84 protein-coding genes are annotated in these 86,704 nt (G+C 31.7%); 22 read left to right on the top strand and 62 right to left on the bottom strand.

All coding sequences use genetic code 11. The features are described from left to right. Positions 1 to 96 precede the first annotated feature (96 nt). Positions 97 to 654: a hypothetical protein gene (locus tag IF125_RS07175; RefSeq protein WP_225542006.1), complete on the bottom strand. Its 558-nt coding sequence runs from the start codon at positions 652 to 654 to the stop codon at positions 97 to 99. Beyond that, the gene (ligA, locus tag IF125_RS07170; RefSeq protein ID WP_225542005.1) at positions 654 to 2,648 is read right to left on the bottom strand and encodes an NAD-dependent DNA ligase LigA; all 1,995 of its coding nucleotides are present in this window, start codon (positions 2,646 to 2,648) and stop codon (positions 654 to 656) included. The genes IF125_RS07175 and ligA overlap by 1 nt, the downstream gene beginning before the upstream one ends. A 119-nt stretch (positions 2,649 to 2,767) precedes the next feature. Between ligA and IF125_RS07165 the strand changes: the two genes are divergently transcribed. The 5 genes from IF125_RS07165 (at position 2,768) to IF125_RS07145 (ending at position 5,301) form a co-directional block, all read left to right on the top strand. Continuing rightward, positions 2,768 to 3,022, top strand: a complete 255-nt coding sequence (locus IF125_RS07165) for a hypothetical protein (RefSeq protein WP_171622104.1) — start codon at positions 2,768 to 2,770, stop codon at positions 3,020 to 3,022. Beyond that, positions 3,012 to 3,413, top strand: a complete 402-nt coding sequence (locus tag IF125_RS07160) for a hypothetical protein (protein ID WP_225542004.1) — start codon at positions 3,012 to 3,014, stop codon at positions 3,411 to 3,413. Before IF125_RS07165 ends, IF125_RS07160 begins: the two co-directional genes overlap by 11 nt. A 494-nt stretch (positions 3,414 to 3,907) precedes the next feature. Continuing rightward, entirely contained in the window at positions 3,908 to 4,468 is a 561-nt protein-coding gene (locus tag IF125_RS07155) for a Crp/Fnr family transcriptional regulator (protein WP_171622106.1), read from the top strand. 73 nt (positions 4,469 to 4,541) lie between these two features. After that, positions 4,542 to 4,868, top strand: a complete 327-nt coding sequence (locus IF125_RS07150; protein WP_225542003.1) for a DMT family transporter — start codon at positions 4,542 to 4,544, stop codon at positions 4,866 to 4,868. Between the two features lie 106 nt (positions 4,869 to 4,974). After that, positions 4,975 to 5,301, top strand: a complete 327-nt coding sequence (locus IF125_RS07145) for a DUF493 family protein (protein ID WP_225542002.1) — start codon at positions 4,975 to 4,977, stop codon at positions 5,299 to 5,301. A gap of 50 nt (positions 5,302 to 5,351) precedes the next feature. On the opposite strand, the gene IF125_RS07140 is transcribed toward IF125_RS07145, so the two are convergent. From IF125_RS07140 to IF125_RS07115, 6 genes are all read right to left on the bottom strand, one after another. After that, positions 5,352 to 6,119 (bottom strand): isocitrate lyase/PEP mutase family protein, encoded by a 768-nt coding sequence (locus IF125_RS07140; RefSeq protein WP_171622109.1) that lies wholly within the window; start codon positions 6,117 to 6,119, stop codon positions 5,352 to 5,354. 162 nt (positions 6,120 to 6,281) lie between these two features. Beyond that, complete coding sequence (locus IF125_RS07135; protein WP_171622110.1) at positions 6,282 to 6,773, bottom strand: 3'-5' exonuclease; 492 nt, start codon at positions 6,771 to 6,773, stop codon at positions 6,282 to 6,284. Between the two features lie 3 nt (positions 6,774 to 6,776). Next, complete coding sequence (miaA, locus tag IF125_RS07130; RefSeq protein ID WP_225542001.1) at positions 6,777 to 7,691, bottom strand: tRNA (adenosine(37)-N6)-dimethylallyltransferase MiaA; 915 nt, start codon at positions 7,689 to 7,691, stop codon at positions 6,777 to 6,779. 93 nt (positions 7,692 to 7,784) lie between these two features. Continuing rightward, positions 7,785 to 8,246 (bottom strand): MaoC family dehydratase, encoded by a 462-nt coding sequence (locus IF125_RS07125; RefSeq protein WP_171622112.1) that lies wholly within the window; start codon positions 8,244 to 8,246, stop codon positions 7,785 to 7,787. 162 nt (positions 8,247 to 8,408) lie between these two features. Then, positions 8,409 to 8,762 (bottom strand): YkvA family protein, encoded by a 354-nt coding sequence (locus tag IF125_RS07120; RefSeq protein WP_171622113.1) that lies wholly within the window; start codon positions 8,760 to 8,762, stop codon positions 8,409 to 8,411. 65 nt (positions 8,763 to 8,827) lie between these two features. Then, positions 8,828 to 9,043, bottom strand: a complete 216-nt coding sequence (locus tag IF125_RS07115) for a hypothetical protein (RefSeq protein WP_171622114.1) — start codon at positions 9,041 to 9,043, stop codon at positions 8,828 to 8,830. Between the two features lie 96 nt (positions 9,044 to 9,139). Between IF125_RS07115 and IF125_RS07110 the strand changes: the two genes are divergently transcribed. Both IF125_RS07110 and IF125_RS07105 read left to right on the top strand, forming a co-directional pair. After that, complete coding sequence (locus IF125_RS07110) at positions 9,140 to 9,469, top strand: translation initiation factor (RefSeq protein WP_171622115.1); 330 nt, start codon at positions 9,140 to 9,142, stop codon at positions 9,467 to 9,469. A 64-nt stretch (positions 9,470 to 9,533) separates the two neighbouring features. Continuing rightward, positions 9,534 to 10,406: a nucleoside phosphorylase gene (locus IF125_RS07105; protein ID WP_225542000.1), complete on the top strand. Its 873-nt coding sequence runs from the start codon at positions 9,534 to 9,536 to the stop codon at positions 10,404 to 10,406. Between the two features lie 70 nt (positions 10,407 to 10,476). On the opposite strand, the gene recN is transcribed toward IF125_RS07105, so the two are convergent. From recN to IF125_RS07065, 8 genes are all read right to left on the bottom strand, one after another. After that, a complete protein-coding gene (gene recN, locus IF125_RS07100) occupies positions 10,477 to 12,135 on the bottom strand; it encodes a DNA repair protein RecN (protein WP_225541999.1) in 1,659 nt (552 codons plus the stop codon). After that, positions 12,136 to 13,044: a type IX secretion system protein PorD gene (gene porD, locus IF125_RS07095; protein ID WP_225541998.1), complete on the bottom strand. Its 909-nt coding sequence runs from the start codon at positions 13,042 to 13,044 to the stop codon at positions 12,136 to 12,138. Positions 13,045 to 13,051: 7 nt separating this feature from the next. After that, positions 13,052 to 14,251, bottom strand: coding sequence for a bifunctional phosphopantothenoylcysteine decarboxylase/phosphopantothenate--cysteine ligase CoaBC (coaBC, locus tag IF125_RS07090; protein WP_171622536.1), 1,200 nt, complete (start codon positions 14,249 to 14,251; stop codon positions 13,052 to 13,054). Next, positions 14,251 to 14,574 (bottom strand): DNA-directed RNA polymerase subunit omega, encoded by a 324-nt coding sequence (locus IF125_RS07085; RefSeq protein WP_019973784.1) that lies wholly within the window; start codon positions 14,572 to 14,574, stop codon positions 14,251 to 14,253. The genes coaBC and IF125_RS07085 overlap by 1 nt, the downstream gene beginning before the upstream one ends. A gap of 25 nt (positions 14,575 to 14,599) precedes the next feature. Next, a complete protein-coding gene (locus IF125_RS07080) occupies positions 14,600 to 15,484 on the bottom strand; it encodes an outer membrane protein assembly factor BamD (RefSeq protein ID WP_225541997.1) in 885 nt (294 codons plus the stop codon). Positions 15,485 to 15,568: 84 nt separating this feature from the next. Further along, complete coding sequence (locus tag IF125_RS07075) at positions 15,569 to 16,072, bottom strand: ferritin (RefSeq protein WP_188320031.1); 504 nt, start codon at positions 16,070 to 16,072, stop codon at positions 15,569 to 15,571. 11 nt (positions 16,073 to 16,083) lie between these two features. Further along, entirely contained in the window at positions 16,084 to 16,962 is an 879-nt protein-coding gene (dapA, locus tag IF125_RS07070; protein WP_225541996.1) for a 4-hydroxy-tetrahydrodipicolinate synthase, read from the bottom strand. 231 nt (positions 16,963 to 17,193) lie between these two features. Continuing rightward, positions 17,194 to 17,661: a hypothetical protein gene (locus tag IF125_RS07065; RefSeq protein ID WP_225541995.1), complete on the bottom strand. Its 468-nt coding sequence runs from the start codon at positions 17,659 to 17,661 to the stop codon at positions 17,194 to 17,196. A 217-nt stretch (positions 17,662 to 17,878) separates the two neighbouring features. On the opposite strand from IF125_RS07065, the gene IF125_RS07060 reads away from it, so the two are divergent. Then, positions 17,879 to 18,535, top strand: coding sequence for an HAD family hydrolase (locus IF125_RS07060; RefSeq protein ID WP_225541994.1), 657 nt, complete (start codon positions 17,879 to 17,881; stop codon positions 18,533 to 18,535). Between the two features lie 7 nt (positions 18,536 to 18,542). Here IF125_RS07060 and IF125_RS07055 read toward each other — a convergent pair whose 3' ends face one another. The 4 genes from IF125_RS07055 to IF125_RS07040 all read right to left on the bottom strand — a co-directional run bounded on the left by IF125_RS07055 (position 18,543) and on the right by IF125_RS07040 (position 22,509). Beyond that, the gene (locus tag IF125_RS07055) at positions 18,543 to 20,312 is read right to left on the bottom strand and encodes a MutS-related protein (protein ID WP_225541993.1); all 1,770 of its coding nucleotides are present in this window, start codon (positions 20,310 to 20,312) and stop codon (positions 18,543 to 18,545) included. A gap of 89 nt (positions 20,313 to 20,401) precedes the next feature. Continuing rightward, complete coding sequence (locus IF125_RS07050) at positions 20,402 to 21,010, bottom strand: fumarylacetoacetate hydrolase family protein (RefSeq protein WP_225541992.1); 609 nt, start codon at positions 21,008 to 21,010, stop codon at positions 20,402 to 20,404. Positions 21,011 to 21,013: 3 nt separating this feature from the next. After that, on the bottom strand, positions 21,014 to 21,772 hold the full coding sequence (locus IF125_RS07045; protein WP_225541991.1) for a 3'-5' exonuclease: 759 nt from the start codon (positions 21,770 to 21,772) through the stop codon (positions 21,014 to 21,016). Then, positions 21,769 to 22,509, bottom strand: a complete 741-nt coding sequence (locus IF125_RS07040; protein WP_221411947.1) for a CDP-alcohol phosphatidyltransferase family protein — start codon at positions 22,507 to 22,509, stop codon at positions 21,769 to 21,771. The genes IF125_RS07045 and IF125_RS07040 overlap by 4 nt, the downstream gene beginning before the upstream one ends. A 105-nt stretch (positions 22,510 to 22,614) precedes the next feature. Between IF125_RS07040 and IF125_RS07035 the strand changes: the two genes are divergently transcribed. Continuing rightward, complete coding sequence (locus IF125_RS07035) at positions 22,615 to 23,715, top strand: putative type IX sorting system protein PorV2 (protein ID WP_225541990.1); 1,101 nt, start codon at positions 22,615 to 22,617, stop codon at positions 23,713 to 23,715. Position 23,716: 1 nt separating this feature from the next. Here IF125_RS07035 and IF125_RS07030 read toward each other — a convergent pair whose 3' ends face one another. From IF125_RS07030 to pafA, 4 genes are all read right to left on the bottom strand, one after another. Further along, on the bottom strand, positions 23,717 to 24,328 hold the full coding sequence (locus IF125_RS07030) for a hypothetical protein (protein ID WP_225541989.1): 612 nt from the start codon (positions 24,326 to 24,328) through the stop codon (positions 23,717 to 23,719). Positions 24,329 to 24,545: 217 nt separating this feature from the next. Further along, positions 24,546 to 25,379 carry a sulfurtransferase gene (locus IF125_RS07025; protein WP_225541988.1) on the bottom strand — a complete coding sequence of 278 codons (834 nt, stop codon included), beginning with the start codon at positions 25,377 to 25,379 and terminating at the stop codon, positions 24,546 to 24,548. Between the two features lie 74 nt (positions 25,380 to 25,453). Then, entirely contained in the window at positions 25,454 to 26,515 is a 1,062-nt protein-coding gene (locus IF125_RS07020; protein ID WP_188320043.1) for a linear amide C-N hydrolase, read from the bottom strand. Between the two features lie 137 nt (positions 26,516 to 26,652). Further along, positions 26,653 to 28,299, bottom strand: coding sequence for an alkaline phosphatase PafA (gene pafA / locus IF125_RS07015; RefSeq protein ID WP_225541987.1), 1,647 nt, complete (start codon positions 28,297 to 28,299; stop codon positions 26,653 to 26,655). A gap of 103 nt (positions 28,300 to 28,402) precedes the next feature. Here pafA and IF125_RS07010 point away from each other — a divergent pair, with 103 nt between their 5' ends. Further along, a complete protein-coding gene (locus IF125_RS07010; RefSeq protein ID WP_225541986.1) occupies positions 28,403 to 28,855 on the top strand; it encodes an SRPBCC family protein in 453 nt (150 codons plus the stop codon). Between the two features lie 51 nt (positions 28,856 to 28,906). Here IF125_RS07010 and IF125_RS07005 read toward each other — a convergent pair whose 3' ends face one another. Next, a complete protein-coding gene (locus tag IF125_RS07005; protein WP_225541985.1) occupies positions 28,907 to 29,113 on the bottom strand; it encodes a hypothetical protein in 207 nt (68 codons plus the stop codon). 125 nt (positions 29,114 to 29,238) lie between these two features. On the opposite strand from IF125_RS07005, the gene fumC reads away from it, so the two are divergent. The 3 genes from fumC (at position 29,239) to IF125_RS06990 (ending at position 31,653) form a co-directional block, all read left to right on the top strand. Further along, the gene (gene fumC, locus IF125_RS07000) at positions 29,239 to 30,636 is read left to right on the top strand and encodes a class II fumarate hydratase (protein WP_171622519.1); all 1,398 of its coding nucleotides are present in this window, start codon (positions 29,239 to 29,241) and stop codon (positions 30,634 to 30,636) included. A gap of 127 nt (positions 30,637 to 30,763) precedes the next feature. Continuing rightward, complete coding sequence (locus tag IF125_RS06995) at positions 30,764 to 31,198, top strand: antitoxin Xre/MbcA/ParS toxin-binding domain-containing protein (RefSeq protein ID WP_171622518.1); 435 nt, start codon at positions 30,764 to 30,766, stop codon at positions 31,196 to 31,198. 2 nt (positions 31,199 to 31,200) lie between these two features. Further along, positions 31,201 to 31,653, top strand: coding sequence for an RES family NAD+ phosphorylase (locus IF125_RS06990; protein WP_188320045.1), 453 nt, complete (start codon positions 31,201 to 31,203; stop codon positions 31,651 to 31,653). Positions 31,654 to 31,705: 52 nt separating this feature from the next. On the opposite strand, the gene IF125_RS06985 is transcribed toward IF125_RS06990, so the two are convergent. The 12 genes from IF125_RS06985 to IF125_RS06930 form a co-directional block, all read right to left on the bottom strand. Next, positions 31,706 to 34,108 (bottom strand): heavy metal translocating P-type ATPase, encoded by a 2,403-nt coding sequence (locus IF125_RS06985; RefSeq protein WP_225541984.1) that lies wholly within the window; start codon positions 34,106 to 34,108, stop codon positions 31,706 to 31,708. A 69-nt stretch (positions 34,109 to 34,177) separates the two neighbouring features. Next, positions 34,178 to 34,576 carry a hypothetical protein gene (locus tag IF125_RS06980; protein WP_225541983.1) on the bottom strand — a complete coding sequence of 133 codons (399 nt, stop codon included), beginning with the start codon at positions 34,574 to 34,576 and terminating at the stop codon, positions 34,178 to 34,180. A gap of 81 nt (positions 34,577 to 34,657) precedes the next feature. Next, positions 34,658 to 35,803: a cytochrome-c peroxidase gene (locus tag IF125_RS06975; RefSeq protein ID WP_225541982.1), complete on the bottom strand. Its 1,146-nt coding sequence runs from the start codon at positions 35,801 to 35,803 to the stop codon at positions 34,658 to 34,660. Between the two features lie 7 nt (positions 35,804 to 35,810). Next, positions 35,811 to 37,409 carry a DUF6850 family outer membrane beta-barrel protein gene (locus IF125_RS06970; protein ID WP_225541981.1) on the bottom strand — a complete coding sequence of 533 codons (1,599 nt, stop codon included), beginning with the start codon at positions 37,407 to 37,409 and terminating at the stop codon, positions 35,811 to 35,813. A gap of 11 nt (positions 37,410 to 37,420) precedes the next feature. Continuing rightward, complete coding sequence (locus tag IF125_RS06965; protein ID WP_225541980.1) at positions 37,421 to 38,746, bottom strand: DUF4876 domain-containing protein; 1,326 nt, start codon at positions 38,744 to 38,746, stop codon at positions 37,421 to 37,423. Positions 38,747 to 38,771: 25 nt separating this feature from the next. After that, a complete protein-coding gene (locus tag IF125_RS06960) occupies positions 38,772 to 41,471 on the bottom strand; it encodes a TonB-dependent receptor (RefSeq protein ID WP_225541979.1) in 2,700 nt (899 codons plus the stop codon). A gap of 491 nt (positions 41,472 to 41,962) precedes the next feature. Beyond that, positions 41,963 to 42,259: a Dabb family protein gene (locus IF125_RS06955; protein WP_171622505.1), complete on the bottom strand. Its 297-nt coding sequence runs from the start codon at positions 42,257 to 42,259 to the stop codon at positions 41,963 to 41,965. A 12-nt stretch (positions 42,260 to 42,271) separates the two neighbouring features. Beyond that, on the bottom strand, positions 42,272 to 43,579 hold the full coding sequence (locus tag IF125_RS06950) for a DEAD/DEAH box helicase (RefSeq protein ID WP_225541978.1): 1,308 nt from the start codon (positions 43,577 to 43,579) through the stop codon (positions 42,272 to 42,274). A gap of 27 nt (positions 43,580 to 43,606) precedes the next feature. Then, the gene (locus IF125_RS06945) at positions 43,607 to 44,140 is read right to left on the bottom strand and encodes an STM3941 family protein (RefSeq protein ID WP_225541977.1); all 534 of its coding nucleotides are present in this window, start codon (positions 44,138 to 44,140) and stop codon (positions 43,607 to 43,609) included. Between the two features lie 76 nt (positions 44,141 to 44,216). Continuing rightward, the gene (locus tag IF125_RS06940; RefSeq protein WP_225541976.1) at positions 44,217 to 45,980 is read right to left on the bottom strand and encodes an AMP-dependent synthetase/ligase; all 1,764 of its coding nucleotides are present in this window, start codon (positions 45,978 to 45,980) and stop codon (positions 44,217 to 44,219) included. 134 nt (positions 45,981 to 46,114) lie between these two features. After that, complete coding sequence (locus IF125_RS06935; RefSeq protein WP_225541975.1) at positions 46,115 to 47,890, bottom strand: AMP-dependent synthetase/ligase; 1,776 nt, start codon at positions 47,888 to 47,890, stop codon at positions 46,115 to 46,117. A gap of 125 nt (positions 47,891 to 48,015) precedes the next feature. Continuing rightward, the gene (locus IF125_RS06930; RefSeq protein WP_225541974.1) at positions 48,016 to 49,782 is read right to left on the bottom strand and encodes an AMP-dependent synthetase/ligase; all 1,767 of its coding nucleotides are present in this window, start codon (positions 49,780 to 49,782) and stop codon (positions 48,016 to 48,018) included. A 138-nt stretch (positions 49,783 to 49,920) separates the two neighbouring features. Between IF125_RS06930 and IF125_RS06925 the strand changes: the two genes are divergently transcribed. Beyond that, entirely contained in the window at positions 49,921 to 50,499 is a 579-nt protein-coding gene (locus tag IF125_RS06925) for a DUF6642 family protein (protein ID WP_225541973.1), read from the top strand. Positions 50,500 to 50,537: 38 nt separating this feature from the next. On the opposite strand, the gene IF125_RS06920 is transcribed toward IF125_RS06925, so the two are convergent. The 5 genes from IF125_RS06920 to IF125_RS06900 form a co-directional block, all read right to left on the bottom strand. After that, a complete protein-coding gene (locus tag IF125_RS06920; RefSeq protein WP_225541972.1) occupies positions 50,538 to 50,984 on the bottom strand; it encodes a VOC family protein in 447 nt (148 codons plus the stop codon). 30 nt (positions 50,985 to 51,014) lie between these two features. Beyond that, entirely contained in the window at positions 51,015 to 51,671 is a 657-nt protein-coding gene (locus IF125_RS06915) for a DUF2461 domain-containing protein (protein WP_225541971.1), read from the bottom strand. 3 nt (positions 51,672 to 51,674) lie between these two features. Beyond that, positions 51,675 to 52,139: a DUF1801 domain-containing protein gene (locus IF125_RS06910; RefSeq protein WP_225541970.1), complete on the bottom strand. Its 465-nt coding sequence runs from the start codon at positions 52,137 to 52,139 to the stop codon at positions 51,675 to 51,677. A 59-nt stretch (positions 52,140 to 52,198) separates the two neighbouring features. After that, a complete protein-coding gene (locus IF125_RS06905) occupies positions 52,199 to 52,654 on the bottom strand; it encodes a hypothetical protein (protein ID WP_225541969.1) in 456 nt (151 codons plus the stop codon). Positions 52,655 to 53,023: 369 nt separating this feature from the next. Further along, the gene (locus IF125_RS06900; protein WP_225541968.1) at positions 53,024 to 54,040 is read right to left on the bottom strand and encodes a YCF48-related protein; all 1,017 of its coding nucleotides are present in this window, start codon (positions 54,038 to 54,040) and stop codon (positions 53,024 to 53,026) included. A 94-nt stretch (positions 54,041 to 54,134) separates the two neighbouring features. Between IF125_RS06900 and glsA the strand changes: the two genes are divergently transcribed. The 5 genes from glsA to IF125_RS06875 all read left to right on the top strand — a co-directional run bounded on the left by glsA (position 54,135) and on the right by IF125_RS06875 (position 59,552). Continuing rightward, the gene (glsA, locus tag IF125_RS06895) at positions 54,135 to 55,163 is read left to right on the top strand and encodes a glutaminase A (protein WP_225541967.1); all 1,029 of its coding nucleotides are present in this window, start codon (positions 54,135 to 54,137) and stop codon (positions 55,161 to 55,163) included. Positions 55,164 to 55,169: 6 nt separating this feature from the next. Continuing rightward, positions 55,170 to 56,063 carry a LysR family transcriptional regulator gene (locus IF125_RS06890; RefSeq protein ID WP_225541966.1) on the top strand — a complete coding sequence of 298 codons (894 nt, stop codon included), beginning with the start codon at positions 55,170 to 55,172 and terminating at the stop codon, positions 56,061 to 56,063. A 73-nt stretch (positions 56,064 to 56,136) separates the two neighbouring features. Then, positions 56,137 to 57,096, top strand: a complete 960-nt coding sequence (locus tag IF125_RS06885; RefSeq protein WP_225541965.1) for a YeiH family protein — start codon at positions 56,137 to 56,139, stop codon at positions 57,094 to 57,096. A 52-nt stretch (positions 57,097 to 57,148) separates the two neighbouring features. Further along, on the top strand, positions 57,149 to 57,856 hold the full coding sequence (locus IF125_RS06880; protein ID WP_225541964.1) for a peptidylprolyl isomerase: 708 nt from the start codon (positions 57,149 to 57,151) through the stop codon (positions 57,854 to 57,856). A gap of 49 nt (positions 57,857 to 57,905) precedes the next feature. Beyond that, positions 57,906 to 59,552 (top strand): B12-binding domain-containing radical SAM protein, encoded by a 1,647-nt coding sequence (locus tag IF125_RS06875; RefSeq protein WP_225541963.1) that lies wholly within the window; start codon positions 57,906 to 57,908, stop codon positions 59,550 to 59,552. Positions 59,553 to 59,589: 37 nt separating this feature from the next. Here the strand turns inward: IF125_RS06875 and IF125_RS06870 are convergent, their stop codons facing one another. The 19 genes from IF125_RS06870 to IF125_RS06780 all read right to left on the bottom strand — a co-directional run bounded on the left by IF125_RS06870 (position 59,590) and on the right by IF125_RS06780 (position 79,187). After that, positions 59,590 to 60,024, bottom strand: coding sequence for an FKBP-type peptidyl-prolyl cis-trans isomerase (locus tag IF125_RS06870; RefSeq protein WP_171622490.1), 435 nt, complete (start codon positions 60,022 to 60,024; stop codon positions 59,590 to 59,592). A gap of 115 nt (positions 60,025 to 60,139) precedes the next feature. Further along, positions 60,140 to 60,895, bottom strand: a complete 756-nt coding sequence (locus IF125_RS06865; protein WP_171622489.1) for an enoyl-CoA hydratase/isomerase family protein — start codon at positions 60,893 to 60,895, stop codon at positions 60,140 to 60,142. A 70-nt stretch (positions 60,896 to 60,965) separates the two neighbouring features. Next, the gene (paaZ, locus tag IF125_RS06860) at positions 60,966 to 63,017 is read right to left on the bottom strand and encodes a phenylacetic acid degradation bifunctional protein PaaZ (protein WP_225541962.1); all 2,052 of its coding nucleotides are present in this window, start codon (positions 63,015 to 63,017) and stop codon (positions 60,966 to 60,968) included. A 113-nt stretch (positions 63,018 to 63,130) separates the two neighbouring features. Further along, positions 63,131 to 63,724 (bottom strand): acyltransferase, encoded by a 594-nt coding sequence (locus IF125_RS06855; RefSeq protein ID WP_171622487.1) that lies wholly within the window; start codon positions 63,722 to 63,724, stop codon positions 63,131 to 63,133. A 156-nt stretch (positions 63,725 to 63,880) separates the two neighbouring features. Then, complete coding sequence (gene pcaF / locus IF125_RS06850) at positions 63,881 to 65,086, bottom strand: 3-oxoadipyl-CoA thiolase (RefSeq protein ID WP_225539900.1); 1,206 nt, start codon at positions 65,084 to 65,086, stop codon at positions 63,881 to 63,883. Between the two features lie 66 nt (positions 65,087 to 65,152). Beyond that, positions 65,153 to 65,569: a hydroxyphenylacetyl-CoA thioesterase PaaI gene (paaI, locus tag IF125_RS06845; protein WP_225541961.1), complete on the bottom strand. Its 417-nt coding sequence runs from the start codon at positions 65,567 to 65,569 to the stop codon at positions 65,153 to 65,155. A gap of 29 nt (positions 65,570 to 65,598) precedes the next feature. Next, positions 65,599 to 66,756 (bottom strand): 3-hydroxyacyl-CoA dehydrogenase NAD-binding domain-containing protein, encoded by a 1,158-nt coding sequence (locus tag IF125_RS06840; protein ID WP_225541960.1) that lies wholly within the window; start codon positions 66,754 to 66,756, stop codon positions 65,599 to 65,601. A 3-nt stretch (positions 66,757 to 66,759) separates the two neighbouring features. After that, positions 66,760 to 67,545, bottom strand: coding sequence for an enoyl-CoA hydratase-related protein (locus IF125_RS06835; protein WP_225541959.1), 786 nt, complete (start codon positions 67,543 to 67,545; stop codon positions 66,760 to 66,762). Between the two features lie 6 nt (positions 67,546 to 67,551). Then, positions 67,552 to 68,040 carry a 1,2-phenylacetyl-CoA epoxidase subunit PaaD gene (paaD, locus tag IF125_RS06830; protein ID WP_171622482.1) on the bottom strand — a complete coding sequence of 163 codons (489 nt, stop codon included), beginning with the start codon at positions 68,038 to 68,040 and terminating at the stop codon, positions 67,552 to 67,554. Then, on the bottom strand, positions 68,034 to 68,810 hold the full coding sequence (gene paaC / locus IF125_RS06825; protein ID WP_188320060.1) for a 1,2-phenylacetyl-CoA epoxidase subunit PaaC: 777 nt from the start codon (positions 68,808 to 68,810) through the stop codon (positions 68,034 to 68,036). The genes paaD and paaC overlap by 7 nt, the downstream gene beginning before the upstream one ends. Positions 68,811 to 68,813: 3 nt before the next feature. Then, positions 68,814 to 69,101, bottom strand: a complete 288-nt coding sequence (gene paaB, locus IF125_RS06820; protein WP_171622480.1) for a 1,2-phenylacetyl-CoA epoxidase subunit PaaB — start codon at positions 69,099 to 69,101, stop codon at positions 68,814 to 68,816. Positions 69,102 to 69,105: 4 nt separating this feature from the next. Beyond that, a complete protein-coding gene (gene paaA, locus IF125_RS06815) occupies positions 69,106 to 70,071 on the bottom strand; it encodes a 1,2-phenylacetyl-CoA epoxidase subunit PaaA (protein ID WP_171622479.1) in 966 nt (321 codons plus the stop codon). Positions 70,072 to 70,093: 22 nt separating this feature from the next. Further along, positions 70,094 to 71,176 carry a 1,2-phenylacetyl-CoA epoxidase subunit PaaE gene (gene paaE / locus IF125_RS06810; RefSeq protein ID WP_225541958.1) on the bottom strand — a complete coding sequence of 361 codons (1,083 nt, stop codon included), beginning with the start codon at positions 71,174 to 71,176 and terminating at the stop codon, positions 70,094 to 70,096. A 1-nt stretch (position 71,177) separates the two neighbouring features. After that, positions 71,178 to 71,750 carry a TetR/AcrR family transcriptional regulator gene (locus IF125_RS06805; protein ID WP_171622477.1) on the bottom strand — a complete coding sequence of 191 codons (573 nt, stop codon included), beginning with the start codon at positions 71,748 to 71,750 and terminating at the stop codon, positions 71,178 to 71,180. Between the two features lie 6 nt (positions 71,751 to 71,756). Then, positions 71,757 to 73,094 (bottom strand): phenylacetate--CoA ligase family protein, encoded by a 1,338-nt coding sequence (locus tag IF125_RS06800; protein WP_225541957.1) that lies wholly within the window; start codon positions 73,092 to 73,094, stop codon positions 71,757 to 71,759. Positions 73,095 to 73,209: 115 nt separating this feature from the next. Then, a complete protein-coding gene (locus tag IF125_RS06795; protein WP_225541956.1) occupies positions 73,210 to 75,264 on the bottom strand; it encodes an alpha-ketoacid dehydrogenase subunit alpha/beta in 2,055 nt (684 codons plus the stop codon). Positions 75,265 to 75,269: 5 nt separating this feature from the next. After that, a complete protein-coding gene (locus tag IF125_RS06790; RefSeq protein ID WP_225541955.1) occupies positions 75,270 to 76,529 on the bottom strand; it encodes a dihydrolipoamide acetyltransferase family protein in 1,260 nt (419 codons plus the stop codon). A 163-nt stretch (positions 76,530 to 76,692) separates the two neighbouring features. Further along, entirely contained in the window at positions 76,693 to 77,823 is a 1,131-nt protein-coding gene (gene hppD, locus IF125_RS06785; protein WP_171622473.1) for a 4-hydroxyphenylpyruvate dioxygenase, read from the bottom strand. A gap of 206 nt (positions 77,824 to 78,029) precedes the next feature. Next, positions 78,030 to 79,187, bottom strand: a complete 1,158-nt coding sequence (locus IF125_RS06780) for a homogentisate 1,2-dioxygenase (protein WP_171622472.1) — start codon at positions 79,185 to 79,187, stop codon at positions 78,030 to 78,032. A gap of 491 nt (positions 79,188 to 79,678) precedes the next feature. Here IF125_RS06780 and IF125_RS06775 point away from each other — a divergent pair, with 491 nt between their 5' ends. The 3 genes from IF125_RS06775 to IF125_RS06765 all read left to right on the top strand — a co-directional run bounded on the left by IF125_RS06775 (position 79,679) and on the right by IF125_RS06765 (position 85,550). Beyond that, complete coding sequence (locus IF125_RS06775) at positions 79,679 to 79,984, top strand: hypothetical protein (RefSeq protein ID WP_221411946.1); 306 nt, start codon at positions 79,679 to 79,681, stop codon at positions 79,982 to 79,984. Positions 79,985 to 80,083: 99 nt separating this feature from the next. Continuing rightward, positions 80,084 to 84,412: a CusA/CzcA family heavy metal efflux RND transporter gene (locus IF125_RS06770; RefSeq protein WP_225541954.1), complete on the top strand. Its 4,329-nt coding sequence runs from the start codon at positions 80,084 to 80,086 to the stop codon at positions 84,410 to 84,412. Between the two features lies 1 nt (position 84,413). After that, a complete protein-coding gene (locus IF125_RS06765; protein WP_225541953.1) occupies positions 84,414 to 85,550 on the top strand; it encodes an efflux RND transporter periplasmic adaptor subunit in 1,137 nt (378 codons plus the stop codon). Positions 85,551 to 85,606: 56 nt separating this feature from the next. Here the strand turns inward: IF125_RS06765 and IF125_RS06760 are convergent, their stop codons facing one another. After that, complete coding sequence (locus IF125_RS06760) at positions 85,607 to 86,551, bottom strand: M20/M25/M40 family metallo-hydrolase (RefSeq protein WP_225541952.1); 945 nt, start codon at positions 86,549 to 86,551, stop codon at positions 85,607 to 85,609. Positions 86,552 to 86,704 lie beyond the last annotated feature (153 nt).

The following is an 86,704-nucleotide window of genomic DNA, read 5'->3' as shown; positions in this document are numbered from 1 at the left end:
TAATTAAAGTTAATGATTTTTAAAACACTACCTTAAATTTTAGGTCTTAGATGTCCACTTTTTGCTGACGATTTACAATGACGGATTTTTTTTAGTTTAATAAACTTCTTCTTTTTTGAAGAAAACGGTATCATTTCCTTTCCTAAATTTTAGTTCGGAATAACGAATCGTATAATTATCAATCATTCCGTACGTTTCTAAAATATAATTATCCTTGAAACGATAATTTCTATTTGTTTTATTTCTTGCATTGGCACCTAACTCTTCTTTAAGGCTTAATATTTTTGGAGAAATCTCAAAACGTGGATCAGTTTCTATTCGATTGATAATGATATTTATATCCGTTGAGTCCATAATTAGAATAGTTTGTTGTTTCATCTTTTTGATTCCAGAAATATCTGTTGAAACAATCTTTGGTTCTCCTTTGAATCCAATTCCAGCCTGATGTAGATCATTTATTAAATCATCATTTGAATACATTTGACTTCTGTAACCATATTTTACCATTGGAATGACAACTGTAAAAAATAGAGCCAACGAAACAATCATTGCGGCTTTATTGTAGCCAGCCATTCTTAGTCCATAGTAAATAAATGGAACCAAAATTAATAATACAATGCCAAAAATAATAACAGCAATTAATCCAGATTCCATTAGCTTTTTATCATAGTTAAAAATTCATCTTCTGTCAAGACCACTACAGTTCCAATTTCCTCAGCTTTTTTTAATTTACTACCTGCTTTATCTCCAGCAACTAAGAAATTTAAATTTTTAGAAACAGCCGAAATATTTTTTCCTCCATGGTCTTCTACCATTTTCTGTGCTTCGTTTCGTGTAAATTTGGTTAAACTTCCCGTAAACAAAAATGTTTTCCCTTCTAATGAATCGGATAATGGTTTTGCTTCTTCACCAATTTCAAAATTTAATCCATAATCACGTAAACGTTGAATTAGATTTTGATGTTGTTCTTCTTTAAAATATTCTTTGATTGAAAAAGCAATTTTTTCTCCTACATCTGGTACAGCAACCAATTCTTCCATAGTAGCTTGCATTAGTCGGTCAATATTCTGAAAGTGTTTGACTAATTTCTTCGCAACCGTTTCACCAACATGACGAATTCCGATGGCATATAATACTTTTTCGAAAGGTTGTTCTTTCGATTTTTCAACAGATGTAATAATATTCTGAGCCGATTTTTCGGCCATTCTATCCAAAGGTAAAATAGCTTCTTTTTGTAAGGTATAAAAATCAGCAATATTGTTGAGTAAATTTGCGTTGTGTAATAAAACTGCAGTTTCAGCACCAATGCTTTCAATATCCATTGCTTTTCTCGAAACAAAATGCTCTAATTTTCCAATAATCTGTGGTTCACAACCATTTTCGTTTGGACAATAATGTTGTGCTTCGCCTTCGTTTCGAATTAGTTCTGTTCCACAAGAAGGACATTCTTTAATAAACTCTATTTCTTCCGTTCCAGGTTGACGTACGTCTGTATTGACACCTACTATTTTTGGAATAATTTCTCCACCTTTCTCAACATAAACTATATCGCCAATGCGGATATCCAATTTTTTGATGATGTCTTCATTATGAACAGATGCACGTTTTACAATTGTACCAGCCAACGAAACAGGTGAAAGATTAGCTACTGGCGTAATTGCTCCTGTGCGTCCAACTTGATAATCAATACTTAATAATTCAGTCTCAGCAGCTTCTGCTTTAAATTTATAGGCCATCGCCCAGCGTGGTGATTTTGCAGTATAACCTAATTCATCTTGTTGTGAAAAAGAATTGACTTTAATTACAATTCCATCCGTTTCGTAGGGCAAATTTTTACGTTCAATATCCCAATAGTCAACAAAAGCTAAAACTTCTTCCAAGGAAGTACATAATTTAGATGTATGCGGAATTTTAAATCCTAACTCATCCGCGGCTTGTAGCATTTCCCATTGTGTAGAATACGGCAAATTATTTCCAATAAAATAATACGGAAAGCATTGTAAACCACGTTTAGCAACTTCTGTATTATCTTGTAATTTCAATGAACCTGAGGCAGTATTACGAGGATTTGCATACAATTCTAATCCATTTTGAGCGCGTTCTTCGTTAATAGCTGCAAATTTATTTAGCGGTATAGTAATCTCTCCACGCATAAAAAAACGTTCGGGATAATTACCTTTCAATTTTAAAGGAACAGATTGTATGGTACGAATATTATTCGTGATTTCATCACCTTGTGTTCCATCTCCACGTGTTACAGCCTGAGTTAACTCACCATTTTCGTATAAAATAGAAATTGAAGCACCATCGTATTTCAATTCACAAACGAATTCTACAGCTTCGTCAAGCGTCTTTTCAATTCTTTTTTCCCAGTCTTGTAAATCTTCTACTGAGTACGAGTTATCCAACGAATACATTCTAAATTCGTGTGCAATGGTTGGAAAGTTTTTTGTCACCATGCCTCCAACTCGTTGAGTAGGGGAATTAATATCAAAAAACAAAGGATTCTCGTCTTCTAAACGTTTTAATTCTTTTAATTTCAAATCAAATTCGAAATCAGAAATCGTCGGTTTATCTAAAACGTAATAATTATAATTATGCTGAGTAAGCTCTTCTCTTAAAGCTAAAATTTTATCTTGAATTTCCATTCTAAAAATGTTACAGAACAAAGATAAACACTTGAATTTAGACGAACAATTTTTAAAATAATTTGGAATGATTTATATTTAGGAATATTTATTGAAGGGTATATTGAAAATAATTAAGTATGAATAATTTATTAGAAGTTTTAGATACTAAATCAAAGGAATTTGAAAACACAGTTTCTATTGTCACAACTGGAGCTGCAGCAGGAATTGCGATTTCGAAAGCAATTAATAAAGATCAAAAAATTGGTGCAATTGTAGGTATTGGAGTAGGCTTATTGGCTTATGCTATGTTTAGCCCTAAGAATAAATTGAAAAAAGAAAATTTGAAACTTGAAAAACAAATCCATAAAATTGAAAGCAAATTTGAAAAATAATCTATTTTTATACGCAAGTATCTTTTCCTATTTAGGGAGTTTAATCTTGCCTGTACATTTTGTGTTTGAAGATGCAGAAGGTTATTTTGGTTATGTTTATGCTTATTTAGGTTGGATGACATTTCCGTATGTAGATTTTTATTGTTGGTTAGGTAATTTCACCTTATTGTTTTCTTGGATTTTTTATCGAAAAAAAGCAAGTTTATATGCAAGTTTTTTAACACCGATATTAATGTCATTTTATGGAATAAATCATTTCACAGAATTGAATATGTTGGAAGTTCACGAGTACAATTATCCACTTTTTGGATATTGGGTTTGGTTACTTTCATCTATTTTTATGGTCATTTATCATTATAAACGAAATGTTTTAAAAAGTCAAACTATTTAAGTTTGACTTTTTCTGTATTATGAATATGATAATTTGTTCTCGATAACGATTAGATACAATTTAAAAATATATTCTTATAATTTATATATAATTAATTTAATTGAGATATTTAACGTATTTCATTAAAAAAGTCGGTTAAAAGTGCTTTAAAAATACCTATTTTGGAAGGTTTTTACATTTTATTCCGAATATGATAATTATTCCTCGATACACATTAGGTAATATACAATATTTTCTCTATATATTTATTGAATAATCACAGAAATAACTCTATCAAATAAATGGAGTAATATTTTTTTATTTATAAAAATTTATTAAATTTGATAAAATATTAATCTCTATTAAAACTATGGAGATTATAAAAATAGCCACTTAAAATACTATAAAAACGAATCTATTTATATTAGTAGATTTCATGTGTTAATTTAATTTCAATAACTCAACTTAAGATTTAGGTTGAGTTTTTTGTTTATTTTTACCTTTCATTCTTTTATATGGAAATAGAACAAATTCTGACTCAAATTTCACCAATATCATCAATTTCGCTTCATCAACTAATTGATAAAATTGAATTAATAAATTTCCCTAAAAACTATTCTTTTTTAAATGCTGATAAAATAGAAAAGAAAGTTTATTTCATTAAAAAAGGAATTGTTAGAGCCTATACGATTGATGATGGAAAAGAATTGACATTTTGGTTTGGAAAAGAAGGTGATTCTATTTTGTCTATGAGAAGTTATGTGGAAAATAAAACGAGTTACGAGACGATAGAAACGATAGAAGATTGTGAATTGTACGAAATAAAAATTGCAGATTTACAAGAGTTTTATTTAACCAATTTGGAAATAGCTAATTGGGGACGAAAATTAGCCGAAAACGAATTAATCAAAACAGAAGAACGATTTATTTCGAGACAAGTTGGAACAGCTACAGACCGTTACAGAAAGTTATTAATTGAAACTCCAAGTTTAATTAACCGTGTTCAGTTGGGATATATTGCATCGTATTTAGGTATTTCTCAAGTGACTTTAAGCCGTATTCGTGCCGAAATATAACTGAATAATTTTTTAACATTTGTAAAAAAATAGTTTAATTTTCTGATTCATCTTTGCGAAAAATATAAACAAAATGAATTGGATTTTATTGATTTTAGGTGGATTGTTCGAAGTTGGTTTCACTTCATCTTTAGGAAAAGCGAAAGAAACCACTGGTTCTGAAATGTATATGTGGTATGGCATATTTGGAGTCTGTTTAGTTGCTAGTATGTTTTTGCTGATTAAGGCAACACAGACTTTACCTTTAGGTACAGCTTATGCAGTTTGGACAGGAGTTGGAGCGGTTGGAACTGTGTTAGTTGGAATATTTGTATTTAAAGAACCCGCAAATTTTTGGCGAATATTTTTTATTTTCACTTTAATTAGTTCAATTGTTGGGCTGAAATTTGTATCAAATTAAAATGTTTTATACATGTGTTTATCTGCCAATATGGCTGAATATTACGAGGTTTTTTCATTAAAATGAAGTGGTATTGTTTTTGAATTAATACCTTCAAAATATACATATGAACAATAATAGAAATTATAGTTTCGAAGAAATTCCAGATAGCTTTCACAATGAGCAAGATTTTTATGCAAAATTTAGAGAAAGATTAGATGATGTTCAGAAATTTCCAGCAGATTATTTATTCAAATTCATTTACCCTTCAAACGAAGAAACAATGAAAAAAATAAAAGATGTTTATGCAGGAACAAATGCAGAATACGAATACAAAGCTTCGAAAAACAGAAAATATACGTCAATTTCGATTAAACTTTATGTTATTGATTCAGAAACTGTGATCAATTATTACAAAGAGATTGCTAAAATAGAAGGCGTAATCATGCTATAATAAAAGGTTGCAGATGCAACCTTTTATGTTTTTTGGAAAGAGTAGGGGAGTTACAATAATTTAGAAAAATCTTTTGATTCTAATAATTCTTTGAAAAATTCATTCGTAAAATCTGTCACTTTTTGATGAACTTTATTTCCACTCGAAATGCGATGAACACCTAATTCGCTAATTATCTTATATGAACTTAATTTTGGTGTAATAAAGATATTTAACGGTAATTCAATTTGATTAATTACATTTTCGATATCAGATTTCTCTTCAATCAAAGGGACAAAAATTCCGTCCGCACCAGCTTCTTTGTATAATTTGGCTCTTTTTAAAGTCTCTTCTAAAGGATTTTCAACTTTTGTTGTATAAGTATCAATTCTGGCATTAATGAAAATATCTTTATTTTTTGAATTTAAATATTCCTTAATAGATTTAATCTTTTTTTCGAGCACAATTTGATTGGATAATTTTCGATTATCATCATCTGTATTTCCATCCTCTAAATTGATTCCGACAACACCAGCATCAACTAATTTTTCGATATAATCATTCAACGTTTCTAAATCCTCAGTAAAACCACTTTCGATATCTGCTGAAACTAAAAGTGATGTAGATTTTGAAATCCGTTCGATTATATACAACATTTCATAAAACGAAATATTTTGACCATCTTCATAACCTAACATATTGGCAATGGCATGACTCGAAGTGCCTACAGCTAAAAAACCAGCTTCTTCGGCAGCTTTTGCACTTATAATATCCCACACATTTGCAATAACAAGTGGGTAATTTTGGTTATGCAATTTCTTGAAATTTTCTAAAGACATAATACTATTTTTTGTGTTTCAAAGAATACATCAATAATCGTTCATTTATTCAATTACAAATACTTGTAAATGTTTGCAAATATTTATAATTGAATAAAGTGTTAAATATCTGTACTATAAATATTAATATATTAAACAGTGTAAACGTATTGAACTCGAAAATTACTTTAGTAAATATAATTGTGCGCAAACTTTTGCATCGGATAATGCTTCATGATGATTCAGTTGTAAATTAAATTTTCTAGCACAATCTGATAGTTTAGTTGGTTTGATTCCTTTCAATTTAAAAATTCTATAAGTACATTCCCAACGATCAGAAAGATTAAGTTGTGAATAGTTTAAACCATAGAATTCCATTGTATGTTTTAGAACAGAACGATCAAAAGCTTCATTATGCGCAACTACAATTTGATTTTGTAAACGGTGTTTAATTTCAAAATAGATATCGTCAAATGTTGGTGCATCAATTGTATCTTCTGGGCGAATACCATGTACCAAAATATTGTGGTAATTGTATTGATTAAGAGGTGGTTGAATTAGCGTGTAATACTCGTCTGTAACCACATTATCAGTTACAGTAACGATTCCAACTGCACAAGCTGAATTGCGATAGTTATTCGCAGTTTCAAAATCAATTGCAACAAAATTTTCCATAGATTATAAATTTGATGTGATAAAATTGATTATTTTTTCGGCTTCAAAAGGAGAAAACCAATTAACTTTTTCATCTTTTTTAAACCATGTCATTTGACGTTTTGCAAATCGTCTTGTATTCTTTTTGATTTCATCTATTGCAAAATCTAATGTTATTTTTTCATCAAAAGAATCAAATAATTCTCGGTAACCAACAGTTTGTAAGGCATTTAATTCTTTCAAATGTAACAACAATTTAGCTTCATTCAACAAACCTTCGTTCATCATAATATCAACGCGACGATTAATGCGATCGTACATTTCTTCGCGAGGAAGTTCTAAACCAATTTTTATTATGTTAAATGGACGTTTGCCTAAATTATTATTTCTGAATTGTGAGAAAGGTTGTCCAGAAGATCGATAAATTTCTAAGGCTCGTGTAACGCGTTGTTTATTGAAAATATCGACTTCGTTAAAGTATTTAGGATCTACCTGTTCTAATTCTTTTTGTAACTTTTCGATTCCAAACTCTTCTAATTCATCATTCAATTTTTCTCGAATAGCAGGATCTACCTCTGGAAAAGTATCAAAACCAACTGTAATGGCTTTTTCATATAAACCAGATCCACCAACCATCACACAAATATCATTTGTTTTGAAGTAGTTATCTAAAAATAATAATCCATCTCGTTCAAAATCACCAACTGAATATTTTTCGTGTATAGAAATATTTTGAATAAAATGATGTTTTACTTGAGCCAATTCTTCGTTTGAGGGAACAGCTGTTCCTATTTTCATTTCTTTGAAAAATTGTCGGCTATCACACGAAATAATTTCAGACTGAAAATGTTTTGCAATCGCTATAGCCAAATTCGTTTTACCAATTGCAGTTGGACCAACAACAGAAATTAACGTTTTATTTTTTTGAATATTTTGCATGCTTTACTATATCAAGCGCAAGATACTTCGATATTTTATGAAAAGAAAAAGCTTCTATTAGAAAATAGAAGCTTTGTATATGATATAAAAAAATTAGTTGTTGAAGTGATATAGAAAAACTACATCTGCTGTATAAGCAGGTTTTGGATTGTCTTTAATTTCGAAGTTAGCTTCAATTACAACTTTTGCAATTCCTCTTAAGTCTGTTATCTTTTTTAATTTAGCTGTTAATCTTACTTCGCTATCTACTAAAACAGCTTGTCCAAATTTTAAATTCTCAATTCCGTAATTGATTAACATTTTGATATTTCGAACTTCTGCAATTTGATCCCATAAATGAGGAATCAAAGAAAGTGTTAAATAACCATGAGCAATTGTTTTTTTGAAAGGACCCTCATTAGCAGCTTTTTCTGGATCTGTATGAATCCATTGATGATCTAAAGTTGCATCAGCAAAGCGATTGATTTGTTCTTGTGTTATAATGTGCCAATCTGATTTTCCGATTTCTTTTCCTTCGAAAGCTTTGTACTCATCGAAATTATTAATAATTACCATTATTCAGGTTTTTTTGTTTTTAGTATTCTAATTGTTCAAATCTAATGAATAATCGGCAGAAAAATAAATATTCATCTAACAATAATTATGCATGAATAATAAGTATAAAAAATCCGATTCTTAAATTTAAGAATCGGATTGATTTTGATTTATTTAATAGTTTTAATCTACAATCTCTGCATCTTCTACATCTGCATAAACTTGCTGTGTTGATTTCCAAGATAAATATTTTAAGACTTCTTTATTGAAATATTTCATTCCAAAAAGTAAAATCCCAAGGTCATCTATTAAACCAAAAGGTCCTAAAAGTGCTTCTGGAATAAAATCAATTGGAGAAATTATATATAAAGTTGCCAATAAACCTAAAACAATATTTTTCATGTCAGGTTTGTAGTTACCTTTTCTGAAATCGCTTAGCATTGCAAAAAATGCTTTCACTTTTTCGAAGAAAGATTTGTCATTTTGAGCTGCCATTGCAGCACCACTAGCGACTTTAAAGAATTTTGATTTTTTCATTTTACAAAATATGTTTTAAAAACGTATTATGTATTACAAAGTACATGCCAATATTTAGTTGCAAACTATTTTTGTAAATCTTGTTCAATTGAAAAAATCCATTCAAATTTCTGGTTTTCAAACTTTTCTTCAGCCAATAAATACAATGTTTTTTCGGTTTCTTCATACTTTACTTTATCCATTGTTGCTGGATTAAATGGAGGTAATTGTTCTATAGCAACCGTAATTTTTTTTGTATTTCCTTTATAATTGATTTCTTTCGAAATTTCTAGTTTATTCATGATCATTTTCTTTGCGTCGTAAATTTACAAAATAAAGGTTTTCTAAGGAGTTCTTAAGAGATAATATTATCTTTGTTTGTATAATACAGAATATAAATGAACGATTTACACGACCAATTAAAAAATTTATTTCCTGATCACATCGCAGAACCAGAAGAAAATCAAGAGGTTGAAAATGAATTATGGATGCAAGATGATCCATTGATATGTAAATACGAAAAACGTAAAGGAAAACCTACCACTGTAATAGAAGGGTACACGGGTGCGGACGAAGATTTTAAACAATTGGCCAAAGAAATAAAGGTCTTTTTGGGGGTTGGAGGCAGTTTCAAAGACGATTCGATCATTATACAAGGAGATTATCGCGATAAAATAATGTCTTACTTGAAGGATAAAGGATTTAAAGTGAAAAGGGTAGGTGGTTAATAAATTCTTTACCATTATTACAGATAAAGATTGTATATTGTATCCTTATTTTAATTTTAAAATCATGAGTAAAGCAGCATCAGAATTAGTTTTAAATGCAGACGGAAGCATTTACCATTGTAATATAAAACCAGAACATTTAGCTGATACAATTATAACAGTTGGTGATCCAAATCGAGTTGAAAAAGTGTCAAGACATTTTGACACCATAGAGCATATCACTTCTAAAAGGGAGATTGTTACACATACAGGAATGTTGAACGGGAAACGTTTAACGGTTATTTCGACAGGAATGGGAACAGATAATATTGATATTGTTTTCTCTGAATTAGATGCGTTGGCAAATATTGATTTGGAAACTGGAGAGATTAAAAAAGATTTCAGAAAATTATCATTTGTTCGTTTAGGTACTTCAGGAGCTTTGCAAGAAGATATTCCTGTAGATAGTTTTGTAATTGGTTCTCACGGATTAGGTTTAGATGGTCTTTTGCATTATTATGTTGGAAGTGAAGCTGTGATGAATAAAGAGATTGAAGATGCTTTTATCAAACATGTAGATTGGTCACCAAATAAAGCACGACCTTATTTAGTTGGAGGATCTGAAACTTTACTAAATAAATTAGCATCAGAAAAAACAATTCAAGGAATAACAGCTACAGCTTGTGGATTTTATGGACCTCAAGGTCGCTTTTTGAGATTACAACCTAACCCTGCTGATATCAACGATCGTTTGACTTCTTTTAACCATAATGGTTTAAGAATTTCTAATTTTGAAATGGAAACTTCTGCAATTTATGGGTTAGCAGCGATGATGGGACATGAAGCTTTATCGGTGAATGCAATTGTAGCGAACAGAATTTTAGGTGAATTTAGTACAGATTCTTACAAAACGGTTGATGCAATGATCGAGTATTCTTTGGAAAGATTAACAAAGTAATAAATAACAACAATAGAATAGAAAAGCTCGAGAATAATCTCGAGCTTTTATTGTAAAAGATAATTATATTTTAATTTAAATTCATTAATTCTTTTGCTTGATTGATCGCAGCTTCTGTTAATTCTGATCCAGAAATCATTTGAGCAATTTCTTCTAAGCGCTGTTGCTGAGATAGTTCAATCACATTTGTTTGTGTCGTTTCTTCAACCACTTCTTTGTAGACTTTTAATTGATAATTTCCTTTAGAAGCAACTTGTGGTAAATGTGTAATCACTAAAAGTTGCATATTATCAGCCATCGACTGCATTACTTTTCCTGTTTCGTTTGCAACTTTACCTGAAATTCCAGTATCAATTTCATCTAAAATTAATGTTGGTAAATGTTGATGCGTGGCCAATAATTTTTTGATTGCTAACATCAATCTCGAACGTTCACCACCTGATACAGATTTTTCGAAAATACGTGGTTCCATTCCTTTATTTGCAGAAAATAAAAACAACACTTCATCTTTTCCAGTTGCTGTAAAATCTAAAGTTTCGTTGAGTTGAATCGTTAATTGCGAATTTTCCATTCCCAATTGTGATAAAGTATTCAAAATGTTTTTTCGAATAATTTCAATTGATGAGAATCTATTTTTTCTAATTTTTAAAGCTTGTTTATCTAACTTTTCTGAAATCGCATTTAATTCTTTCGTTAAGTGAATAATTAAATCACTTAAATTATCAAAACCAGAAGTTTGACTTTCTAATTCATCTCGTTTAATAATCAATTCTTCAATGGTGATTACATTGTGTTTGCGTAATAATTTATGAATCAAATCGTAACGATCTGTGATTTCTTGTAAACGTTCTGGATTAATTTCTGTAGATTCGATCAAATGACTCATTTCTCCAGAAATATCTTGTAATTCAATTTTAGAAGAAATTAATCGCTCATAAATCGAATTGTATTGAGAATTATAATCCGAAATTTTATTTAACTTATTACTTGCTTCGTTCAATTGAGAAATAATTCCCATTTCGGGATGTTCTAAAAATTGATAAGTTTCATTTAACGTCGAAATGATTTCTTCAACATTTGCTAATGATTTTATTTCGAATTCTAAATGTTCTAACTCATCATGTTTAAGAGATGCATTGTTTAATTCTTCCCATAAATGCAATTTGTATTCTAAATCCTGTGATTGATTTTCGAGTGAATTCTGCGCATCTTTTATTTTTTTCTTGGTCGAAATATATTGATTGAATACTTTTTTATACTCTTTTAACAATTCTTTATTTTCTCCGTAAATATCCAACATCGATAATTGAAAATCAGCTTCGAAAATTTTTGGTGTATTAAATTGAGAATGTATATCGATCAATAATTCAGATAATTCTTGTAAAATAGAGACTTTTACAGGGGTGTCATTGATAAAAGCACGTGATTTTCCTGAAGGTAACAATTCTCTTCGAAGAATAGATTCGTCTTCATAATCTAAATCATATTCCTCAAAAAAATCATTCAATTCAAGATCTTTAATATTAAAAATTGCTTCAATAATACATTTTTCATCCGCATTTTTCAATGCTTTTAAGTCAGCACGTTCACCTAAAACCAATTTCAAAGCACCTAAAAGAATAGATTTACCAGCACCAGTTTCACCAGTGATTGTTGTCATTCCTTGATGAAAATCAATCTCTAATTGATCGATAATTGCAAAATTATTAACGCGAAGTGTTCTTAACATTTACTTTTTCATTTTATTCCAATACGTATCGTTGTACTTTGGAGCGATAGAATTTAAAATTTCTTTTAATTTTTCGATATTCACTGACGACGTTTGTCCACCTGTAAATACCTGACTAATTTCGCTATTTTTTGCTGTTAAGAAAATTTCTAAAGGATAAAATTGAGAATAATTTCCTCTTTGGTAAAATTCTAATTGTAACAAGGTATTTCCGATCGCATTTTTACCTCTCAACTCATTTTCTGCCATAATATCCAATCCATTTCTGTGGTATTGATAAGTGATGTTACGTAAAGTTGAGTTATCTGATTTTAGAATATTGTTAATTAATGAAGTACGAGATTTTAAACCGTCCATTTCGCTCCAACCAGAAAAATTGTTATTGATTTGACCAAAGTCAGCAATTTTTTTCGCCATTTTGAAATATTCAGTTCCACCTTCTTTTGTAAAAGTGTCCGCATCATAACCTAATACTAAATACACATAATATGTTATCACATCTGTTAAATTTTTACCACTAAATTTACGATCATTGAAGATTAATTCTTCGAATTCTTGGTATTGGAATGTGAAATTATCATCTGATAAATTAAGAACAGGTGTATAATAAGTAGAGTTGAAAACTGGACGACGAGATTGAACCAAAATAGATCCTTTTAATCGATTTCCTTCTCTTTCTTTAATGTTTATAACGAAACTAGCTTCAATTCTTTCGTATGTTTTTAGTCGATCATTTGTCCATTTAGTAGAATTAATAAAGGTTGTCAGTGATTTTTCTAAGGTTTGATACATTTGTGTATTTGAACCCTGCACCATTGAATAATCAACTTTAACATCAGCAATAAGATTCTGGGAAAAAGCAGAAACAGCTAAACATGTTGAAAAGAAAATTGAGGCTAATTTCTTCATTATATTGTTATAATTTATTTAAAATAACAGTCAAAATATCTTTTGCAACTTCAGTTTTTGATTTAGCATCAAATTGTTGCATCGATAAATCTTTGTCAATAATTGTAATTTTATTTGTATTCTTCTGAAAACCGGCTTCTTTATCTTGCATCGAATTTAGAACAATAAAATCAAGATTCTTTTTGGTTAATTTTCTCTTTGCATATTCTTCTTCATTATTCGTTTCTAAAGCAAAACCAACCAATAATTGATGTGTTTTGATTTCACCTAATGATTTCAAAATATCTGGATTCTTAACCAGTTCTATGATTAAATTATCATCGTTTTCTTTCTTAATTTTTTGTTCAGCCATTTCTTTTGGACGATAGTCTGCAACAGCTGCCGACATTACAACAACATCTGCATCAGCAAAATTGTCGTGCATCGCTTTGTACATATCACGAGCAGAAACAACATTTATTCGTTCGATAGGATAACCAAGGACAGATTCATGACTAGGCCCACTAACCAACGTGACATTTGCACCAAGATTAGTAGCAGCCTTCGCAATCTCAAAACCCATTTTTCCTGAAGAATAATTACCTATAAAACGTACAGGATCTATGTTTTCGTATGTTGGTCCAGCAGAAACAACCACTTTTTTTCCGTAGAGTGGAAGAGTAGCTGCAATAGAACTTTCTAAAAATGAAATAATATTCTCGGGTTCAGCCATTCTGCCTTCACCTAACAATCCACTTGCCAGTTCACCAGCTTCTGCAGGAATGCAACTATTACCAAAAGATTCTAATTTTGAAATATTTTCTAATGTAGACGGATGTTTGTACATATCCAAATCCATCGCTGGAGCAAAATAAACTGGACATTTTGCAGAAAGATAAGTTGCCAAAACCAAATTATTACAGGTTCCATCTGCCATATGGGAAAGCGTATTTGCAGTGCAAGGGGCAATTATCATATAATCAGCCCAAAGTGCATATTCTACATGATTGTTCCAGTCTCCTTTATCACCGAAAAACTCCCATTCAACTGGGTGTTTGGACAACGTTGAAAGTGTAAGTGGAGTGACAAAATTTTGTGCATCAGGTGTCATAATAACTTTTACTTGTGCACCTTTTTTGATAAGCCCTCTAACAAGAAAAGCGGCTTTATAGGCCGCTATTCCGGCAGTAACTGCCAAAAGAATTTTTTTACTATGTAAAACAGACATTATTTATCCTCATTTGGATTTCTGTAATATACGTCATTGTCTAACCATTCCTTAACCGCAATAGATGTCGGTTTTGGTAATCTTTCGTAGAATTTTGAAACTTCGATTTGCTCTCTGTTTTCAAAAACTTCTTCTAAAGAATCTGTATGTGCAGCAAACTCATCCAATTTCTGAATTAATTCAGTTTTCATTTCTTGGTTAATTTGTTCTGCTCTTTTTCCCATAATTACAATCGACTCGTATAAGTTTCCTGTTTTCTCATCGATTTTATTACGATCATAAGTTTGTGTTGTTGGTGCTGCACCGATATCCTTGAAATTCATAATGAAAGAATTTTTATATATTTTACTATTTATTATTTTTTTGCTCTTTGCTTAATTCAGCTTGTTCAGCTTCATTTTTTTTTCTCGACTCTTCTAATTCAGCGAGAATTTTTTTAGTTTCAATTATATCTTTATCAACTTTTTCCATCAATTTATTTGCTTCAGACTTGAATTTAGTTTCTGGATAATATCTTGTTAACAATAGATATTGTGTTCTAGCATCTTGTAAACGTAATTCTTTGTTTTCTAAACGAGAAAAATTTAACGCTAATTCTGCTTTAGCACGCAAAGAGTACATCATGGCTTCTTCTCTAAATTTAGAATCTGGGTACTCATCAATCATATTATCGAATGACACACCAGCAGCCTTATATTTCATCGTTTTATAATAAACTTTTGAAATTTCGAAAGACTTTAACTCTAATTTCTGTCTAAGCTCTGTAATGTAATTATTCGCATCATTTACATGATTTGATTCTGGGTACGAGTTAATGAAACCTTGTAATTCACTAATCGCTGTATAAGTACTTGTTTGGTCTAAATCATACTTCGGTGAATCTTTGTAATAAGAAAAAGCTGATTTAAATAATGCTTCTTCTGCACGACTATCCATTGGGTAAGATCCTGCAAAACTCTTAAATTGATGACCTGCCAAACGAAAACTTTTTTCGTTAAAGTTCGCTTGCGCCATATTATATGCAATATCAGCTGCTTTTTCCGTTCCTACAAAAGACGTTGAAATTTTTTCGTATAATTCGTTTGCCAAGTCGTATTTACCATCTTGGTATAACTGCGTAGCTAATGTAAAGATTTCGTCTTTATCTGTACTTTTCATCGCTTTGTTGTAGGTCTTGTTACAAGACACTAATGAAGCGCCAATTAAAACTAGTAAGCTTAGTTTTTTAAACATTCTGCAAATTTAATAAAAATTGAGGACTAAAGTATAAAAAATTATTTTCTTATCCTCTTAATAAAATCTCAAAGTTTTGAATTATTACGCTGTTGTGTCTGCGCTTAATGTAACTACATCACGATCAAATAGATATAACCCGCCTTTGTCAGAGCCAATCATTTCTAATTTATCTAAAATATTTCGAGCTAATTTTTCTTCTTCGATTTGTTCAGATACATACCATTGTAAAAAATTGTGTGTAGAATAATCTTTTTCTTCTAATGTTAACCCAACAATTTCGTTAATCGATTCAGAAACAAAGCATTCGTGTTTTAATATTGCTGTAAAAACTTCTTTTAACGTAGTAAAATCTTGTTTTGGTTCTTCAATTTGTGGTACAAATGCTTTACCACCTCTTTCGTTGATGAATTTTATTAATTTTAACATATGCATGCGTTCTTCATCAGCGTGAGCGTATAAGAAGTTAGCTGTCCCTTCTAATCCTTTTACTTCTGCCCATGAAGCCATAGCTAAGTATAATTGAGAAGAATCACCTTCTAATTTTATTTGTTTATTTAATGCGTTTAATACTGAGTCTTTTATCATGATTTTATTTTTTAGATGTTAGATAATAATTGGTTAATTTTTGTTGTCAAATTATCCGAAGCAGGAACTAAAGGTAAACGTGTATAGGGTTTACAAACACCTTTGTTGTCTAAAACAGCTTTAATCCCACAAGGGTTTCCTTCTTCGAAAATAGCACGTGTTATTTCAACAATTTTGTAATGTGCATTATAAGCTGCATCAACTTCTTTGTTTAATGCTTTGCGAATCATCTCTGTAAAGATTGTAGGAATACCTTGACCAATAACAGAAATAACCCCAGAACCGCCTGCTAATGTCATAGGTAAAGCAAATTCGTCGTCACCAGAGATAATGTTAAAATCTTCGCGAGTATTTTTACGAATAATATCTGTAGATTGTAAGAAATCTGGAGAAGCTTCTTTAATTGCAACGATATTTTTAAATTCATTTGCTAAACGAATTGTTGTATCTGCTGTAATATTAGATCCTGTTCTACCTGGTACATTATACAAAATAATATTTGCATTTGTACTTTCAGCAATTGCTTTATAATGTTGGTAAATACCTTCTTGATTCGGTTTGTTGTAATAAGGTGAAACAGTAAGAATTGCACTATAATCGCTCAAATCTGTTTCCTGATATTCTTTAATAACTTCTGCAGTATTGTTTCCTCCAATACCTAAAACCATCGGAACACGATTAGCATTGGCTTTCTTTATTGTTTCGATTACCTTTAGCTTTTCATCTTTTGTAAGCGTTGCAGCTTCAGCTGTAGTTCCTAAAATAACTAAATATTCAACACCACCATCGATACTGTAGTTTACTAATTTTTCTAATGCAGTATAATCTACCGTACCATCTTGTTGAAAAGGCGTAACCAAAGCAACTCCTGTCCCAATTAATTGTTTCATCTTCTATTAAATGTATTAAATCTATTACTAAGTAAATTTCGGAATTATATTTTGAATAGACAAACTATAGCGATTATCTATAATTGGTCTTAGATAAAATCCAAAATCTTCCAAAAATAACAATTAATTTATAGGTTTAAAATTAAATTAATCGAAGATTGTATGATTTTATTTATACTTATAAAAAAAGCCACTCAAACGAGTGACTTTACTATACTTTTTGACTTTAAATTAGTTAAAAGTGTATTTAAATCCTAAAGAAAAACGACCAGCTTCAAAATCTGAATCATTTGATAATCTCCAATCAGGCTTCCAATCAAAATGGAATGCCAAAGGAGCAGATGGAATTTTATATTCTAAACCTGCTTGTGGACGAATACCAAATATTGTTTTATCTTCATAATATCCTTTATCTACAAAAGTTAATTGAGGTCCAACCCCTACATACCATCCTAATCCGTTTGTACCAGAAAACGGTTGATTATATGTATAATCTGCACCTAAAACAGTAACATGATCACCAAACATTACTTGTACATTACCAGCATTTTTACCATCAAAAGAGTGTTTAAATTGTGGACCTACAAGTGTTTCACCGTCTCCTAAGTCTACAACAACACCTAAAGCATTTTTATAGTTTTGAGCATTTACTTGAGAAATTCCTAATGCCATTACAGCAACTAATAATACTTTTTTCATTTTATAAATTTTTAGTTCTTTTTTTGTTATGCCAATAGTTAAACAAAAAGCATGCAAATGTTACTTTAATGTTAAATATTAACATTATAAAAACCGATTAGCAAATCCTATAGTACTTTAATTCAATAGTATATTTACTTAATTTAAAATCATTCTAAAATTAGATAAATTACATTCATCTCTATTAAACAGCTAATTTTGTACAAACAAAACAACAATGATAAAAACAGTAATTTTCGATATGGATGGTGTAATTGTCGATACAGAACCTGTACACAAATACGCTTATTTCGAACATTATAAAGAATTGAATATTCCAGTAACAGAAGAATTATTTGCAACTTTTACCGGTCAATCGACAAAAAATGTGTATCAAATTTTAAAAGATAAGTTTGATTTGAAAGAAGAAGTAAATGATTTAGTTTTGAGGAAACGAGCGATTTTTAATGACGCTTTTGATACAAAACCTGATTTGTATTTAATAGATGGAGTAGAAGAGTTGATTAAAGATTTGTATGCTAATAAAATTGAATTAATCTTAGCTTCGTCTGCATCAAAAAGTACGATTGATCGTGTGTTTAGTCGTTTTCAATTGGATCAATATTTTTCACATAAAATATCGGGTGAGAACTTTCCTAAATCAAAGCCAGATCCAGCTATTTTTTTACATGCGGCTGAAATAGCCAAATCAGAATATGACGAGTGCATTGTTATCGAAGATTCTACAAACGGAGTTGAAGCTGCATTTTGCGCAAACCTCTATTGTTTAGGTTATAAAAGTGTCAATTCTAAAAAGCAAAATTTAGAAAAAGCAAATTCGATAGTTGATGATTTTAATCAAATAAATGCAGCCTATATTATTGATTTGAAATAGATTTATGCTAATCAATAATTTTATATTGTTTCATTAAGAAAATGGCATTCATCATTTTGGTAGTGCCTTTTCTTAATTTGTAATCCGAAAAATAATTGTTATCAAAGTTTTTCAATTCAAAACAATAATTGATAATATGAGCAGGATTATCATTTTCCATTTTCGTTAATTCTAAATCGTGTGTTGCGATAAAACCTATTAATTTCGTTGGAGATTGAATAAGCTTTTCCAAAAATTTTTGCGAACCAATCAATTTATCTTCTGAATTGGTCCCTTTCAAAATCTCATCCAGAATAATAATTTGCGGTTGATTATCCTCCAATCGATCAATTAAAATTTTCAATTTATTGATTTCATTTTTAAAATAAGAATCACCTGAAGACAAATTATCTGCTGTACGGATACTTGTAAATAAATCCATTGGGTAAAATGACATTTTATTTGCACTTACTTTTAAACCGTTCATAGCCAGTACTAAATTTGTTCCAATTGTACGAAGAAACGTGCTTTTTCCAGCCATATTTGCTCCCGTTATAATTGCAATATTATTTGGACGATTTGTCTCAAAATCATTTTTAACAACAGTTTCTTCATTCAATAATGGATGAAAACCATTATATATTTTTAATTCATAAGGTTCATCTGCAATAGTTGGAAAAGTAAAAGATTTAAACTTATCATTAAATAAAGCAAACGAAACAAAAGCCTCCAGTTTAGCCAATTCATCTAACCAAGGTTTGATTTGATGAACAGTTTTTTGAACTTCATTTTCAAATTTTATTGAATAATTTAATCGCCACAAGAAAAAAGTATTTAATACAAAACCAACAATTGGAAAATTAGCTGCATCTAAGGTTTCTTTGGTCGAAGAAATGGTTTTAATTAATGAAGATGATTTAGTTGGATTTTTAAACGTTGCTTGTATTTCTGAGTTTAGTTTCGATTGAAAAATTTCATCCTCTATATGTTTACAAACTTCGTATAAATTATCCAATTCATCTGCTTTCATTGTGGTGTATGCAGCCACTCGTTTTAGTTGTTTTTTGTAGACAAACGTAATTGCACTCGAAACGAATACAGCGGTTAATATCCAATAAAAAACTATTACTTTTGGAAAACCAATGAAAGCCAAATAGACAAAACAAAGGATATTGATGGCAGAAACAACACTTGGAATAACTTTCAAAAACTGATTGTTAAATACACGATTTTCAAAAACAAAAATAGAAGATTGATTCATTTTTAATCGTTTCATAAATGTCAAAAATGTCACAATCCAATCTCTTTTTTCAGCTAATTCTTTAAAAGCGTTTTGACGTTCTATAATTTCGGTTTTGTCTAAAATTAAATTCGATAAATAATATTTCAATTGTAAACTACCGATTCGCGTTTGTGTTTTATTGATTCGATTAAAGATTGAATTACCTTCTAAAATATCTAAATCTTTGTTGTAAACATTATTGAATTTAGAATTATCTTCAACAAATTGATCGATAGAATCATCAGTTTTTAGTTGTGAAATTATTTCTAAAGCTTGTGTAAAATAGGTAAGTTGAGTAGAAATCCTGGAAGTAATAACCACCAAAATGATGAAAACCACAAATAATATTGTAGAAATAATTAAATATAAATCATTACTTGAAGTAACATAAAGCGAGAAAAACACAAGTGAACTAATAAACGACAGAAGCCTTATATTGCTTATTTTATTCTTTTTCGATTTTAAAGTGATGAAATCTTTGTTTATTTTTTCTTCTATTTTTAGATATTCTTCCATTATAATATATTTCGAATTAAAGATAATGGTAAAAACATAAAAGAGCGAAATTTCGCTCTTTTATGTAATTTAATTTACAGAAAACGTAATTATAAAACCTTTATTTCGAATACTTTTTCATCATTCAAAAAACCTTCTAACATGTCTTTTGAATTAATTTTAGATACACCAGCTGGCGTTCCAGTAAAAATTAAATCGCCTTTTTTCAATGTAAAATATTTAGAACATTCTGCGATTAATGTATTGATGTTGAAAATCATATCCTTAGAATTTCCTGTTTGTACATTTTCACCATTTCGATCTAATTTGAATGCTAAATTCTCTAAATCAAAATTTTCTTTCGGAAAAAAGTCAGAAACAAAAGCTGAGCCATCAAAGGCTTTTGCTATTTCCCAAGGAAACCTTTTTTCTTTCAACTCTTGTTGTACATCGCGTGCTGTAAAGTCAATTCCTAAACCAATTTCAGAATAATAACGATCTGCAAATTGCGGTTGAATCATTTTACCAACACGATCTATTTTAATCACAATTTCTGTTTCGAAATGAACTTCTTTTGTGAAACTTGGAATCACAAATGGAAAACCTTTTCTCAAAATTGCAGAATCTGGTTTCATGAAAAACATAGGCGATTCTGGAATAGGATTATTTAATTCCTTTGCATGTTCGACGTAATTTCGTCCGACACAAATAATTTTCATCGTTTAAAAACCGTTTTGTAATTTGATTCGAGTAAAAACTTTCTTTGTGTACAAAGGGAAATCTGCATTCTGAATCCATGAATAATAACCAGGATCTTTTGCAAAAATATCCGTTACAACTTGTCCTTTATATTTACCAAACGAAATAATTTCTTGGTCTTTATCGTTGTATTGTATAAAGCCTGCTAAGTCAGCTGTTTTGCGTTGAGAAGAAAATTCACTCAAAAATTTATTGTCATTCTCAAGTTCATCATATTTTTCTATTTGAGCCATTAATACTTCGTAAGTCGCTATAGTATCCGCTTCAGCTGAATGTGCATCGATTAACTCTTTATCACAATAATATTTATATGCTGCACTTAAATTACGAGGTTCCATTTTATGATAAATCACTTGTACGTCAATTGGGCGATGTTTTGATACGTCAAAATCAAAACCATTGCGCAATAATTCTTCTGCTAAAAGTGGAATATCAAAACGATTCGAATTATATCCAGCCAAGTCAGAATCTTTGATCATTTCCATAATTTCTGGCGCTAATTCTTTAAAAGAAGGAGCGTCTACAACGTCTTCGTCAGAAATACCGTGAATCAAAGTTGTTTCTGGTGGAATAGGAATTCCTGGATTAACTTTCCATGTTTTTACTTCTTTTGTTCCATCTGTAAAAGCTTTCACAATAGAGATTTCAACGATTCGGTCTTTCGAAACATTTGTTCCTGTCGTTTCTAAATCAAAGAAACAGATATTTTTAGTTAATTTCATTTTGTAATTTCTTTTCTAAAAATGATTGAGATGATGATATATAATAGGATAATTAATGGAATAGCAGCCACTTGCAACCAAGCTACTAAACCAATTGTAATGATTAAGAAAATGTATTTATAATAATTTTCTGCCCAACTCAATCCTTTAAATTTTAAGGCAAATAATGGTAAATCGATAATTAATAAGATACTAAAAACAATAGACACAGCGATTAATAAATACGTATCAATTTCTGGATTGATAATTTGTCCTTTGTTGTAATAAATTGAAAATAATGAAAAAATAAATAAGGTATTAGATGGAGTTGCTAATCCTTTGAAATAAGTACTTTGATCTTCATCTAAATTAAATTTCGCTAATCGTAAAGCAGAAAAAGCCGGAACTAAAAATGCAAATAATGAAAGAGCTGAAATTTTTAAGTTTTCATTTTCATAAATAAAATCAGTTGACAAATGATTAAAAATCGAAAATAACATCAATCCAGGAACTACTCCAAACGAAATACAATCTGCTAAAGAATCTAACTCTTTTCCGATAGGACTACCAATATTCATTAAGCGAGCAACCATTCCGTCTAAGAAATCGGCAACTAAAGAAATTATCATCAAAACCATGACAATTATAACTGTTGTAGTTGTAATTTGAGCATTACTCGATATCATAAAAATGGCTGATAATACACCACACGAAAGGTTAAGTAGTGTTAGAAAGTTTGGAATTGTAAATAATTTCATAAATGAATTTTTCAGGACAAAAATACAAACAAATATTAATCTGAATCCTTTTTAAACACAATAAAACCACTAATTTTGAGTTTTTATATACGTAATTTATCAATTTTGAAAAAAATATTCCTTTTATTATCTGTTCTTGCAAGTCAATTTGCTTTTTCTCAAACTGCACGCAAATACTCGAACGAGTTTTTAAACATTGGTGCAGACGCTCGCTCTTTTGCAATGGGAAATGCGGTTGTGGCAAATATTGGAAATGCCAATGCAAGTTATTGGAATCCGGCTGGTTTAACAGAAATTACGTACGATTGGGAAGCTTCTGCAATGCACGCTGAATATTTTCAATCTATTGCAAAATTTGACTACGCAGCAGTTGCTATTCCGTTGAGAGAAAGTAATTCTACCATAGCTTTTTCGTTGATGCGTTTTGGTGTGGATGATATTCTAAATACAACAGAACTAATCGATAATCAAGGGAATATTAATTACGATAAGATTTCTAAATTTTCTACCGCAGATTATGCGTTGACAATGTCATACGCTGGGAATATTTTTAACAATAAGGATATTCAGTTTGGTGCAAATGCAAAAGTTGTGTACCGTCATATTGGTAAGTTTGCACAAGGTTTTGGATTCGGGATTGATCTTGGTTTACAATATCGCACTGATAATAAAATGTATTTTGGTGTAATGGCGCGTGATATTACCACAACTTTTAATGCATGGAGTATCAACAAAGAGAAGGTAAAAGAAATTTCGGTTGATGAGCCCAATAACGAAGGCGAACCGACAATTTTGAATGATTTGCCAGGTGAAAATATTGAGTTAACAATGCCTAAACTACAGTTTGGTGTTGGAAAACGTTTCGATTTTAATGATCGTTGGTCGATGTTAGGAGAGGCAGATTTGAATATTGAATTTCAACAGACTAATGCTGCAATATCTGGTAAAGGATTTTCAATTTCTCCACAAGTTGGGGTAGAGTTGGGGTATGATGATATGGTTTTTGTTCGAGGAGGATTAAATAATTTACAAAAAATTGAACAATTTGATGGAAAACAAAAAACTCAAATTCAACCAAATGTTGGAGTAGGGTTCAAATACAAAGGAATTTCAATTGATTATGCTTTAACTAATTTTGGTGATAGCGGAATAGGTTTATACTCTAATATTTTTTCTGTTCGTTTCGAAATGGATAAGTGGAGATAGATTAATCAATTTTATTAATTCTATAGACAGTTAAAGAACTATAACCAAAATTTCGATCGTACCATTTTAATGGTTTAGATTTTAAAATTTTTCTTTCGTATTCGTACGGAGAAATATAGAATTCTATAGAATCGCCATCTTTTAATTTCTTTAAACGAATTGAATCATCTTCAAATGAAAAATCAAATTCTTTGTATTTATTTAAATCAATAGTAGCAGTTGCACTTCTTCCTTTAAAACGAATTTCTTTAATTTGATCTTTTAATTCAATCAAACCTTTTTCATTAACAGAAGCATTCATTAATTGATCTTGATCATTCTTTAAAACTGCACCAGAAATAATTGTCAATAAAAAAGGAGAAAAACAAAGTATATGATAGAAATAATATTTCCATGATCGTTTATAAAAAATATTTTTTTTACATTTTGATTCAAAGTATTCTGAAATAGTCAGATTTGATGATGCTCCAAATTCAAATAATTTATCACCCAAATGTATCGTTAAGTATTCTGCATCTTTTTTGTAATTATAATCATACGTAATTTCTGATAAAGCAGTTTTCTTCCAATTTCTGTCAAAAAATCCTTTTGTTAAAACATAATCTTCATGCAATTCGAAATATTCAACAGATAAAGTTTTTTTATAAATATAATAACCTGATATAAACCAGTGAATTATGAAGAAAATAGCAAATTCAAATATGATTTCTTTTATTAGTATATATAATATGATTAGAAATATTGATGAATTTAGTATATAGAACGAATTTTTTAAAATATTGTTTATTTTAAAATCTGAATCATCGTAATTTTTATAAATTAACATAAGGTTATCTCTCAATCGGTAAATTTTCATCAGCGCCCCATTCAGACCAAGAACCATCATAGACTTTTATATTTTCGTAACCTGCAATTGTAGAAGCTAAAGCAAGAATCGAAGCTGTAATTCCGGAACCACATGTGAAAATATTTTCTTTAGAAGAATCGGTTAGTTTTTCGAAAATTGAATATAATTCTGTTGCAGATTTATATTTTTCTCCATTTAAAACATTTTCGAAATATAAATTCTTTGAATTTGGAATATGTCCACTTCTCAAACCTTGTCTTGGTTCGGGAGAAACACCTTCGAAACGGCCTTCTGATCGGGCATCTATTATAGTTTTCGAATTATTGTTTATTGCATTTAACATAACGTGTACATCTACAAACCAATCTTGTTGAAAATGAGCAACAAAGTTACCTATTTTAGTTGGTTGTAAATATTCTGTAACAAGTTCAAAATTATTTTTCTTCCAATCTGGTAAACCTCCATCTAATACATATACTTCATTGTGTCCCATTGTTTTAAACATCCACCAAACGCGTGGACTTGAATAAACACCCCATCGATCATAACAAATGATGATAGAATTATCATTAATACCAAGTTGTTGAGATTCTGTTGTAAAAGTATTTTCATCAACCAAAATATGAGGAAGTTGAATAGAATGATCAGAAAATTTTCCTTCCAAATCAAAGAACACAGAATTTGTAATTAACTCTAATTTTTCGTTTTGCAGGGTTTGACCAACTTTATCAATTGTACAATCTAAAATAATCAAATTATCAAGATGTATGTTTTCTTTTAATTCGATTACAGTTATTATTGGAGTATCAAATTTCATAGACTAAATAGTATGTTATAAATATAAAAAAACGCAACCATTTTGATTACGTTTTTGAATTATGCCTTTATTTATTATATTCCAACAAATGTAAATGGTTTTGTATCACTAAAAAGTTGTGAAGTTTCGCCAGCATACGTTTCATTTTTACTAACGCTTAATCGTTTTGTTGAAGCATTTTTATTAAAATCAATCTTCTTCAAATCAACCCAAAAAGTATTTGGTGTTTTTGTCGTTTCGAAATAATAAACTAAGTTTTTATGATCCGCAACTGATCTCCAACGAGTAGAGGAAATATTCGGTTCGGATTCTGACGAAATTCCTAAAGGAACTGAAACATTTCTGATGACACTAAAAACACTCGCAATTGAAATACGTGTATCTGCAGTTTGTGGAATAGCATTGATATAATAAGATGCACGTACGTAACGATCAGGAGCTCTATTAGTTCCAGGAAGCATTATCGTTCCAGGAATTCCTTTCCAATATTGATTAATGGCTAATTGTTCTTCAAAAATAGGCGAATTAGTCATGACCGTGTAAGATGAATCGTGATGTATTTTTAATTTACCATTTACATATTCAAAAATAGCGTTATCACCTTTAGCATCAGAAATTGAAAGATGTAAAGTTGTAAATTTCTGCGTTCCTGGAATGTAATCAGAAACTACTACAAACTTTTCTTTTCTCAAATCTTCCACTGCTTCATTCACAGTTGCATAGTTATCCAATACATATTGTGCCCATGCAGCAATTGTGACTCCAGGTTTAGATCCTTTTGGATCAAATTTAGGGTATTGACTTTCAACTAACCATAATACATTTGCAACTAATCCTTTTTCATTTATACCATCAGTTGTCGCTATATCCCAAGCACTTGTAATTACACTACCATATTTTGAAGTCCATTTTTCTGATGCATTCCCAACATTTCCGGTGCGATCTAGTCCTCTTGGAAAAATCCAAATGTTGGCATCAATCTCATCTTTCCAATCCATAGAACGAGCAGTAATTACTGTATTTTCTGGACCTTTGTAAACAACTCTTGTACAAGCATCAAGTTTTGGAGCTAATAAAAATAGTAAGTTGGTAGAGAATAATGTTAAAGTAAGTTTGTTGTAAAAATTCTTTTTCATTATGAGGTGATATTTGTGTATCTAAATTTAAGAATTATAATTCTTATATCAGTTATACATGATTGATTTAATATCATAATTACATAAAAAAACGCAACCATGAATGATTGCGTTTGAATTAAATGCTATGTGAAAGATTATTTTTGATTAATCACCTCAACCACTGGTTTACCAATGTTCCCATTTGGCTCTTCAATGTGTAATAAAGCAGACAAAGTAGGAGCGATGTCAGTCATATAAACTCGGTTATTATTTTTACCTTGTTTAATTCCCCATCCCATTAAAACAAATGGAATATGAGCATCGTAAGATCCCCAAGTTCCGTGAGTAGTTCCGCCAGCGTTTAGTTTTCCTCCGTACCATTGTGGATCTAAAATATAGGTAATTGCACCACTTCGTTTACGATTGAAACCGTTGATCATACGTTCTTTAATTTCAGAAGGAATTGATGCATTTCCGATTTTGTCCATATCTGCAACAAAAGAAACACCATCAACTTTTTGCATGAATTTCACAATTTCATCTTTGATATCTTCTTCATCTAAATCATTAGTTTCAATAAGCTGATTATTCAAATGGACTTGGTAATTTGATAAAGAGCGTACAATATCAGCAGTTTTAAATTCAGCTTGTAATTTAGCGTTTAAAGCTTTTTTTACTTCTGAAGTTTGAAAATATCCAGCGTTTCCTTTTTTATCTTGGAAATATTTTGGATTATGTGCTCCACCATGATCAGCCGTTAAGAAAACTAAATATTCGCCTTTTCCAACTTTTTGATCCAAATGATTGAATAATTGTTCCAAATCTTTATCTAAACGTAAATAAGTATCTTCCATTTCGATAGTATTTGGTGAAAATTGGTGACCAACATAATCTGTAGAAGAGAAGCTAACCGCTAAGAAATCGGTAATTCCTTTATCGTTTTGACCTAATTTTTCGTTATCAATAATTTCGATAGCGATATCTTTTGTCAACGAATTTCCAAAAGGCGTAGAACGAATTAATCCCAAACCATTTTCTTTTTTTAATTTTTTCAAATCATAAGGAAATTGCATTTTATCTAATCCTTTATACTTCTGTCGATACGGATTTCCATCTTTTTCACTTTGTACATATGTATCAATTGGATAAAGTGTATTCCATTTATCTAAATATTTTTCAGTTACTTTTTTATCATTGAATTTTTGTAACCATTTTGGCAATTCGTTCATATAGAATGTACTCGAAACCCAGTTTCCAGATTCTCCGTCAAACCAAAAAGCAGCATCAGCAAAATGGCCTGCTGGTAAAATTCCTCCACGATCTTTTAATGAAACACCAAATACTTTTGAGCGAAAATTAGTTGCTAATTTCAATTGATCAGGAACCGTAGAAGTCAACAAGTTTTTAGGAGACATTTTCCCTGCTTTAGAAGAAGTGCCAACTCCATTAACAGTATCATCTTGTGTACAATACATCTCTTGTCCAGTTGCTTGAATGATAAAATCATTTCCCGCAATTCCATGAATAGCTGGGACAGAACCTGTATAAATCGTACTATGACCAATCGCCGTATAAGTAGGAATATATGGAATATAAGTGTTTTCGTTGCTATAACCTTCGTTTAATAAACGATTGAAACCACCCTGAGAATAACGATCTTGATAACGGTACAAATAATCCCAACGCATCTGATCTACGACAACTCCAACCACTAATTTAGGACGGTTTACTTCTTGTTGTGCATATAAAGAAAGCCCTGCAAAAAGTCCTAAAACACTTAAAAAAGTTTTATTAAATTTCATTTTTAAAATTTTACAAAGACAAATGTAACAATTAAATTTTGGCCGAAATTTAAATAATAATTAAATAATTAGTAAATTAAACAAAAACATAAAAAAATAGATTATGAGTGCTAAACCCGTTGTAGTCGTTGAGATTTTTGACACGTCAATAGATAAAGTATGGGATGCTTTAACGACAAAAGCTGCTTTTGATAAATGGTATTTTGATATTGATGAATTTGTTCTAGAAGAAGGATTTGAATTCGAATTTTACGGAGGTTCGTATTTACATCATTGTAAAATAGTAGATTTTGCCCCACAATCTAAATTAGTATATACATGGAAGTATCCTGTTTATGAAGGAGATTCTGTTGTTACCTTTTTATTAGAAGTGATAGAAAATGAATTTGTTCCTCAAACTAAACTGACGTTAATTCACGAAGGAATTGAGTCATTTCCGCCAGAAGACAAGAATTTTTCTCGTGAAAGTTTTGAAGCTGGATGGGCAGAGATTATCCGAATTAGTTTGAAGAGTTATTTAGAAGGTAATGTAGATGATGATTTGAAAGTTGAATAGAATAAAAAAAGAGACTTCGTCAAGTCTCTTTTTAATTTTTTTTACAGCCGATTATTTTTTGAATAATACTGTGATTCCTTCTTGATTTGGTAAAATCGGACGAGGATCTTCCGCTGTTACTATTCCTGCTTTTTCTTTTCTTAAATTCGCAACCCAAAATGGAATCCAAGAGATAGCTATCGTTGAAAAGAAGATGATACCCCAAAATCCGCATAAAGCGATTACTAAGAATAATAAGAAACCTAAAAATTGAATCATGATTTTATTTTTATGTGATACAAACTTAGTAAATAAAATTTATAGAAATACTAACATTAATCACTTTTCTTTCATCAAACGATTTCTTAAATTTGTGAGATAAGTAAATATAATAAAAATACAAAATGGAATACAGAATTGAGAAAGACACCATGGGGGAAGTAAAAGTTCCTGCTGACAAATATTGGGGCGCTCAAACAGAACGTTCAAGAAATAACTTTAAAATTGGTCCAGCTGCTTCAATGCCAAAAGAAATCGTTGAAGGTTTTGCTTATCTTAAGAAAGCTGCAGCTTATGCAAATGCTGAGTTAGGTGTATTACCAGTTGAAAAAAGAGATGCTATTGCAGCTGTTTGTGATGAAATCTTAGCAGGTAAATTAGATGATCAATTTCCATTAGTTATTTGGCAAACAGGTTCAGGAACACAATCTAACATGAATGTGAACGAAGTTGTTGCTAATCGTGCTCAAGTATTAGCAGGAGGTAAAATTGGAGAAGGAGAACCTGTTTTGAAAGCGAACGATGACGTGAACAAATCTCAATCTTCTAACGATACTTACCCAACAGGTATGCATATTGCCGCTTACAAAGCTGTTGTTGAAGTAACAATTCCAGGTGTTGAACAATTACGTGATACTTTAGCTAAGAAAGCAGAAGAATTTAAAAGCGTTGTAAAAATTGGTCGTACACACTTAATGGATGCAACTCCATTAACATTAGGACAAGAAATTTCAGGATATGTAGCACAATTAAACCACGGTTTAAGAGCATTAAGAAATACATTAGCGCATTTATCTGAATTAGCATTAGGAGGAACTGCTGTAGGTACAGGACTTAACACTCCAGAAGGATACGATGTAGTAGTCGCTAAATACATTGCTGAGTTTACAGGTCATCCATTTGTTACTGCAGAAAATAAATTTGAAGCGTTAGCTGCTCACGATGCCATTGTAGAAACTCACGGAGCGTTGAAACAATTAGCTGTTTCATTAAACAAAATTGCAAATGATGTTCGTATGTTAGCTTCAGGACCTCGTTCAGGTATTGGTGAAATCATCATTCCAGAAAATGAGCCAGGGTCTTCTATCATGCCAGGTAAAGTAAATCCTACACAATGTGAAGCTTTAACTATGGTTGCTGCTCAAGTTATGGGTAATGATGTTGCAATTACGATTGGTGGAACTCAAGGTCACTATGAATTAAATGTTTTCAAACCATTAATGGCTGCAAATTTCTTACAATCTGCACGTTTATTAGGGGATGCTTGTGTTTCTTTTGACGAACATTGTGCACAAGGTATCGAACCAAATTATGCTCGTATCAAAGAATTAGTAGATAATTCATTAATGTTAGTAACTGCGCTTAATACAAAAATTGGTTATTACAAAGCTGCAGAGATTGCGCAAACTGCACACAAAAATAACTCTACGTTAAAAGAAACTGCAATTGCATTAGGATATGTAACTGCTGAACAATTTGACGAATGGGTAAAACCAGAAGATATGGTTGGTTCTTTAAAATAAGAAAATATAAATCATTATAGTAAAAGAGGTTGCTTTTGTAACCTCTTTTTTTGTACGTATTAAAATAATTGAGAAAAAATTCCTTTATTAAGAGGAAAAATTGTATCTTTAGTAAAAGTTTAAAATTATGGCAACAATAAAACTAAAAAGTTACAAGCAAATCATTGATGAAATTCCTGAAGTAAGAGATTTCACTAATGTCTATTTCTATGTAAATAGTTATAATATCGATCAAAAATACATCAAATATCTAGACGAATTATCTGGTTTAAAAGATGATATTATTTCGAATTGGTTAAATATTACAACGCGTACATATAGAAATTATAAAACAAAAGACGTTTCATTAAAAGACAATACGAAAGAGCATGTTGTTCTTTTAATTTCTTTGTATAAACATGGTTTAGAGGTTTTTAACACAAAAGATGATTTCGAAAAATGGTTAACAACTCCAAACGTTTTATTGGATAAAAAAGCACCAATGGATTTCTTGGATACAGTATCTGGTTTAAAATTCATTGACAATCGTTTAACGGCTATTGAGTACGGAGAAAACGTTTAAGAATGTTAGTTTACAATATACGTAAAGCTAAATATGCAAAATCATTACAAGCTTCTGGTGTTGCCAACAGATGGAACAAAAATGATGAATTTGTAATTTATTCGGGAAGTACACGCGCATTATCAACCTTAGAATTAGTGGTTCACCGCAGTTCAATTACGATTGACAATTCGTATAAATTATTGGTAATTGAAATTGATTGTACAGAAGATGAAATTTACAATGTAAAGGATTCTAAATTACCCAAAAATTGGCAATCTGTAGAGTCTTATCCGAAACTACAAGAAATTGGATCTGCTTGGTATCAAGATTTTAAATATTTGGTGATGAAAGTTCCTTCGTCAATCATTCCGAAAGAATACAATTATTTAATTAATACAAAACATCCCGATTTTTCTTCGAAAGTAAAAATCAAAGAAATAGAAGATTACAATTGGGATGATCGTTTATTATAAAGCATCAATAAATCGACTAAATATTTAGTCGATTTATTGATTTATGAAGGTTTTAAATCTTTTTATATTTCAGTAATAAACTGTTTGTTACAACACTTACACTGCTCATAGCCATTGCAGCTCCTGCAATCATTGGGTCTAATAAAAATCCGTTGATTGGATAAAGAACACCTGCCGCAATTGGAATACCGATTACATTATAAATAAATGCCCAGAATAAATTTTGATGAATAGTCTTGACTGTTTGTGTTGAAAGATTAATCGCATGATTAATTTTTGTTAAATCGCCACCGATTAACGTTACTTCGGCAACATCAATTGCAATATCAGAACCATTTCCCATCGCAATCGAAACATCTGCTTGTGCCAAAGCTGCACTGTCATTAATTCCATCACCAACCATCGCAACAATTTTTCCTTTATTTTGTAAATTTTTGATGATATTCATTTTATCATGAGGTAAAGCATTCGATACAACTTGTTCAATTCCAATTTGTTTAGCAATTGCATTCGCAGAAAATTCATTGTCACCAGTCACCATCCAAACCTCAATTCCTTTTTCATGAAATGCTTTTATAGCTTCAATAGAAGTTGCTTTTATTTCATCTGAAATTCCAATCAAACCTAAAACTTTTTCATTATCACCAAAGAAAGAAGTGGTATAATTTTTAGTTGAAAAATCTTGAATTGTTTGTTTAACATTCTCCTCAATTTGAATGTTCAATTCGTTCATCCAACTTATTTTCCCAACATAATATTCTTTGTTCAAACGAGTTGCTTTTAATCCTTTTCCAGAAACATCTTCAACTTTCAAATCCGATAAATTTTCTTGTTTACCAATATGTGCAATAATAGCTTTGGCTAAGGGATGTTGCGAATTATTTTCGATGGTATAAAGTATATTTTTAGCAGAATCATCAAACCAAATTAATTCTTGTACTTTAGGTTTTCCTTCTGTAATTGTTCCTGTTTTATCTAAGATAATCGTATCAATTTTCTTTGCTAATTCTAAACTTTCAGCATTTTTAATTAAAATTCCTTGTTCAGCTCCTTTTCCCATTCCAACCATAATTGCAGTAGGTGTAGCCAAACCAAGTGCGCAAGGACAAGCGATAACCAATACAGTTATCATGGATAAAAGTGCCATGGTAAACGCATTTTCTTGACCTAAAACTAACCATGTAATAAAAGTTAAAATTGCTATGATAATTACAATCGGAACAAAAATTCCTGCTATTTTATCCACCAATTGTTGAACTGGCGCCTTGCTACCTTGTGCATTCTTCACAGACTGAATGATTTGAGCTAAGAGTGTATCATTACCAACTTTTAAGGCTTTATATTGAATAGGAGAATTTTGGTTCAACGTTCCTGAAAAAACAGTAGCATCAACTCCTTTTTCGACAGGAAGAGGTTCACCAGTTAAAGAACTTTCATCGATAAAAGTATCTCCAGAAATAATTATTCCATCAACGGCAATTTTATCTCCAGGTTTAGATAAAATCAAGTCTCCAATTTGCACATCTTCAATTTTTACTTCAACTTGATTTCCATTTTTTAAAACAGAAACCGTATTGGGTTGCAGACCTATTAATTTTTTGATTGCTTCAGATGTATTTCCCTTCGCACGTTCTTCCATCAATTTACCAATCAAAATAAAAACGATAATCAAACCAGCTGCTTCAAAATAAGGATGAGCGTGTAAACCTTTGCTGTGCCAATATTCTGGAAATAATGTATTGAAAACACTGAATATATAAGCTACACCAGTACTTAATGCCACTAAAGTATCCATATTAGCTGTCTTATTTTTCAATTGTTTCCACGCACCAACAAAAAATTGTTGACCGAAAATAAAGAGAATAGGAGTAGAAAGCGCCCACATGATATAATTACCATAAGGCATATTCATAAAAAACATTCCTATAATGAACAAAGGAATACCAAAAACAAGCGCCCATATCACGTTCTTTTTTAGTGATAGGTATTTATCTTCATGAAGTTGTTCTATTTCTTCGTCTTGATTTTTTGATTCATCAATCACTAAATCAAATCCAACCTCAACTAATGCATTTTTTAAATTTTCGGGAGAAGTTAAAGAAGGAATATATTCTATTTTTCCCATTCCATTTCCATAATTCACTTCAGCATTCACAACACCTGGTTGACGTTTTAAGTTTGCCTGCGAGCTACTTGCACATGAAGCACAAGTCATGTTAAGTACGGGGTAATTTTTTTCGACAGAATCGATTTTGAAATTATTTTGTTTTAGGATTTGAAAAACTTTAGCTGCTACTTTAGGCATTTTTTTTGCCGTCAGCGAAACACTTTTATTTGATAAATCAATAAAAAAACTATCCAGATTTTCAACTTCAGATATCATTTGGTTCAATTTAGAAACTTGTTCTTGCGTTTCTAAATTAAGAAGCGGTATAATAAGGGTTTGCACTTTCATAATAGTTATTTTATACTACAAATTTCAAGTAATTTTTAAGAAATTATGTTATACAATTGTAGAATAAATTTATAAAATAAGATTATCGTCTTCATAAGGTAAGTCTTGCGGATCTGCATCTATAAAATCAGGTTCAGGAAGTTTTTTTAATTGATAAGCATGAATTGAAATATGACCATTTAAATATGCTTTCACGACGCGATGCATGCCATCCATTATTTTACCTTCTGGACATAAAATAATAGGATACGAAAGATCAGCATTATTCACCAAAATCATATGTTCGGCAATCGATTTACATGTAGGAACATCTCCTTCATAGCTGTACCAATAAGGCTCGTTTAATTCGCTGATAGCACTTAAAGGAATTTTTTTTGGCAGAATATTTTGTGTTAAGCTAATCAACCGATCAACATCCCAAATATAAAGTTGTTGATTGATTCGACGAAAATGATATTGCTTTCTCAACTTAAAAGTTTAATAATGATTTATATATAAACGAATTATATCAAAAAACGCCTCAAAATTGAGGCATTTTCTGATATAATTTTATTTTGGTAAATGCGGTGGGCGCATTTTGTATTGATTCTGTTTCAGACTCATTAAAAAGGATTCTAATGCATCTAATTCGGAAGTTGTTAAATTAAGTTTTTTCACCAAATCAGATGTTTTAGGAAATAATGAATCATTTTTCTGTTTTTCATTTGGTTGAAAGTGAAACATTCCAGCATTGTACATATTTAAGACACCACGAATAGTTGGAAACAATCCGTTGTGCATATAAGGTGCATTCTGTGGAACTTCGCGTAATGAAGGTGTTTTAAATTCCCCAACATTTTTTGCTAATTTAGTTGTATTGTATAAACCTAAATCCTCGTATTCTCGTCCATAATACGTTAATCCAATATTATGGAATTTATTATCCGAAAAATAAGCCGAATTGTGACAGTTGATACATCTTGCTTTTGTACGGAAAAGATGTAAACCTTCGATTTCTTGATCTGTTAATTCATCTGATTTTCCAGCAATAAATTTATCAAAACGATTTTTTGGAGCTAAAATTGTTCGTTCAAAAGTAGCAATTGCTTTCGTTATGCGATCATTTGATACGTTTTCGTCTCCAAAAGCTTGTTTGAACAAATCTTTGTAACCAGCAATTTGAGCAATTCTTTTTGTTGCAAAATCGATGTGATGATTCATTTCTTTTTTATCACGAATTGGGAATTCAGCTTGTTCTTCCAACGTTTTTGCTCGGCCATCCCAGAACATTACTTTAGCGTAAGCCACATTCATTAAACTTGGTGAATTACGTGTACCCAATTGACGGTCTTCTCCATAAGGAACACGTCGACCATCACCCCAATTTAATTCAGGATCATGGCAATTTGCACAAGAAATTTGATTAGAATTGGATAAACGAGGATCAAAAAATAACGTTTTCCCTAATTCAGCTTTTTCTTTTGTATATGGATTATCTTTGGGAAAAGGAACTTCTCCTAATGTTCCAATATCCTCAAATCCATCATTCAAAACACTTTCGTCAACAGTTGGAGTAGGCCATTTAGACTGATCTCCACTACTATACAATGCTCGTAAATCGGTAATTGTATAACCTTGGTCGATTATTTTATTACTGTTAAATGCATAAAATAGAGTAGTAGCTCCTATTGCAAATAATGGAAGTATTTTTTTCATAATCATTTTAATAATTTAATTGAATTCCGAAGTTCATCCAATAGGTATTGTCTGTATTAATTCGGGTAAAATTACTTTTATTTGTTGCAAATATACCTTTTAACTGTGTATATAGCTCGATTGTCTTATTATTTTTAATCGGTAAAATGAAGCGTATAGAGGTGGATGCATCAAGATGATCTGTTGTATTGTAAGCATAATCATAAGCGGCTACATTGTTATAAAATGTATCTTCATTAATACCTGTCATTTTCGTATAATCAAAATAGGAATCAAGTAGCGCATAATAATTAAAAGCTAAACCTATATTTATTTTTGATTTATTATTCAACATAACATCTTTATTCCCATAAACACCAACATCCAACGATTTAATTTTCATGGTATAAATTGCTAATGCATCGTAATATTTATTTTGATTATAACTTGATTTGAAACCAATGAAATAATTCATTTTTAATTGATCACGATTCGCCAAATTAACATCTAAATTCGCATTTTGTAAACGATTTTGATAGTTCATTCCACCAATTGAAACATCATAATTTTCACCATCTTTTCTCGAGAAATCTAAACGAGCATTCATCGTATTGTTATCAAACGTTGTCATGAAATTGGCATAAACAAATTGCTCATTGATATCCCAAACGTAAATAAAGAATTTATCTTCCTTCGTTTTGCTATCATACATACGTTGTTGATTTTCTTGGTAATTATAACCTAAAATCAGACGTGTATTGTCAGAACTAAATTGATAACCACCACCAATTTTTGAACTAATATTTCGAGTAAAATATTGATAAAGTGATTTTTCATTATCAATTTTATTTCTCAACGGGTTATTAATCACACGACCATATCCTGCCATATAACGTAAATAGGTTTCTGGATAAGCTTCAACATCCAAATTTCTATTTTTATAAACGATACTAAAATCTTTGTTTTTTCGCCCATAAGCTCCTAAAACAAAAAGTTGATGACCGTCCATAATTTCGTAAGTAGCCTGAATTTCACCGACTAATTGATTGTTTTTAATTTCAGGTCGAGGATCTAATTTACGAGCCATTTTATTGACATTTAATTCAGCTTTTGCAGCTAATGTCATTTTTCCGAAATTTTTAGAAACTCCTCCACGAATCAAATAGCGCTGATTATCCCAATCAGCAGCACGTGGCACGTAAAAATACTGTGGCGACAATACTTGTTGTTCATCTGTACGTTCGTCAGAAAGATTCCAACTAAGATTTTTTTCTGTAAACTTTTCAAGGTTTATCGTTCCAAAAATTTTGTAACCATTTTCTGTCGTGTATAAACCTTCGCTTAGAAAACCATAACGATTTGTTTCTTCTGCTGTTTGTTTACGAGTAAATTGATTGTTTTTATGATTGAAATAAATTCCGGTATGTGTATAATCTTTTATTGGTAAAGAATGCGTTGCAATAGGCAATTCCCAATTCAAATCTTTGATAAATTGCTCTGCTTCGTTAGAAGTCACTTTTATCGAATCATTTTCTTGCGCGAACAATTGACTTGCAAAAAATAAACAAGTAAAAGAAGCGATTCTCAAAAATTTATTGTCGTATGTTGTTAAATCAATTGATTTCATGTTCTATATTTCTATTGCGCAAAAATTTTCGGTTCAGCTTTAATATTCACAAAATCGTTTGTAGAATTATTGGTATCCTTCAAGATAATACGACCATTTATTGTTTTCTGTGTTTTACGAATAATAGATGTTGATGAATAAGGTCCTGCTGTTAAATATGAATATCCTGCATCTTGTTTATTTTGTAATTTTTTCGGAACCAATTTACTTCCCATATCTTGAGTGGTTTCTACGCCATCCACAATCTTTTCATTCGGTAATTGAAGATATTCGTATGAAGTCTTATTATTTGGATTTTTCACCTTTCCAAACCCATTAATTTCTTCGTTAGAAGCTCTAAATAAGATAAATGCTTGACGACCTAAATTGTCTAAAATTAAATCTCTACCTGAAACCCACCACACAATATCCATATCAGGAACAGCATGATTTTGAATATCATACGAATATTGAGAGCCTAAATATTCTGTCATATTCACTTCAAAATCAGCATTGGATAAATCGACTGTTAATTCTGGTTTTAGAATCTCGATTAATTTACCATTGGCATCATAATAATTTCCTTTGTGATTGATTGCTGTTTGTGCAATTGTGATACTTTCACCTGGCTGAACAGCATAAGTTGTACCATCCCCAGGAATACGAATAGCGTGAGATACATACACAAAATCGGTATTTGCACTTGCACCTACTTTATTTCCTTCACCTTTCGACCAATCTAACTGACCATTTGGTTGAGAATAAGGTTGATTTTCTACCGTATTAGCACCAAATAATTGACCAAATATTAACCCATCTGCATAAAGAACTTCACTTGAATTGTTATAAATCTCAATAAATTGATCTCTAAACATTGCACCTTCTTTGATGTGTGAACCACCGTAATAAATTTGTTTCAAGATTAATCCACCAATTGTTTTCGTAGAAGTTAACTCGATTTCTAAAGATACATTTGATGAGTTAATGGTAATATTTTGTGCAGCACCACTAAACTCAACATTATCTTCTGAATCTGTAGGATAACCAAATAAATCCTCGAATTGAGCTGGAGTAATAGAAAAACTCACATTTGCTGAATATATTCCTGGTGTCAAATTAGGAAAAATAGCTTCACCATTATCATTCGTTAAAGCTTCATGCGTAATGCCAGTTTGTGTATTTTTCAGAACTGTTTTGGCATGAATAGGTTTTTTGGTATGATCAAAATCAGCATCAAATTTTACATACGTTGTAAAATTAATTGTTTGAACAGCATTTGCTCCAAAATCATCATCAGAACAAGAATTGAATAATAATGTTATTACAAACGAAGTGAAAAGTATTAATTTTTTAAGCATAATAATCTTTTTAAATGGTTTAGAATTAGAACGTGTACTCAATTTTACCTCCTAATGAAAATTTAGCAATATTAGATTCTCTTCTTTCTCCAGAATCGTTGATATAAGTAGGTTTCAGACCAAAAACATTGGTTGTATAAACCGAAACTTTAAATCCATTCAAGAAATCTTTCGAAATGCGTAAATGGAAATTGTGCAATGATTTTTGTAATTCACCTAACGTTTTTTGAGGTGCTTTGATCAAATGCCCATACAAATCTATATTTGCTTGGTCTTCGACTGGAATTTCATGAAAAACAGAATTTCCATCCAAATAACCTATTGGATTTCTATTGTTGAATTTATCGTGATTCTGAATAAATATATGTTCTGTTCGAAGTGATAAAATTAATCCCACATTTTTAAGATGATAATTAAAATTAGTTCCAAACATTAATTGTTCATCGTTTGATTTCGGATTATAATACACACCATATTTCTCTTTTGCTAAAACATTTGTAGAAGCGTCGTACGTATAAACAGGTTTATTGTTCGTGGTTTTTGTATAAGATCCATTTACAGATATATCTAAATTAAGCGGTCGAATGCGATTAAAATTCATAAACATTTCGATTCCTTTATCTGTAGATTCTAAATTATTTTCTAAAGTTGAATATTCAATTTGATAAGCTTCCTTTCCAACAACAGAGTAGGATGGAGTAGAAGAGGACGTATCAACCGCAATTTTAGAACCTTCTAAAGTTGTAATTTGAGCAAAAGACGAAATACCATCTTTCAATTGATTGTAATATCCCGTAACGTTTAACGATCCAAAAGGTAAATTAAGATCAAAACCAATTTCCGAATTATAGGATTTACTTGGTTTTAAGTTTAGATTATTTCCTTCTAAAAGGAATGTTTCAATCCAACCGTATTGTTTATTGTTGATATAATATATTCCGTCACCTAAAAGTCGATCATAAATACGATCACCTGTAAAAAGTTGATTTAAAGAAGGTGCTTTAGACGAAATTCCATATCCACCACGAACTCTTAACACTTTATTGAAAGCGTATGAAGTATTTACACGCGGTTGATACGAATTATAACCATATTGGTTGTCGTATCTAAAACCTAAATCTAATTTGAAAACATTGTCATTGTTTCCATATTTCACAATTCTATCTTCTGCATAAACAGATAATTGCCATTGCGTTTTGGTATTTTTGAAATTATAATCTCGGTAACCTAAACTACCTTTAGCACCGCTTAAAGTGAAAAAATTAGGTGTTGAATTTTCGTCTGTATATGTTCCACGACCTTTGTTTTCACTAGATCGGGAAGATAGTCCAACAGAAAAAGTATGATTCCATTTGTTTTTAGATTCATAATTTTTCACACCTTCTACATTCAGAAAAGTAGACATTGGAATTCCTTCTACATTTTTGACTAACGTATATTGATTAGGTAAAAAGATAGCTTCAGAAATACCGTTTACAGTAGAAGTCGTCACAGCTGCAGTTGCAACATTTACCCAACGTTCTTCTTTAGAATTTTGCTTTTCGTAATTAATGTTTGCATCAACATTTAAAGCATCAATCCATTCTTTTTTCAAATTCCATTTCAAATTATTTGATAATCGAATAGAGAACTTATCATTTTTTATTTTAGGATCCGAAACATTATCCGGATCATATTTTATTTTATCAGTGTTAATCGCAAAATTTCCATCTAACGTATTAACCAATGTATTTGTTTTGTTAGATGATTTCCAAGCAGCGCTAGTCGATATACGATTATATGACTTCAAATTATCGCGCACATCTGCATTAGAAGACAAATAATTGCCTGATATACTAAAGAAGTTTCTGTCATTTATCTTGAAACCCTTCGAAATATTATATTCAGTTGTTGCATCTAACATCGAAACCGAAGCGCGTAGGGGAGCTTGCCCAACTTTTGAATTGATGATAATTAATCCTGATGTTAAGTCACCATATTTGGCAGGAGCAATCCCTTGAATAATTTTAACTTCATCAATATTTGCAGTTGTTATTTGGCGCAAATCTACACCATAACTTGGATTATTAAAATCGTTGAAATTCCCATTAGAAACTGAAGAAAAAGATTGCATATTTTCGTTATTCGAAACTGGAATATCATTGACAACGATGGAAGTTCCAAACGCTTTATTCTGAAAATAATCTTTTCTGTCATTAATAGTCGACGTACTTGAGCTACCAGATAAACCTAAATTATTATTTGAACTGGCTGTTCTAAATACAATATTCTTAAACTCATTGTTGTTAAAATCTAATGTTACTTGTCCTGGTAATTGTTGCAAAACCTCGTTTAATGAAAAAGCCTGTACATTTTCGATTGCTTCTTTTCCAAGTGTAATTTCAGAATATTCTTTTTTCTTTTTAGGTGAAATATCAACTTGCTCTAATCGGAGTGTTTGATTATAAAGAACGATGGATACATTAGTTTCATCAGAATTAACAATGATTTCTTGCGTTTCTTTCCCTTTTTGCGAAAAAGATAAATTAGTATTCTCATTCGATAATTGGATTGTAAAAAAACCATTCGAATTTGTTTGAGTCCATCTTTTAGTTTGCGGATCCTGAACTTGAACATTTGATAAATTGTTTCCATTTTCATCTGTTACAGTTCCCGATAAAATCCGTTGAGCATTTACAAAACCGAATGTTCCTAATAGAGAGAGCGCTAATAAACCTTTTTTCATTTCGAAGAAATTGAAATGCAAATTTATTTTAAATTAATCTAAATAGCAATAGAACTTAAGTCATATTTTAATAAAAAGAAAAATATTGATTCATTAATAAAACAATAATGACTTTATTTAAAAAAACCGTGATTCATTTTAATCTATTTTAATTCAATATTTATTTGATTTACTAATTTATAACTAAATAATTATGATGAGCTAAAATTAGAATTAATATAAGATTAATGAGAACAAGTTTTGAAAAATTGGATTATAAATAACAATGTAATGTGATAAGTATAATATGAAATATATAAGTACTTATTTGATGTATTTAACCCTACTTAACATAATAAAGATTATTAACAATAAAATTTCAAAGAAATATTATTGTTATAATATATATTATGTTAAATTGAAATATGAATTCATACCTATTGTATGAATTCATTATTATAATAACATGATTTGCTAAGATTCATCTAAACGAATATTTAGAACATATTATTCTAATCAGCATCGTAGATTAAAACTCGTTTGGCTAATTTATTTGGACCATTCAAAAACTCGATATGTTGTGGATGTTTTTGATACGTTTCGAATTGTTCCATCGTTTCGAAAGCTGCAAATAAAGAAAATGAATAAGAAGCATCAATCACATCTCGCTCTATATTTGCTGGCGTACCAACATGAAAAAAAGCTGAAGGTGCAATCGGTTCTAAATCTTTCAATGCTTGATGAAATGTATTCACTTCATCTTCAGTTGCATCATCTTTTAACCAAAATAATACGTGGTGTGCTAACATAAAAATCTATTTTTAGTATGCAATTTGCATTTTTACTTTTTTATTTTTTATTTTTTGACCATTTAATTTCTTTAAAATTTCAGGTACTTTTTTACGATTTATGGCTACATACGAAGTTGTGTCTTTAACTTCAATAATTCCGACATCATTCTTTTCTAATTCCCCTTTTTTGAATAAAAACCCTACAATATCTACTTTATTGACTTTGTCTTTTTTACCTGCCGAAATATAAATTGTTTGATAAGGCGTTCTTTCAGGAATTTTATATGTTCCGCTTAAATTTTCTACAGGTAAATTTTCATTTACAAATGGAAAATGCTCCTCGTTACTGATGATTAAATACACAAAACCTTTTGCATTCATACGGGCTGTACGTCCATTTCGGTGAATAAACGCTGCTTCTTTTGCAGGCAATTGATAATGTATAATCGAATCAACTTCCGGAATATCTAATCCACGCGCAGCTAAATCTGTTGTAATTAATACACGAACCGAATCGTTACGGAATTTTAACAACGCACGTTCGCGTTCGTCTTGTTCCATTCCTCCATGAAAACTTTCTCGTGCAATTCCTTTCTCGTGCAAAAGATGACTAATTCTATCCACAGCATCGCGGTGATTACAGAAAATCAACATGCGTTTGCTACCTATTTTACAAATCAAATCGAACAAAGTATCCAATTTTTCTTCTGAAATGGTGTTTACCACTTTCATATGTAAATCTGGTTTTACTTCGATTTGTTTTAAGTAACTCACAATTTTTTCGTCATTCAACCCAACAAATTCTGGAATATTTTCCATTTCGGTAGCTGATGTTAGAATACGTTGTTTTAAACCTGATAACTGTTCTACTATAAAGCTCATATCTTCTTGGAATCCCAATTCTAAAGCTTTGTCGAACTCATCTAAAATCAAATTTTGAACAGTTGACGGATCAAAGTTTTCGTTACGTAAATGATACGCAATACGTCCAGGCGTTCCGATTAATACAGCGGGAGCTTCTACTAAATTATTTTGTTCTATTTTCGTATTGTGACCACCATAACAACACGTTACTTTATAATCAGATTTCATAGATTTGAAAACTGTTTCGATTTGTAAGGCTAATTCACGGGCTGGAACTAATATTAAGGTTTGAACACCTTTCACATCTGGATTTAGATCTCTCAATACAGGAAATAAAAAAGCCAATGTTTTTCCAGATCCTGTTGGTGATAAAAGAATTAAATCTCGTTGATTTTCGGACATTTTGAATGCTGAGCGTTGCATTGCATTCATATCTTTAATGCCTAAATTTTTATAAAGTAAATCGATTTGCATTTTGCAAAATTAACGTATTCTACTGAATTAATCTGTTTTTGACTGAATAGAAGTCTTATATTGTTCCATAAATTCATCAAAAAGATTCATGATTTCGAAGTGATTTTTATCTAACGTGTTCGCATCGAACGAAACAACCGCCCCATACATTTTATTCCAGAATCTCATACGTGCTTGTAAAACTTTTTGCGTTTCGTTATGAATAAAAATATCAGCCTCCATTACTTTTATATTTATTACGCGTTGACGTGGTAATTTTAGTTCTTCAATCTCTATAATTTTTCCCCATTCGATATAATTTAAATGATCCGAAGGTTTGTAAACAATTCCTTTTTGATCAATTAATAATACCAATTGCTTTTTCATTAATTTCTTTATCGAAACAATGATTAATAGAAGACTTGGAACAAACAAAACTCCACTAATAATTTTTGCAGTTTGTGGAGAATTGACTTGATTAGCGTTTAAAAATAAATAAATTGAACAAGCCAAAAATAAAAGACTACCGAATAATAATCCCCAATTACTGGTCTGTTTAGCATAAATTTTAATAGAATTCAAAGGATAATATTTTCACAAAAGTAAAGATTTTAAATTATAAAAAAAGAGCCCTCTTTTTGAAAGCTCTACTTTAATTTTAACCAAAAATTTCGTGGTATTCTTTTTTATATTTTTCTAAGATGATTTTACGTTTAAATTTTAACGTTGGCGTTAATTCGCCACCTTCAATCGTTAACTCATTCGGGATAATTGAAATCTTTTTGATTTGTTCCCAATGTCCAAAATTTGTATTCAAATTATTGATTTCATCTTCAATTTTTTTCTGAACAGCATTACTTTTTTGAAATTCATCATGAGAAAGATTGACAATTTCAGGAGCATTTGACTTTGCCCAATTAAGAAGATTCGGATAATTTGGAACAACAAAAGCGCCAGGGAACTTCTCTCCTTCTCCAACTACCATCAACTGCTCAATAAATGGAGATTCGACCATTTTCATTTCGATTTGTTGCGGAACAATGTATTTCCCACCAGATGTTTTGTACATTTCTTTTTTACGATCAACAATCTTCAAGAATTTATGATCTACCCACTCACCAATATCGCCAGTATGCAACCAACCATCCTTGATTACTTCGGCAGTTTGCTCAGGTAAATTATAGTACCCCATCATTACAATATCACCATGAACCAAGATTTCGCCATCATCAGCTAATTTGATTTCAACACCTTTTAATGGAGGGCCTACAGTTCCTATTTTTTTTCCACGACGAAAGCAATTTACAGCAATTACAGGTGAAGCTTCTGTTAAGCCATAACCTTCGTATATAGGAATTTCTGCTGCCAAAAACACGCGAACTATTCGTTGTTGAATTGCTGCACTACCAGTTACAATTGCTTTCAATTCTCCGCCAAGCCCTTCGTACCACTTATGTAAAACCAATTTACGCGCAATTGCTAATTTGATATTATACAATGTTGAGCGTTGATCTGCTTCTAAAACATACTCATTACCAATTTTTACAGCCCAATCGAAAATAGATTTTTTGAAACCTGTTAATTGCGCTCCAGTTGTCATAATCTTTTCATACACTTTCTCTATAACACGAGGAACTGCTGTCATAATATGCGGTTTAATCTCTTTTAAATTTTCCCCGATTTTATCCATTGATTCAGCGAAATGAATAGAAAGGCCCATGTAGACATACAAATACTGTAAGGTACGTTCGTAGGCATGACAAGCTGGCAAAAACGTTAACGCACGATCATAAGGATTTAGTGGTGTAGAATATTCACACGCAATAACATCAGCAATAATATTTTTGTGCGATAACATGACACCTTTCGGTTTTCCAGTTGTACCAGATGTATAAATTAGAAAGGCTAAATCTTCGTGTTTTACTTGAGCTGCTCTTTTTTCTACTTCTGATAAATCAATCAATTGCCCTTTTTCGATTAAAATATTCCAACTCGTTGCATGTTCAACTTCATCAATTGAATACAATTGTTCTAAAGATGGCAATGATGTTTTGAGGTAATTTATCCGAGTATATAAATCCTGATTATTTGTAAAACATAATTTTATTGAAGAATCTTTGAAAATATATTCATAATCGTTATCTGAAATATTGGGATAAATTGCCACCACAACAGCGCCAATTTGTTGTATAGCGTAGTCTATCATATTCCATTCGACACGATTTTCTGAGATTAAACCAACTTTATCACCTGCTTGAACTCCACAAGCAATCAAACCTTTCGAGATTTGATTTACACGATCCAAAAAAGATTTAGTCGACATTGGTTTCCATTCTCCGTCTTGCTTGCTAACAAACATGGATAAATCAGGGAACTTCTCCAACTGTCGTTTTGGTAAATCAAAAATTCTGGTTACTTCCATAGCGCATTTATAGTTTTGTAGTTTTGAAAAGTATTCGTCGAAAGTAACTTAAAATGATGACTTTTTCAAAAAATTATGATTGAAATTGTTTAAAATTAAAATCCCTTAATTTAGTTAGAATTAAGGGATTCAAATTATTTATAAATTTCATCGAATTCTTTCTGGAATTTCTTTAAAATAACTTTTCTTTTCATTTTTAAAGTTGGTGTTAATTCACCAGCTTCTATTGTAAATTCATGTGTTAGTATTGCAGGTTTTTTGATTTGTTCCCAGTTTCCAAAATACTGATTTGCTTTACGTACTTCTTGATTTATTTTTTTGTGAACTTCATTAGTTGCTATAAATTCTTCACGAGACAACGCAACTATTTCTGCTGCACTCTCCTTCGCCCACTCTTTTAGATTTGTATAATTAGGTACGATAAAAGCTGATGCAAATTTTTGTGCATCACCGATAACCATTGCTTGCTCGATAAATTCAGATTCAACAAGTTTCGTTTCGATTGGTTGCGGAACAACATATTTGCCTCCAGAAATTTTGAACATTTCTTTTTTACGGTCTATAATTTTTAAGAAATGACCTTCGCCTTCTTCCCAAACGCCGATATCTCCTGTATGCATCCATCCATCAATAATAACTTCATCCGTCGCTTTTTGATTTTTATAATACCCCATCATCACATTAGGACCTTGAACTAAAATTTCGCCATCTTCTGCTAATTTTACCTTAACATCTTTGATAGGCGAACCAACAGTTCCGATACGAACCCCTAATTTATGTGGATTATTTACTGTAATTAATGGTGAAGTTTCCGTCATCCCGTAACCTTCGAAAAAAGGTAATCCAGCTGCCATAAAAACACGCGCAATTTTACCTTGTAGAGAAGCACTTCCTGAAATAATATACTTAAAATTTCCTCCTAATGCTTCGTAAAACTTATTTAAAACTAACTTGCGCGCTAAAGCTAATTTTATATTATAAGCAAAAGAACGTTTCGTTGAATCTGGCTCATAATTGGCTGCAATTTCTATTGCCCAATCGAATACTTTTCGTTTTTTACCTGTTAAAGCACTACCTGTTTTTAGAATTTTTTCGTACACTTTTTCCATAATACGAGGAACGGCAGTCATTATATGCGGTTTTACTTCGTTGATGTTATCACCAATTTTATCAAGACCTTCTGCAAAATAAACGGTTACACCAATGTATAAATAGGTATAAATTACGGTTCTCTCGTAAGTATGACAAGGAGGTAAAAAAGTCAATCCCCTTGTTCCTTCTTCCAAAACTACAATTTCTTTAGCTGCTATAAAGTTAGAAACCAAATTATTATGCGACAACATCACTCCTTTTGGTTTTCCTGTTGTACCAGAAGTATAAATTAGAGTTGCTAAATCTGAACTTCGTACCGTAGAACTAAGATTATTTACATATTCATCTGTAATATTTTTCCCAATTTCTTTTAGTTCTGCCCAATTTCTGGAATCTGGAAAATCATTTATCGCAAAAATATATTCTAAACTATAAATGCTTTCAAACATATTATTGATGCGCTCATACAAATTTTTGTTACTTACAATACACAATTGAATCTCAGCATCGTTGAAAATAAATTGATACTCAGCATCTGTTATATTTGGATAGATTGCCACAACCACAGCACCAATTTGCTGAATTGCAAAATCTACCACATGCCATTCGTATCTACTTTCACAAACCAATCCTACTCTATCTCCAGGCTTAATTCCTAATGCTAATAATCCTTTCGAAATTTCTCTTGTATGAGCTATAAATTCAGCTGGTTTTGTAAATTGCCATTCACCATTAATCTTCGTCGAAAACATATGATGATTTGGATAAAGCTTTTGTTGTTGATACGCTAAATCAAAAATTCTTGTAGGATTATTCATCGTTATAAAACTTTGTAAAAAGAATGCAAATTTGGTGTAAAATTTTCAAAAAACAGTCCAATTTCACGAAAAAAGCGAGATTCAGAATGAATCTCGCTTAATTATTTTACATTAAATCAATTATTTTATTGATATATATCTTCTATTTCTGTTTTATATTTTTCTAAAATTACTTTACGTTTCATTTTCAAGGTTGGTGTTAATTCACCTGCTTCAATCGTAAATTCGTAGGGAAGTAAATGAAATTTTTTGATTTTTTCCCAATTACCAAAATTGACATTTAATTTATTGATTTCGTTTGCAAGCAATTCCTGAATTTTAGGATGTTTTATAAATTCATCTCGTGATAAATTTAGAATAGAAGGTTCATTTTGTTTAGCCCATTCTAAACAATTCTCGTACAACGGAACAATTAAAGCTGAAGGAAATTTTCGTCCTTCTCCAACCACCATTATTTGTTCAATAAAAATAGATTCTGACAATAATTTCTCGATTTGTTGCGGTACTATATATTTTCCACCAGAAGTCTTGAACATTTCTTTTTTACGATCAATGATTTTCAAAAACTTTCCATCAACCCATTCACCAATATCTCCGGTATACAACCATCCATCTTTTAGTACTTCTGCCGTTGCTTCAGGATTCTTATAATAACCTTGCATGATATTTTTTCCTTTTGCAAGAATTTCTCCATCTTCGGCTAATTTAATTTCAATATCAATCAAAGGCAAACCAACTGTACCGATTTTCATTCCACGTTTTATACAGTTTACAGACAAACATGGTCCAGCCTCAGTTAATCCATATCCTTCGTAAATTGGAATACCAGCTGCTAAGTACAATTTTAATAAACGCGTTTGCAAGGTTGCGCTTCCTGTTGCAACACCTTTTATGTTTCCTCCAAGTGCTGCTTTCCATTTTGAAAAAATTAATTTGCGCGCAATTTTTAATTGAAATTTGTACAAAGAAGAAAGTTTTGATTCGTCTAAATCATATTTTTCTCCTAATGAAATAGCCCAGAAAAATAGTTTTCGTTTTACACCCGTTAACTCTTCTCCTTTTGACATAATTCTATCATATACCTTCTCTAAAACTCTTGGAACTGCCGAAAAAATATGAGGTTGAACTTCTTTCAAATCTTGACCAATAGTATCCATTGATTGTGCAAAATAAATTGACAATCCCATTTTGATATACACGTACTGAAATACACGTTCGTACGCATGACAAGCAGGCAAAAAAGACAACGCTTTATCATAAGCTTGTACTGGAAAAGAATATTCAGAACTGTTTACATCAGCTAATAAATTTTCGTGAGAAAGCATCACACCTTTTGGGTTTCCCGTTGTACCAGATGTGTAAATTAAAGTTGCTAAATCTGTTGTTTTTACTTTATCCATAGAGGTTTGAAGGGGTTCATCAGAAACTGAAATTCCTTTCGAAACTAATTCGATCCAATTTGGTGTATGCGGATAGGTATTAAATGTATAAACTTGTTCAAGATTTGGTACTCTATCTTTTAAACCTAATAATCGTTGGTACAAAAGATCATTGCTAACAATACAAAGTTTTATTTCTGCATCATTCAAAATAAACTCGTAATCGTTGTCCGAAATATTTGGGTAAATAGCGACAACTACTGCTCCTATTTGTTGAATTGCAAAATCGACTAAATTCCACTCCAAACGATTTTCACTTATCAAAGCTACTTTATCATTAGGTTGAACACCATTTGCAATAAGACCTTTTGAGATATTATTTACGCGATTAATAAAATCGGTCGTTGAAATTCCCTTCCATTCATCTTTTTCTTTGTAATTAAAAATAGTAATGTTTGGTGTATTTTTCTCTTGAAATCGTGGTAAATCGAATACTCTTTGTGGTTGTTTCATTCTCTTGAAATAAGAATACAAAGTTCGACTATTTCTCGGTTTTTGAAAAGAAAAAGAATTTTCTTTCATAAAATTTCAGAATTTTTAATGGTTGTAAATAATTGTAAGAATTGTAAATTAGTCAAAATTTATATTCAAATGGAGCTTGATTATTACAGAGACGAAGAAGGTTTTAAATTATTTTGTTTAGAAAGTGTAGACGATATAGAGGAGCAAAACGATTCTCAATTGTTAGATTTTTTAGAACATTTAGCACGAGAATTTCACATTACAAACGTGTACAAGACGACTGATAGTTTTGAAGGTTTAGAAGAAAGTCTCAATAATTTACTTTATCATGACAACTATTTCAGAGAATATAAACTCATTTATTTAGTAGTTGAAGGAGAGGGAAATCAAATCCTGATAGACGATTATTACTACAGTTTAGAAGAAATAGCTGAACTATTTCAAGGAAAATTATCAAATAAAATTGTTCATTTTGCCAATACAATGAATTTGGATTTGGAAGATGAAAGTTTTCAATATTTTATCGATGTTACAGGTGCAAAAGCGTTGTCGGGATATGTAAATTCATTTCCAATTCTCAGTACAATTTTGGATCAATATTATTTTTGTTTAGCCAAAGAAATTGATGACGAAGAAGAATTGGTGCATGCTTTGTTTGATAAACATTCTACTTTAGCCCTTAAATTAGGATTTAGATTATACCATTAAAAAAACTCTCCTAAAGAGGAAAGTTTTTTACTATTTCGTTACATCTGCTGAGCCTTATTTCCTTCAAAATGAATCATCCAAGGAATTCCAAATTGATCTATAAATGATGCAAATAATTCCGCAAAAAACTGTTCGCCTAAAGGCATTTCCATTACTTTTGCATGTACAGATAATCGATCATATAATTTCTTAGCTTCATCAGCAGTCTCTGCATCTAACATAACATAAGAGTTATTTCCTTGTACATATTTCTGTCCAAATTCTTCTACAATATCTGATCCCATAAGCATTGTTGATTCATTGATCAATAGAGCAGTATGCATTACTTTATCTTTTGCATTTTCTGGTAATTGGAAATCTGGACTTGCAGGCATATCTCCCATTTTATGCATTCCAATATTTTGCGTATCAAAAACAGTTTCATAAAATTTGAAAGCTTCTTCGCAATTTCCATTAAAATTTAAATAAGCGTGTACTTTAGCCATAATAATTTATATTTTTTTGTGATTATTTATTTAAAATAAAGGTTGACCATTTTCGTCAGTAGTTAAAACCTCGGTCATATAATTTAGAAAAGGTTGTAAAACTTGTATTGATTTTGCAACTTTTTTCGGAAAATCTTCTGCTAATACTTCTTCATCTGTAAAATTTTTAATGAAAAAATATTGTTTTTTACGGAGTAAAGCAATTCGTTCATGATCTTTCGAAAAGCCTTTTGGTGCAGACTTCACTTCCTCTCCTTGCATTTCACCAAATTCTTTGATAAGTGTTTTAGATTGTAAAATCTTTTCCAATTCATCAGAAACTTCAATATCTTTTCTGATTCGAAGCAAATCATCTCGTTCTGGTCCCCAAAATCCTACTCCAATAAAATTATGATTCGGTTGAATATGAAAATAATATCCACCTCTATTGTGTGGTTTTTTACGACCCGATTGTGCTGAAAAATGTATTTTATATGGCGTTTTATCATTCGAAAAACGAACATCTCTATAAATTCTATAAATTTTCAGTGGTTCTAATTCTTCCTTTTTGCTTAATTCTTGGTAAATCGCATTGAAGATTAAATCAGCTTCAGCTTTTGCGGTATCAAATTCATTTTTATGTGTATTAAACCAATCACGATTATTGTTTTTTTCTAATTGTTTTAAAAAATTAGTGATGTTTGACATGTATTATTTATTTCGAGTTAGAAGATTTTTTTCATAAGTTGCTATCCATTGATCTGGCGTAATTTTAGATGCTAATTTGCCAATTAAATCATACGGAATATCATCTGTTTTTTTGAATCGAATACAACTTTTTCCCATATCCAATTTTCTTTTTGCATGTTTTGGATATTCTTCTATAAACCAATTTAATAACTTTTCATCCGAATAAATTCCCATATGATACAACGCAATAAAATTCTTTTGTGAAGCTAATCCAATAAAAGGTAAAGGAGATGTTGGATCGCAATGATAGCCATTTGGATACATCGAATGAGGCACAACAAACCCTATATGACCATAACTTATTTGTTCTTCAAACCCGTTAGGTAAATTCATTTTCAAGGTTTCATATATTTTTTTTACAGCTTCTTTGCTTTCTGGAGGAATACTTTCAAAATATTCATCTAATGTCGAGACTTCGTATTGCATTATTTCGGTATTAATTGTACTATTTCATTAAAACTCTTGTTATAAATTAATTAGAAAGTTTAATCTTCACAAATTTCTTTCAATTTTCGCAACGCTCTCAACCATATTTCCCTCATTTGTATTTCAGAAAAAATTGTTTCTTCTACATCAACGGAACAGATTAAACGCGTGTGTCCTTCTACATTTTCGAACTTATAAGATTCTTCATTATTTTTCCAAGAATCAATTTCAGAACCATCAAAAACCTCTTGTCCATTTTCTTTTAACATTCCGATATGCCGCATTTTGATTGATTCTCCTAATTTATTTTCTTCTATTTTAGCGATCATTGCAGCTGTACCTTTTTCAGTTTTATAGGTAAAATATACATTCGAACCTTCGGACCAGTCACCTTTATAATCTGAATTTTCGCTAAAAGGTTTTGTCCAAATTCTATACGAATCTGGCGCTAACATGATTTTGTGCACATGTTTTGGTTGTGCATAAATGACTTCGGTAAATGATACTTTTTTCATAATAATTATGTATTTGTTAATCCAAAACTGTTTCGACAGGTTTTTCTACAATTACTACCTGTAATGCACAATTTTTCTGGTTGAAAAAGCGATAAAATAGTTATTCATTTTAAAAGGATTTATAATCGCATCGAAAACTTTATGTGGTAGTTTTTGAATTTGAATAGATGCTTTTGTAGTTAAGTTCATATCCTTAAAATTTAGACTAACTAATTTAATCAAAAAAAGTATTTAATTTTCTATATCATAGAAAAAACATTTAACTATTATTAAATTCTGATTTCAATAATTTACTTTTCTATCAAAAAATTAGAATAAATATGAAAATATATCAATAGAAACTCATATTTTATTTCGATCTTAAATTTTTCACAACGTAACTTTAGCTATTTTTCCTTTATTTCCAACTAAAATTACATATTTTTTGTCCGGTGAAACAGTACACGTATTGTAACTATCTTTAGTAATATTTACCCAATTATGTCCTCCATCGGTAGAGTAGTCAACTCCAGAATAGCCACAAACTAAAACTTTATCTTTAGAAATTATTGTTACACCAGATTTATATCCAATAGGATATTTCCATGAATCTTGAAAAGAAATTTTCCCATTTATCATTTTAAATTTATAAAAATTATAGCTTGAATCTTCTGGTTTCATAAAATCACCTCCTACCAAATAACCCACATTATTCGCTGCGTCATAAGCCATTCCATTTATTCCAGAAGTCGTACTTTTAGTTTTTTCCAACGCATACATTTGTCCACCTTTTGGTGTGTAATAATACAAATTAGACAATTCTCCACCCGTAACTATTAACGTTTGTTTTGTATCAACATACAAATTACTTCCACTCGATGCAAAAAAAGCTTCTTTTGGATTTTTCAATCTTAAAGATTGACCGTGAAGCGATTTAGCAACCTCCCATTTTGTAGGATTTGTCATCGTAGAAGTTAAGACAAATGGTTTATCTGGAGACATAGGATCGCCCAAAACAGTAATCTTTTTAGAATTTTTATCCACATAAATGGCATCTAAAAAAATTCCTTTTTCATTATTTTCATAAACTTTATTCCACGTATGACCACCATCTTTCGTTTGTAAAATATAAGCAGGAGAATCGATTCCTAAAGCCAAATAATTACCTTTACTTAAAACTTCAATATCCCTGAAATCTCTATTCTCTACAACTTTCGGGTTGATCCAAGTAAACGTTTTTCCTCCGTCAATTGTTTTTCCAATGGTATTTTTAGAACCCGAGACTACAAATGTTTTAGCATCCTGAAAAGCTAAACCTCTGTAACTTACGTCTAAATTTTCTTCATTAATGATTTGATACGTTTGTGCAAAAGAAAGGCTCGAAAGCAATAGGAGAATATATTTCATGTATTATAATTTTTGATTAAACATTTATATAAAGCTATTTTAACTAAACGAATCAACCAAATATTTTTTAAGTTTGTGTTTTAGTAAAATATAAATGAAACGATATACATTTTCAACACTACTTTTAAGTCTGACCTTAACGTGTTTTAATCCAATTAATCAACAGGTTTTTGGGCAAAAAACAACAATAAATACAGGAAAAAGTTTACAAATCACTGAAAATGCATTAACAACGATTCTCGAAAAAAATAGAGCAAATTATAAAGAAGGAAAAGTTGCTGATTATATTCCTGAACTTGGAAAAATGAAAGCAGATATAATTGCCTTTTCTGTGATTGATGAAAATGGAAAAGTGATCAATGTTGGCGATGTTAATCAAAAATTTACCATTCAAAGTATTTCTAAAATCATTGCTTTAATGATTGCAGTTTCTGAAAAAGGAGAAGAAAATGTATTTTCTAAAATGGGATATTATGGAACAAATATGCCTTTTAATCATTTTGCGAATCTCGAAACAACTGGAAAACCATTAAATCCAATGATGAATGCAGGTGCAATTTTAACCACTTCTATGATTGATGGTGAAGGAGAAATTCCTTTTCAAAAAATTCTTAAAATGGTTCGTTATATCACTAAAAATAATTCGATAGATTATAGTAAATCAGTTTACAATTCTGAAAAAGAAACAGGACATCGAAACCGTGGAATGTTTTATTTGATGAAAAACAATGGATTGATTGAAGGTGATGAAGAAAAATTAAACAATTATTTCAAGCAATGTTCTATTGAAATAACAACTGAAGATTTAGCTAAAATTGGTTATTTCTTTGCACATCAATGCACACGTTTTGATGGTGATACTACTTACAAAAACGCTCAGATTTCACAATTAATTCAATCGCAAATGTTAACTGCCGGTATGTATGAATTTAGTGGTGAATATGCACGAACTGTTGGTTTACCAAGTAAATCGGGTGTTGGTGGAGGAATTACAGTTTCTGTACCAAATAAAATAGGAATTGGCGTTTTCAGTCCAGCATTAGACAAACACGGAAATTCTGCTGCAGGTTATCACATGATTTTAGATTTAGTGAAACAATATAATTTAAGTTTATTTCAATAATTTCTTATGTTCGATTTTAGATTAAAAGTTTTTAACACAGTTGCTAAGCGTTTGAATTTTACGAAAGCAGCAAATGAATTAAATATTACACAACCAGCTGTTACAAAACATATTAAAGGAATTGAATTAAACTTAAACATTAAGTTGTTTGAACGAAATGGAACAAAAATAAAATTGACCAAAGCTGGCGAGATTCTTTTAAAATATACAGAAGAAATTTTCTCTGTGTATCAGAATATGGAATTTGAAATTGGTCAATTACAAGAGAAACAAAAAGGGACATTACGTTTGGGCGCGAGTACGACAATTGCACAATATGTTTTACCTCCTATTTTAGCTGAATTTCGCAAAAGATTTCCTGAAATTCAGCTAAGTTTGGTTATTCAAAATTCTGAAAAAATTGAAGAATTATTATCCAATCATAAAATTGATGTTGGTTTAATTGAAGCTAAAATCAAGAACCGAACATTTCATTATTTTCCATTTATTAAAGATGAAATTGTATTAGTTTCGCGCCAAAATCATCCCATTTCATCAAAAATTAGTATAAAAATTGATGATTTAAAGAATATTCCGTTGATTTTTCGCGAACCTGGTTCTGGAACTTTAGAGACAATTGATTTAGCTTTGAAAGCGAAAAACATCAAATTAAACGAGCTAAATACAGAAATACAATTGGGAAGCACAGAAAGTATTAAATCTTATTTGTTACATTCTGATGCATTGGCTTTTTTATCAATTCAATCGATTATACAAGAACTGAAAAACAATACGTTAACTGTTATTGATGTTCGAAATCTGCTTATAGAAAGAGATTTTAGTTTTATTATTCCTGAAGGAGAACAATCAAAATTGGTTAATTTATTTATTGATTTTTGTAATCGTTATAACTTAAAGTAATTATAGATTACTTTTTGTCATTTCTTTTTGAATAATAAGTACAAGAAATTTGTACTATAAAATTATTCAAATCATGAAAATTATAAATTCAGAAAATGGCTTCTTCCAACACTTTACCATTCAAAAAAGTATATTTTTACTTTGTGCTTTTTTATGTTTAATGCCTTTTATAAATTCACCTATTGCATTGGTTTTAGGATTTGTTATAGCTCAAATTTTTGGTAATCCTTATGAAATTCAATCTCGAAAAGTTTCAAGTACTTTATTGAAAGTGGCAGTAGTCGGTCTTGGTTTTGGAATGAATATTTTTTCGGCTATAAAAGCAGGAAAAGAAGGAATTATATTTACAATTGTAAGTATTTCTACATTGATGCTTTTAGGATTATTGTTCACTAAACTTTTTAAAATTGAAAAAGCTACAGGCTACTTAATCTCTGCAGGAACAGCCATTTGTGGTGGAAGTGCAATCGCCGCAATTGCTCCAATTACCAAAGCAAACCCTAACCAAATTTCTGTAGCATTAGCTGTTGTTTTCACTTTAAATTCTATTGCATTGTTGATTTTTCCTCCACTTGGACATTTATTCAATTTATCTCAACACGAATTCGGTTTATGGTGCGCAATCGCCATTCACGATACAAGTTCGGTCGTTGGAGCAGCGAGCAAATACGGAGAAGAAGCATTGCAAGTCGCTACAACAGTAAAATTAGCACGTGCACTTTGGATAATTCCATTATCATTCTTAACACTATTATTCTTTAAAAATACGACCTCAAAAATCAATATTCCGTGGTTTATAGGATTGTTTTTAATCGCCATTTGCGTGAATACCTATGTTCCTTTTGTACACCAATTTAGTCCTTTAATTATTACATTATCTAAAGCTGCATTAACGTTAACATTATTCTTAATCGGAACAAGTTTATCATTTAAAATGATGAAAAACATCGGCTTCAAACCTTTATTAATTGCCATTATACTATGGGTAATTATTGGTGTAGGTAGTTTGTTAATGATTATGAATTTAGGTTAAAATCATTTCAGTTCTTAATTTCTACTTATCTTTAGATCAAGAATTAATTACAATGAATCATCAACATCTAAAAAATATTGCACTCGGAATTGGATTATCATTTTCGAGTTTTGTTTCTGCACAAACATATATCTTAAAATTCAAAACGAATTACGGAAAATTTGATGTGATGCTGTACGATTTTACGCCAAAACACAGGGATTTAATTTTAAGTGAAATAAACAAAGGAACATATACTAATGCTCAATTTAACCGAGTTGTGAACGATTTTGTGATACAAGGTGGAGAATTAGACGATCTTATTTTAGCAAGAGAAGCTGAAAATCCTGAGCAAAAGCCAATTCGTTTAGCTCCTGAATTTAATCCAAAAGCTTTTCATAAAATGGGTGCATTAGGCGCTGGTCGAGATGACAATAAAGAAAAAGGATCGTACTATAATCAACTCTATTTTGTAGTTGGAAAGATAATTACAGCAAAGGAATTGGATGATTTAGAAAATAAAAAAGGAATTAAATATACAGCTGAACAACGTGCTGAATATCTGAAGAATGGTGGTTTACCACGTTTGGATCATGATTACACAGTTTTTGGTGAAATTACAAAGGGATTGGATAACGCAATAAAAATAAGTGAAGTCGAAACTCAAAACGAATTGCCATTAAAACCAGTTATATTTTCAATTAAAGTAAAGAAGAAAAAAACACCATCTAAATACAACAAAACAAGTATTTCTTTGGGTGGTACAGCAATCGGTTTTTAATTATCCAAGACATTAATAATTGTTTATTTTTGCACGACAATACAATTTTATGCAACCATCAATTTTATTAACGACTTTAAACGCAAAATACATTCATCTCAATTTAGCGATTCGTATTCTTTACGATTTGAACCATCATCGTGGCAATATTTATTGGAAAGAATTTACGATAAAATCCGACTTTGATGATGTTGCTGAAAAATGCGCTAAATATAATATTGTTTGTTTTAGTTGTTACATCTGGAATATCACGCAGACATTAGAAGTTTGTAAACGTATTAAGCAAGTTTCACCTGAAACCAAAATTTTACTTGGCGGTCCTGAAGTTAGTTACGAATATGATGATGTAATTGCAAATAATTATATCGATTATATTATTGTAGGTGAAGGTGAAATACCTTTTGAAGAATTTGTTTTGAACTATCCAACAATTGATAATGTTCCAAATTTAGTTTATAAAAAAGAAAACGAAGTTGTTTTTAATGCACAAAACATTCAGTTTGATATTAATCGATTAGAGGGTCGAAATCCTTATCAATACGATCATCCTGCGGATTTGGAAAAGAAGGTTTGTTACATCGAAACTTCTCGTGGATGTCCATATAAATGCGAGTTTTGTTTAGCCAGTTTAGACAATAAAATGCGCTATTTGCCAATGGAAACCATCAAAGAGAATTTGTTGTATCTCATGAAGCATGGAAAAACGATTAAGTTTTTGGACAGAACATTTAATATAAAACGTGATTTTACGATCGAATTATTTCAATTTATTTTGGATAATTATCGAGAAGGAAATGTTTTTCAGTTCGAGATCACAGCCGATATTGTTCATCCAGATATTATTAAATTCATCAACGAAAAAGTGCCAAAAAATCTTTTCCGTTTTGAAATCGGTATTCAAACTGTTAATCAACAAAGTAACCGAGAAGTTTCGCGTAAGCAGAACTTTGAAAAAACATCGAATGTTATCAATCAATTGAAAGATCGAATTGAGATGCATTTAGATTTGATTGTTGGTTTACCTTTAGAGTATATTGATGATTTGAAATTTAGTTTCGAAGAAACATTCAAACTTTACCCACCAGAACTGCAATTAGGTTTTTTGAAGTTTTTAAAAGGTACACCAGTCCGTCAAAAATATGAGAAATATGGTTACCAATTTGATCCACTTCCGCCCTATCAAATTGTAAAAAGTGATTTTTTAAGTGAGCAAGATTTAGCGAATATTACGGGTTTAGAAAATGCTTTAGAAATTTATTGGAACAAACCGAGAACGCCAGAAACCTTAAAATATATCGCTCAAAAATATTCTATTTTCGACTTTTTATTGGGATTAGGTCAGTATTTTGAGCAACATCATCTATTTCACAAACATACGTTGAATGATGTCTATCAAACGATCTATGATTTTGCTAAAACATTTTCAAACGATAAGATGATCTTAGAATTAATTGCGATTGATTACTACAGTTTCCATAAATCAAAACCAAAAGATTTGTTTGAAATGGAACAAAAAATTGAAGACGATTTGAGCGAAATTGCTTCGCATCCAAAAAGTAAATTTGTTTCGATTCCGATTTCATTTCATTACCCAAATTGGAAAGAAAATAATCAAATTGAACAAACTCAAGAAAATTGGTTGATCGAATTTATAGGAACCTCGCATAATATCATTCACTGCGAAGTTTTTGAATAAAACTAAAAAAGATGTCTGTAAAGACATCTTTTTTAGTTTATAAAATTCCCATTAACTCTACTTCGAAAATCATCGTAGAAAAAGGGCCTAATTCTTTTGATATTTCACGGTCTTTATAGCCTAATTCTGGTTTTACAACAAACCTAAACTTACTACCAACAGGCATTAATTGCACACCTTCTGCCCAACCTTTAATCACATTTTCCAAAGGAAAAGCTGCAGGTTTTTTGCGTTGTACCGAACTGTCAAAAACTTCTCCGTTGATATTTGTTCCATGATAATGACATAAAACGGTATCAGACAAAGTTGGTTTTACACCTTCTCCCAACGTGATTACTTCGTATAATAATCCACTTTCGGTTTCAGTAACACCTTCTTTTAATTTATATTCTTCTCGAAAAGCCAAACCTTCAGTTTTGTTCTTTTCGATTAATTCTTGTTTACGTTTTAATAATAATTCTGCTACTCCCATACCACAAAGTTAAAAGGAATATTTTAAATATATTATCGAAATAATACATCTAAACAAATAAAAATATAATTTTTAGAATTGTAAAACTCAGATGAAATATAATTAAAGTAAGGTTTTATTTTGATTTAAATTGATTAATTGCGTTGATTGTAAATTCTGATAAAACTAATTCACCCGAAATTTTTGCTCTTTCGATTAATAATTCGTTCCAATTTTCTGTTCCTTCCCAAGAAACACGTTTTAAGTGTTTCATCGCTTCTGGATTAGAATTGGCTAATTTTTTGGCTAAAATTTGGATTCCTTCGTCCATTTCTTCTGCATTTGCATAGACTTCTGCGTATAAACCTTTTTCTTTTGCCCATTCCGCAGACTGAAATTCTGTTGCATTAATTGCCATTTGCGTAAAAGCAGAAGTACCTACTTTACGTTCTACAGCTGGTCCTACTACGAAAGGTCCAATCCCTACCGCTAATTCAGATAATTTAACGGCAGCAAAATCTGTTGCAAACGTGTAATCAGCAGCTGAAGCAATACCAACTCCTCCTCCAACAGCTTTTCCTTGAATACGTGCTAAAACAAATTTTGGTGCTTGACGAATTGCATTAATCACATGTGCAAATCCAGAGAAAAACTCTAAACCTGTTTCACGATCTTTAATTGAAATTAATTCATCAAATGATGCTCCAGCACAAAATGTACGGTCACCAGCACTTTTTAAAACTATAACTTTCACTGCTTCATCGTTTCCTAATTTTTCAATTTCAGCAGCTAAATTTCTTAACTGAGTACCTGGCATCGAATTACTTTGTGGGTGAAAAAATTCGATTGTACCAATTCCGTTTTGTATATCTGATTTTACGTAAGCTTCCATTATATAATGTGATAATATGTTAATGAGACAATTAGCTAATTTACCAAATTATCTCATTAACGAATTAATTTTAGTCTTGATTTAATTTTTTAACCATTGTTAAGATAGTTGCGATACCAACAGTTTCACCTGTTTGGTCGTAGATATCCACTAACCAACGAACGATTCCTTTTGCAATATCGTTTTCGTCTTTTTTCTCTTGTTCTATTTTCTCTTTACATGTAAAACGAACGCCAATAGTTGTTCCTGGATAAACAGGTTTCACAAAACGACACTCGTCTACACCATAGTTTAATAAAACTGGTCCTTTTTTGGCTAATACGAATAAACCTGCCGCTTTCGACAATAAATAATAACCGTGCGCAACATTTTGTTCAAAAACTGTCCCTTCTAAAGAAGTTGCATCAACGTGAGCATAGAAATTATCTCCTGATAAAGCTGCAAAGGCATTGATATCTGATTGCTGAACTGTATGTTTTGATGTAATTAACGTATCACCTACTTTAATTTCTTCAAAATGTTTAGCAAATGGATGTTTATCTTCTTCGATATAATCTGCACCATATTGATATTGTTGAGTTACAGCTGTTAATTTGTTTGGAGAACCTTGGAGTGCTGTACGTTGCATATAATGGAATACACCACGTTTTCCACCCATTTCTTCTCCTCCACCTGCACGACCTGGACCTCCGTGTACTAATAATGGAAGTGGAGAACCGTGACCAGTTGATTCTTTGATACATTCAGCATCTAAAATTACGATACGACCATGTAAAGAACTTGCATTTAAAACAAATTCAGTTGCGACATCATTATCTGCTGTTACAATAGAACACACTAACGAACCTTTCCCCATACGAACTAACTCAACTGCTTCTGCAGTTCCGTTGTAAGGTATAATTGTAGAAACCGGTCCGAATGCTTCGATGTTGTGAACATCAGTTTTATTGAATGGATCGTTGTTGAAGAATAAAATTGGAGAAATGAATGAACCTTTGTTTTTATCCGCTCCTTTTACTTCAAAATTATCTAAGTTTCCAAAAATAATTTCTTGTGATTTAGCTAATTCTTCTACTTTTTCACGTACTTCTTTTACTTGAGCAGCACCAGCTAAAGCGCCCATGCGAACACCTTCTACATTTGGATCCCCAATCGTTGTTGTTGCTAATCGTTGTCCTAAAGCAATTTGAACTTCTTCAACTAAATAAGCAGGAACCAATGCACGACGAACTGCTGTACACTTCTGACCAGCTTTTGTAGTCATTTCACGTGTAACCTCTTTAATAAAAATATCAAATTCTGCCGAACCAGGTTGTACATCTTCACCTAATACACATGCGTTAAGTGAGTCTGCTTCTAAGTTAAATGGCACACCTTCTGAAGTAATTCTTTCATGTGCTTTTAACATTTGTCCTGTAGATGCAGAACCAGTAAATGTAACAACATCTTCAGATTCAACGTAATCTAAGATTCCATTTGCAGAACCACTAATTAATTGTAGCGCCCCTTCTGGTAAAATTCCAGATTCAATAATAGCGCGAACTACAGTTTCTGTTAAGAATGATGTAATTGTTGCAGGTTTAACGATTGCAGGCACACCCGCTAAAAAGTTAACCGCAATTTTTTCTAACATTCCCCAAACTGGAAAGTTAAATGCATTAATATGAATTGCAACACCACGTTTTGGTGTTAAAATATGTGTTCCTAAGAATGTCCCGTTTTTAGAGATTTTGTGTGTTTCTCCTTCTACATAAAAAGGTTGATCACCAAATTGACGTCGTAAAGATGCATTTGCAAATAAATTTCCAATACCTCCTTCGATATCAACCCAAGAATCTGCACGTGTTGCTCCAGTTGCCCAAGAAACAGTGTAGAATTCTTCTTTTCTTTCCATTAAGTATAATGCTAATTTTTTTAGCATTAACCCTCTTTCTTGAAAAGTCATTTTACGTAAAGTTGGACCTCCAACCGTACGTGCATAATCCATCATCGCACCGAAATCTAATCCAGCTGATGATGCAGTAGCGATTTCGTCACCCGTAATCGCATTATATAACATTTGCCCTTCAGACGAACCTTTTGTCCATTGTCCTAAAGCATAATTTTCTAATTGATTAGCCATTTTTTTATGTTGTTTGTGTATTTTATTAGTATTGAGATATTAGATTTTAGTAATTAGATAAAGTAAGATGAGATTCTGAATCAAGTTCAGTATGACATTTTACATAATACTTTTTACTTACTTTCGTTCCATGTTTTATAATTCGAAGCCATTGAATCAAAATAATAATCTGGTGCTTCGGTCAAAGGTTCACAAGGTTTTAAACTTTCATGACAATCACTTGGTAATTGCATATATTGTTGTGTACCTTGATCCTTCCACTCAATCATTTGATCAGAAACCTGTTTTACGATTTTAGCAGGATTACCAACAACCACACTTCGGGTCGGAATATGCGTATCTGCTTTTACAAATGCTAAAGCGCCTACAATACATTCATCCTCTACTATTACATTATCCATGACCACAGCGTTCATTCCGACCATACAATTTTTTCCAATTGTAGCGCCATGAATTATTGCGCCATGACCAATATGTGCTTTTTCTTTTAAACGAACCGTTGTTCCTGGAAACATATGAATGGTACAATTTTCTTGCACATTGCAATTATCTTCAATAATAATTTGTCCCCAATCACCTCGTAACGCACAACCTGGCCCAATGTAAACATCTTTACCTATAATTACATTTCCCGTAACTACAGCTTGCGGATGAATAAATGCTGTTGGATGAACGACCGGTTTGTATCCTTTAAATTCGTAAATCATATTTATTAGATTTGAGATATTAGTATTGAGCTATTAGAAATTATTAAAGACATCCTGAATTTATTTCAGAATCATATCAAAATGAATGGGATCTTGAACAAGTTCAACATGACAAATGATTCTGAAAATCTAACTTCTCAATACTAACATCTATTTTTACGCTCTTTCTATAATTGCTGCATATCCTTGTCCTAAACCGATACACATTGTAACCAATGCATAACGTTTTCCTGTCGCTTGTAATTCATACGCTGCCGAATTTAAGATACGAGAACCTGACATTCCAAGTGGATGACCTAAAGCAATAGCACCACCATTTGGATTGATACGAGAATCATTATCAGCTAAACCTAATGCACGCGTACATGCTAAAGATTGAGCTGCAAATGCTTCATTTAATTCGATTACATCAATATCATTTATCGTTAATCCAGCTTTTTCTAACGCAATTTTAGATGCATTAACTGGTCCAATTCCCATGATACGAGGTTCAACACCTGCAACACCTGAACTTACAATGCGAGCCATTGGCGTTAATCCAAAATCTTTAATCGCTTGTTCAGAAGCTAAAATATTGGCCGCAGCACCATCATTCAATCCAGAAGCATTACCAGCAGTTACAGTACCATCCGCTTTAAATGCAGGGCGTAACTTAGATAAAATCTCCATTGTTGTGTTATTTTTCGGGAATTCATCTGTATCAAAAATAATCGCATCACCCTTACGTTGAGGAATAACAACAGGAACAATCTCTTTTGCTAAACGACCATTTGCTTGAGCAGCAGCTGTTTTTTGTTGTGACCAAACCGCGAATTTATCTTGATCTTCACGCGAAATATTATCACGTTCCGCTAAGTTTTCAGCTGTATTACCCATTCCATCAACACCCCACATCTCTTTCATTTTAGGGTTGATAAAACGCCATCCAAAAGTAGAGTCATAAATTTTTGCATCACCACCAAATGGAGAAGCTGATTTTGAAACCACTAAAGGAGCACGTGTCATAGACTCAACTCCACCAGAAATCATTAATTGAGCATCACCAACTTGAATTGCTCTTGAAGCAGCAATTGCAGCAGATAAACCTGATGCACATAAACGATTGACTGTTTCACCCGGAACCGTATAAGGTAATCCAGATAATAAAGCTGACATACGTGCAATATTACGATTATCCTCACCTGCTTGATTTGCATTACCTAAGATTACATCATAAAATGCGGCAGGATCAATAGAAGGATTTCTTTTTAATAATTCTGCGATTACCAATGCGCCCATATCGTCTGGACGAACAGCAGATAATCCACCTTTTAATTTACCAATTGGAGTTCTAACTCCATCTATAATATATGTTTGGTTCATTTTTATTTCGTTTAAAGGTTAACGGTTTATGCTTTACGAAAGTCGTTCAGCGTTGACCGTTTAACGTTAAGCTACTTCAATTAAAGGTTTACCTGTTCTAAAGCAAGTTCCTTTAAATAAAGCAATTAACTCGTTATTTTGATTTGTTACTTTAATATCGTAAATACCTGTTCTTTTAGTTGAAGAAACTTCTTGTGATTCAATTGTAAATACATCTCCATCATGCCCAGCTTTTGTAAAAGAAATATGAACGTCTAATGCAACAGATATATTATTGTACATATTACAAGAAAAAGCAAAAGCAGAATCTGCCATTGCAAATGTAATTCCTCCATGAACAGAGCCAACTCCATTCATCATTTCAGGACGAATTTTCGCTTGCAATTTTGCATAGCCTTCTTTTACTTCAATCACTTCAAGACCTAACCATTCGCTAAATTTATCCTGGTCAAGCATTCTATTTAATAACTTTTGTGGTTCCATTTTTTTGTGTGTTCGTATTGTGATATTTTTTAGTAGAATGTTTTGTTTTCTTTCACCATATTACGGATAATAGGGCTCAAACGGTAACGATCTTCATGGTAATAATTGTACAATTCATCTAAATCGTTTTGTACATTTTTGATACCATATTCATCTGCCCATTTCAATAAACCTTTTGGATAATTAACCCCTTTCGTCATCGCTGTATCTAAATCCTCACGATTTGCAATGTTTAAGAATAAAGCATCTGCTGCTTCGTTAATCAACATAACTAAAACACGCTTAAAGATTTTTTCTAATAAAGCTTGATCTTGAACTGGTGCTTTCTTTTCGATGCCTTCGGCATAATTGTAAAATCCACGTCCTGACTTACGACCGTAAAATCCTGCTTCGAATAATCTTTTTTGAGAAAAAGATGGTTTAAAACGAGGATCGTAAAAGAATGATTCGAAAACCGATTCTGTAACACGGTAATTTACATCATGACCGATGAAATCCATTAATTCGAAAGGTCCCATACGGAAACCTCCTACAGATGTCATTGCGTAATCAATCGTTTCTGCATCAGCAACACCTTCTTCTAATAAACGAATTGCTTCGCTATAAAATGGACGAGCTACTCGATTGACAATAAATCCAGGTGTATCTTTTGTGATAACAGGTAATTTATTTACAGATTGAATTAACGTTTTAATTTCTTCTGCCAAACATTCGCGTGTTTGCACAGCTGGAATAATTTCTACCAAAGCCATTAATGGTGCTGGATTGAAAAAATGGATCCCAATCACACGTTCAGGTTTAGAACATGCCGATGCAATAGATGCAATGGATAATGATGAAGTATTTGAAGCTAAAATACAGTCTTTAGAAACAATTTCTTCTACTTGTTTGAAAACCGATTTCTTGATATCTAAATTTTCAATAATTGCTTCAATGATTAAGTCTGCAGATGAAAATGCATCTAAGTTTGCAGCATATTCAATATTAGCTTGAATTTCTTGTGCTTTTTCAGCGGTATATTTTTCTTTAGCGACTAACTTTTCAAACGTTTTTGCTAAGTTTTGTTTTGAACGATCTAATGCGTCTTGGTTTGTGTCATATAAAACAACGGGATGACCTGATTGTGCAAAAACTTGCGCAATACCAGACCCCATTGCTCCACCACCAATAATTCCTATTTTTTTCATGGCTTATTCTCCTTTAAAAACTGGATTTCTTTTTTCTAAAAATGCATCTACACCTTCTTTGTAGTCAGCTGTATTTCCTGCTTTTGCTTGAAAAAGACCTTCTTGTTTTAATTGTTCTTCAATTGAATTTTGAAATGATTGGTTTAATAATTTCTTTGTATAAGCCAATCCTTTTGTAGGTAAATTAGCTAATTTATGAGCAATTTTGGCTACTTCTGCATCAAATGTATCGTCTGCAAAATAATCGTAAATCATTCCGATTTCTTTTGCTTGTTCAGCCGAAACTTTATCAGCTAATAACATTAATGCTGCTGCTCTTTGAAAACCAATTAAACGAGGTAAAAAATAAGTTCCTCCACAATCAGGAATCAAACCAATTTTAGAAAATGCCTGTATGAAGTTAGCAGATTCTTTAGCTACCACTATGTCACAAGCTAAAGCTAAATTTGCTCCCGCTCCGGCAGCAACACCATTTACAGCAGCAACAACTGGTTTGTCCATGTTTCTAATTTTAAGAACCAATGGATTGTAATTTTCGTTGACGATTTTGTTGAAGTCGATTTCTTTTTCATCTAAAACTTCACCTAAATCTTGGCCAGCGCAAAACGCTTTTCCAGTAGCAGTTAATACAACTGCACGAACTGAGGCATCTTGAGCTGCAACATCTAAATGATGTTGTAAGGCTTTAATCATTTCGTGATTAAAACTGTTAAAAACAGAAGGACGATTCAACGTGATCGTAGCAATTCCTCCCTCTTGTGTGTATAGGATTGATGTTGAATTTTCCATAATTTTTTAGTGATGACATTTGAAATAGTCAAACGGTTCGTGGCAACTATTGCATTGATACATAGCTTTGCAGGCCGTTGAACCAAATTGACTGATAAGACGCGTATCGTGCGAGCCACATTGTGGACATTCGATATTTTGTTCGTCTGAAAAGAGCGCATCGCTCGAAGGATTTTTTGTTGGAGGCGCAATTCCGTACGCTTTCATTTTTTGTTTTCCTTCTTCAGTCATCCAATCAGTTGTCCACGATGGGCTCAACTGATTGATGACATTGATATTTTTTAATCCTTTTTCTACTAATTTTAGTCGAATAGAAATAGAAATCGCACTCATTGCAGGACAACCAGAGTATGTTGGTGTGATGGTTACATTGACTTTTTCATCTGCTGTAATTTCCACCTTACGTACTACTCCTAAATCAAGTACACTAATCACTGGAATTTCAGGATCAGGAACTTCCTCCAACCATTGCCAAATTTCTTTTTCTGTTACCATTGTAAATTAGGATATGTTCTTTGCATGTATTGTAAGTCAGTTAAGATAAAACCTAAATGTTCTGAATGAACTCCTTCTTTACCTCCTTTTTGTGCAAACGTATTTTCGACATCAGCTTCTATTGTTGCTTCATCCAAAACAGCTTTTACATTGGCTAACCAAGTTGCTTTAAAATCGATTGGATTATCAATCAAACCTTCTTCGATTAATGCTTTTTGATAAGGAGCTAAAATAAATGCTTCACCTACATAAGGTAAAATATCATAAACTGCTTGTTGAATTTTATTGTGAGATTCTTCTGTTCCGTCTCCTAAACGAATCATCCATTCTGCAGACCATTTTAAGTGATATTTCACTTCTTTTAATGATTTTTCAGCGATTGATTGTAATTTAAGATCTTTTACTTTTAAGAATTGCTCTAACAATAATGCATGGTATGAATCGTAAAAAAACTGACGTGCAACTGTATCACCGAAATGTCCGTTTGGTTGCTCTACTAACAATAAATTTTTGTATTCGCGTTCTTCGCGTAACATTGCTAAAGTATCTTCTGTTGTACCATTACCGATCATTTCGGCTGCATAATTGTAATAGTTAGAGGTTTGTCCCAATAAGTCTAAAGCCATATTCGACATAGCGATATCTTGCTCTAAAACTGGTCCATGACCACACCATTCGCATAAACGTTGTGCCAAAATCAGATTTGTATCTGCTAAATGCAAAATAAAATCGATGTAATTTTGGTTGTTTTGATAAACTGTACTTGTCATAAATTACATGTTTTTAATTTCTTCTGGTACTTCATAAAAAGTTGGATGACGATATACTTTGTCTTCCGCAGGATCAAAGAATTGCTCAGATTCATCTGGGTTTGATGCATGGATATTCACTGATTCTACAACCCAAATACTAACACCTTCTAAACGACGCGTATACACATCTCGCGCATTTTGTAATGCCATTGTAGCATCTGCTGCGTGCAAACTTCCTACATGTTTGTGATCTAATCCTTGTTTACTTCTAATAAATACTTCCCATAAAGGCCAATCTCTATTTTCCATCTTTTTATGCGTTTTTGCGTTGTTCTTTTTCTAATTCTCTTTGTTTTCTTTTTTCGTGGTAAGCTGTTGCTGCATCACGAACCCAAGCTCCTTCGTTGTGTGCATTACGACGTGCGTCTAAACGTTGTTTGTTACATTTTCCGTTTCCTTTAACGACATTCCAGAATTCTTCCCAATCAATTTCTCCGAATTCGTAATGACCTGTTTCTTCATTAAATTTAAGATCTGGATCTGGAATTGTTAAACCTAAATATTCGGCTTGAGGAACAGAAACATCTACGAAACGTTGACGTAATTCATCATTCGAAAAACGTTTAATTCTCCATTTCATTGATAATTCTGAGTTAGATGATTCTTCGTCTTTTGGACCAAACATCATTAATGTAGGCCACCACCAACGATTCATTGCATCTTGCATCATCGCTTTTTGTTCTTCCGAACCACGTGATAACACAACTAACGCTTCGTAACCTTGTCTTTGGTGAAAAGATTCTTCTTTACAAACACGAACCATTGCACGTGCATAAGGTCCGTAAGAAGTTCTACACAATGGAACTTGATTTAAAATCGCTGCTCCATCAACCAACCATCCAATCATTCCGATATCAGCCCAAGTAAGTGTTGGGTAATTGAAGATTGAAGAATATTTTGCTTTACCAGAATGTAAGTCATTTAAAGTTTGGATACGAGATATTCCTAATGTTTCTGCTGCACAGTATAAGTATAGACCATGGCCCGCTTCGTCTTGTACTTTCGCTAATAAAATTTTCTTTCTATTTAACGAAGGAGCTCTTGTAATCCAATTTGCTTCTGGTAACATTCCAACAATTTCTGAGTGAGCATGTTGAGAAATTTGTCTAATTAATGTTTTGCGGTATGCTTCTGGCATCCAATCTTTTGGTTCGATACGAACTTCATTTTCAATCTTTTGATCAAAGATTTCTTGAAAATCAATTTCTTTTGCACTCATTTTAAAAAGTTTTTAAAGTTGATTATTTGGCATCAAAATCTACCACGACTTCGGCAGAACGAGGATGCGCTTGACACGCTAATACAAAACCTCTTTCTAATTCATCTGGTTCAAGTGAGTAGTTGATGTCCATTTCTACTTCACCTTTCTCTACTTTACACTTACAAGTTGCACAAACACCACCTTTACAAGCGTAAGGTAAATCTGCACCATTTTGTAAAGCCGCATCTAAGATTGTATCGCCGTTGTAACCTAAGTCAATTTGTAAGGCTGTTGCATCTAATTTGATGGTCACTTTACTCATCGTGTCATCCGACTTTTTGACTGCTTTTTGACGTTCAACCTTTTTCGCTTCAGCTGTTGCACTGTAGAATAACTCGAAATGCAAATGTTTTGCATCTACACCTGCTTCTACAAAAGCATCGCGTCCGCTTAAAATCATTTCTTCAGGACCACAAAGGAACACTTCGCTTACATCTTCTGGTTTGATGATATGTTGTAAGAAATACTCAATCTTAGCTTTATCAATTCTTCCACTCAAAATTTCAGCATCAGCTGTTTCGCGACTCAAAATATTGTAAACGCTAAAGCGTTGCATGTATTTATTTTTAAGTGCTTCAATTTCTTCTTTAAAGATAATTGAACCTTTATTTCTATTCCCGTATAATAGCACAAATTCGCTATTTGGTTCTGCTCTAAGAACTGTTTTGATGATAGAAAGAACTGGTGTTATTCCTGATCCTGCTACAATTCCTACATATAATTTTTTGTTATCTTCGTGTACTTCTGTAAAGAAATTTCCTTGTGGAGTCATTACATCAAGAACATCACCAACTTTAACTTGTTCGTTGATAAATGTTGAGAAAACCCCGTCTTCTATTTTCTTTACAGCTACTCTCAATTCTTCGTCCATTGGGCAAGAACAGATCGAGTAAGAACGTCTAATTTCTTCGTTATTTTGAATATTTTTAAACGTTAAATATTGTCCATGTTTAAATTTGAATTCTTGATTCAATTCTTCAGGCACATCAAATGTAACGGATACACAATCTGGTGTTTCCTTTTTAACATTTTTAACGCGTAGTTTATGAAAATTTACTGCCATATTATTTTTGAAATCCGTTAATTAATAATGTCATCAAATCGTTTTCTAATTGATCAGGTGTTATATCTCGCCCTGGTTTGTACCACAACTCTATCCAACGAAGAGATGATAATAAAGTAAATAAAGCAACCGATACATTAAGATTTTTGAATTCGCCAGATGCGATACCTGCTTTGATTAAATTAGCAATCCGTTTTTCATACCCTTTTCTAATTGTTTTATACAATTCTTTTTTGGTATCGGATAAATTTTTCCAATCGTTATTTGCTACAGATACTTCGTTTGGCTCGTCAATAATCATTCGAACGTGAAGTTGAATTAAATCTCTTAATTTCTGAACATTTGATTCTTCAGTATCTTCAATCGAGCTAATGTGCGAAACATATTGATTGGCCACTTTAAAACAAATTTCTTCTAAGATTTCATCTTTCGAGCGAATATGATTATACAAACTCGCGGCTTCCATTCCAACTTTTTCAGCCAATTCTCTCATCGACGTTGCTGAATAACCTTTTTGTTTAAAGATTAAAGCAGCTTCTTTAATAATCAGTTCTTTTTTACTTTGCTTAGGCATATAGTTTTATAAATGTCTATTATCTATAATTCGGTTCAACTTTCCTCCTTCACTTTTAGGAAGTCCATCTACTTGGTATAATTTGACATTCATTCCTAATCCAATGTTGTCTCTTATTTTTTTATGAATATTTGCGACTAATTTGCAACACGCAACATTAGATTCGTCATTCAAATCATCACAAGTCAAACCTTTTTCTGCAAAATAGTCAGGATTTATTTCAAATCCAACTTCTACTGCATCCATATTTTTTGGTTTCGTTAAAACTACTTGATAATTTGGTGATAATTCAGGGAAATCTGGAATAAAATCCGCGATTTGTGTATGAAAGAAATTCACACCACGAATAATCATCATATCATCAGCACGACCAATAATAGGTCCCATTTTGACATGTGTTCTTTTCTTAGAATGTTCGTACGTTAATGTTGTAATGTCTCCTGTCCAATAGCGCACTAATGGTAAGGCTTCTTTTGTAAGTGTAGTGATAACTAAAACACCTGGTTGTCCATAAGGAACTGGTTCACCCGTTTTTTCATCTACGATTTCTGGAAAGAAATGATCTTCCCAAATATACGATCCTGTACCTTGTTCTTCGAAATCTTCATTTGACACACCTGGACCTATAATTTCGCTTAATCCATAGATGTTAGAAGCTTTGATATCTAAACTTCCTTCTACTTCTTGGCGTAATGCTTCTGACCAAGGTTCAGATCCTAAAATAGCAAACTTTAAATTGTAATCTGATAAAGTTTCACCTCTTTTCTTGATTTCTTCAGCAACTGTTAAAGCATAAGATGGTGTTGCACAAATTGCATCAGCTTGAAAATCTTTCAATAACATAATTTGTTTTTCTGTGTTACCACCAGAAATTGGAACAACAGTCATTCCTAATTTTTCAGCACCATAATGCAGTCCTAAACCTCCTGTAAATAAACCATAACCATAGGCATTTTGTAATGTCATACCTGGCTCACATCCTGAAGCTGCTAAAGATCTTGCTACTACTTCTGAGAATAATTCGATGTCATTCTTAGTATACCCTACTACTGTTGGTTTTCCAGTTGTTCCACTTGAACAATGTAAACGAACGACATTCTCTTTAGGTTCTGCAAATAATCCAAATGGATAATTTTCTCTTAAATGATTTTTCTTTGTAAAAGGTAATTTGTGTAAATCTTCAACACCTTTAATATCTTCTAACTTGATACCAGCTTCGTCAAAAGCTTGTTTATAAAAAGGTACATTATTATACACTTTTTTTAACATTGATTGAAGTCTCTCGTTCTGAAGAACACGTAATTGCTCAATAGGCATCTGTTCAATCCCAGGATTAAATATCATAATTTTTGCAGATTTGATTTTTGATAATAACAAATTTAATCAAAAAAACTAAAAAAACTAACGTTTGTTAGTTTTTTTAGTGTAAAAAGTACAATTATTTATCAATTGATGACTTTTAGTATTTTAACACATTGCTAATCAATATTTTTAACTTTTCTGAATTTGGTAACATTTCTATTTCTAAGGTAGAATTTAATGGGATTGCAGGCATGTCTTGTGCTCCTAACACTCGAATTGGTGCATCCAAATACTCAAAACATTCTTCATTAATTAAACCCGCAAGGCTTTGAGCAAAAGAGTTTTGCTTAGCTTCTTCAGTTAATACAATACAACGATTGTGTTTTTTTACACTATTAAAGATTGTTTCCTCATCTAAAGGAACCAATGTTCTTAAATCTATAATTTCAACTTGATTTGGAAATGCCTTTGCAGCTTCTTTAGCCCAATAAACTCCCATACCATAGGTAATGATAGTTACAGAGTTATGATTTTGAGAGGATTCTGCCAATAAAACATCACGTGCTTTTCCAAAAGGTAATATATAATTTTCATCTGGTTCAACTGTTGCAGCATCTTCCGTTCCTTTTATTTTACTCCAATATAAACCTTTGTGCTCTAACATCACCACAGGATTTGGATCGTAATAAGCAGCTTTCATCAAACCTTTTAAATCTGCTCCAGTAGACGGATAAGCTATTTTAATCCCTTTTATATTGGTCAATACACTTTCCACTGAACTCGAATGATAAGGTCCTCCACTTCCGTAAGCACCAATCGGAACACGTAAAATCATAGAAACTGGCCATTTACCATTTGACAAATAATTTGAACGAGCCACTTCAGTAAATAACTGATTAAGACCTGGCCAAATATAATCCGCAAACTGCACTTCTACAATAGGTTTCAAGCCTACCGCAGACATTCCAACCGTAGATCCAACAATAAACGCTTCCTGAATTGGTGTATTAAATACACGATTTTTTCCATATTGTTTTGCCAAAGTTGCTGCTTCACGAAAAACACCTCCTAAACGCAAACCAACGTCTTGTCCATATAATAATGCTTCAGGATGTTTTGCCATCAATTCGCGAATTGCAAAAAGAGCAGAATCTACCATTACCGTTTTATCCTTTCCTTCAGGAGAGCGATTTCCTTTTTCTTCGGTAATTAATGTTGGAGCAAAAACATGTGTATATAAATCTTCAGGACGAGGATCATCTGCTTTTAACACTTGTTGATATTCAGCCTGAACTTTTTGTTTAATCGTGTTTTCGACTTCAATTAACTCTTTTTCGTCAAAACCTTCATTTAATAAAGTATCTCTTAATTTATTATAAGGATCTCGAGCTTTTGCCTCCTCTAAATCGTCACGGTACCATTCCATACGAACCCCAGATGTATGATGATTTAATAATGGAACTTTTGCATGAACCAAAATCGGACGACGTTCTGAACGGATAATGTCAATTGCTCTTTGAATAGTATTATAGGATGCTAAAAAATCAGTTCCATCAACTACAAACACTTCTAACCCTTTAAAACCTTTCGCATAATGCGCTATATCTTGAGCTCGAATCTCATCTGCTGATGCTGAAATATCCCATTCATTATCTTGAACCAAATATAAAATAGGTAATTGTTTCAAAGCTGCCATTTGAAAAGCTTCTGCTACCTCACCCTCTGTGCATGAAGCATCACCTAAGGAGCATACTGCGACTGGTTTAACCTCATCACGACAAAGACCTTCCAATTCTTTGTATTGCATTCCCATCGCAATTCCAGTTGTAGGAATAGCTTGCATGCCTGTAGCACTACTTTGGTGCGGTATTTTTGGCATATTATCACGACGCAAACTTGGATGAGAATAATAGGTTCTTCCTCCCGAAAAAATATCATCTCGTTTTGCTAATAGCTGCAACATCAATTCATAAGGCGTAATTCCTATCGATAATAACATCGCATCATCACGGTAATAGGCGCTTAAATAATCTTGTGGTAATAATTGTAAACCTGTTGCAATTTGTATCGCTTCGTGTCCACGCGAAGTTGCGTGTACATATTTACTTGTTGTAGTTTTATTTTCTTCGTATAATTCGGTTAAAGCCTTAGCTGTAACTAATAATTCGTATGCTTTTTTTAATAATGTTGTTGATGCTGTTGTGGTTTCCATTTTAATTAAATTTGTGTATTAACATCCCAATTCTCCATATAATCTGAAATTCGTTTCAAGAAAACTCCTCCTAATGAACCATCGATTACACGATGATCAAAAGAAAGTGATAAATACATAAATTGTCTCGCTACGATAATATCACCAAATTCAGTTTCTAAAACTGCAGGTTTTTTCTTAATTACACCTGTTGCTAAAATGGCTACTTCAGGTTGATTAATAATAGGCGTTCCCATTAAATTTCCGAACGTACCAACATTACTAATTGTAAACGTTCCGCCTCGAATATCATCTGGAGAAAGTTTATTTGTACGCGCTTTATCTACAATAGTATTAACATGTTTTGCTAAACCTTCTAAATTCAATTCATTGGCTTGATGAATCACTGGTACAATCAAATTATTATTTGGTAATGCAGTAGCAATTCCAATGTTTATTTCGTTGTGTTTGATTATTTTAGTCTCTGTTTCATCAACTGATACATTAATCATAGGAAAGTCCTTTATTGCACGAACAACGCAATCAACAATCAAAGGCGTAAACGTTAATTTTTGTTTATATTTTGCTTCAAAAGCACCTTTATTTTCTTCGCGCCATTTTACAAAATTTGTCACATCTGGTTCAACATAAGCTGTTACATGAGGGGAAGTCTGTTTACTATGTTTCATGTGTTTTAAGATCATTTGACGCATTTTATCCATCTCAATGATTTCATCTTTTGCACCAATAGAAGTACTTGAAACAACTGTATTTTGACTTAAAGTATTACTTGAATAATTAGATGTAAATGATTTATTTTTAATGTAATTCAACACATCATTCTTAGAAATCCTTCCATCTTTACCAGATCCTATTATTTGAGAAATATCTTCTGTTTGTAAGTTTTCTTTTTGAATAATACTTTTAACTAAAGGTGATAAAAATTGATTACTATCAACTTTATTCGTTGGTTGAGAAGTTAAATTCGGTTGAGTTATTTTTTCTTCAATAATTGTGCTATTGTCAACTAAATTTAGTTCATTTTCAGAAGGTTCTATAATGGCAAAAACTTCTCCAATTTTGATCTCATCACCTTCATCAAATTTAAATTCAATAATCTTCCCAGTCTTTGTTGAAGGTACATCTGAATCTACTTTGTCCGTCGAAACCTCAGCTATTATTTCATCTTCATTTATGAAATCGCCAATGTTTTTTGTAAAACGAACAAGTTGAACAGACGCAACACTTTCTCCCAATTTTGGAATCGTTAGTTCTATATTTTTCATTTTATTTGTTTGCAGTTTTAATGCGTTGAAGATAATCAATTTTTATAAAACTAATAAATGTTAGTTAAAAATTAACCTGCTATTTAGCATTAAAATTTAAGCTATTCTATCAACTTATTTTCAATAAAAAAGCCATTAGAATTCAACCAATGGCTTTAAAAATTTATAAATTTCCTCTTCTGTCTTGCTCTCTTTCTAAGGCTTCAAACAATGCTTTGAAATTGCCTGCTCCAAAAGATTGTGCACCATGACGTTCAATAATTTCATAAAATAATGTTGGACGATCTTCAACAGGCTTTGTGAAAATCTGTAACAAATAACCTTCTTCGTCACAATCAACTAAGATTCCAAGATTTTGTAACTTTTTGATATCTTCATCAATTTCTCCAACGCGCTCCGGAATCATATCATAATATGCCTCTGGTGGAGCTGATAAAAACTCTACACCGCGTGCTTTTAACTCTGTAACAGTTTTGATAATATCCTTAGTTGCAACAGCAATATGCTGCACTCCTTCTCCCTCGTAAAAATCTAAATATTCTTCAACTTGAGACTTCTTTTTACCTTCAGCTGGTTCATTAATAGGAAATTTAGAATAACCATTTCCATTACTCATCACTTTCGACATTAATGCCGAATATTCTGTATTAATTTGTTTATCATCAAATGATAAAATATTAACAAATCCCATTACATCTTGATACCATTGAACGGTCTCATTCATACGATTCCATCCTACATTCCCAACACAGTGATCAACATATAACAAACCACAATCTGTAGGTTGATACGTTGACTCAGATTTTACATAACCTGGCATAAAAGGGCCATTATAATTTTTACGCTCGATAAACATGTGAATTGTTTCTCCATACGTATAAATTCCTGCCATTTTTACTTCACCAAATTCATCTGTAACAGTAGTTGGTTCCATGTAAGGTTTTCCTCCACGCTTTGTTGTTTGCTCAAACGCATCATAAGCATCATCTACCCAAAGTGCTAAAATTTTTACTCCATCTCCATGTTTCATCGCATGTTGGCAAATTGGCGAATCTGATTTTAATCCAGAAGTTAGAACCAAACGAATTTTACCTTGTTGTAAAACATAAGAAGCTCTATCTCTTACACCAGTTTCTGGGCCGGCATACGCAACTTCCTGAAATCCAAATGCTGTTTTATAATAATGTGCAGCTTGTTTTGCATTTCCTACATAAAACTCGATGTAATCAGTTCCATTAATGGGAAGGAAATCTTGTGCTAATGCAATCTTTTCTGCAAATGTTTGTGTACTCATTTTTATTGTGTTTTTATTTTTATTGTATTATGTAAAATGTATTAAGTTTTACTATTTTATCATTTATTGTGATATTGAATTTATTTCAGTTTCTTTTTATTATTATATTGTATCAAATGTATTTCGAGATTCTTCGACAAGCTCAGAATGATAAAATCCACATCTTAGAACTTAGAACAAAACTCTAATCGCACTATTCATAACCTTTAATAAAGCCACGATTTATAATAATCTGGATCTTCTAATTCTATCGCTTGCTCTGTTAACATTAATGGTCGAAATGGATCAATCATCACAGCTAATTCGTGTGTTTCTTTTGCGCCAATCGATTTTTCTACTGTCCCTGGATGTGGTCCATGTGGAATTCCTGCTGGATGCAAGGTAATTTGTCCTTTCTCAACCGATTTTCTCGACATAAAATCACCGTCTACATAATATAAAATTTCATCTGAATCTACATTACTATGGTTGTAAGGTGCTGGAATTGCGTTCGGGTGATAATCAAATAAGCGGGGAACGAAACTACAAATTACAAATCCTGCTCCTTCAAAAGTTTGATGAACAGGAGGTGGTTGATGGATACGACCTGTTATTGGTTCGAAATTATGAATCGAAAAAGCCCAAGGATAATGATAACCATCCCATCCAACAAAATCGAAAGGATGTGTACCATAAACATAAGGGTAAATCAATCCTTCTTTTTTAATCATTATTTTAAAATCCCCGTGTTCATCATTCGTTTCGAGATTTTGAGGACGTTTAATATCTCGCTCACAAAAAGGAGAATGTTCCATTAATTGACCAAAATGATTGCGGTAACGACGAGGTGTTTCTACAGGGCTAAAAGATTCTGTAATAAATAATCGATTATTTTCGTCATTAAAATGAAGTTGATAAATAATTCCACGTGGAATCACTAAATAATCACCATATTCAAAATCAATTTGACCATAACCTGTTTTTAAAGTTCCAGACCCTTCATGAATAAAAATCACTTCATCCGCCATAGAATTTTTATAGAAGTAATCTGTCATTGATTCTTGTGGCGCTGCTAATGAAATATGCAAATCGTTGTTAACTAAAACGGGTACTCGAGATGCTAAATAATCTTTTGTTGGTTTGACTTTAAACCCTTTTAAAGAAGTATGTTTTAAATGTTTTGCGCGAGCTATTTTCGGTTCTACCGAATAAGGTTCATTAATTTCTTTAACCAAAGTTGGCGGATAACAGTGATAAACGTTAGAATACGTACTCGAGAAACCATGCGTAGAAACTAATTCTTCTGCATATAATTCTCCATTTGGTTTTCGGAATACAGTATGTCGCTTTTGTGGAAATTCTCCCAAATGATGATAAAGTGGCATATTTTGTTTGTTGTTTTGATGAAAAGGTAAAATAGATGACGAATTTCGTCAACAAATAATCTGCAATATTCTAAAGTGAATATTGAGCAAATACAATTTTGGAAAGTAAAGCAGAAGTTTGCTTATTCATTCCAACAAATAAAGGTTTTATATTTACTTTAATTGTTTGCATTTCTTTTCTGTGGTTAACTCAAAGATAGAAACTTTTTCCGATTGAGCAAAATAGAAACTCACTATTTTCAACGTTTGCAATGATTTCAGAACCAAATGATGTCCATATCTGTTTTAGATTATGCAATAAAAAAGATTAAGCTTCGTAATTTGTATTGATAAAAAACTTTCAGTTTTAATATAAAACTGATAAATAACAGTACAACAACTGTTAATATCAGATTTAAAATCAATACTTTTGTAGTATGAAGATATGGGCTACAAAGATTTTAATTTTTTTGTACATAACGACATCTACTCAATTTTGTCAGTTATATAAATTGCCTGTGCTTATTTCTCATTTCATCGAGCATGACACCGGAGGAGATTTTATCCATGAAATGAAAGTCTTTTTGGTACACCATTACGGAGGTCATGAAGTGGATGACGACTGGGAAACTGATCAAAAACTACCTTTCGTAAAAATAGAAACTGTTCATATTGACTTTTTCTATTCTCCAATTATCTTGTTTGATGTACTCCACTTAGATAAGGAAATATCAACTAACTCTATTAAATCTTTTAACGAAGATTTTCTTTATTCGCATTATTTAGATTCTATTTGGCAACCGCCAAAACAAGCGTAATACATTTAGATTTTCAAGATAAATTGATCGTTTAATTTATCCATTTTTCAGCTATTTACATTTTATATATAGCACATTTTTAATCTATACAATTTTACGATGTTAAATAAAATTATTGATTTTTCAATCAAGAATAAATTTATCGTGGGTTTGTTTACTGTCGCGTTGTTGATATTTGGAATTTACGACGCAACAAAATTACCCATCGATGCACAGCCTGACATCACATCGAATCAGGTACAAATTATCACCGTTGCGCCTTCTTTTAGTGCAGAAGATATTGAGCGTTTGGTGACTTTCCCTATCGAACAAGCCAATTCTAATATTGGTGGAATTTCGGAAATTCGAAGTTTTTCACGTTTTGGTTTATCTTTAGTTACCATCGTTTTTGATGATGAAACAGATGTTTATTGGGCAAGACAACAAGTTAGTGAGCGACTATTACAAGTTCAGAACGATATTCCAGAAGGAATTGGTGAACCACAACTTGGTCCAATTTCTACAGGTTTAGGTGAAATTTATCAATATGTCGTTCGACCTGCTGAAGGTTATGAAGACCAATATGATGAAACAGAATTAAGAACCATTCAAGATTGGATTGTACGTCGACAACTTTTAGGGGTTCCTGGCGTAGCTGATGTCAGTAGTTTTGGAGGAAAACTAAAACAATATGAAATCGCAATTGATCCACAACGATTGCAATCGTTTAACCTAACCATCAATGATTTGTTTGATGCATTAAGTGAGAACAATCAAAATACAGGAGGAGCTTATATTGAAAAAGGCCCTACTTCATTGTTCATTCGTTCTGAAGGTTTAATAGGTAAAATAGAAGATATCGAAAATATCTTAGTGAAACGTTCTCAAAGCGGAACACCTATTTTACTGAAAGATGTAGCGGATGTTAAAACTGGTTTTGCAACACGATATGGCGCAATGACATATAACGATACCGGAGAAGTTTCTGGTGCAGTTGTTATGATGTTGAAAGGTGCAAATAGTAATGAAGTTGTCAAAAATGTACAAGAACGTATCGACGAAATTAAAAAAACGTTACCTGAAGGTGTGATAGTTGAACCTTTCTTGGATCGCAAAAAAATGGTTGATAATACTATTCGAACTGTAGAAACCAACTTACTTGAAGGTGCTTTAATCGTTGTTTTTATTTTAGTTATCTTCTTAGGAAATTTACGTGCCGGATTCATTGTTGCTTCTGTCATTCCTTTGTCATTGTTATTCGCTATAATCATGATGAACATCTTTGGCGTTGGAGGAAATTTAATGAGTTTAGGAGCATTAGACTTCGGATTAATTGTCGATGGAGCAGTTATTATTGTTGAAGCCGCTATGCATCAATTGGCACATAATAAAAAGTTTGGGTTGAAGAATAAATTAACGCAAACAGAGATGGATCAAACGGTTGGTTCTTCTGCTAAAAAAATGGTCAATTCAGCGGTTTTTGGTCAAATTATTATCTTAATTGTTTATTTACCAATCTTCACATTACAAGGAATCGAAGGGAAAATGTTTAGACCAATGGCGCAAACTGTAGCTTTTGCTTTAATCGGAGCGTTTATTCTTTCGTTGACTTATGTTCCAATGATGACCAGTTTATTCTTAAGTAAAAAGAAGAAAGTAAAACCAAATCTTTCGGATCGTGTAATGGCAAAAGTTGAAGTTTTTCATCAAAAATATTTAATGAAAGCATTACGCCTTCAAAACCTTATTTTAGTTGTTGTTTTTTCGCTTTTTGCAATTGCAATCTTTGTCATGTCTCGTTTAGGTGGTGAATTTATTCCAGCTTTAGAAGAAGGCGATTTTGCTGTTGAAGCACGAGTTTTACCTGGAAGTAATCTTTCGACAACCAAAGAATATACAACCAAAGCTGCTAAAATCTTAAAAGATGAATTTCCTGAAGTTGAAATGGTAGTAACCAAAATTGGTAGTGGTGAAATTCCTACTGACCCTATGCCAATGGATACAGGTGATATGATTGTTGTTCTTAAACCGAAAAAAGAATGGACTTCTGCAACAACTTTCCCTGAATTATCAGACAAAATGAGCAAAGCTTTAGAAAATATTCCAGGGCTTTCTACTGGTTTTCAATTCCCTGTTCAGATGCGTTTCAATGAGTTAATGACTGGTGCGCGTCAAGATGTTGTCGTAAAAATATTTGGTGAAAACTTGGATAGTTTAGCGAGTAATGCTGCCAAATTAGGAAAAATAATTAATACGGTTGAAGGTGCACAAGATTTGTATATCGAACCAATTAATGGAATCCCACAGGTAGTAATCGAGTTTGATCGAGGGTTATTAGCACAATATGGATTGACTGTTGGTGAAGCAAATCGAATTATCAATATGGCTTTTGCTGGACAATCCACAGGAATGGTTTTCGAAGGTGAAAAACGTTTTGATTTAGTTGTTCGTTTGGCAGAAGATAAACGCACCAATATAGACGACATTCGAAATCTATTGATACCTACTGCTTCTGGAGTACAAATCCCTTTGAATCAATTGGCTAAAGTGGAATATAAAAATACGCCAAACCAAATTCAACGAGAAGATGCAAAACGACGAATTGTTGTTGGTTTTAATGTAAAAGATCGAGATGTAGAAAGTGTTGTTCAAGAATTACAACAAAAAGTTGATGAAAAAATCAAATTTCCTACAGGTTATTATGCTACCTACGGTGGGGCTTTCGAAAACTTAAATCATGCCAAAGCGCGTTTAGGTATCGCCGTTCCTATTGCATTAATCCTAATTTTTATATTATTATACTTTGCATTCAAATCAGTTAAAGAAAGTTTATTAATTTATACAGCTATACCACTATCCTCTATTGGTGGAATTTTATTCTTAGCTGCACGTGATATGCCTTTTAGTATTAGTGCGGGTGTAGGTTTTATTGCGCTATTTGGGATTTCTGTTTTAAATGGAATTGTCTTAATTTCAGAATATAATCGTTTGCGTGATCATGGCATCAAAAATACGACTCGAATTGTAATTATGGGAACACGTACACGTCTTCGTCCCGTATTAATGACTGCAACAGTTGCCTCTTTAGGATTTTTACCAATGGCAATCAGTAATGGTTCTGGTGCCGAAGTGCAACGTCCGTTAGCAACAGTCGTAATTGGAGGTTTAATGGGTGCTACTTTCCTAACTTTATTTGTTTTACCAATCTTATATGTTATGTTCGAAAATATTCATTTTAAAAAGAAAAGAATAAATAAAAAAGCGCTTCCTGCTGCTTTAGTTATTGTTTTTACAATGTTTGGAGCTTCTGCTCAAGCACAAAACCGTATGAGCTTTGATGAAGTTGTTGCTTTGGCGGATGCAAATAATCTTGAAGTGAAACAAGCTGAATTGAATACGGTTTATCACGAGAAAAATATCTATGCGAATCGTTCACTTTCTCCTTTGGATATCTCGACTGAATTTGGACAAGTCAATTCTGCTGAGTTTGATAATGTCATTTCAGTATCACAATCTTTTCAATTTCCTATCGTTTTCAAACGTCAAAAAGCATTAAACGAACAAATGATTAATGCTTCGAAAGCAAATGAAAAATTAACAAAAATTGAGATCAAACAACGATTAGCAAATTTGTATGTAAACATGCAAAACAATGAATCTAAAAAGGATTTATTAAAAGAAAACGAAGCAATTTATGACGAGTTTTTAAAGAAAGCTAATCTACGTCTGAAAAAAGGAGAATCGAATCGTAGTGAAGTTTCAACAGCAATTATTCAATTAAAATCGATTCAGAATCAACTCAAGTTAATGGATGTTGAATTAGAAAACTCATCACGACAAATCCAATTTTTAACGAATTCTACAGCTAAAATTTATCCAACTCAAGATGGTGTAAATTGGAGTCAAATTGCAGGTACTGCTGTGTCAAATTCTCATCCATTGTTAAAATTAGCAGAGGAAACGATACAAACCTCTACATTAGAAACTGAGGTAGAAAAATCGAAAAAAGTTCCTGTATTTACGGTAGGTTATTCTAATCAAAGTTTTTCTGATTTAGACAACAATCGATACAATTCATTTCAAGTTGGTGTTGGTCTACCTTTGTTTAATCGTGGAATTAACTCATCTATAGAGGCATCGAAAGTTAAGGTTGATCTTGCAAAACAAGCTTACATCTTGCAACAAGCTAAAATGCAACAAGATTATGATGTTTTAAAAAATCAAGTCAATATGTATGATGAAATCGTCCATGATTATGAACAAACTCAACTTCCAGCATCCAATGATTTACAAAAAACGATTAATCGTCAATTGTTAGAAGGAGAAATAAACTTTTTGGATTGGGTGATTTTAAATAATCAAATCATCGAAGTGAAAACAACATTTTTAGAAGCTAAAAATTTACGTGAACAGGCATATGCCGCAATGACTTATTATACCGCAGAATAACATGAAAAAATATATTTTAATGCTTTGTACAGCTCTTGTTGTTATGAGTTGTAGCAAAGAAGAAGCACAACCACAAGAAAATCAAAAAGAAGAAGTTTCGACTTCTATTTTGAAATTAACAGATGCACAATTAAAGAATTTTGACATTGATACGGTTTCGTTTCAACATCAAAATTTACCAACAACTATTCGTTTGAATGCGAAAACAGCAGTAACGCCTGAAAATACAATTTCGATTACGAATGCGTTTGGTGGTTATGTGAAACAAATTGCCCTTATTCCAGGAAATTATGTGAATAAAGGACAAGTTTTGGTCGTTTTAGAAGATCCGCAATATATCCAAATGCAAGAAGACTATTTAACGACAAAAGCTTTATTAGAGCAGGCAAATGCAGATTATATTCGTCAAAAAGAGTTGAATGCTGAGCAAGCTGCAAGTGATAAGGTGATGCAACAAGCCAAAGCAACGCGTCAATCGTTAATGGTGAAAAAAAGTTCGTTGGAACAAAAATTACGATTAATGAACATCAATCCATCTTCGGTTTCATTGAGTAACATTCGTCGTACCATCAATGTTTATGCACCAATCAGTGGAATGGTAAGTCAAGTTTTTGCAAATAAAGGACAATACATTTCACCTGCTGATGCGATGTTAGAAATTATTAATCCAGATCGTTCTTTATTGAACGTAAAAGTATTTGAAAAAGATTTGGGTAATATTCAGATTGGACAAACTCTAAAAGCTTATACCAATACGAAGCCTGATCAAAAATTGGATGCCAAAATAACGTCTATTTCTAACCAAGTAAATGAAGATGGAACAGTAGATATTTTTGCTAAAATTACCAATGCAAATGGAACACGTCTGACAGCTAATATGTACTTTAATATTGAGTTAGAAGTAAACTCTTTGGATGCAAATGTGTTGCCAGAAGAAGCAATTGTTCAATTTGAAGGTAAAGATTATGTTTTCGAAAGACAAAACAAAAATCAATTTCGTTTAGTTCCTGTAGAAATCGGAATCTCATCAAATAAAATGGTAGAAATCAAATCGCCTCAAAACTCAAATAAGGTTTATATAGCAAAAGGATCTTATAATCTATTGAATGCGATGAAAAATGAAGGTGAAGAAGAATAATACTTTCACTAATTTAATTACAAAAAACGAGCGATATTTATCGCTCGTTTTTTTTTCTATTCTTTATCTGTACTTCGAAAAGGCATTTCCTCTATTTTGAAACTTCCTTCGATTACAGCTTTTTCAAGCAATAAAATAGCTTTTAAGGAAGTATAGTCAATTTTTTCTGCGTCATCAGTTGGTTTGTGATAATCATCGTGTCCACCCGTATGAAAAAACAAAACAGGTATATCTTTTTCGTAAAAAGAAGTTTGATCCGATCCACCTCTCCCCTCGTATCCTGTATAAAATTTGACATAATTCGTGGAATCAATCTCATTGAAAATTGTTTCAAAAGTTGGCGAAGTTCCATAACCTATAATCGAAACACCTGTTTCTTTGTTCAAACGACCAATCATATCCATGTTCAACATCCAATGAATTTTAGTTAAATCATACGTCGGATGTTTGACAAAATGTCGAGAACCTACCAAACCTAACTCTTCAGCACCGAAAGCAATGAATAAAAAATTAACAGGTTCTGTAATTTTATTTTTACTATACACTCGCGCAAGTTCTAACAAACCTGCTACTCCCGAAGCATTGTCATCAGCACCATTGTGAATAATTCCATAACTGTCTTTCGCTAACGAACTTCCTTGTTTTCCTTCGCCCAAATGATCATAATGTGCACCAATTACTATCGTTTTTTTCGCCTTGTTATCTAAAAAACCAATTACATTTTTAGCGGAGCGAATACTATCCACCACTTTTACTTTTCTCACTTTTGCATCAAATCCCTGAAAATAACCATCTTCTCCTAACGGTTGTAGTTTATATTTTTTGAATTCTTTGGCAATGTACTTTGCAGCTTTCAAATTTTCATCACTTCCCGTTCCTCTACCTTTCATTTTATCATCGGCAAAGTAATAAATGTGCTTTTTAAGATTCTTTACTTCGATAACTTGTGCATAAGATTTAGTTGCAACAATCAAAGAAAGAAGGACTATTATATTTTTCATATATGAGTTTAACGATTCCCAAAAATAAACCTTTATTTAAACAATCAACTCAAATGAATGTATAATAATTTAACATTGTAATCTTCCCTAAAAACCGGAACGTTTAAAAATATAGTTTATTAACTTAGGGATAATTATGAAACAAAGCAATTT

Source organism: Empedobacter stercoris (genome assembly GCF_020281205.1).
Lineage (GTDB): Bacteria > Bacteroidota > Bacteroidia > Flavobacteriales > Weeksellaceae > Empedobacter > Empedobacter stercoris.
The sequence above is the reverse complement of the archived record's forward strand: the minus strand, read 5'-3'. Positions and strand labels throughout refer to the sequence as shown.

Excerpts from the sequence above, each read along its gene's own strand:
- IF125_RS07175 (WP_225542006.1), bottom strand. The coding sequence starts at position 654 with ATGGAATCTGGATTAATTGCTGTTATTATTTTTGGCATTGTATTATTA.
- ligA (WP_225542005.1), bottom strand. The coding sequence starts at position 2,648 with ATGGAAATTCAAGATAAAATTTTAGCTTTAAGAGAAGAGCTTACTCAG.
- IF125_RS07165 (WP_171622104.1), top strand. The coding sequence starts at position 2,768 with ATGAATAATTTATTAGAAGTTTTAGATACTAAATCAAAGGAATTTGAA.
- IF125_RS07155 (WP_171622106.1), top strand. The coding sequence starts at position 3,908 with ATGGAAATAGAACAAATTCTGACTCAAATTTCACCAATATCATCAATT.
- IF125_RS07150 (WP_225542003.1), top strand. The coding sequence starts at position 4,542 with ATGAATTGGATTTTATTGATTTTAGGTGGATTGTTCGAAGTTGGTTTC.
- IF125_RS07145 (WP_225542002.1), top strand. The coding sequence starts at position 4,975 with ATGAACAATAATAGAAATTATAGTTTCGAAGAAATTCCAGATAGCTTT.
- IF125_RS07140 (WP_171622109.1), bottom strand. The coding sequence starts at position 6,119 with ATGTCTTTAGAAAATTTCAAGAAATTGCATAACCAAAATTACCCACTT.
- IF125_RS07135 (WP_171622110.1), bottom strand. The coding sequence starts at position 6,773 with ATGGAAAATTTTGTTGCAATTGATTTTGAAACTGCGAATAACTATCGC.
- miaA (WP_225542001.1), bottom strand. The coding sequence starts at position 7,691 with ATGCAAAATATTCAAAAAAATAAAACGTTAATTTCTGTTGTTGGTCCA.
- IF125_RS07125 (WP_171622112.1), bottom strand. The coding sequence starts at position 8,246 with ATGGTAATTATTAATAATTTCGATGAGTACAAAGCTTTCGAAGGAAAA.
- IF125_RS07120 (WP_171622113.1), bottom strand. The coding sequence starts at position 8,762 with ATGAAAAAATCAAAATTCTTTAAAGTCGCTAGTGGTGCTGCAATGGCA.
- IF125_RS07115 (WP_171622114.1), bottom strand. The coding sequence starts at position 9,043 with ATGAATAAACTAGAAATTTCGAAAGAAATCAATTATAAAGGAAATACA.
- IF125_RS07110 (WP_171622115.1), top strand. The coding sequence starts at position 9,140 with ATGAACGATTTACACGACCAATTAAAAAATTTATTTCCTGATCACATC.
- IF125_RS07105 (WP_225542000.1), top strand. The coding sequence starts at position 9,534 with ATGAGTAAAGCAGCATCAGAATTAGTTTTAAATGCAGACGGAAGCATT.
- recN (WP_225541999.1), bottom strand. The coding sequence starts at position 12,135 with ATGTTAAGAACACTTCGCGTTAATAATTTTGCAATTATCGATCAATTA.
- porD (WP_225541998.1), bottom strand. The coding sequence starts at position 13,044 with ATGAAGAAATTAGCCTCAATTTTCTTTTCAACATGTTTAGCTGTTTCT.
- coaBC (WP_171622536.1), bottom strand. The coding sequence starts at position 14,251 with ATGTCTGTTTTACATAGTAAAAAAATTCTTTTGGCAGTTACTGCCGGA.
- IF125_RS07085 (WP_019973784.1), bottom strand. The coding sequence starts at position 14,574 with ATGAATTTCAAGGATATCGGTGCAGCACCAACAACACAAACTTATGAT.
- IF125_RS07080 (WP_225541997.1), bottom strand. The coding sequence starts at position 15,484 with ATGTTTAAAAAACTAAGCTTACTAGTTTTAATTGGCGCTTCATTAGTG.
- IF125_RS07075 (WP_188320031.1), bottom strand. The coding sequence starts at position 16,072 with ATGATAAAAGACTCAGTATTAAACGCATTAAATAAACAAATAAAATTA.
- dapA (WP_225541996.1), bottom strand. The coding sequence starts at position 16,962 with ATGAAACAATTAATTGGGACAGGAGTTGCTTTGGTTACGCCTTTTCAA.
- IF125_RS07065 (WP_225541995.1), bottom strand. The coding sequence starts at position 17,661 with ATGAAAAAAGTATTATTAGTTGCTGTAATGGCATTAGGAATTTCTCAA.
- IF125_RS07060 (WP_225541994.1), top strand. The coding sequence starts at position 17,879 with ATGATAAAAACAGTAATTTTCGATATGGATGGTGTAATTGTCGATACA.
- IF125_RS07055 (WP_225541993.1), bottom strand. The coding sequence starts at position 20,312 with ATGGAAGAATATCTAAAAATAGAAGAAAAAATAAACAAAGATTTCATC.
- IF125_RS07050 (WP_225541992.1), bottom strand. The coding sequence starts at position 21,010 with ATGAAAATTATTTGTGTCGGACGAAATTACGTCGAACATGCAAAGGAA.
- IF125_RS07045 (WP_225541991.1), bottom strand. The coding sequence starts at position 21,772 with ATGAAATTAACTAAAAATATCTGTTTCTTTGATTTAGAAACGACAGGA.
- IF125_RS07040 (WP_221411947.1), bottom strand. The coding sequence starts at position 22,509 with ATGAAATTATTTACAATTCCAAACTTTCTAACACTACTTAACCTTTCG.
- IF125_RS07025 (WP_225541988.1), bottom strand. The coding sequence starts at position 25,379 with ATGAAATTTGATACTCCAATAATAACTGTAATCGAATTAAAAGAAAAC.
- IF125_RS07020 (WP_188320043.1), bottom strand. The coding sequence starts at position 26,515 with ATGAAAAAGAATTTTTACAACAAACTTACTTTAACATTATTCTCTACC.
- pafA (WP_225541987.1), bottom strand. The coding sequence starts at position 28,299 with ATGAAATTTAATAAAACTTTTTTAAGTGTTTTAGGACTTTTTGCAGGG.
- IF125_RS07010 (WP_225541986.1), top strand. The coding sequence starts at position 28,403 with ATGAGTGCTAAACCCGTTGTAGTCGTTGAGATTTTTGACACGTCAATA.
- IF125_RS07005 (WP_225541985.1), bottom strand. The coding sequence starts at position 29,113 with ATGATTCAATTTTTAGGTTTCTTATTATTCTTAGTAATCGCTTTATGC.
- fumC (WP_171622519.1), top strand. The coding sequence starts at position 29,239 with ATGGAATACAGAATTGAGAAAGACACCATGGGGGAAGTAAAAGTTCCT.
- IF125_RS06995 (WP_171622518.1), top strand. The coding sequence starts at position 30,764 with ATGGCAACAATAAAACTAAAAAGTTACAAGCAAATCATTGATGAAATT.
- IF125_RS06990 (WP_188320045.1), top strand. The coding sequence starts at position 31,201 with ATGTTAGTTTACAATATACGTAAAGCTAAATATGCAAAATCATTACAA.
- IF125_RS06985 (WP_225541984.1), bottom strand. The coding sequence starts at position 34,108 with ATGAAAGTGCAAACCCTTATTATACCGCTTCTTAATTTAGAAACGCAA.
- IF125_RS06975 (WP_225541982.1), bottom strand. The coding sequence starts at position 35,803 with ATGAAAAAAATACTTCCATTATTTGCAATAGGAGCTACTACTCTATTT.
- IF125_RS06970 (WP_225541981.1), bottom strand. The coding sequence starts at position 37,409 with ATGAAATCAATTGATTTAACAACATACGACAATAAATTTTTGAGAATC.
- IF125_RS06965 (WP_225541980.1), bottom strand. The coding sequence starts at position 38,746 with ATGCTTAAAAAATTAATACTTTTCACTTCGTTTGTAATAACATTATTA.
- IF125_RS06960 (WP_225541979.1), bottom strand. The coding sequence starts at position 41,471 with ATGAAAAAAGGTTTATTAGCGCTCTCTCTATTAGGAACATTCGGTTTT.
- IF125_RS06955 (WP_171622505.1), bottom strand. The coding sequence starts at position 42,259 with ATGTTAGCACACCACGTATTATTTTGGTTAAAAGATGATGCAACTGAA.
- IF125_RS06950 (WP_225541978.1), bottom strand. The coding sequence starts at position 43,579 with ATGCAAATCGATTTACTTTATAAAAATTTAGGCATTAAAGATATGAAT.
- IF125_RS06940 (WP_225541976.1), bottom strand. The coding sequence starts at position 45,980 with ATGGAAGTAACCAGAATTTTTGATTTACCAAAACGACAGTTGGAGAAG.
- IF125_RS06935 (WP_225541975.1), bottom strand. The coding sequence starts at position 47,890 with ATGAATAATCCTACAAGAATTTTTGATTTAGCGTATCAACAACAAAAG.
- IF125_RS06930 (WP_225541974.1), bottom strand. The coding sequence starts at position 49,782 with ATGAAACAACCACAAAGAGTATTCGATTTACCACGATTTCAAGAGAAA.
- IF125_RS06925 (WP_225541973.1), top strand. The coding sequence starts at position 49,921 with ATGGAGCTTGATTATTACAGAGACGAAGAAGGTTTTAAATTATTTTGT.
- IF125_RS06920 (WP_225541972.1), bottom strand. The coding sequence starts at position 50,984 with ATGGCTAAAGTACACGCTTATTTAAATTTTAATGGAAATTGCGAAGAA.
- IF125_RS06915 (WP_225541971.1), bottom strand. The coding sequence starts at position 51,671 with ATGTCAAACATCACTAATTTTTTAAAACAATTAGAAAAAAACAATAAT.
- IF125_RS06910 (WP_225541970.1), bottom strand. The coding sequence starts at position 52,139 with ATGCAATACGAAGTCTCGACATTAGATGAATATTTTGAAAGTATTCCT.
- IF125_RS06905 (WP_225541969.1), bottom strand. The coding sequence starts at position 52,654 with ATGAAAAAAGTATCATTTACCGAAGTCATTTATGCACAACCAAAACAT.
- IF125_RS06900 (WP_225541968.1), bottom strand. The coding sequence starts at position 54,040 with ATGAAATATATTCTCCTATTGCTTTCGAGCCTTTCTTTTGCACAAACG.
- glsA (WP_225541967.1), top strand. The coding sequence starts at position 54,135 with ATGAAACGATATACATTTTCAACACTACTTTTAAGTCTGACCTTAACG.
- IF125_RS06890 (WP_225541966.1), top strand. The coding sequence starts at position 55,170 with ATGTTCGATTTTAGATTAAAAGTTTTTAACACAGTTGCTAAGCGTTTG.
- IF125_RS06885 (WP_225541965.1), top strand. The coding sequence starts at position 56,137 with ATGAAAATTATAAATTCAGAAAATGGCTTCTTCCAACACTTTACCATT.
- IF125_RS06880 (WP_225541964.1), top strand. The coding sequence starts at position 57,149 with ATGAATCATCAACATCTAAAAAATATTGCACTCGGAATTGGATTATCA.
- IF125_RS06875 (WP_225541963.1), top strand. The coding sequence starts at position 57,906 with ATGCAACCATCAATTTTATTAACGACTTTAAACGCAAAATACATTCAT.
- IF125_RS06870 (WP_171622490.1), bottom strand. The coding sequence starts at position 60,024 with ATGGGAGTAGCAGAATTATTATTAAAACGTAAACAAGAATTAATCGAA.
- IF125_RS06865 (WP_171622489.1), bottom strand. The coding sequence starts at position 60,895 with ATGGAAGCTTACGTAAAATCAGATATACAAAACGGAATTGGTACAATC.
- paaZ (WP_225541962.1), bottom strand. The coding sequence starts at position 63,017 with ATGGCTAATCAATTAGAAAATTATGCTTTAGGACAATGGACAAAAGGT.
- IF125_RS06855 (WP_171622487.1), bottom strand. The coding sequence starts at position 63,724 with ATGATTTACGAATTTAAAGGATACAAACCGGTCGTTCATCCAACAGCA.
- pcaF (WP_225539900.1), bottom strand. The coding sequence starts at position 65,086 with ATGAACCAAACATATATTATAGATGGAGTTAGAACTCCAATTGGTAAA.
- paaI (WP_225541961.1), bottom strand. The coding sequence starts at position 65,569 with ATGGAACCACAAAAGTTATTAAATAGAATGCTTGACCAGGATAAATTT.
- IF125_RS06840 (WP_225541960.1), bottom strand. The coding sequence starts at position 66,756 with ATGAAAAAAATAGGAATTATTGGTGGTGGAGCAATGGGGTCTGGTATT.
- IF125_RS06835 (WP_225541959.1), bottom strand. The coding sequence starts at position 67,545 with ATGGAAAATTCAACATCAATCCTATACACACAAGAGGGAGGAATTGCT.
- paaD (WP_171622482.1), bottom strand. The coding sequence starts at position 68,040 with ATGGTAACAGAAAAAGAAATTTGGCAATGGTTGGAGGAAGTTCCTGAT.
- paaC (WP_188320060.1), bottom strand. The coding sequence starts at position 68,810 with ATGACAAGTACAGTTTATCAAAACAACCAAAATTACATCGATTTTATT.
- paaB (WP_171622480.1), bottom strand. The coding sequence starts at position 69,101 with ATGGAAAATAGAGATTGGCCTTTATGGGAAGTATTTATTAGAAGTAAA.
- paaA (WP_171622479.1), bottom strand. The coding sequence starts at position 70,071 with ATGAGTGCAAAAGAAATTGATTTTCAAGAAATCTTTGATCAAAAGATT.
- paaE (WP_225541958.1), bottom strand. The coding sequence starts at position 71,176 with ATGGCAGTAAATTTTCATAAACTACGCGTTAAAAATGTTAAAAAGGAA.
- IF125_RS06805 (WP_171622477.1), bottom strand. The coding sequence starts at position 71,750 with ATGCCTAAGCAAAGTAAAAAAGAACTGATTATTAAAGAAGCTGCTTTA.
- IF125_RS06800 (WP_225541957.1), bottom strand. The coding sequence starts at position 73,094 with ATGATATTTAATCCTGGGATTGAACAGATGCCTATTGAGCAATTACGT.
- IF125_RS06795 (WP_225541956.1), bottom strand. The coding sequence starts at position 75,264 with ATGGAAACCACAACAGCATCAACAACATTATTAAAAAAAGCATACGAA.
- IF125_RS06790 (WP_225541955.1), bottom strand. The coding sequence starts at position 76,529 with ATGAAAAATATAGAACTAACGATTCCAAAATTGGGAGAAAGTGTTGCG.
- hppD (WP_171622473.1), bottom strand. The coding sequence starts at position 77,823 with ATGAGTACACAAACATTTGCAGAAAAGATTGCATTAGCACAAGATTTC.
- IF125_RS06780 (WP_171622472.1), bottom strand. The coding sequence starts at position 79,187 with ATGCCACTTTATCATCATTTGGGAGAATTTCCACAAAAGCGACATACT.
- IF125_RS06770 (WP_225541954.1), top strand. The coding sequence starts at position 80,084 with ATGTTAAATAAAATTATTGATTTTTCAATCAAGAATAAATTTATCGTG.
- IF125_RS06765 (WP_225541953.1), top strand. The coding sequence starts at position 84,414 with ATGAAAAAATATATTTTAATGCTTTGTACAGCTCTTGTTGTTATGAGT.
- IF125_RS06760 (WP_225541952.1), bottom strand. The coding sequence starts at position 86,551 with ATGAAAAATATAATAGTCCTTCTTTCTTTGATTGTTGCAACTAAATCT.